Raw genomic sequence first — 112479 nt, forward strand, 5'->3', positions numbered from 1 at the left:
CGGTCGGGTTCCGGTTTATGAAATTGGCAAGCGGGTCGGCCGCGAGCAGCATCACCAGCACGGCCGTGATCACCGCGATGACCATCACCGGCAGATGCTCGGTCATGCCGACCGCCGTCAGGATCGAATCGATCGAGAAGACGAGATCGAGCAGCAGGATCTGGACGATCGCCGCGCCGAAGCCGAGCGTGGCCTTGGCGGTGTCGAAGACGTCGTCGTTCGGCGCCGGATCGACGCTGTGGTGGATCTCCTTGGTCGCCTTCCAGAGCAGGAACAGGCCGCCGACGATCAGGATCAGGTCGCGCCACGAAAATTGGGTCTCGAAGGTCGGCTCGCCATGCGCGCCCGGCCCGCCCTGTATGCCGAGATCGAAAACCGGGGCGGTGAGGCCGACGAGCCAGGCGATCATAGAGAGCAATGCCAGCCGCATGATGAGCGCGAGGCCGATGCCGATGCGCCGCGCTTTCTGGCGCTGCGCCTCGGGCAGCTTGTTGGAGAGAATCGAAATGAAGATCAAGTTGTCGATACCGAGAACCACCTCCATGACGATGAGTGTGGCCAGCGCGGCCCAGACCGCCGGATCGGCGAAGATTGCGAACATTCCGTCCATGAAAGCCTCTGCTTCGGTGTCAGCGCCCCTGACAAACCGCCCATTGCCGCTTTTTTTGAGGCAAAGGAAGACCAACGCGCGCGTCGTGGGCCCTCTGCTGCGAGAATTAAAGAGAGGTTATCTAAAGCCTCTCGCCCGATGCGGGAATTTACGTTATAGAAACCGGTGGTGCGCCAATTCTGCGCCCAAACCGTTTGCGCGTTAAGCCCAGCGCGGTGGTTATCAACAGGGATGTGGGCGCGGGAAAGTTATAGACGGCATGAGTTTCGATAGAGGGCGCCGCGGCGAGCGCGGCGGGCGCGGCAGAGACAAGCGCGACGGTTTCGGAGAGGATAATTACAGCGGCGGCTTTGGCGGCGATCGTGGCGGCTTCGGCGGCGGCGGCGACCGCTTCGGCGGCGGCGGTGATCGCTTCGGTGGCGGCGGCGGCGGCGGTTATGCCGGCGGTCCGGCCGGCGGCGGCGGCGGCGGTGGTTATCGCGGCGGCGGTGGCGGCTTCGGCGGCGGCGGCGGCGGTGGCTTCGGTGGTGGTGGCGGCGGCGGCTTTGGCGGCGGCCGTGGCGGCGGCATGCCCCCCCAGGTTATCGGCGAAGGCAAGGGCGTCGTAAAATTCTTCAACGGCCAGAAGGGCTTCGGCTTCATCGTCCGTGACGATGGCGGCGAGGACGTGTTCGTGCACATCAGCGCAGTCGAGCAAGCGGGCCTTACCGGCCTCGCCGAAGGCCAGCCGCTCGAGTTCACGCTCGTCGATCGCGGCGGCCGGATCTCGGCGACCGATCTCAAGATCGAAGGCGAGCCGCTCCCGGTCCAGGAGCGGGCTCCGCGCGACGACAATGGCGGCGGCGGCGGCGACCGGGGCGGTCCCCAGCGCCAGCTGACCGGCGAGAAGGCTTCGGGCACGGTCAAGTTCTTCAACGCCATGAAGGGCTTCGGCTTCATCAGCCGCGACGACGGCCAGCCGGATGCATTCGTGCATATCTCGGCGGTCGAGCGTGCCGGCATGGTGTCCTTGAACGAGGGCGACCGGCTCGAGTTCGAGCTGGAAGTGGATCGTCGCGGCAAGACCGCCGCGGTGAACCTGCAGCCGATCCAGTAAGAGGCTTCGGTCCTTCGGGGCCGGCAGCATCTGCCAAAAGAGCCCGGCCGCTCACTGAGCGTGCCGGGCTTTTTTCGGTTCAGGCCGCGCGGGCGATCCCCAGCGGCGGATGGGAGCGGAAGAGACCGCCGATCCCGGTCGTGCTCGCACCCGCGAGCGGCAGCGCCGTCCCGCAGAAGCCGCATTCGGCCGACATCCGGCCGACATACCAATGCGAGCGCCCGCAGCCGGGGCAATGGTTGACCTGATTCTCGCGATAGGCGGCGTGATAGCCGCGGAGGGCGGGATCGTGCGCGAACGGCGCACCGCGCTGGCTGATGGTCCTCAACATGGTCGCTGCCCCTTTTTATGGCCGAACAAGCGTTCGGTGATTCGACCCGATGTCAGAGTGCATGTCGTCTAAGTCTCTGTCACTGCAGCAAAAATAGCTGTATCGGAAAGGGACGGGGCCTGCCGCCGCCGTTAACCGGTTAGCGGCCCGCTTACCATTGGCCTCAGGACGCGCGGATCCGCCCGCCCGCGACGTCGAGCCAGGTGGTGCCCGCGGGCACATGCTCGAACAAGGACCGCTCGGTCCCCGTCATCCACACCTGGCCCCCGGGCGAGGCCAGCCGCTCGAACAAGGCGGTGCGGCGCGATGGGTCGAGGTGCGCCGCAACCTCGTCCAGCAGCAGGATCGGGCGCCGCCCGGCGCGCTCGGCGACCAGATCGGCATGGGCGAGCACGAGGCCGAGCAGCAGCGCCTTCTGCTCGCCGGTCGAGCATAAGGCCGCCGGCTGGCCCTTGCCGAGGTGGGTCACGAGCAATTCGGTGCGGTGCGGACCGACCAAGGTGCGGCCGGCGGCGGCATCGCGCGACCGCCCCTGGCCGAGGCGGTGGGTGAAGTTCTCGTCCACGCCGCCGCCTTCGAGCGCGAGCCCGGCGCGGGCGAAGGGTCCTTCGGGAGCGGCGGCGAGGCGCTCGCCCAGAGCTCCGACGGTGTCCGCGCGGGCCGCGGCGAGCGCGGTACCGTGCTCGACCATCCGCGCCTCGAGAGCGGCCAACCAGTCGGCATCGGGCCGCGCCTCGCCCAGCAACTTGTTGCGGGCGCGCATCGCGGCTTCGTAGCGCGCCGCGTGGACGGCGTGCCCAGGGGCGAGGGCCAGCACCAGCCGGTCAAGGAAGCGTCGCCGCCCGCCCGCGCTTTCGGTGAACAGCCGGTCCATGGCCGGCGTCAGCCACAGCACGGACAGCCATTCGGCGAGCGTCGTGGCGGACGCGGCGGCGCCGTTGATCCGCACCTGGCGCCGCTCCGGCGCGGTCGCGATGGTGCCGGTGCCGAGTTCGACGTCATCGAGGCGAGCGGCGACGGCGAAGCCGCCGGGCCCGTCGCTGCGCGCCATCTGCGACAGGCTCGCGCCGCGCAGCCCGCGCCCCGGAGAGAGCAGGGATACGGCCTCCAGCACATTGGTCTTGCCCGCGCCATTCTCGCCGGTCAGCACGACGAACCCGGTGCCGGGGGCAATCACGGCATCGGCATAGGACCGGAAATTGGAGAGGCTGAGGCGGGTGAGCACGGTCATCCCGCGTCGAACTAGCAGTTCGACGCGAAATTTATACCCGCATCGGCATCAGGACGTAGAGCGCGGGTGCCTTGTCATTCTCGCGCAGCAGGGTCGGAGCGGCGGCGTCGGCGAGGTGGACTTCGACCGTGTCGCCCTCGATCTGGCCGAGGATGTCCATCAGGTAGCGCGCGTTGAAGCCGATCTCGAAGCTGTCCGCGGCATAGTCGCCGGGCACTTCTTCGGCCGCCGTGCCGTTCTCCGGGCTGGTGACCGACAGCGTGATCTTGTCGCGATCGAGCGCCATCTTGACCGCGCGGGTCTTCTCGCTGGCGATGGTGGCGACGCGGTCGACGCCTTCCATGAAGCTCTTCGGGTCGATCTTCAGCAGCTTGTCGTTGGCGGTCGGGATGACGCGGCTGTAATCGGGGAAGGTGCCGTCGATCAGCTTTGAGGTCAGGATGGCGTTGCCGAGGCCGAAGCGGATCTTGGATTCGCTCAACGAGATCTGGACGGTGCCGTCGACCTCGTCGAGCAGCTTCCTGAGCTCGGCGACGCATTTGCGCGGGATGATCACGTCGGGCATGCCCTGCGCGCCCTCCGGCCGCGGCACGGTGACGCGGGCGAGGCGGTGGCCGTCGGTCGCGGCCGCCTTCAACACCGGCTGCGCTTCGTCGGACACGTGCAGGAAGATGCCGTTCAGATAGTAACGCGTCTCTTCGGTCGAGATCGCGAAGCGGGTCTTGTCGATGATCTGGCGCAGCGTCGCGGCCGGGAGTTCGAACCGGGTCGGCAGCTCGCCCTCGGCGATGACCGGAAAATCGTCGCGGGGCAGGGTCGAGAGGTTGAAACGGGCGCGCCCCGCATTGATCTGCATCTTGCCTTCGGCGGCCGAAATCTCGACCTGGCTGCCCTCGGGCAGCTTGCGCGCGATGTCGAACAAAGTGTGCGCCGAGACCGTGGTCGCGCCGGACTGCTGCACCTGCGCCTCGACCGTCTCGTTGACCTGCAAGTCGAGATCGGTCGCCATCAGGCGGATGCCGCCATCCTCGCTGGCTTCGATCAGCACGTTGGACAGGATCGGAATCGTGTTCCTGCGCTCCACCACGGACTGGACGTGGCCCAGGCTCTTGAGGAGCGTAGCCCGTTCGATCGTCGCCTTCATTTATTACCCCTGCCGCATGTTCGGTTTGGACCCCGGTTATAACGAGACTTGCGTCGCCTGCCAGTGGGTAGCGGAGGAAAAAAGAAGGGCCGGGGCAGATGCCCCGACCCTTCCCTTTGGTCGCTTGAACCGATCAGGTCAGAAGCGGAAGCCGAAGCCGGCGACCACCTGGTGCTTCTCGATGTCCTGCTCATAGTTCGAGTAGCGATACTCAGCCTTGATGAAGCTGTTGGTGCCGATCGCATGCTCGCCGCCGGCGCCGATGCGGACGCCGTCGAGATTGCGGCCACCGCCGAAATCGGCCGAGCCGTCGCCGCCATCATCATAGTCGTAGCCGAAGCGGCCGTTGGTGTAGCCGGCCTTGGCGTAGAGCAAGGTGTTGGGGGTGACGGCGGTGCCGAGACGGCCGCCGACATAGAGGTCGCGCTTGGCGCCGACACACAGGCGGTCGCCGAGGACGGTCACGTCGTTCGAGCAAGCGTCGGCGCTGGAATCGGTGGCTTCGGCTTCCACGCCGGCGACCATGCCGCCCATCTGGATGTCGTAGCCGATGCCGGCGCCGTAGGTGACGCCGTCTTCCTTGCCGGCGTCCTCGACCTGATTACGGTCCCAGCCGACGATGCCTTCGACGCGCGGGCCGGTGAACGGCGCGGCATTCTGGGCCATCGCCGGAGCGGCGACGGTGCCTGCGAGAAGCGCGGCGAAAATATACTTACGCATGAGGTACTCCAATGGTTAACGGGTCCCTTCAGGGAGCGGGGAGCCCAGCGAATGCGGCTGGAGGAAGTTGCATGAACCGCAGATAAACGCGGTTTTCTGTTGCCTTAACGCCACAGACCGTTGATCAGGACGGGGCGATGCGGGCGGCGCTTTTCCTTGTTGTTTCTCTGTGCCTTGCGGCCCCGGCTGCGGCACAACGGCAACCCCTCGGGATTTTTTCGCAATGGGGCGCGTTTCGCGAAAAGGAGCGCTGTTTCGCCATCGCCGAGCCGGACCGCGGGCCTAAGCCGCAGGGATGGAAGCCGTTCGCGTCGATCGGATACTGGCCGGGGCGGGGCGTGAAGGGTCAGCTCCATGTGCGCCTAAGCCGCGCCAAGCGATCGGGATCAGCGGTGCTGCTCCGCATCGACGACCGCACTTTCCAGCTGATCGGCGGCGGCGCCAATGCTTGGGCGACCGATCGCCGCGCCGATGCCGAGATCATCGCGGCGATGCGCGGCGGCATCAACATGACCGTCGAGACGCGGTCGGAGCGCGGTGCCTTGGTGCGCGATTTCTACCGGTTGCGCGGCGCCGCGACCGCGATCGATGCCGCCGCGATCGGCTGCGCCCGGCGCTGACGCCACGCCACTGGAAAAATGGCGGCATTGCCGCTACATGGGCGGCATATGACAGCTGGCATGCAGATTGCCGGGCACTTTGACCCGGTCACCGTCCCGCGCGCGCTTCCCGCGGGCGACGAAGCGCGCGTCGACCTCGTCGGCCTGACGCGCGACCAGATTCGCGCCGAACTGGAGAAGGCCGGGCTCGATGCGAGGCAGGCCAAGCTGCGCGCCAAGCAGATCTGGCACCAGATCTACAATCGCGGCGCCACCGAATTCAGCGCGATGAGCGACATCGCCAAGGCGCACCAGCCCTGGCTCGCCGAGCACTTCGTGATCGAGCGGCCCGAAGTGGTCGAGCACCTGCTCTCGACCGACGGCACGCGCAAATGGCTGCTGCGCACGCGCGACGGCAACGACTACGAGATGGTGTTCATCCCCGACGCGGACCGCGGCACGCTCTGCGTGTCCAGCCAGGTCGGCTGCACATTGAACTGCCGCTTCTGCCACACCGGCACGATGCGGCTGGTGCGCAACCTTACCGCCGGCGAGATCGTCGGGCAGGTGATGCTCGCCCGCGACACGCTCGGCGAATGGCCGTCGCAGCCCGAGGGGCGCATGCTCTCCAACATCGTCATGATGGGCATGGGTGAGCCGCTCTACAATTTCGACAATGTCCGCGACGCGCTGAAGATCGTGATGGACGGCGACGGCCTCGGCCTTTCGCGACGCCGCATCACGCTCTCCACCTCGGGCGTCGTGCCGATGATGGAGCGCGCTGGCGAGGAGATCGGCGTCAACCTCGCCGTTTCGCTGCACGCGGTGACGAAGGAAGTGCGCGACGAGATCGTGCCGCTGAACCGCAAATACGGCATCGAGGAACTGCTCCAGGCCTGCGCCGACTATCCGGGCGCCAACAATGCGCGCCGCATCACGTTCGAATATGTGATGCTGAAGGACAAGAACGACAGCGACGAGGACGCGCGCGAACTGGTCCGCCTGATCCGCAAGTATAAGCTGCCCGCCAAGGTGAACCTGATCCCGTTCAATCCGTGGCCGGGGGCGCCCTACGAATGCTCGACGCCCGAGCGTGTCGCACGCTTCTCGGACGTCGTGTTCGAGGCGGGGATCAGCGCGCCGATCCGGCGCCCGCGCGGCCGCGACATCATGGCCGCCTGCGGACAATTGAAGTCGGCGGCCGAAAAGAAGAGCCGGGCCGAGCTCGACCGGCTCGCGGCCGAGAAGCAGGCGGCGCTGGAGGCCGTATCCGCCTGAGCGCGGACCCGCGCAATTTCAAGGCTTTGTGAAGCGATAGGTTGACGCTATCAGTTCGTTACGGGCGGAGAGCTTCCAGTCTATGGCGTCGACTTCACTGCAGCGGCCGCACAGCGACGACGAAATGGGTATGAGCGCGCGGATTCGCGCGTTCGACTGGGCTGCGACCCCGGTCGGCCCCATGCGGGACTGGCCGCAGAGCCTGCGCTTCGCCTTCGATCTGTGTGAACATTCCAGTTTCCCGACCGCGATCTACTGGGGCCCGGACCTGCGCCTCCTTTATAACGATGCGTGGGCGCCGATCCCGGGCGAACGCCATCCGGCGGCCCTGGGCCAGCCGGCGCGCGAAGTCTGGGCCGACATCTGGCCGATCATCGAGCCGCAGTTCCGCCAGGTGATCGAGAGCAAGAGCGGCTTCGCCGGCTATCAGCAGATGCTGCCGATGGTCCGCGACGGGGTCGAGCAGGAAACCTACTGGAATTATAGCTTCACGCCGCTCTTCGGGGACGATGGCGAGGTGGCGGGCGTGCTCAACCAGGGCAACGAGATCACCTCGACCGTGCTCGCCGAGCGGCGCATGGCCTTCCAGATCGCATTGGCCGACCGGCTGCGCGGCTTCGGCGACCCGGAATCGATCAAGGCGACGGCGACCGCGATGCTCGGCGAATATCTCGGCGCGGCGCGGGTCGGCTATGCCGAGATCGACGCCGAGCAGGGCCTTGTTTCCGTGCGTAGCGACTGGACGCGCGACACCGGCGTTCGCAGCCTCGCCGGCGGCAATACCGCGATCCAGGCGTTCGGCCCGGCGGCCAGCCAATATCTGCGCTCCGGCGAGACCCTGATGGTCCCGGATTTCCGCGCACTCGGCGACGCGAGCGAGGCGGCGGATATTTGGGAGCGGATCGGCTCGCGTGCCGCCATCATCGTGCCGCTGGTCCGCGAGGGCGAGCTGAAGGCTGTCCTCTACGTCCATGACGAGCAGCCCCGAGAGTGGAAGCGATCGGACGCGGCGATGGCGCGCGACGTTGCCGAGCGGACCTGGGAGGCGGTCGAGCGTGCTCAGGTCGAGCAGTCGCTGCGCGCGAGCGAGGATCATTACCGTCACGCCGTCGAGCTCCATCCCCAGGTGTCGTGGACCGCGGACGCCTCGGGCCGCACGACCCTGATGTCGTGGCATTGGGAGGAGTGGACCGGGACGTCGGGCGTCAGCGACGACTGGCACGACGGCATCCACCCGGACGACAAGGCGCGCCAGGAGGAGGCGTGGCGCCGCGCGGTCGAGACGGGCGAGGCTTATGACGTCGAATATCGGCTGCGGCGGCGCGATGCTGGCCATCGCTGGGTCCGGTCGCGCGCCAACCCGCGCCGCGATGCCGCCGGCAACATCATGCTCTGGTATGGGGTGATCGAGGACATTCACGATCGCAAGGTCGCCGAGGAGCATCAGCGGCTGCTGATCAACGAATTGAACCATCGCGTGAAGAACACGCTCGCGACGGTGCAGGCGATCGCCTTCCAGACGCTGAGGGGGGACATTTCGCTCGTTGATGCGCGGCGCCGCTTCGAGGCGCGGCTGATGGCGCTGTCGCGCGCGCACAATCTGCTCACCGAACAGAATTGGGAGGGTGCGCTCCTCGAAAAGGTTGTGCGCGATGCGACGGAGTATCTGGCGCAGGACCGGTTCGAAATTTCCGGCGACTCGCTCTGGCTCGCCCCGCGCGCGGCCCTCGCGCTGGCGCTGGCGCTCCACGAACTGGGGACCAATGCCGCTAAATATGGCGCGCTCAGCAACGAGACCGGCCGCGTGGCGATCCGCTGGACCATGGACGCCGGCGGCCTTCGGATCGACTGGAAGGAGCAGGGCGGGCCGCGCGTGGCGGAACCGGCCGGCCGTGGATTCGGCTCGCGGCTGATCGAGCGAGGCCTGGCCGCCGATCTGGGCGGACCCGCAAGGCTCCTGTTCGAGCCGGACGGCCTGCGCTGCATCATCGAGGCCTCCTTGCAGGAAATCCAGGTCCGCGAGGACAATCTTGGCTGAGCGGCGGCTGCGAATTCTCGTCATCGAGGACGAGATGCTGGTCGCCATGAACATCGAGGATATGCTGCTCGAGCTTGGCCATGAGGTGGCGGGCCTCGCCGGCCGGTTGGAGCACGCCCTTGCCCTGGCCCGCGACAGTGCCTTCGATCTTGCCATGCTCGACGTCAATCTGGCGGGCGAGCCGAGCTTTCCTGTCGCGCAGGTGCTGGCCGAGCGCGGCATCCCGTTCCTGTTCGCGACCGGCTACGGCACGAAGGGCATCTCGGAGCCCTACCGCGATCGGCCGGTGCTGCAGAAGCCGTTTCGCGCGACCGATCTCAGCGACATATTGCGGAGCATGACCGTCTGACGCTTAAAGGGAGATGTTGGCCTTGCTTGAAAGACTGCTCAACGCGCTGGTCCGCCACGGTCGCCTGACCGTTGTCCAGCCCGATGGGACGAGCGCCGATTACGGCCCGGGCGGAGGGCCCGAGATCCGGGTGCGCCTCGCCGACAAGGGCGTGATCGGCGACATCGCCCGCAACCCGCGGCTCGGCTTCGGCGAAGCCTATATGGACGGGCGGCTTACGATCGAAAATGGCGACATCTACGATCTCATGGACTTCGTCGTCGGCAACAATCGGTGGGAGAACGGCGGGAGCGGACGCAAGGCGCTGAAGCGCGGCACCGGCAAATTGCTGAACCGCTGGAAGCGCTTCAACTGGGAGGCGCGCTCGAAGCGCAATGTCGCCCATCACTACGATCTGTCGGACCGGCTCTACGATCTCTTCCTCGACCGCGACCGCCAATATAGCTGCGCTTATTTCACCGACCCCGCCAACAGCCTCGAACAAGCGCAGGTCGACAAGAAGGCGCATATCGCCGCCAAGCTGCATCTGAAGCCGGGCCAGCGCGTGCTCGACATCGGCTGCGGCTGGGGCGGGATGGCGCTCTATCTCAACCGCGTCGCCGACGTCGACGTGCTGGGCGTCACGCTGTCGGAGGAGCAGCTCAAGGTCGCCCGCCGCCGCGCTGAGGAGGCGGGCGTCGCCGACCGGGTGAAATTCGAATTGCGCGACTATCGCAAGCTCGAGGGCCGCTTCGACCGCATCGTCTCGGTCGGCATGTTCGAGCATGTCGGCCCGATCCATTATGCCGCTTTCTTCCGCAAATGCCGCGAACTGCTCGTCGATGACGGGGTGATGCTGCTCCACACGATCGGCAAACTGGGATCGGCCGGCTCAGGCTCGGGCGACCCCTTCACCCACAAATATATCTTCCCGGGCTATTATCTGCCGCCCTTGTCCGAAATGTGCGCGGCCAGCGAGCCCGCCAAGATGATCGTGGCCGACGTCGAGACGCTCCGACTCCACTACGCCCACACTTTGCGCCACTGGCTCGAGCGGACGCGCGCCGCGCGGGACGAGATCGTCGCGCTCTACGACGAGCGCTTCTTCCGCCTCTGGGAATATTATCTGGCCGGCGGCATCGCCATGTTCGAAAATGGCAGCGCGTGCGTCTACCAGGTCCAATATATCCGCGAACGCCGGGCTTTGCCGATCACCCGCGACTATATGGCCGAAGCCGAAGCGCGTTACCGCCAGATGTGAAAAGGGCCGGAGCGTCGCCGCCCCGGCCCTTGGTCAGCAGCGATCGAGGTCAGCCGCGCCGGCGGGCCTGGAATGCCGCGCGGCGCTCGTCGGCGCTGATCGTGCCGTCGCGGTTCGCGTCGATCCGGTCGAAGCGAGCCAGCGCCTGCGCGGTCGCCTCCTGCAGCGAAACACGACCGTCCTTATTGCCGTCGAACCGCTCGAAGGCCTTGCCGCCGAAGCGAACGAAGCCCTGGCCGCCGCGATGCGCCCTGCGCTCGCCACGCGCCTCACGGCGCTCGCCCCGCTTTTCCGCGCGGTCGCCGCGCGGAGCGTCGAATTCGGCGCGGCTGATCGAGCCGTCCTTGTTGGCGTCCAGCCTCGCGAAGAGCGCGTCGCGTCGCTCGCTGCGCTGCTCCTGGCGGCCCGCGCGCGCCACTGCGCGCGACGCTTCCCCCTCCGGCTGCGTGACGAAGCCGTCGCGATTGGTGTCGACGCGCGCGAACGCGTCGCGAACTTGAGCTTCGACTGCGGCGCGGGTCATTTCGCCGGCCGGCCTGGCATCGGACTGGGCAAAGGCCGGGATCGCGGCCAGCATCAGTGTCGCACTGCCTATCATCGCATATCGATTCATGAAGATTTCCTCGGAAAAAGAGCGGTGTCGCTATGGGAGGGCCTAGGCAAATGCGACTGTATCCTGCTTGAATGCCCGTGTCAGCTTATAGAAAGGCTGGAATTCGAGTGTCTTAGCGTCGATATCGTCCGTTAGTGCTTCGGCCTCGTCCACGATTACCGGTTGAATTTTGATGCGATTGCGGGAAGGCACCGGGCGGAACTGCCTTAAGAGCAACGCGCCTTGAAAGCCTCGCATTCAGCACCGCCGGGTCACGCCGACCAGCCGATAGGGTTCTGGCAGAGCCCTGCCGTGCTGATCGCGCTGATGCTGCTGTCGGCGCTGCCGATGCTGATCGTGGACATCGCCCCGCTGACCGATCTTCCCGGCCATATGGCGCGCTACAAGGTCGCGCTCGCTCTCGATCATTCGGAGGCGCTGCAGCGCTTCTTCCGCTTCGAATGGGCGGTGCTCGGCAATCTCGGCGTCGATCTGCTGGTCATGCCGCTGGCGAAGCTGGTCGGGCTCGAGCTGGCGGTGAAGCTGATCGTGGGCGCCATCCCGCCGCTCACCGTCTGGGGCTTCCTGCTGGTCGCGCGCGAGGTCCACGGCCGCATCCCGCCGACCGCCTTCTTCGCGCTGCCCTTCGTCTACGGCTATCCCTTGATGTTCGGCTTCGTGAACTTCGCCTTGTCGATGGCTTTCGCCTTCCTCGCATTCGGTTTCTGGCTGCATCTGGCGCGGCTGGGCCGGCTGCGGCTGCGCGCGATCCTGTTCGTGCCGATCTCGATCCTGGTCTGGCTCACCCACACGTTCGGCTGGGGGACTTTGGGCGTGATGGCCTTCTCGGCCGAACTGGTCCGCCAGATCGACCATCGCCGCAACTTCGTCCACGCCGCATTCAACGCCGGCCTGCACTGCCTGTCGCTGGCGCCGCCTTTGATGCTGATGCTGCTCTGGCGCAGTGGCGCCTCGGGCGGCCGCACCACCGACTGGTTCAACTGGGACGCCAAATATTACTGGCTGAAATGGGCGCTTCGCGACCGCTGGAAATATTTCGATCTCGGCGCGCTCATCATCGTCATCCTGCTGCTGCTGCGCGCCTTGTGGAGCCCGCGGATCGAATTCTCCCGCAATCTGATCGCGTCCGCCATCTTCCTGGCGATCGTTTTCGTGTGCCTGCCGCGGATCATCTTCGGCTCGGCTTATGCCGACATGCGGCTCGTGCCCTACATGTTCGCCGTCGCGGTGCTGGCCATCCGCCTGAAGGGGCGGGCCAGCCTGCGCTTCGCCAAGATCGCGGCGGTGGCGGCGCTCGCCTTCGCCGGCATCCGCATGGCCGGGACGACCTGGAGCTTCGCGCTCTACGACCGCAATTACGACCGTCACCTCGCCGCGCTAGAGTATGTGCCGCACGGCGCCCGCCTCGTCACCTTCGTCGGACGCAATTGCCGCGAGGGGTGGAGCAGCTCCCGGCTTGAACATCTCTCGGGCATCGCGACCGTGCGCCGCGAAGCCTTCACCAACGACCAGTGGACGATGGCGGGCTCCCAGCTCCTCAGCGTCCATTATCCGCAGGGCGAATGGTTCGTGCGCGATCCGTCCCAGGTGGTGACGCCGGTCAAGTGCCGCCGCCAGAGCTGGCTCACCATTGCCGACTCGTTGAAGCGCCTGCCGCGCGACGCGTTCGACTATGTCTGGCTGATCCAGCCGCCCCGCTACGATCCGCGCCTCACCGAAGGGCTCGAACCCATCTGGCGCAGCGGCACCTCGGTGCTCTATCGGGTGGTCGATCGGGCGCCCCCGTCCGTGGCCCGCGAGGAGAAACCATGAGCGCGCCCGCTTTGTCCGTCGTCATCCCCTGCTACAACGAGGAGGCGTGCCTTGCCGAGCTGCACCGTCGCGTCACGGCTTCGGCGCGCGCGGCGGCCGGGGAATCGTACGAGATCGTGCTGGTCAACGACGGCTCGCTCGACCGCAGTTGGGATTCGATGCAGGATCTGGCGCGCGACGACCCCCGTCTCGTCGCCGTCAATCTCTCGCGCAACCACGGCCACCAGCTCGCGCTGACCGCCGGCCTTGACCTGTGCTCGGGTGACCGCATCCTGATCATCGACGCCGACCTGCAGGATCCGCCCGAACTGCTGCCGGCGATGATGCAGGAGATGGACCGCCAGGGCGCCGACGTCGTCTACGCGGTGCGCCGCGCCCGCGCCGGCGAGACCGCCTTCAAGAAGGCGACGGCCAAGATCTTCTACCGGCTTCTGTCGCGAATGACCGACGTCGACATCCCTGTCGACACCGGCGACTTCCGCCTGATGAGCCGCCGAGCGCTCGATGCCCTGCTGAGCCTGCCGGAGCAGGCGCGCTTCATCCGCGGCATGGTCGCCTGGGTCGGCTTCCGCCAGGTGCCCTTCGCCTACGACCGCCAGGAACGTTTCTCGGGCGTCACCAAATATCCGCTCGCCAAGATGCTGAGCTTCGCGTTCGACGCCGTCACCGGCTTCTCGACCGCCCCGCTTCGCATGGCGAGCCACATCGGCCTGTGGCTGGTGGCGGCGTCGCTGCTGCTGCTCGCCTATATCGCGATCAGCTGGCTGTCGGGCAGCACGATCCAGGGCTGGACGTCGCTGATGCTGGTCGTGGTCGTGCTCGGCGCCGTGCAGATGTTCGTGCTCGGCATGATCGGCGAATATCTCGGCCGGCTCTACATCGAGTCCAAGCGCCGCCCGCTCTACATCGTGTCGGATATTGCCGGGCACGCGCAGGGCCGGCCGCATCTCGGCCACGTTGCTCACGAAGCGGAAACAGTTGGAGTCGAGCAGGCCAAGGGCGGGGACAATAGCCGCTCGGTCGTTTAAGGCCGGACCGGCCGACCTCTTGTCAGGTCGGGATTCCTAGCCCGCCCGTTAACCATTATTTCAGCCGGCTCGCTCACTCTCCCGTGCAGGATGGGAGGATTCATGGATATCTCTTTGGCGGGAACGCGCGGGAAGCCCGAGGCCGACAGTCAGATCGCGCGCGAGCGGGAATGGCTCGAGCCCAGCATCGCCCTTACGGTCCTGTCCGGCGCCTTCGGCATCCTGATGATCCCGAGCTACGAAGGCATCCTCCCTGCGCTCGGCCTGCTTCCCGTGTGGATGATCGCCGCTTTGCTGCTGGGCAGCATTTACGGTCTTTTCGCCATGATGGTCGCCCGGGTCGAACGTCCGCTGGCGTGCGTCGCCGATTTGTTCGGTCGGCGCCGGCAGACGGCGGCTTTCCTGATCGTCGCCTTGTTCCTGGCCGGCCTCAACATGACGACTTTCATGTGGGTGAAGCCGTTGCTCAACTATCTGGTGCCGTTCTGGGCCGATTCCCTTCTTGCCGACCTGGATTGGGCGTTGTTCCTCGGCCGTGACCCCTGGGCCCTGCTCACCGGCCTCAATTCCGCCCCCGGCGCGATCTTCTATCATCGCGGCTGGTTCGCACTGATGATCCTGACGCTGATCATGGTGCTGACGAGACCGCCGTCGCCTGAAAAATCCGCGGTCATGCTGACCTATTTCGTGCTGTGGTCGATCGTCGGGCCCGTGGTCCACGCGCTCGTGCCGGCGGCGGGACCGATCTTCTTCGCTCAGCTGGGATATGGGGACCGTTTTTCGGGCCTTGCGAGCGTCTCGGAGACCCGAGAGGTCGCAACCTATCTCTGGACCCTCTATTCCGGTGCGGGTTTCGGCCCCGGCAGCGGCATTTCGGCCATGCCATCCCTCCACATCGCGACCACCGCCTGGATGCTCATCGCGGTTCACAGTTTCGCGCGGCGCTGGACTACAGTGATGGCGGCCATCGGGCTGCTGATCTTCCTGCTCTCGGTCGCGCTGGGATGGCATTACGCGTCGGACGGGCTGGTCGGCGGCGCGTGCGCGCTGCTCTGCTACCGCGTTCTGCGCGCTTATTTTCGCAAGGCGGACGTAGGCCGCGAAGCCGCTTTCGCCGGCTGATCCAATTCCCGTTCCCTCAGGAAGCGGAGACGATGGCGACGATCGAAACGCCGGGCGGGAAGGGGATACGCCCGATCGCGTGACGCTCGAGCCCGAACAGGGTCTCGAACAAGGCGTTGACCGGCTTGGGCGGAAGGGCGTCGTCGCTGTCCTCCTTGCCGGTGATCCGCCCCGCCAGCCGCGCCGCCGCAGCGAGCGGGAAGAGCAGGCTGTTGAAGTAGCTCATCAAGTGGAGCTTCAGTCCGGCCTCGCCGACCACAGCCTTCAGGCTCTTCTTGGTGTAGCGCCGGTGATGGTGGTTCACCACGTCGTGGGCGCTCCACATCCAGGGAAAGGCCGGGACGGTGATCAGGATCCGGCCGCCGGGCTTGAGCTTGTGCGCGATGCTGCGCAGCGCCTCGCAATCGCCTTCGACATGTTCGAGCACGTCGAGGATCGCGACCAGATCATATTGGCGGTCGGCGATGCCGGGCAGATCGGGCAGGGGGGCGTCGCTCACGGCGTGGCCGAGGCGGCGGCTGGCGATGGCGCGGGCGGCGCCGTCGATCTCGATCGCGTCGACCCGGCCGAAGCGCTGCAGCATCGCAATATTGTGGCCGGTGCCGCAGCCGATCTCGAGGATGCGCGCGTCTTGGGGAAGCTTGATCTCGCGCGCGATCAGGTCGGATAATATGTCGCGGCGGGCGCGATACCACCAATGCTGGCTGTCCAGCTCGGCCATGCGGTCATAGACAACACGTTCCATCAGGCGAACACCCAGCGGCGGTTGAGCGCGAAGGTAACGAGCGGCGTCACGAACAACATCGGTAGCACGGGCCACCAGGTCGGGCCATCCAGCAGCGGCCCGGTCAGGACCCAGACGAACAGGCTGTTGAGCGCGAAGCTGATCAGCGACACCAGGAAGAAGCGGCTGGTGCGCTTGGCGGGATTGTCGCGGCTGCCATGGTCGCGGAAGCTCCATCGGCTGTGCAGCACGTAGCCGATCGCCACGCACAGGGCATAAGCCAGGACGTTGGCCAGCAGCGGATGGACGCCCATGAAGGTCGCGGTCACCCAGTACAGGGCGGCGCCGAGCGCGGTGATGAAGCCGCCGGTGAGGGCAAAGCGGATAAGCTGCCCGAACAAGGCGGAGGAGCCGGCATTGGTCATTAGGATGGCTGCGCTCCCCGGCTTGCCCTTTGAGGTGCAGCGACTAATGCCGGTGCAACAGATTGAAAAGGGGCGATGATGGCGGGGGGCGAAAGCGACGTATTTACCAGGCACTGGCGCCTGTGGGTGGCGCTCTTCTGGGTCGCGGCCGCCGTCTTGCTCCTGTACACGCGCTGGGACGCCATCGGCTGGTTCGCGCTCAGCGACACCGACGACAATATGCGAATGATGCAGGTGAGGGGCCTGCTCGGCGGCCAGGATTGGTACGACCTCCGCCAACACCGGCTCGATCCACCCGCCGGCGCCAACATCCATTGGTCGCGCCTGGTCGATCTGCCCATCGCCGCTCTCATCCTGCTGCTGAAGCCGTTCGTCGGCGGCGCGATGGCAGAGAAGGTTGCCGTCGCGCTCGCACCGATGCTGCCGATGGCGGTGGCGATGGGCGCGGTCGCCGTGGCTTGCCGCCGCCTGATCTCGCCCAAGGCCTTCGCGCTCGGCATCGGCCTGCTGCTCTGCGCCCACTCGGCGCGGGGCATGTGGTCGCCGCTCCGCATCGACCACCATGGGTGGCAGCTCGCGATGCTGAGCCTCGTTCTCGTCTCGCTGACCGATCCCAAAAGGGCACGGGGTGGCGCGCTCGCCGGAATCGCCACGGCGTTGTCGCTCGCGATCGGGCTCGAATTGCTGATCTATTTGGCGGCGGCGGGCGCCATCATCGCCCTGATGTGGGTGCGCGACCAGCGGCAGGCGCGGCGGCTGGCCGCCTATGGCGCCAGCCTCGCCGGTGGTTGCGGCCTATTCTATTTGCTGTTCACGTCCGAGGCAAACAGCTTGCCGGTCTGCGACGCGCTGTCGCCGGTGTGGCTTTCGGTGATGGTCACCGCCGGGGCGTTGGCGGTGCTGCTCTCCTTCCTGAAGGCGCAACATTGGGCGGCGCGCCTCGGCGCCGGCGCCGTGGCGGGCGCAATGCTCGTCGGCGGCTATGCGCTGGCCTGGCCCCATTGTCTGACGCGGCTGGAGGGAGTCTCGCCGGAACTCGACGCGATGTGGCTCGGCAATGTCCGCGAGGCGCGCCCGATCTACCGGCATAGCTGGGGCGTAATGGCCAGCGTGGTGTCGCTGCCTGTGGCCGGACTGGTCGGTTATGCGGTCATGCTATGGCGCTCGCGCGGCGACAGGGCCGCCTTGGCATCCTGGGCGGCCGTCGCCGCCCTGGCCGTATTGCCGGTGGCGCTGCTGCTCTGGCAGACCCGGGCCGGCGCTGCGTCGCAGCTTCTGGCGATCCCCGGCGCGACCGCGCTGGCGTGGATCGCGATCCAATGGGCCCAGTCGCTCAAACCCTTGTTGCCGAGGGTCGGAGCCACCGTCGGCGCTTTCGCGGTCATCTCGGGCCTAGTCGTCCAGAACGGCGTCGGCCAGATCCCGCAATCGGAAAATGCGAGGATGAAGGCCGTCAACGAGGCCAATGCCAAATGCCCGACGCTGGCCGCGCTGCGATCCGTGGCGCTGGTGCCGAAAGGCTATGTCCTCACTTTCGTCGATCTCTCGCCCCGCCTGATCACGGTCACCCATCATAATGCGGTCGCCGGACCCTATCATCGCAACGGCGAGGCCATTCTCGACGTGATGAAAAGCTTCCGCGGGACGCCCGACTATGCGCGCAACGTGATCGAGCGCCGCGGCATCGATTATGTGCTGATCTGCCCGAACCTGTCGGAATCCACCGTCTACGCGAAAGAAGCGCCGGACGGCTTCTACGCCCAGCTAGCTAAGGACAAGGTGCCGGCCTGGCTGACCGCGGTGCCGCTTCCCGAAAATTCGCCTTACAAGATGTGGCGGGTCGTCAGACGTTGATCTGGAAGCTGACGTTGATGCCGTCGATCACGAACTGAGCGGCCAGCGCGGCGAGGATCACGCCGAGGATGCGCGTGATCATCGCCTCGATCTTGTGGCCGACGAGGCGCATCAGCGGTCCGGCGGCGAGCAACGCGAGCAGGGTGAGGAGCAGCACGGCGGCGAGCGCCCCGGCGACGACCAGCGAGCCCTGCAGGCCTTCCGCGCGCGCCATCAGCAGCATGACGGACGCGATCGAGCCGGGCCCGGCGATCATCGGGATCGCCATCGGGAAGACCGATATGTCCTCGATCTCTGGCGTGGCGTTGATTTCGTTGGCCCGGTTCTCGCGGCGCTCCTGGCGCTTCTCGAACACCATCTCGAGCGCGATCAGGAACAGCATGATCCCGCCCGCGATCCTGAAGGCGGCGAGGCTGACGCCGAGGAACTTCAGCAATTTCTCGCCGAACAGGGCGAAGAAGACCAGGATGCAGGCGGCGATCGCGACCGAGCGGATCGCCATCGCCCGGCGCTGCGCAAGGGCGGCGCCGTGGCTGAGGCTGGCGAAGATCGGCGCGCAGCCGGGCGGGTCGATGATCACGAAAAGCGTGACGAAAGCCGACAGGAACAGTTCAATCACGGGCGGCCCTCCTACGCATTCGGAGCGCCTAGCCGCCAACCGCCCCCGTAATCAACACCCCGCGATCAGAGACCTTCGGGTGCGGGCAGCCCTTTGCGCGCATGCGCGGCCACCAAGGTGTTGCGTAGCAGCACGGCGATGGTCATCGGCCCGACGCCGCCGGGGACGGGCGTGATGGCGCCCGCCACCGCTTGCGCGCTGGCGAAATCGACGTCGCCGACCAGGCGGGTCTTGCCCTCGTCCGCCGGGACGCGGTTGATGCCGACGTCGATCACGGTCGCTCCGGGCTTCAGCCAGTCGCCCTTGATCATCTCGGGCCGGCCGACCGCTGCGACGACGATGTCGGCGCGCCGGACCACGTCGGCGAGGTCGCGCGTGCGGCTGTGGGCGATCGTAACGGTGCAATTTTCCTGCAGGAGCAATTGCGCCATCGGCTTGCCGACGATGTTCGAGCGGCCGATCACGACCGCGTCGAGGCCCGAAAGGTCGCCGAGCTTGTCCTTGAGCAGCATCAGCGAGCCGAGCGGCGTGCAGGGCACCATCGCCTCCTCGCCCACGGCAAGCCGGCCGGCATTGGCGACGTGGAAGCCGTCGACGTCCTTGGCCGGGTCGATCGCCGCGATCACGGCCTTGTCGTCAACGCCGCGGGGCAAGGGGAGCTGGACCAGGATGCCGTCCACCGCCTCGTCGGCGTTGAGCCGCTCGACGAGCGCGATCAGTTCGTCCTGGCCGGTGGTGTCGGGCAGCTTGTGCTCGAAGCTCTCCATGCCGGCCGCGAGCGTGGCCTTGCCCTTGGAGCGGACATAGACCTGGCTCGCGGGATCCTCGCCGACCAGCACGACGGCGAGGCCGGGCTTGCGGCCGGCTTGGGCGACGAAGGCCGGGACGGCGTCGGCGATGCGGGTGCGGAGGCCTTCGGCGAAGGCCTTTCCGTCGATGATGGCAGCGGTCATTGCGATCCTAGTACGCGACATCCGCGGCGAGGCCGCTGAGCAGCATCCGTGCGACCACGATCAGGAGCAGCACCACGAGCGGCGAGAAATCGATGCCGCCGAAATCGGGGAGGATGCGGCGGATCGGCCGATAGAGCGGCTCGGTGATGCGGTCGAGCGCGTAGAGGAACGAGCGGACGAAATCGTTCGTCGTGTTGATCACATTGAACGCGACTAGCCAGCTGATGATGGCCTGGGCGATGATGATATAGCTCAGCACCCGCAGCAGCAGGTCGATGACGCCGAAAAGGGCAAGCAGCATTAAAGTCTCCCCGCGAGCACAAGGCTCCCATGAGCCTCGCCATGTAGGGGAGCATGGCGGATCGGGCAATGGAGACGCTGAAATCGGCGGGGCGATTGAGAGGTGGTCAGGGAACGCAGGGCCGGTCCGCCGGGTTGGAGGGATCGAGCACCAACGGGAGCATTTTCATGAAGGGTTATGTCGACAACATCGAGCGGGTGACGGTCGCCAACGAGGATTTCCGCCGCGTCCTTTATACCGGCAAGAATCTGCAGCTTGTCCTGATGACGCTCCCCGCCGGCTGCGACATCGGCGAGGAGGTGCACGAGGACCGCGACCAGTTCTTCCGCATCGAGGAGGGAAGCGGCACCATCCATATCGACGGCACGGCGCACAAGGTGGAGGACGATTTCGCGGTGATCGTGCCGGCCGGTGCCCGCCACAATGTCGTCAACGACAGCGACGCTCCGCTTCGCCTCTACACCATTTACGGCCCGCCCGAGCATAAGGACGGCGTGGTCCACAAGGATAAGGCGCAGGCCGAGCGCGACCACGACAATGACGAGTGGGACGGCAAGACGACCGAATGACGCGGCCCGCGCCTGGCCATCGCGCCATAGCCGCCGACTTCCACCAGGCCGTGAACATGTCGGCCGACGAGCTCGAGGCATGGCTGGCCACGCCGGAGAGCCACGCCGTCGGGCAGAAGGTGGACGGCGGCGAATCCGTCGGCCACGCATCCGGCCGGCGGATCGTCGCCATCCTGCGCGCTGGCGGGCAGGGGCTTGATGAGGACGACTGGCGCCATATGCTCAAGGTGGTCGGATTCGTGCGCCGGCATCGCGCGCAGGAGCCCGCGAACATGGTGACATCGCGCTGGCGATATGCGTTGATGAACTGGGGCCACGATCCCTTGAAATGAGCCATCCTGGGCACGACTTCCCCCGTTGACCCAAAGGGACTCGGTCGCTATAGGCCGCCCCTGCCCGGGGCTGGTGGTGGTTCCCTCAAAGAACCAAACGCTGCTTGTGACGGTGCAAGAGCTTGAACATTGCTGCGCGTTCGCGAAGGCCTGGGGGGCCGTTTTGGCCGCCGGGGCATTTGTGCATTTTGCGTTGCAGTAAAGTAACTTAAAGGTGAAGGGCTTCATGCCGACGATTAACCAGCTGATCCGCAAGGGTCGCGAGCCGCAGAAAGAGCGCTCGAAAGTCCCCGCGATGGAGGCGAATCCGCAGAAGCGCGGCGTCTGCACTCGCGTCTATACGACGACCCCGAAGAAGCCGAACTCGGCGCTGCGCAAGGTTGCCAAGGTCCGCCTGACCAACCAGCGCGAAGTGATCAGCTACATTCCCGGTGAAGGCCACAACCTTCAGGAGCATAGCGTCGTCCTCATCCGCGGCGGCCGTGTGCGCGACCTTCCGGGCGTGCGCTACCACGTGCTGCGCGGCGTGCTCGACACCCAGGGTGTCAAGGACCGTCGCCAGAGCCGTTCGAAGTACGGCGCCAAGCGTCCGAAGTAAGGGAATTTAGAGATGTCTCGTCGTCGTCGCCCAGAAAAGCGCGAAATCCTTCCCGATCCGAAGTTCGGGGATATCGTCCTTTCCAAATTCATGAACTCCGTCATGCTCGACGGCAAGAAGTCGACTGCCGAAGGTATCGTCTACGGTGCCTTCGACACGGTTGAGGCCCGCGCCAAGCGCGAGCCGATCGGCGTGTTCCATGACGCGCTCAACAATATCAAGCCGGGCATCGAGGTCCGCAGCCGCCGCGTCGGCGGTGCGACCTACCAGGTCCCGGTGGAAGTCCGTCCGGAGCGTGCTCAGGCGCTTGCCATCCGTTGGCTGATCTCCGCCGCCCGCGCGCGCTCGGAGAACACCATGGCGGCCCGCCTCTCGGGCGAGCTGATGGACGCCGCGAACAACCGCGGTAACGCCGTCAAGAAGCGCGAAGATACGCACCGTATGGCCGAGGCCAACCGCGCCTTCTCGCACTACCGCTGGTAAGCAATCCTTATATCGTGGGGGACGGGCCCGGCCTGATCCCCCACATCGGAGTTTAAGATCATGGCCCGCAGCCATCCGCTCGAGAAATATCGCAACATCGGCATCATGGCGCACATCGACGCCGGTAAGACGACGACCACCGAGCGCATCCTTTTCTATACCGGCAAGAACTACAAGATCGGCGAGACCCATGAGGGCACCGCCACCATGGACTGGATGGAGCAGGAGCAGGAGCGCGGGATCACGATCACGTCGGCCGCGACGACCTGTTTCTGGAACGACCACCGGATCAACATCATCGACACGCCGGGCCACGTCGACTTCACCATCGAGGTGGAGCGCTCGCTGCGCGTGCTCGACGGCGCGATCACCGCGTTCGACGGCGTTGCCGGCGTTGAGCCGCAGTCCGAGACGGTGTGGCGCCAGGCCGACAAGTACAAAGTGCCGCGCATGTGCTACATCAACAAGCTTGATCGCACCGGCGCGAACTTCGATCGCTGCGTGCAGATGATCAAGGACCGCCTCGGCTCGCGCCCGGCCGTCCTCTATCTTCCGATCGGCATCGAGAGCAGCTTCATCGGCCTCGTCGACCTCGTCGAGAACCGCGCCATCGTGTGGCTCGACGACGCGCTCGGCGCGAAGTTCGAATATCGCGAGATTCCGGACGACATGAAGGATTCGGCCGCCCTTGCCCGCAGCGAGCTCATCGAGCTTGCCGTCGAGCAGGACGATGCGGCGATGGAAGCCTATCTCGAAGGCACCGAGCCCGACGTCGCGACGCTGAAGAAGCTGCTCCGCAAGGGCACGCTTGCATTCGACTTCGTGCCGGTCCTGTGCGGCTCGTCGTTCAAGAATAAGGGCGTGCAGCCGCTTCTCGACGCGGTCGTCGACTATCTGCCGTCCCCGCTCGACATCCCGCCGGTCGAAGGCCTCAAGCTCGACGGCGAGACCGTCGAGACCCGTCCGCCGGCCGACGACGCGCCCTTCTCCGCGCTGGCCTTCAAGATCATGAACGATCCGTTCGTCGGAACGCTCACCTTCGCACGCATCTATTCGGGCAAGCTCGAAACCGCGTCGCAGGTCATGAACTCGGTCAAGGACAAGAAGGAAAAGGTCGGCCGCATGCTGCTCATGCATGCCAATGACCGCGAGGACATCCAGGTGGCATATGCCGGCGATATCGTCGCGCTTGCCGGCCTCAAGGATACCACGACCGGCGACACGCTTTGCGCGTCGGCCGCTCCGATCATCCTCGAGCGCATGGAATTCCCGGAGCCGGTGATCGAGGTCGCGGTCGAGCCGAAGACCAAGGCCGACCAGGAGAAGATGGGCGTCGCGCTCAATCGTCTCGCCCGCGAGGATCCGTCATTCCGCGTGTCCTCGGACAACGAGAGCGGCCAGACCATCATCAAGGGCATGGGCGAGCTCCATCTCGAGATCCTGGTCGATCGCATGAAGCGCGAGTTCAAGGTCGAAGCGAACGTCGGCGCGCCGCAGGTGGCGTACCGCGAGAGCTTGGCCAAGAAGGTCGACGTCGACTACACCCACAAGAAGCAGTCGGGCGGCTCCGGCCAGTTCGGCCGCATCAAGTTCACCGTCGAGCCGGGCGAGCGCGGCCAGGGCATCATCTTCAACGATGAGGTCAAGGGCGGCAACATTCCGAAGGAATATATCCCGTCGGTCGAAAAGGGCATTCGCGAGATCGCAGCGTCGGGTTCGCTGATCGGCTTCCCGATCATCGATTTCACCGCGACCCTGTATGACGGCGCCTACCACGACGTCGACTCGTCGGCTCTCGCCTTCGAAATCACGGGTCGTGGCGGCATGCGCGAAGCCGCGCAGAAAGCCGGCATCAAGCTGCTCGAGCCGATCATGAAGGTCGAAGTCGTCACTCCCGAGGACTATCTCGGCGACGTCATCGGCGACTTGAACAGCCGCCGTGGCCAGATTCAGGGCACGGACAGCCGGGGCAATGCACAGGTCGTCGAAGCGATGGTGCCGCTTGCCAATATGTTCGGTTACGTTAATGAGCTGCGATCCTTCTCGCAGGGCCGCGCTCAATATTCGATGCAGTTCTCGCATTACGAAGAAGTGCCAGCGAACGTCGCCGAAGAGGTCAAGGCGAAGCTCGCCTGATCGGTTACGAACAAGTTTGAAGTTGAACACAGAGACGAGGGTTTTGGAAAATGGCGAAAGCTAAGTTTGAGCGGACGAAGCCGCACTGCAACATCGGCACCATCGGTCACGTCGACCACGGCAAGACCTCGCTGACGGCAGCGATCACGAAGGTGCTCGCCGAGACCGGCGGCGCGACGTTCACCAGCTACGACAACATCGACAAGGCGCCGGAAGAGCGCGAGCGCGGCATCACGATCTCGACCAGCCACGTCGAGTATGAGACCGAAGCGCGCCACTATGCGCACGTCGATTGCCCGGGCCACGCCGACTATGTGAAGAACATGATCACCGGCGCCGCGCAGATGGACGGCGGCATCCTGGTGGTTTCGGCCGCCGACGGCCCGATGCCGCAGACCCGCGAGCACATCCTGCTCGCCCGTCAGGTCGGCGTTCCGGCGCTCGTCGTGTTCATGAACAAGGTCGACCAGGTCGACGACGAGGAGCTGCTCGAGCTCGTCGAGCTCGAGATCCGCGAGCTGCTGTCGTCCTACGACTTCCCGGGCGACGACATTCCCGTCATCAAGGGTTCGGCTCTGGCCGCCCTCGAGGACAGCAACACCACGATCGGCCGTGACGCCGTTCTGGAGCTGATGAAGGCCGTCGACGACTACATCCCGCAGCCGGAGCGTCCGCTCGACAAGGCGTTCCTGATGCCGATCGAGGACGTGTTCTCGATCTCCGGCCGCGGCACCGTCGTGACCGGCCGCGTCGAGACCGGTATCGTCAAGGTTGGTGAGGAAGTCGAGATCGTCGGCATCAAGGACACCAAGAAGACCGTCGTGACCGGCGTCGAAATGTTCCGCAAGCTGCTCGACCAGGGCCAGGCCGGCGACAACATCGGTGCGCTGATCCGTGGCGTGGGCCGTGAAGAAGTCGAGCGTGGCCAGGTTCTGGCCAAGCCGGGTTCGATCACCCCGCACACCGACTTCTCGGCCGAGGTCTATGTCCTCTCGAAGGACGAAGGTGGCCGTCACACGCCGTTCTTCGCCAACTACCGTCCGCAGTTCTACTTCCGCACGACCGACGTGACGGGCGAAGTGGTTCTTCCGGAAGGCACCGAGATGGTCATGCCCGGCGACAACGTCACGCTCGGCGTGAAGCTGATCGCCCCGATCGCCATGGACCAGGGCCTGCGCTTCGCGATCCGCGAAGGCGGTCGTACCGTCGGCGCAGGGGTTGTCGGAACGATCTCGAAGTAATATAGGGCCGTCAGCCGCCCGGATCGGAGAGATTCGGGCGGCTCGCCTTTAGTACGAGTTTTTGGCCGAACCGGGGCCCCGCGGCTCCGGTAAGCCTTGTTTGATCGCCCTCGCTGAAGAGGGTTGGCTCTTTCGCATCGGTATGGACATGGAAACGCAGAATATCCGCATTCGCCTGAAGGCGTTCGATCATCGTGTGCTCGATCAGGCTACTGGCGACATTGCCGACACGGCGCGTCGCACCGGCGCCCTGATCCGCGGTCCCATTCCTCTTCCGACGCGCATCGAGAAGTTCACCGTCAACCGTTCGCCCCACGTCGACAAGAAGTCGCGCGAACAGTTCGAGGTGCGCACCTACAAGCGGCTGCTGGACATCGTGCAGCCCACCCCGCAGACGGTCGACGCTTTGATGAAGCTCGATCTCGCAGCGGGTGTTGATGTCGAGATCAAGCTCGCCTAAGAGGCGGGCGCGCGTCGCCTTTTAGGGCCGACGCAAGGATTCGGGATACCGCACGGATTTATCCGTGGTCTGCGTCCCCCGCATCCCGCGAGTGGGTTTTCGTCGCAATGACGCGACGAAATCTTTGGCGGGAATAGCCCAGCGGGGCACGCTTCTTTTTTGGGCTAGCACGCCCGTGGAAATGGTTCCGCGGGCCTCTGTGTAAGGAGTTTGGTCATGCGCACTGGCGTGATCGCGAAGAAATTGGGGATGACCCGCATATTCCAGGACGACGGGCGGCACGTGCCGGTTACCGTCCTGTCTCTCGACAATCTTCAGGTCGTCGCGCGCCGCGAAGCCGAGCGTGACGGCTATGTGGCGGTTCAGCTCGGCGCCGGTTCGGCGAAGGCGAAGAACCTGACCAAGCCGGAGCGCGGCCATTTCGGCAAGGCCGAGGTGGAGCCGAAGGCCCGCGTCGTCGAGTTCCGTGTCGCCGAGGATGCGCTCCTTGACGTCGGCGCCGAAATCTCCGCCGATCACTTCATTGCCGGCCAGCTGGTCGACATCCAGGGTGTCACGCAGGGCAAGGGCTTCGCCGGCGTCATGAAGCGCTGGGGCTTCGGCGGCATGCACGCCACCCACGGCGTCTCGGTCTCCCACCGTGCGCACGGCTCGACCGGCCAGCGTCAGGATCCGGGCCGCGTCTTCAAGAACAAGAAGATGGCTGGCCACATGGGCGCCAAGAACCGCACGCAGCAGAATCTCGAGGTCGTTCGCACCGACGTCGAGCGCGGCCTGATCTTCGTGAAGGGCTCCGTGCCCGGTCACAAGGGCGGCTGGCTGATCGTCAAGGACGCCGTGAAGGTCGCCCGTCCGGCTGACGTTCCCTATCCGGCCGGCCTCAAGCAGGCTGCCAGCAACAACAACGCTCCCGCTGAAACCCCGGCCGAGGCCGAGGCACCGGTGGCAGCGACCGAAGGCCAGGAAGGCTAAGCAATGAAGGTCAAGGTTCAAACCCTCGACGCCAAGGCCAGCGGCGACATCGAGCTCAACGACGAAGTCTTCGCCGTCGAGCCGCGTGCCGACATCCTGCACCGCGTCGTCACCTGGCAGCTCGAGAAGCGCCGCGGTACTGCCCGCGCCGCCCGCGAGCGTTCGGATGTCGCCCGCACGGGCAAGAAGTTCGGTCGCCAGAAGGGCGGCGGTACGGCTCGTCACGGCGATCGCCGCGCCCCGATCTTCATCGGCGGCGGCAAGGCCCACGGTCCCCGCGTTCGCGACTTCAATCCGTCGCTGAACAAGAAGGTTCGTGCGCTCGGTCTGAAGATGGCGCTCTCGTCCAAGGCTCGCGACGGCAAGCTCGTCGTCATGGACAGCCTCGACGTCAGCGAAGCCAAGACCAAGGTCCTGGCCGAGAAGCTGACCAAGCTTGGCTTCGGCAAGACCCTGGTGATCGACGGCGACGCACTGAACGTCGGCTTCGCTCTGGCTTCGTCCAACCTCCACCAGGTCAATCTGCTCCCGGCGGTCGGCGCGAACGTCTACGATATTCTGAAGCATGAGACTCTGGTGCTGACGCGCGCCGCGGTCGAGAAGCTGGAGGCGCGTTTCAATGGCTAAGAAGCCTGCCAAGACGGCGGTCGACATCAATCATTATGATGTCGTTCTCGCCCCGCACATCACCGAGAAGACGACCCTGCTCTCCGAGCAGAATGCGGTCGTGTTCAAGGTCGCGAACGACGCCACGAAGCCGCAGATCAAGGCGGCCGTCGAGGCCTTGTTCAGCGTCAAGGTAATGGGCGTGAACACGCTGACCCAGAAGGGCAAGCGGAAGCTGTGGAAGGGTCGTCCCTACACGCGCTCCGACGTCAAGAAGGCGATCGTGACGCTGGCCGAAGGCCAGTCGATCGACGTCACCACCGGTATCTGAGGCGCGTAAGAGATGGCACTCAAATCCTATAATCCGACCACCTCGTCGCAGCGCGGCCTGATCCTGGTCGACAAGTCGGCGCTCTGGAAGGGCAAGCCGGTCAAGGCGCTTACCGAAGGCAAGCGCAAGACCGGCGGCCGCAACAACCAGGGCCATGTGACCTCGCGCGGCATCGCCGGCGGTCACAAGCAGCGTTACCGCTACATCGACTTCAAGCGTCGCAAGTGGGACATGGCGGCTACCGTCGAGCGGCTCGAATACGATCCCAACCGCACCGCGTTCATCGCGCTGGTGAAGTATGAGGACGGTGAGCTCGCCTACATCATCGCTCCGCAGCGCCTCGGCGTCGGCGACACCATCGTCGCCGGCAAGAAGACCGACGTGAAGCCGGGCAACGCCATGGAGCTGGGCCAGATGCCGGTCGGCACCATCGTCCACAACGTGGAGATGAAGCCGGGCAAGGGCGGTCAGATCGCCCGCTCCGCCGGCACCTATGTCCAGGTCGTCGGTCGCGATCGCGGCATGGTCATCGTCCGCCTGAACTCGGGCGAGCAGCGTTACCTGCGGTCGGATTGCATGGGCACGGTTGGCGCGGTCTCGAACCCCGACAACCAGAACCAGAATTTCGCCAAGGCCGGTCGTACCCGCTGGATGGGCCGTCGCCCGCTGACCCGCGGCGTCGCCAAGAACCCGGTCGATCACCCGCATGGCGGCGGTGAAGGCCGCACCTCGGGCGGCCGTCATCCGGTCACCCCGTGGGGCAAGCCGACCAAGGGTGCGCGCACCCGTTCGAACAAGGCGACGGACAAGATGATCATCCGTTCGCGTCACGCGAAGAAGAAGAGGTAAGTAATGGCCCGCTCCATCTGGAAAGGTCCGTTCGTCGAGCTGTCGCTGCTGAAGAAGGCAGAGACGGCGCAGGAGGCCGGTGGCCGCGCTCCGATCAAGACCTGGTCGCGCCGCTCCACCATTCTTCCGCAGTTCGTCGGGCTCACGTTCAACGTCTACAATGGCCGCAAGTTCGTTCCCGTTTCGGTGAGCGAAGAGATGGTCGGCATGAAGCTGGGCGAGTTCGCTCCCACCCGCTTCTTCCCGGGCCACGCTGCCGACAAGAAGGGCAAGAGGTAAGCCATGGGCAAGCAGAAGAGCCCCCGCAAGGTTGCGGACAACGAGGCGCTGTCGGTCGGCACGCAGATCCGCGGTTCGGCCCAGAAGCTGAACCTGGTGGCGGCGCTGATCCGCGGCCGCAAGGCTGAGGACGCGCTCAACATCCTCCAGTTCTCGCCCAAGGCGATGGCCGTGGACGTGCGCAAGGTTCTGGCCTCGGCCATTGCCAATGCCGAGAACAATCACAATCTGGATGTCGACAGCCTCGTCGTCGCTGAGGCTTCGGTCGGCAAGAGCATCTCGATGAAGCGTTGGACGGCGCGTGCACGCGGCCGTTCGAGCCGGATCGTCAAGCCGTTCAGCCGCGTGCGCATCGTCGTCCGCGAGCAGCAGGAAGCAGAATAATGGGTCAGAAGAGCAATCCTATCGGTCTGCGCCTGCAGATCAACCGGACCTGGGACAGCCGTTGGTACGCCGAAGGCGCCGACTATAGCCGTCTCCTGGTCGAGGATCTGAAGATCCGCGAGTTCGTCATGAAGACGCTGCCGCAGGCGGCGATCTCCAAGGTCGTGATCGAGCGCCCTGCCAAGCTCTGCCGCGTCAGCATCTATGCCGCGCGTCCGGGCGTGATCATCGGCAAGAAGGGCGCCGACATCGAGAAGCTGCGTAAGCAACTCGGTGCGATGACCTCCAGCGACGTCTCGCTGAACATCGTCGAGATCCGCAAGCCCGAGATCGACGCCAAGCTCGTCGCTCAGGGCGTTGCCGACCAGCTCGAGCGTCGTATCGCTTTCCGTCGTGCCATGAAGCGCGCGGTGCAGTCTGCCCTGCGTCTCGGCGCAGAGGGCATCCGGATCACCTGCGGCGGCCGCCTCGGCGGCGCCGAGATCGCGCGTACCGAATGGTATCGCGAGGGCCGGGTTCCGCTGCACACCTTGCGCGGCAACGTCGATTATGCTGAGGCGCAGGCCCACACCGCTTATGGCGTGTGCGGCGTCAAAGTCTGGATCTTCAAGGGTGAGATCCTGGGCCACGATCCGATGGCTCAGGACCGGCTCATGATGGAAGCGCAAACCTCGGGGGTTCGGCCGGCGCGCTAAGGGAGTTCTCCCTTAGCAGCGTCGCTTGATCGACCGACAATCGGTGTCAGAAAGCGAATAGAAGATGCTGCAACCCAAACGGACTAAGTTCCGCAAGGCCTTCAAGGGCCGCATTCACGGCAATGCCAAGGGCGGCACCGAGCTCAATTTCGGTGCGTTCGGCCTGAAGGCAATGGAGCCGGAGCGTATCACGGCTCGCCAGATCGAGGCGGCCCGCCGCGCGATCACCCGCCACATCCGCCGTCAGGGCCGTCTCTGGATCCGCGTGTTCCCGGACGTGCCGGTCTCGAAGAAGCCGGCCGAAGTCCGCCAGGGCAAGGGCAAGGGCTCGAACGAATATTGGGCGGCGCGCGTGAAGCCCGGCCGTATCCTGTTCGAGCTGGACGGCGTTCCCGGTCCGCTCGCCCGCGTGGCTTTCGAGCGCGCCATGGAAAAACTGCCGATCAAGACGAAGGTGGTCGCCCGCCTCGGTGAATCGGTGATCGAGGAAGCTTAAGAGATGGCCAAGATCGACGATCTCAAGACCAGGACAGACGACCAGCTTCAGGAGCAGCTGGGCGAACTGAAGCGCGAGGCCTTCAACCTCCGCTTCCAGGCCGCCACCAACCAGCTCGAGAAGCCGTCGCGCGTCCGCGAGGTTCGCCGCGATATCGCGCGGATCAAGACGCTGCAGAGCGAGCGCGTGCGTGCCGCTCAGGCCAAGGCCTAAGGAGTTACCATGCCGAAGCGCATTCTGACCGGGACGATCGTTTCCGATAAGACCGACAAGACTGTCGTGGTGAAGGTCGAACGGCGGGTGAAGCACCCGCTCTACGGCAAGATCATCAAGCGGTCTAAGAAGTATCATGCCCATGACGAGGGCAATGAGTATCACGAGGGCGAGACCGTCCGCATCGAAGAGACGCGGCCGATCTCCAAGCTGAAGACCTGGAAGGTGATCGAGCGTGTCGACACGCACGCCACCCCGGCCAAGGCTGACGTCGCCTAACATTTGAAGCTGATCGCCGGGCTGGTCCCGGTTGAAGTGAGAGAAGGAATGGATCGATGATCCAGATGCAGTCAAACCTTGATGTCGCTGACAATTCCGGCGCCAAGCGCGTCCAGTGCATCAAGGTGCTTGGCGGTTCTAAGCGCCGCTTTGCCGGCGTGGGCGACATCATCGTCGTCTCCGTCAAGGAAGCGGCCCCGCGCGGCCGCGTGAAGAAGGGTGACGTTCACAAGGCCGTCATCGTGCGTACGGCAAAGGACATTCACCGCGCCGACGGGTCGACCATCCGGTTCGATTCCAACGCGGCGGTGCTCGTCAACAACAACCAGGAGCCGATCGGTACCCGTATCTTCGGCCCGGTCGTCCGCGAATTGCGCGCGAAGAAGCACATGAAGATCATCTCGCTCGCGCCGGAGGTTTTGTAAGATCATGGCTGCTGCGAAGATCAAGAAGGGCGACAAGGTCGTCATCCTGTCCGGCAAGGACAAGGGCAAGCACGGCGAAGTCACCAAGTCGCTCCCCAAGGACGGCAAGGTGATCGTGGCGGGCGTGAACATCATCACGCGCCACAAGAAGCCGACGCAGGCGAACCCGCAGGGCGGGCTCGAGCGCGCCGAGGCTCCGCTGCACGTATCCAAGGTTGCGCTCGAAGACCCGAAGACCGGCAAGCCGACGCGGGTCCGCTTCGAAGTGCGCGACGGCAACAAGGTCCGCGTCGCTGCGCGGTCCGGGGAGACGATCAATGGCTGAAGCCAAGAAGGACGGCTACACGCCGCGCCTCAAGAAGGATTATGACGACCGCATCGTCAAGGCGATGACGGAGAAGTTCGGCTACAAGAACCGCCTCGAGGTTCCGCGGGTCGAAAAGATCGTCATCAACATGGGCGTTGGCGAAGCCACCCAGGACAAGAAGAAGGTCGACGTCGCAGCTGCCGAAATGGAGCTGATCGCCGGCCAGAAGCCTGTCATCACCAAGGCGAAGAAGTCGATCGCGCAGTTCAAGCTGCGTGAAGGCATGCCGATCGGTGTCAAGGTGACGCTGCGCCGCGAGCGTATGTACGAGTTCCTGGACCGGCTGATCACGATCGCGCTTCCGCGCGTTCGCGACTTCCGCGGCCTCAACCCGAAGTCGTTCGACGGCCGTGGCAACTATGCCATGGGTCTCAAGGAACAGATCATTTTCCCTGAGATCAGCTATGACCGCATCGACAAGGTGCGCGGCATGGATGTCATCGTCACCACCACCGCGAAGACGGACGAGGAAGCGCGCGAGCTGCTGCGCCTCTTCAATTTCCCGTTCCCGCGCACCGAAGAAGATCAGAAGCAGGCCGCGTAAGCGCCCGCTTCGGACTAGAGAAGGAAGAGAACTTAAGTCATGGCGAAACTGAGTTCGATCAACAAGAATGAGCGTCGCAAGAAGCTGGTGAAGAAATATGCCGGCCAGTATGCGAAGCTGAGGGCGATTGCGGACGACGAGTCCAAGGACGAGACCGAGCGCCTGATCGCGCGTCTCAAGATGGCCGAGATCCCGCGCAACGCGAACCCCACCCGGGTCCGCAACCGTTGCCAGATCACGGGCCGTCCGCGCGCCAACTATCGCAAATTCGGGCTTTCGCGAATCATGCTGCGGGAACTGGGCAACAAGGGCCTGATCCCCGGTCTGACGAAGTCCAGCTGGTAAGGTATATAAGATGCCATTGACCGATCCTCTGGGTGATATGCTCACCCGCATCCGTAACGGCCAGCAGGCGCGCAAGGACAGCGTGGTTTCCCCCGCGTCCAAGCTCCGCGTGCGCGTTCTCGAAGTGCTCCAGCGCGAAGGCTACATTCGTGGCTACAGCGAAGAAGCGCTGGGCGCCCACAAGGGCCTCCGCATCGAGCTGAAATATTTCGAAGGCCAGCCCGCGATCCAGCATGTGTCGCGCATTTCGAAGCCCGGCCGCCGCGTCTACTCGGGAAGCCAGGAGCTGCCCCGGGTCCGCAACGGCCTCGGCATCACCATCGTCTCGACGCCGAAGGGTGTTCTGTCCGACGCGGAAGCGCGCGACCAGAATGTCGGCGGCGAAGTGCTGGCGGAGGTGTTCTGATGAGCCGCATTGGTAAAGTTCCCGTCACGCTGCCCGGCAACGTCACGGCCACGATCGAAGGCTCGATCCTGTCGGTGAAGGGACCCAAGGGCACCCTCACGATGCCGATGCTCGACGACATCAGCTACGGCATCGAAGAAGGCCGTATCGTGGTGAAGCCGGCCAACGAGACCAAGCGCGCACGCTCCTTCTGGGGCATGCACCGCACGCTGGTTCAGAACCTGGTCACCGGTGTGACCGACGGTTTCAGCAAGGTCCTCGAGATCACCGGCGTCGGCTACCGCGCCGCGGCCCAGGGCAAGAACCTGCGCCTGCAGCTCGGCTACAGCCACGACGTCAACATCGCGGTGCCGGAAGGCCTCGAGGTGAAGACCCCGGATCAGACCACGGTCGAGATCAGCGGCATCGATCGGCAGAAGGTCGGCCAGCTGGCCGCCGAGATCCGCCGTTGGCGCAAGCCGGAGCCCTATAAGGGCAAGGGCATCAAGTATCGCGGCGAGTTCATCTTCCGCAAAGAAGGCAAGAAGAAGTAAGCCATGGCCAAAATGTCTCTCTTCGATCGGCGCCGTCAACGCGTCCGCACCGCGCTTCGCAAGCGCGCTGGTGATCGCCTGCGCCTGTCGATCCATCGCTCGGGCAAGCACATCTACGCCCAGGTCATCGACGATGCCGCCGGCCGCACGGTCGCTTCGGCTTCGACGATCGACAAGGACGTCAAGGGCAAGGGCGGTGCGACCACCAGCTCTGCCCAGGATGTCGGGCGTCGTGTCGCCGAGCGCGCCAAGGCTGCGGGCGTGACCCGTGTTATCTTTGATCGTGGCGGTTTTCTGTTCCACGGCCGCGTGAAGGCTCTCGCCGATGCCGCGCGCGAAGGCGGATTGGAGTTCTAATCGATGGCTGACGAAAACAATCAGGCCCCTGAGGGCCAGGCTCCGGAGGCAGTTGCCGCCGAGGGTCAGCCGACCGAGGCCCGCCGCGAACGCGGCGCCCGCGGTGGCCGTGGTCGCGACGGCGGCCGTGACAATCGCGGTGGCGGCCGTGGCCGTCGCGACGATCGTCGCGGTGGCAATCGCGAGGATGAGGGCGAGGAGCTCGTCGAGAAGCTCGTCCACATCAACCGCGTCTCGAAGACGGTGAAGGGCGGTAAGCGCTTCGGTTTCGCCGCGCTCGTCGTCGTTGGCGACGGCAAGGGCCGGGCCGGCTTCGGCCATGGCAAGGCGCGCGAAGTGCCGGAAGCCATCTCCAAGGCGACTGCCGCCGCGAAGAAGGCGATGGTCCGCGTTCCGCTGCGCGAAGGCCGCACGCTGCACCATGATGGCAAGGGCCATTTCGGTGCGGGTCGCGTCTACGTCCGCTCGGCGCCGCAGGGCACCGGCATCATCGCCGGCGGTCCGATGCGCGCGGTGTTCGAGAGTCTCGGCGTTGCCGACGTGGTGACCAAGTCGGTCGGCACCTCGAACCCCTACAACATGATCCGGGCGACTTTCGAGGCGCTCAAGGATCAGAGCAGCCCCAAGGCGGTGGCGCAGCGTCGCGGCAAGAAGATTGCCGATCTGATGGCGCGTCGTGCCGGCCTGTCGGGCGCGGAAGCTTCGGCGGAAGCCGAAGCCGTGACGGAGTAAGCGTCTCATGGCGACGATCAAGATCACCCAGACCGGTTCGCCGATCCGGCGCACCCCCGATCAGCGCAAGACGCTGATCGGCCTGGGCCTCAACAAGATGCATCGCACGGTCGAGCTCGGCGACACCCCCGAGGTGCGCGGCATGATCAAGAAGGTGCAGCACATGGTGAAGGTCGAAGGCTGAAGCCTTCGACCGGGCGGCTTGCCAAAACGAGCCGCCTCACTATGAGAACGGAGCCCCGGCCCTCGTGCCGGGGTAACGTGTTTCAAATTCCAGCGCGAACATAGCGAAAGCGAGTGCAAATCATGAATCTCAACGATCTCCGCGACAACAAAGGTGCCCGTAAGTCCCGCGTCCGCGTCGGCCGCGGCATCGGTTCGGGCGTCGGCAAGACCGGCGGTCGCGGCCAGAAGGGCCAGAAGAGCCGCTCGGGCGTCTCGATCTGGGGCTTCGAGGGCGGTCAGATGCCGCTCCACATGCGGATCCCGAAGCGCGGCTTCAACAATCCGTTCGGCAAGGACTATGCCGAGGTGAACCTGGGCCAGATCCAGAAGCTGGTCGAAGCCGGCAAGCTGGACGCCAAGGGCACGATCGATCACGCCGCGCTCAAGGCCGCTGGCGTTGCTCGTGGCGGCAAGGACGGCGTCCGCATCCTCGCCAAGGGCACTTTCAGCACCAAGCTCGCCTTCCGCGTCGCCGGCCTCTCGGCCAGCGCCCGCCAGGCGATCGAAGCTGCCGGTGGTTCGGTCGATGTGATCGAGGTCATTCCGGCCGCCGAGAAGGCCGCGGCGAAGAAGGGCACGACCCGCGCCGCCGCCAAGAAGGCTGCCAAGGCGAAGGCCTGAACGGTTAGCGGCTGACAAGCCGGAACCGATCACTATATGAGGCGGCGGGGGGCGAACATTCTCCCGCCGCCGCATCTTTTTCCGGGGTCGAATACATTATGGCATCGCAAGCCGAACAACTGGCCGCGAATATCAGCCTGGCGAACTTCGCCAAGGCCACCGATCTCAAAAAGCGTCTCTGGTTCACCCTCGGCGCCCTGATCGTTTTCCGTCTGCTGAGCTTCATCCCGCTGCCGGGCATCGATCCGCGCGCGCTGGCGAGCCTGTTCGATACGACCCGCGGCACGGTCCTCGATTTCTTCAACACCTTCTCGGGCGGCAGCCTTGAGCGCATGAGCCTCATCGCGCTCGGCGTCATGCCCTACATCACCGCCTCGATCGTCGTGCAGCTCGCCAGCTCGATGTCGCCGACGCTCGCCGCCCTCAAGAAAGAGGGCGAGAGCGGCCGCAAGAAGATCAACCAGTACACGCGCTACGGCACGGTTTTCCTGGCTGCGATCCAAGGCTATTTCATCGCCGTCGGCCTCGAGGGCTGGGGCTCGGGGCAGGGCGGCTCGGCCGTCGTCGATCCGGGCATGATGTTCCGCGTCACCACCGTGATCAGCCTGGTCGGCGGCACGATGTTCCTGATGTGGCTCGGTGAGCAGATCACCAGCCGCGGCATCGGCAACGGCGTCAGCCTGATCATCATGGCCGGCATCGTCGCCCAGCTGCCGACTGCGCTCGCGCAGGTCTTCGAGGGCGGCCGGACCGGCACTTTGTCGCCGATCCTGATCATCGGCGTCCTCGTGCTGGCGTTCGGCCTCATTCTCGGCATCTGCTTCATGGAGCGCGCCCAGCGCCGCGTCCTGATCCAGTACCCCAAGCGCCAAAGCGCGCGCGGCGCCATGCAGCAGGAGCGCTCGCACCTGCCGCTGAAGATCAACACAGCGGGCGTGATTCCGCCGATCTTCGCCTCGTCGCTGCTGCTGATGCCGCTGACGATCGCGCAGTTCGCGGGCAATCGCGTGCAGGGCGAGAGCACCTGGGGCGACGTCCTGATCACGGTCACCACCGCGCTCCAGCATGGTGCGCCGCTCTACATGGCGCTCTACGCCGCCGGCATCATCTTCTTCTGCTTCTTCTACACCGCCGTGGTGTTCAATCCGGAAGAGACGGCCGATAACCTGAAGCGCCATGGCGGCTTCATTCCCGGCATCCGTCCCGGCAAGCGCACCGAGGAATATCTCGATTATGTACTGACCCGCATCACCGTGATCGGCGCGGCTTACCTGACTTTGATCTGTCTGGTGCCGGAATTCCTGATCGCGCGTGCCGGCATTCCCTTCTATCTCGGCGGCACGAGCCTGCTCATCGTCGTGAACGTGACGATGGACACGGTCACCCAGATCCAGAGCCACCTGATCGCCCACCAATATGGCGACCTCATCAAGAAGGCGAAGCTCAAGGGCGGCCGCACGCGCGGCTGAGTTCCAGGGGGAGTAGGTTTCGATGAACATCATCCTTCTGGGCCCTCCGGGCGCGGGCAAGGGCACGCAGGCCAGTCGGCTCGAGGCTGACCGGGGCATGATCCAGCTTTCAACCGGCGACATGCTGCGCGCGGCGGTCGCCGCCAAGACGCCCGTCGGGCTGCAGGCCAAGGCGGTGATGGATGCCGGCGGACTTGTCTCCGACACGATCGTCACGGGCATCCTGTCCGAACGGCTCGATCAGGAGGATGTCCGCAAGGGGTTCATTCTCGACGGCTATCCGCGCACCGAGGCGCAGGCCGGGTCGCTCGAGACGCTTCTTGCCGAGAAGGGCATGCAACTCGACCAGGTGATCGAGCTTGTCGTCGACGAGGATGCCCTCGTCGACCGCATCACCGGCCGCTTCACCTGCGCAAGCTGCGGCGAGGGCTATCACGATCGCTACAAGGCGCCGAAGGTGCCCGAGACCTGCGACGTCTGCGGCAGCCATCAGTTCAAGCGCCGTCCGGACGACAATGAGGAGACGGTGCGCAACCGCCTCGTCGAATATCGGGCGAAGACGGCGCCGATCCTGCCTTTCTACGAGGCCAAGGGGCTGGTGCGTCGCGTCGACGGCATGGCGCCGATCACCGAAGTGGAAAGCGCGATCGAGGCTATTCTCGACGACCGCTGATCGCGTTACTCTGGCCGCTCACGCAGTGGGGAGCGCGCGCATGAAGAAGCTGGTCCTGTTCGCTGGCGCGCTGGTCGCCTCGCCGGCAGCGGCGGAGGTGAAATCCGCGACGCCCGCCGGCTTCGAGGTGGAAAGCCGGGCGACCGTCCCGGTGCCGCCTGCCGAGGCCTATGCCGCGCTCGGGCGCATCGGCGAATGGTGGAATCCGGCGCACACTTATTCGGGCAAGGCGGCCAATCTCCGTCTCGATCTCAAGGTTGGCGGCTGCTTCTGCGAGACGACCGACGGCGGCGGCGCCATCGAGCATCTGCGCGTGATCTATGCCCAGCCCGGCGCCGTGCTGCGCCTCCAGGGCGGTCTCGGGCCGCTCCAGGCCGAAGGGGTGGCCGGCGCCCTGACCTTGGCCCTGAAGCCCGTCGCGGGCGGCACCGAGATCGTCCAGTCTTATGTCGTGGGCGGCTATGTGAGGGGCGGGGCGGAAGCGCTGGCGCCGCTCGTCGACAAGGTGATGGCCGAGCAGCTGGAGCGGTACCGCAGCCGCCTTGCTGGGGCGCGCTAGCACGGATGGCCGGAACGCACGGAACCGCGTCGTTTTTGGTACGCAGGGGTGCGGTGTCGCGGTTGACATCGACCGGGCGTCCCCCTATCTGCGCTCCATCCCGATCGACCGGCGGCCCGGCGGCGCATCCCGTGCGCGCGTCGGCTTTGGCCGTTTGGCGGGTGTCAAAGCGCTGAGATGGGACGGCCTTGCCCGCCGTCCTGTGGAGCAGGAGAAAGTAAATATGGCACGTATTGCGGGTGTGAATATCCCGACCAACAAGCGCGTGGAGATCGCGCTCACCTACATCCACGGCATTGGTAACACCAAGGCCAAGCAGATCACCGCCAAGCTCGGCATCACGCCCGAGCGTCGCGTTCAGGACCTCACCGATCAGGAAGTGCTCCAGATCCGCGAGGCGATCGACGCCGGTCACACCGTCGAGGGCGACCTTCGCCGCCAGGTGGCGATGAACATCAAGCGCCTGATGGACCTCGCTTGCTACCGCGGCCTGCGTCATCGCAAGGGCCTCCCGGTTCGCGGCCAGCGCACGCACACCAATGCGCGCACCCGCAAGGGCAAGGCCAAGCCGATCGCCGGCAAGAAGAAGTAAGCCTCGCGGCTTCGTGATCTCCTAAGGTAGGATAGAAAAGATATGGCACGCGAACCTCAGCGCCTTCGTCGGCGCGAGCGCAAGAACATCACCGCCGGCGTCGCACACGTGAACGCCAGCTTCAACAACACGATGATCACCATCACCGACGCCCAGGGCAATGCCATCGCATGGTCCTCGGCCGGCATGATGGGCTTCAAGGGCAGCCGCAAGTCGACCCCGTACGCCGCTCAGGTGGCCGCGGAAGACGCCGGCAAGAAGGCCGCCGAACATGGCGTCCGCACCCTCGAAGTCGAGGTCAAGGGCCCCGGTTCGGGCCGCGAATCGGCGCTTCGCGCGCTGCAGGCGGTCGGCTTCCAGATCACCTCGATCCGCGACGTGACGCCGATCCCGCACAACGGCGTCCGCCCGTCGAAGCGTCGCCGCGTCTGATCTCGTCGTACCGCCCGTCCGCACCTGCGGCGGGCGGTACGCCGGTTCGAGTTTCTACATAATCCGGAAGGGCGACCCCCCGTTCTTCCGAAGGATCCAAGGGAAGATCATGGCCGTCAACGCAAAGAACTGGCAGGAAATGAAGAAGCCCAACGCCCTCGAGAAGAAGGCGGGCGGCGACAGCCGGCGCAAGGCCACGTTCGTCGCCGAACCGCTCGAGCGCGGCTTCGGCCTGACGCTCGGCAACTCGCTGCGCCGCGTCCTCCTCTCCTCGCTCCAGGGCGCCGCCGTGACCTCGATGCGCATCGAGGGCGTGCTGCACGAATTCTCGAGCCTCGCCGGCGTGCGCGAGGACGTCACCGACATCGTGCTCAACGTCAAGCAGGTTGCGCTCCGCATGGAGGGCGATCAGCCGAAGCGCCTGCAATTGTCGGCGACCGGACCGGGCGAAGTCACCGCCGGCCAGATCGCCACCACCGGCGACATCGAGGTGATGAACCCCGACCTCGTCATCTGCCACCTCGACGAAGGCGCGACGCTCAACATGGAGCTCACCGCCGAAGTCGGTAAGGGCTACGTCCCGGCGGCCTCGAACCGTCCGGTCGACGCGCCGATCGGCCTCGTGCCGGTCGACGCTTTGTACAGCCCGGTGCGCCAGGTCAGCTACAAGGTCGAGAACACCCGCGTCGGCCAGGAGCTGGACTATGACAAGCTGACGCTGACGGTCGAGACCGACGGCACCATCACCCCGGACGATGCGATCGCTTATGCGGCCCGCATCCTCCAGGACCAGCTGCAGCTGTTCGTCCACTTCGACGACGCGCTCGTCCACGCCGCCGCGCCGACCGGCATGGCTGCCCCGTCCGCGTCCGAGACCGAGGCCGACGCCAACCAGCTCAACCGCTACCTCCTCAAGAAGGTGGACGAGCTGGAGCTTTCGGTGCGCAGCGCCAACTGCCTCAAGAACGACAACATCATCTACATCGGCGACCTCGTTCAGAAGACCGAGGCCGAGATGCTCCGCACGCCGAACTTCGGCCGCAAGTCGCTGAACGAGATCAAGGAAGTGCTCTCGTCCATGGGCCTGCGCCTCGGCATGGACATCCCGGGCTGGCCGCCCGAGAATATCGAGGAAATGGCCAAGAAGCTCGAGCAGGAACTGATGGGCTGATCCTCTTCTCTCGAAGCGGCGCTTCGAGAGGATCACAGGACAGGAAGGGCCGTCCCGCCGGGGCGGCCCTTTTTGTTTGATGGCTCTCGTCGGAGCGACTGATCAAGCCCGCCTCGCTGAGCGCGCCCGCCGCTTCTGTCGCAGAACCGCAACCTTGCCGTATCCAAACAGGCACAGAAGCTTCGCTGCACCGCAACAAAGCTCCGCCAAAGCCGGTCCCGTCGGGCGCTTCCGCCCGGAAGGGGACAAGATTTCATGCGCAACTTCATTCTGCTGGGCAGCGCCGCCGCCGCTGCCCTTTTGCCGAACGCCGCTCTGGCGCAGTCGACCGGTTCGGTCGCGGTCGAGGAGGAGATTGTGGTCACCGGCGCCCGCACTAGCAACGGCGTGGACGGCATCCTCGTGCCCGATTCGACCAAGGCCCGCGCCGTGCTCAGCCAGGAGATCATCGCCCGCCAGACGCCGGGCCAGTCGATCCTCAACACGATCAACCTCATCCCGGGCGTCAACTTCACCAATTCGGACGCCTACGGCTCGTCGGGCGGCAACATCCGCGTCCGCGGCTTCGACGGCGCTCGCATCTCGCTGACCTGGGACGGCCTGCCGCTCAACGACACCGGCAATTACGCCATCTATTCCAACCAGCAGCTCGATCCGGAGATCATCGACCAGGTCAACGTCAATCTCGGCGCGACCGAGGTCGACAGCCCGACCGCGTCGGCCGCCGGCGGCACCGTCAACTACCGCACCCGCATGCCCGGCGATTCGTTCGGGGCGGTCGTCGCTGCGTCCTATGGCGACAGCGATTATCATCGCCTGTTCGGCATGATCGACACCGGCACGCTGACCAGCTTCGGCACCAAGGCGATGGTGGCGGCGAGCTTCGCCCGCAACGACAAGTTCAAGGGTCCGGGCAAGATCGACAAGCAGCAGTATAACGCGCGGATTTATCAGCCGCTCGGCGACGATGGCGATTTCCTGGCGATCGGCGCGCACTACAATGTCAACCGCAACAATTTCTACCGCAACCCGTCGGTGAACGACCTGCGTACCCTGTTCGGCGCGACGACGGTCCCGCTCGCCGCCAACGCCAGCCCGGAAAACCCGATCACCGTCGGAGACTTCACCGGAGCCCAGGAAGAGGCAATCTTCGGCTTCGAGAACAACGCTTTCTGCGTGCTCGACGCGCCGACCGCCGGCGTCGCCGACAATGACGGTCGCGGTTCCAGCGCCAATCCCGCCGACCCCGCCGGCTGCACCAATTATCACGGGCTGCGCATCAATCCGTCGAACACCGGCAACATCCGCGGCCAGTCCCGCTTCACGCTGGCCGACGGCGTGCTGCTGACGGTCGATCCGAGCTATCAGTACACACTCGCCAATGGCGGCGGCACGACGGTCGTGGCCGAGAATTCGGCGATGGTGCGCGGCTCGAACGCCGCGCTGGCCGGGGTCGATCTCAACGGCGACGGCGACGTGCTCGACCAGGTCCGGCTCTACACGCCCAACACCACCAACACGAAGCGGCTGGGCGTGACGGCGTCGTTGATCTGGGACATCACCGAGCAGCACCGCGTCCGCCTCGCCTACACGTTCGACCGCGGCCGCCATCGCCAGACCGGCGAATATGGCTTCCTCGATCCGAACGGGCGTCCCGAGAATGTGTTCAGCGGCCGCAACGGCACCCCGGTGCTGGACGGCGACGGCAATCCGCTCCAGCAGCGCGACCGCCTCTCGATCGCCCTGCTTCACCAGGTCGCCGGCCAATATGTCGGCCGCTTCTTGGACGGCGCGCTGCGCGTCGAGCTCGGCCTTCGCGCGCCCTTCTTCAAGCGCGAGCTCGCCCAATATTGCTACACGCAGACCGGCGGCAGCGGCTTTGCGACCTGCTCCGGCCAGCCCGGCGGTCCGGGCGTGATCGTCGCGCCCGACGCGCAAGGGCCGTTCCCTGCCAATTCCTTCTTCGCCCCGTTCGATGCGACCTACAAGTTCGACGAACTGCTGCCGAATGTCGGTGCGACCTATCGCCTGACCGACGCCGTCAGCGTCTTCGCGAGCTATGCCAAGGGCTTCTCGGCGCCGCGCACCGACAATCTCTACCGCACGCCACAGATGGACACCGAGCCGGAATCGACCGACTCGTTCGATCTCGGCCTGCGCTACACGTCGGGCCGCATCCAGGCGCAGGCGACCGCCTGGCACATCGCCTTCCAGAACCGGATCGTCTCCTCGTTCAATCCGGATCTCGGCATCTCGCTCGACCGCAATATCGGCGCGGTCGACAGCTACGGCGTCGATGCCAGCATCGCGGTCAAGCCGGTCGACGCGTTCACCCTCTACGCTTTCGGTTCCTATATCGACACCGAGATCAAGGAGGATCTGGTGATCAGCGCCACGACGGTGCTGAACACGGCGGGCAAGTTCATGCCCGAGACTCCGAAGTGGCAGTTCGGCGGTCGCGCCCAGGTCAATCTCGGCCCGGTCGAGGTCGGCGCCCAGGTGAAATATGTCGGCGACCGCTTCGCGACCGAGATGAACGACGTGAAGACCAAGGGCTACACGCTCGTCGATCTTGATGCGCGGCTGAGCCTGGCCCGGTTCGGGCTGGCGCAGACCTGGTTCCAGCTCAACGTCCAGAACTTGTTCGGCACCTTCTACTTCGGCAACATCAGCACCCAGTCGCAGGCGTCCAACAACCCTAACTTCTCGGTCGGTGCCCCCCGTACCGTGCTCGGCACCCTGCGCGTCGGTTTCTGACCGCAGGTGACGGGAAACTGCGCCGGCAGCGCATTGCTGCCGGCGCCTTTTCTTTCCGATCCGATGCCCGCCGTACGGCGAGCTCTTTTTTCCCCGCCCACGATGATTGGAAGCGCCATGGTCCGTTCCCCCCTATTTCCGCTGCGCGGGCTGATGCTCGCGCTCTGCGCGTTCGCAACCGGTTGCGCGACCATTCCTCCGCGGTCTGGCGCCGAGGTCGCGCAGGCGCCGGTTTCTGCGCCGGCCGCGCCGGTCATCCTCGTATCGATCGACGGCTTTGCGCCGTCCTATCTGGAGCGAGGGCTCACCCCCAATCTCAGCGGGCTGGCCGACCGCGGCGTGAAGAGCGAAGGCATGCGCCCGTCCTTCCCCTCGGTCACCTTTCCCAATCACTATACGCTGGTGACCGGGCTGCGGCCCGACCGGCACGGCATCGTCGCCAACCGTATGGAGGATCCCGCAATTTCGTCGGCCCCGTTCACGCTGGGCGATCGGAATGCGGTCGGCGACCGGCGCTGGTGGGACGGCGCGGAACCGATTTGGGTGACCGCGGAGAAGCGGGGCCTTCGCACCGCGACCATGTTCTGGCCCGGTTCGGAAGCGGCAATCGGCGGCGTCCGGCCGACCCGCTGGCTGCCGTTCGACGGCAAGATGCCGGCGGAGGCGCGGGTCGACACCTTGCTCGGCTGGCTGGATGCGGATGCCGCCGAGCGGCCGGCCTTCATGACCCTCTATTTCGACGACGTCGACCATGCCGGTCACGAAAGCGGGCCTTATGCGCCTGAAACCGCCCGTGCCGTCGCGCGAGTGGATGCTGCCGTCGGTCGGCTCCTTGCCGGTCTCGAGGCACGTAGCATCGAAGCCAACGTCATCGTCGTTTCGGATCACGGCATGGCCGCGACCAGCGCCGACCGCGTCATAAGGCTGGACCGGATCGCGCCGCAATCCTCGTACCGGACTGTCGCGGTCGGCCCGTTCGCGGCGATCGAGCCGCAGCCGGGGCAGGAGACGGCGCTTGCCCGCGCGCTGCTCCAGCCGCACACGCGCATGGAGTGCTGGCGCAAGCAGGACATTCCCGCCCGCTTCCATTACGGCCGCAACCAGCGCGTGCCCGCCTTTCTCTGCCTTGCCGATGACGGCTGGCTGATCGCGAGCGGCGAGGGCAGGGACTATCGCCCCGGCGGCGCGCACGGCTACGATACGGATTCAGCCGAAATGCGTGCAATCTTCCTCGCGGAGGGGCCCGCGTTCAAGCCGGGATCGACGCTGCCGGCATTCGACAATGTCGACGTCTATCCGCTGGTCATGGGCTTGCTGGGGCTGCGCCCGCTCGCGTCGGACGGCAGTGCGGTGCTGTTCGAAAAGGTGGCTCGGCGCGGATCGCGCCATGGACAGGGCGGCACCGACAAATGAGGGGGCGTGTCAGCCGTGTCGCGGTCTAGGGGCAGGGACGCCCCTCCCTGACGCTACAGGGGAGGGGCGTTTCTGCAGCGGTTCAGGAGCGGCGGCCGCGTTCGTAGGTCTGGAGGCAATTGTCGGTCACGCTGGCCGAGCAAGCCGGGTAGGATTCGTTGGTGTCGTCGATCGTCGCGCCGGTGGCGGGGTCGACGAGCGGACCGCCCATCGCGGTGCCGGCCACGCCGTTCCAGCCGGCGGGAACGACCGCAGCGGCCGAAAGCACGGCAATGCCGCGGGCGTCGCGCTCAGGATTGCTGTTGTCGGCCTGCACCACGGGGCCGCTGGCCATCGGCATGTTCGCGGCGGTCGTGTGGGCGCTGGTGGTGGCGTGGACGTCCGTATCGACGTCGGCGGCGGCACCGGTATCGGTCTGGACCTGGGCGTTGACGTCCATATTGGTTTCGGCCTCGGTGGTCGTCTGCGCGACGGCCGCGCTGCTCATCAGGAGAGCGATCGCAAAAGCTGCTGTTCTCATCAGATGTTCCTTCCGGTTGAGGTCCGCGGCAACGGCGTCGGCCAGGGGCCGTGCGAGCCTGCCGCGGGGGACTGCCTCTAAACGGGTTGCCGCATCGCCATTTCCGTGCCGTGGGACGGATCGTGCGCGCGACGGGGTCGATGGCAGCGGATTGACGGGCTCGGCCGTTACAGATTGAGTGGCCGCGCCCGATCAGGCGCGCATCCCCCGGAAGACAGGAAACCATGCCCGCCCACGTCATCTTGATCGATCTCGTCGCACTTTTTCTGGCGACGCTGGGGTTCCACATGGCGTTCCGCCAGCGCCTGGTCCGGCGCCTCTGGGGGAGCCTGACGGGCGCGCCTGCCGATGCCGCGGCACCTGCCCGGCCGGACGGCGAGGACCCGGTCCATTATGCGCTGATCATCTTCGGCATCATGATCATGGCCTTCGGCACGATCCTATTCGCCTTCACGACCTTCTACGCTTTCCTGACCGCTCCCTGACGGCAGCAATCAGGCCGCCTGACGACGCATTGCAGCGAGCGGCTCCATGCCGTTGTCGGCGGCGGCGATATAGCTCTTCATCTCGACCACCGGCACCATCGTCTTGAGCACGTTCTCGACGCCATCCTGGCATTTGAGGCGCAGGCTTTCGATGCGCAGGTTGCTGTCTTCCGGCACGCGGATCGTTCCCGCCACGCCGATCCGCCGGCAGTTGAGGCGCCGGCCCTGCACGATTTTGAAGCCGCCCATGTCGGTGGCGCTGTCGAGGCCCGGGGCGATGCCGGTCGCCGCACGGCACTGGTTGCCGATCTCGGTCATGCAATGGCGCTCGAGTCCTGCCAGCGGATAGTCGGCGGGGACGTCGACCGTGGCAATGACGACGATACGCTTCAGGGACATGATGGGCCTTTCCGGGAACTGCACGCGGAGCGCCCTTGTGCCCTTGAACGCGCGCGGCGATCAAGCTCGGTGGCCCACGGCATGGGCTACGGGATCGACAGCGGCCGCGGAGGCTGACATTCCAGACGGAATGAGCGGCGAGCTGACCTTGCGCGACGCGGCGCCCGGCGACGGGGCGGCGGTGGCGGCGATCTATGCGCACCATGTGCTGCACGGCACCGCCTCCTACGACACCGAAGCCCCGAGCCCGGCGGACATGCGCGACAAGATCGCTCACGTGCTGGCGCGGGGCTGGCCGTTTCTCGTCGCGGAGGCGGACGGTGAGGTGGCCGGCTACGCTTATGCCACGCAGTTCCGCGACCGGCCGGCTTATGCCTTTACGTGCGAGAACAGCATCTATGTGCGCGCAGGCGATGGCGGCCGCGGCATCGGCCGGCGCCTGCTCGAAGCCTTGTTGGTTCGCTCCGAAAAAGCGGGCTTCCGGCAGATGGTCGCGGTGATCGGCGGCGCCGAGCCGGCTTCGGTGGCGCTGCATGCGGCCTGCGGATTTCGCGAGACCGGACGGATCGAGGCGGTGGGCTGGAAGAAGGGCCGCTGGCTCGACAATGTCTATATGCAGAAGGCGCTGGGGCCCGGCGCGACGCGGCCGCCGGACGCCTGAGGCTCAGTCGCCGGTCTCGGCCTTGACCCATTCGCCATAGGGCGCGTGCGCAGCGGCGATCGGCCACGCGACGGCGGCGGGCACGTCGTAGCTGTGGAGTTCAGCGATGCGCGCGATCAGTTCATCGGCGCGGTGCGCGCCGGTCTTGAATAGGGCGGGCACCTCCTCGGCTTCCTCGATCGCTCCCTGCCAGCAGTAGATCGAGCGGCAGGGGCCAAGCAAATTGGCGCAGGCGGCGAGCCGTTCCTCGACGAGGATGCGGGCGATGCGGCGGGCTTCGTCGGCATCCGCGAACACCGCGTAGACCGTGACGATGCCCGCCTCGCTCATGTCGGCCGGGCGCCGATGCGGTGCGCCGCGAGGACGATCGCGCCGAGCAGGATCGCAGCCATGCCCTGGTGGGCGACGGCGATCCACAGGTCGACTCCGGTCAGCAGGGTCATGATTCCGATCAGGATCTGGACGAACACTGCGGCGACGGCGACGATCGCCTCGGAACGCAGGCCGCGGCTCCACGCCTCGAAAGCGAGCAGCAGGACCATCACCGCCACCGCGAAGGCGACCCAGCGGTGGATGAACTGCACCACGATCGGATTGTCGACATAATTGCGCAGGAACGGCTCCAGCATCGGCGTGTCGGCCGGGAACCACTCGCTGCCCATCATCGGCCAGGTGTTGAAGGCATAGCCGGCGTCGAGCCCGGCGACATAGGCGCCGAACAGCATCTGCACGCCGAGGATCGACAGCGCCCAGATGCCGACCGTCGGCATCCGCACCGGCTTCGCCGCCGGGTCGCGGTCGAGCAGGCGCAGGTCGAGCGCAGTCCAGACCAGTCCCGCTAGGATCAGGAAGGCGGTGAGCAAATGGATGGCCAGGCGGAGGTGGCTGACGTCGGGCCGGTCGATCAGCCCGGACGCGACCATCCACCAGCCGATGAAGCCCTGCAGCCCGCCCAGGGCGAACAGCGCGCCGAGCCGCCAGCCATAGCCGCGCGGGATCGCCTTCTTCCACGCGAACCAGACGAAGGGGATCGCGAAGGCAAGGCCGATGACGCGGCCGAGCAGTCGGTGGACATATTCCCAGAAGAAGATGTCCTTGAACTCGGCGAGCGTCATGCCGCGGTTGATCTTCTGATATTGCGGGCTCGCCTTATAGGCGTCGAACTCCTCCTGCCACTGCTCGGCGTTGAGCGGCGGCAGCGTGCCCGAAACGGGCTCCCAGCGCGTGATCGAGAGGCCGGATTCGGTGAGCCGCGTGATGCCGCCGACCACGATCATCAGGAAGACCAGGGCCGCCACGACCAGCAGCCAGCGGGAGAGGGCGCGAGGGCGGACACGCGCCGCGCGGACAGACGCTTGAACCTGGGTAGCCATGCCTCGCGCTATGGAGCGAGTCGGCCTCTTTGTCGATAAGCGGTGGCCGCAGGCAGGGTCCGTTCCCGGCGCAACTTTTACGTTCATGTGATGTTGTAACTTCTCGCTTACGCCCTTATACAAGGCCGAGCAGAGGGACCGACGATGTTTGCGAATTCGACGAGTAGTGGAGCGATCGACCGGGCGGCTATCGGCCTGTCGGGCCTTTGCCTCGTCCATTGCCTCGCCAGCGCGGTGTTTCTGGCCGTGCTTGCCTCGGCTGGCGGCCTGCTGCTCAGCCCGGTGATCCACGAAGTGGGCCTGGTCTTGGCGATCCTGCTCGGCATCGTCGCGCTCGGCCGCGGCATCGTCCAGCACGGCTTCATGATGCCGGCCGCGGTCGGCGGCCTCGGCCTCGGCGTGATGGCCGGCGCATTGACCCTCCCGCACAGCGGCATGGAAGTTGTCTACACGATCGTCGGCGTCGCCATCCTCGCGCTCGGCCACGACCTCAACCGACGCGCCACGATCTGACGCTTGTTCCGGGGCCGTCCAGGCCCTATCTGGCCGTTATGGCTCATGTGCATCATTCGCATGCCGGCGCTTCGCTGGCCGCTGCCGCCAAGGCGACGATGGAGCGGTCGGGCGAACAATGGACGGCGATGCGCGCCGCCATCTTCGATGCGCTGGCCAGCTTCGACAAGCCGGCCTCGGCCTATGACATCGCGGACAAGGTCTCCAAGGACCAGGGGCGTCGGGTCGCCGCAAACAGCGTCTATCGCATCCTCGACTTGTTCGTCGGCTCGAACCTTGCGCGCCGCGTCGAGAGCGCGAACGCCTATGTCGCGAACGATCATCCGGACTGCCTGCACGACTGCATCTTCCTGATCTGCGACCATTGCGGACAAACCACCCATATCGACGACGACAGCCTGTCGAGCGGCGTGCGCGCCGCGGCGGTGAAGGCGGGATTCTCGCCCGATCGGCCAGTGATCGAAGTGCGCGGCCGCTGCAGCGATTGCGAAGGTCGCTGAGCGGCACTTACGCCGTTCCTGCATCGTTTCACCATTCGACAGGCACAATCCGCAGCGCTAAGAGCGGCGCGGTAAAGGACCCCCGATGACCGATCGCCCGCTCACGCCCCTTCTCGACACGGTCGACACGCCCGAGCAGCTCCGCCGCCTGCGGCCCGAGCAGCTCCGCCAGTTCGCCGACGAGTTGCGCGCAGAGACGATTTCCGCCGTCTCGGTCACCGGCGGCCATCTCGGCGCCGGTCTCGGCGTGGTCGAGCTCACCGTCGCGCTCCATTACGTGTTCAACACGCCCGACGACCGGCTGATCTGGGACGTCGGCCACCAATGCTATCCGCACAAGATCATCACCGGCCGGCGCGACCGCATCCGCACCTTGCGCATGGGCGGAGGCCTCAGCGGCTTCACCAAGCGCAGCGAGAGCGAGTACGACCCGTTCGGCGCCGCCCACAGCTCGACCTCTATCTCGGCCGCCTTGGGCTTCGCGGTGGCGAACAAGCTCGCCGGAACGCCCGGCAAGGCGATCGCGGTGATCGGCGATGGCGCGATGAGCGCCGGCATGGCCTATGAGGCGATGAACAATGCGCGCGAAGCCGGAAACCGGCTGGTCGTGATCCTCAACGACAACGACATGTCGATCGCGCCGCCGGTGGGCGGGCTCTCGGCCTATCTGGCCCGGCTGGTCAGCTCCGACAGCTATCTCTCGGTCCGCCACCTCGCCCAGCGCTTCGCGCGCAAGCTGCCGACGCCGCTCCACAATGCCGCGCGCAAGGCCGAGGAATTCGCCCGCGGCATGGCGACCGGCGGCACGCTCTTCGAGGAACTCGGTTTCTATTATGTCGGACCGGTCGACGGCCACGACATCGACCGGCTGATCCCGATCCTCGAGAATGTGCGCGACGCCGATCTCGGGCCGATGCTGGTCCATGTGGTGACCAAGAAGGGCAAGGGCTACGGCCCCGCCGAAGCCGCGGCCGACAAATATCACGGCGTCCAGAAGTTCGACGTCGTCTCGGGCGAGCAGGCGAAGGCGCCGGCGGGTCCGCCCAGCTATACCGGCGTCTTCGCCCAGGCGCTGATCGGCGAGGCGGCGCGCGACGACAAGGTGGTCGCGATCACGGCTGCGATGCCCTCGGGCACCGGCCTCGACAAGTTCGAGGCGCGTTTCCCCGACCGCACGTTCGACGTCGGCATCGCCGAGCAGCATGCCGTGACCTTCGCCGCCGGCCTCGCCGCGCAGGGCTATCGGCCGTTCGTGGCGATCTACTCGACCTTCCTGCAGCGCGCTTACGACCAGGTGGTGCATGACGTCGCCATCCAGAATTTGCCGGTGCGCTTCGCGATGGATCGCGCCGGACTGGTCGGCGCCGACGGCTCGACCCATGCCGGCAGCTTCGACCTCGCCTATCTCTGCACCCTGCCCAATTTCGTGGTGATGGCCGCGGCCGACGAAGCCGAACTCACCCACATGGTGCACACGATGGCGCTGCACGACAGCGGCCCGATCGCCGTGCGCTATCCGCGCGGCAACGGCACCGGCATCGGCGCGCCCGCGGTCCCGCAGAAGCTCGAAATCGGCAAGGGCCGGATCGTCCGCGAAGGCAAGAAGGTCGCGATCCTTTCGCTCGGCACCCGCCTCGAGGAAGCGCTGAAGGCTGCCGAGGTGCTGGAAGGGAAGGGGCTGTCGACGACGGTCGCCGACCTGCGCTTCGCCAAGCCGCTCGACGAGGAGCTGATCCGCAAACTGCTCACCACCCACGAAGTGGCAGTCACGGTCGAGGAAGCCGCGATCGGCGGCCTCGGCGCCCACGTCCTTACCATGGCGAGCGACAAGGGGCTGATCGACTGCGGCCTGAAGATCCGCACGATGCGCCTGCCCGACCATTTCCAGGACCAGGACAAGCCCGAAAAGCAATATGCCGACGCCGGCCTCGACGCCGACGCGATCGTCGACACCGTGCTGAAAGCGCTGCGCCACAATAGCAGCGGCGTGATCGAGGGCGCGCGGGCCTAGGGAGGGGTTTCACTCTAAGGCGCGGAGGCGCGAAGGGGGGCAGGTGCGGGACGTCGAGGATCTCGCGAGCATCGCCATCGATTGCGGGATCAGAATCCACAAGGATCTCGGGCCCGGCCTGTTCGAGTCCGTCTATGAAACAGTCTTGGCTGCCAGCCTCCGGCGTCAGGGACTCAACTTTGGCGGTGAGACAATTCGCGAAGGATTGAAGCGCGTCGTGTACAACCACCACCCCTCCGCGCCTTCGCGCCTTCGCGTGACCAATCGACCCCCGACCAAGCAGGCGAGTTAGGCAAGTGAACAAGCTGCGCGTCGACCAGATGCTCGTCGATCGCGGGCTGGCGGAGAGCCGGGCGCGGGCGCAGGCTTTGATCCTTGCCGGCTTGGTCTTCGCGGGGGAGCGCAAGATCGACAAGGCGGGGCAGGCGCTGCCCGAGGATGTGCCCCTCGAGGTCCGCGGCAAGGACCATCCCTGGGTGTCGCGTGGCGGCCTCAAGCTCGCCCGCGCGCTCGAGCATTTCGGCTGGGACGTGACCGGCGCGGTCGCGATCGACGTCGGCTCGTCGACCGGCGGCTTCACCGACGTCCTGCTGCAGAGGGGGGCGGCCAGGGTGTTCGCGGTCGATTCCGGCACCAACCAGCTCGCCTGGAAGCTCCGCCAGGACCCGCGCGTAATAGTCCACGAGAAGACCAACGCCCGCTATCTCACCGACGCTATCATCACGGAGCCGGTTGACCTTGTCGTCTGCGACGCGAGCTTCATCGGCCTCGCCAAGGTGCTCGACACCGCGATCGACTTCGTGAAGCCCGGCGGGCGGCTGGTCGCGCTGATCAAGCCGCAGTTCGAGGCGGAGCGGAGCGAGATCGGCAAGGGCGGCGTTGTCCGCGATCCCATTGTGCACAAACGGGTTTGCGCAGCCGCAGCGGCTTGGATAGAATCGCGCGGGTGGGGCGTTGCAGGCGTGGTCGAAAGTCCGATCACGGGACCCGAAGGGAATAAAGAGTTCCTACTGGCCGCACAGCGCGCTTGATCCCGTTTCGGCCACAGGCTAGCCCCGCCGCCGTGCGCAACTTTCGTTTATCTCTCTCGCTCGCGATTCTTGGCCTGCTCGCTGCCTGCAGCGGCGCGGAAACCAAGGGGCGCGACCGTCCGCCGCCCGTCGTCAGGGTCGAGCCGGCGACCACGATGCGCTTCATCGAGCGGATTGACGCCGTCGGGACTGCGCGCGCGAACGAGCAGGTGACGCTCGCCGCGCCGGTGACCGAACGGATCGTGCGCCTCAATTTCGACGATGGCGGCTACGTCAATCGCGGCCAGGTCGTGGCCGTTCTCGCACAGGGCCAGGAGACCGCCCAATTGTCCGAGGCCCAGGCCCGGGCGCGCGAGGCGGGACAGCAATTGCAGCGCGTGCAGGAGCTGAAGGAACGCGGGTTCGCGACCAACTCCAGCCTCGACACGCAGCAGGCGCTCGCCGCCCAGGCGCGCGCCCAGGCCGCCGGTGCGCGCGCTCAGATTGGCGACCGCGTCGTCACCGCGCCTTTCTCGGGTTGGGTGTCGCTGCGCAACATCTCGCCGGGCGCAATCGTGAGCGCCGGCACCGAGATCGCAACGATCAGCGACCTTTCCTCGATCAAGCTCGACTTCACGGTTCCGGAGACGATGCTCGCCGCGATCAAGCCGGGGCAGACGATCGACGCGCGCTCGGCCGCCTATCCCGATCAGCCATTCCGCGGCCAGATTGCGACGATCGATCCGGTGATCGATCCCAATACCCGCTCGGTCACCGTGCGCGCCCGCCTTCCCAACACCGATCGCAAGCTGAAGCCCGGCATGCTGCTGACCGTCGGCATCGAGACCGCGCCGCGCATGTCGCTGTCGGTGCCCGAACTGTCCGTGGTGGGCGAGGGCGATCGGCGCTTCGTCTATACGATCGCCGAAGGCGGCGAGGCCAAGCGCATCCCGGTCCGCACCGGCGTCCGTTCCGACGGCCGGATCGAGATCGTCGAGGGCCTGCGCCCCGGCCAGAAGGTCGTCTCCGAAGGCGTCGTGAAACTGTCCGACGGGATGAAGGTTCGGCTCGCAGGCGCGGCCAATGCCGAGCGTCCGCCGGCGGCGCGCGAAGCCAAGGGCGACTAGGTCGGGGCGATGAGACTCTCCGACATCTCGGTCAAGCGCCCGGTCTTTGCGGCAGTTCTCGCCATCCTGCTGGCGGTGATCGGCGTCGTCGGTTTCCTTAGCCTCTCCGTCCGCGAATATCCCGATGTCGATCCGCCGGTCGTGTCGGTGGAAACCCAATATATCGGCGCAGCCGCGAGCGTCGTCGAAAGCCGCATCACCCAGGTGCTCGAGGAGAGGCTGTCGGGCATCGAGGGCCTGCAGACGATCACCTCGCGCTCACAGGACGGGCGCTCGGACATCTCGATCGAGTTCGCGCCCGGCCGCGACATCGATTCCGCCGCCAACGACGTGCGCGACCGCGTCGGCGCCGCTGCCCAGGATTTGCCGGAGGAAGCGCTCGCTTCGCAGGTGCGCAAGGTCGATGCCGACGCCTCGCCGATCATGTTCCTGGTCTTTTCGAAGGCGGGCTGGAGCCGGCTCGAACTCAGCGACTATGTCGACCGCAACGTGCTCGACCGCTTCTCGTCGATCGACGGCGTCGCGCGGGTGTTCGTCGGCGGCGAGGCGCGGCCGGCGATGCGGGTGTGGATGCAGCCCGAGCGGCTGGCGGCCTTCCAGCTGACGCCGGCCGATGTCGAGAGCGCGCTGCGCAGCCAGAATGTCGAGCTTCCCGCCGGTCGGCTCGAATCGGCCGACCAGAACGTGACCTTGCGCGTCGAGCGCCCGTTCTCGACGCCGCAGCAATTCGCCCAACTCGTCGTCGGCCGCGGCACCGACGGCTATCTGGTCCGCCTCGGCGACGTCGCGCGGGTCGAGCAGGGACCCGAAAATCCCTATTCCGCCTTCCGCGCCAACGGCGATTCCGCGGTCGGCCTCGGCATCGTCCGCCAGTCGGGCGCCAACACGCTGGCGGTCGCGCAGGCGGCCAAGGACATGGTCGAGCAGATCCGGCCGACCCTGCCCGAGGGCATGACCGTCACAATCGGGTCCGACGAGTCCCTCTTCATCAGCCGCGCGATCGACAAGGTCTGGCAGACGCTGGCCGAGGCCGCGATCCTCGTCGTGCTCGTCATCTTCCTGTTCCTCGGCAGCTGGCGCGCGACCCTGATCCCGGCCGTGACGGTGCCGCTCTGCCTGCTCGGCAGCTTCGCGGTGCTGTGGCTGGCGGGCTACTCGATCAACCTGCTGACTCTGCTCGCCATGGTGCTGTCGATCGGCATCGTCGTCGACGACGCCATCGTCGTGCTCGAAAACGTCTATCACCGCATCGAGGCCGGCGAGCCGCCGCTGAAGGCCGCTTATGAAGGCACGCGCCAGGTCGGCTTCGCGATCATTTCGACCACCCTGGTGGTCTGCGCGGTGTTCGTGCCGATCATGTTCATCACCGGCACCACCGGCCTGCTGTTCCGCGAGCTCGCGGTGGCGATGATCGGCGCCGTGGCCTTCTCGGGCTTCCTGGCGCTCAGCCTGGCGCCGATGCTGTGCTCCAAGATGCTGCGCCACGAGGAGAGGGGGCGCTTCGCGCAATGGATCGAAACCCGTCTCCACCGGCTCGAGCGGGGCTATGGTCGCTTCCTCGACCGCGTGCTGCGCAAGCCTGCGATCCCGCTCGTCTTCGTCGGCCTGTTCCTGGCGGCGGCCGGGTTCCTGTTCACCACGCTCCAGTCCGAGCTCGTGCCGAGCGAGGATGTCGGCATCCTCAGCGCCAACATCACCGCCCCCGAAGGCACCGGCTTCGCGGCGATGGACCGCTATGTGCTCGACGCCCAGGGCAAGATTCTCGAGCTCACCGAGAAAGGCGCTGTCCGCGCGGTCATCGCGCGCACGCCGGGCGGCTTCGGCTCAAGCGACGATTTCAATTCCGGCGCCTTCACGATCTTCCTGAAGCCCTGGGAAGAGCGCGAGCAGACCACCCAGGAGGTCGTCACCGAGGTCAACAAGATCCTGAGCCAGATGCCCGCGGTGCGCGGCAACGCCTCGGTGCGCTCGTCGATCGGACGCGGTCGCGGCCAGCCGGTCAATTTCGTGATCGCCGGATCGACCTATCAGGATCTCGCCCGCGCCCGTGACCGCATCATTGCGGCGGCGGCGAACAATCCGGGCCTAATCAACCTCGATTCCGATTACAAGGAAACCAAGCCGCAGATCCGCATCGACGTCGACACGACGCGCGCCGGGGATCTCGGCGTGTCGGTCGCCGACGTCAGCCAGGCGCTGCAGAGCCTGCTCGGCTCGCGCCGCGTCTCCACCTATGTCGACCGCGGCGAGGAATATCGCGTGGTCGTCCAGGCCGAGGCCGGCGCGCGCGCCACCGAGGCCAATCTCGCGTCGATCTACGTGCGCAGCCGCAGCGGCGACCTCGTTGCCCTCTCCAACCTCGTGACCCTGCGCGAAACGGCCGGCGCCCGCGACCTCGGCCGCTACAACAAGCTGCGCGCGATCACTTTGTCGGGCGGCCTCGCGCCGGGCTATTCGCTCGGCGAGGCGCTTACCTTCCTCGAGCAGCAGGCCGCGGCTTCGCCCGAAGTGACGGCGGTCGGCTATCGCGGCGAAAGCCAGTCGTTCAGGGAAGCGGGCGGCTCGATCTACATCGTCTTCGCGCTCACCATTCTCGTCGTATATCTGCTGCTCGGCGCCCAGTTCGAGAGCTTCGTCCACCCGGCGGTGATCATCACCACGGTGCCGCTCGCGGTCGGCGGCGGCGTGATCGGCCTTGCGGTCATGGGCCAGACCCTGAACCTCTACAGCCAGGTCGGCATCGTCATGCTGGTCGGCCTCGCCGCCAAGAACGGCATCCTGATCGTCGAATTCGCCAACCAGCTGCGCGACGCCGGGCGCGATATCGCCACCGCCATCCGCGAAGCGGCGGCGCGGCGCCTGCGCCCGATCCTGATGACGTCGATCGCCACGGCGGCCGGGGCCGTGCCCTTGATGATCGCCAGCGGCGCCGGCGCGGCCGCGCGCCAGGCGATCGGCGTGGTCGTGGTCTGGGGCGTCTCGATTTCGACTGTCATCACGCTGTTCCTGATTCCATTGCTTTACTCCCGCCTCGCACGCTTTACGGGGTCACCCGAGGCGGTGAGCCGCGAGCTGGACGCACAATTGAAGCGGCCGGTTGCGGGCCACGGCCCGGACCTCGCGGGAGCTCCGCTTCCCGCCGAATAAGGAGTGGGTGATGGCGACGGGACTGGCCTCCAAGGGCGAATTGCGCATGTCGTTTCTGCGCTATGCTTTGATCACGGTCCCCGCGGTGCTGCTGCTCGGCATTCTATCCGGTCGCGTTTCCAACAGCGGCTACGGCAATGCATGGTTCGCGGCGCTCGAAAAGCCGTCGTTCATGCCGCCGTCCTGGGCCTTTCCGGTCGCGTGGACGACGCTCTACATCCTGCTCGGACTCGTGCTGGCGATGATCCTCCACGCTCGCGGCGCGCACGGACGCGGCCCGGTGCTGGGCCTGTTCCTCGCGCAGCTTGTGCTCAATTTCTCCTGGTCGCCGCTCTTTTTCGCCGCGCACCAGGTGCGACTGGCCTTGATGGTGATCGTCGCAATTCTGGTGATTTCGGCTGTCGTCACTTTTCTGGTGCGCCGGATCCGGCCGGTGGCGGCGCTCCTCATGCTCCCCTATCTGGCTTGGCTCGCCTTCGCGAGCCTGCTCAATTATGAGATCGCGGCCAGGAACCCGAATGCCGAAACCCTTGTTCCGGCCGGGCCCAGCGCCGATATCGCGCTCTGACAGTCTAAGGAGACAGACGAAATGCAGTCCGAAAACCGTTTGTTCGACGATTTCGTCAAGGTCCTGAACGGGGCCGCCGGGACCTTCGCCGGCATGACGCGCGAGGCCGAGGCTGGATTCCGCGAGCGCATGCGCGAATGGATCGGCGGGCTCGACATGGTCAGCCGCGACGAGTTCGAGGCGGTGAAGGCGATCGCCGTCGCCGCGCGCGAGGAATCGATGGCGCTCAAGACCCGGCTCGACGCGTTCGAGGCCGCCGGTTCTGCGTCCACCGTTGCCAAGGCACCGCGCGCCGCCAAGAAGAAGGCCGACGACACCCCCGCCCGCGGGGACTAATCCACAACTTATTGACGGCGTGGATTATGTCTCCCTTGCGCTTTGGCGGGGCTCCGTGCAGCCTTTGATACAAGATGTAGTAAAAGGACAGCCGGGGCATGAACGTGGACGAATATGAGATGGAGCGCGAAACCAGCGCCCCGATCGACATGCTCGAACATTATTTCAGCGCTCATGGCTGGGGCTATGAGCGCCAGGGCGACGAGGAGATCGTCGCCACGTTCCAGGGCAGCTGGGCGCAATATGAGCTGCGCGCGATCTGGCGCGACGACGACAATGTCCTCCAGTTTCTCGCCTTGCCCGACATCCGCGTGCCCGCCGACAAGCGCGGCGCGACCTACGAGACGATCGGCCTCATCAACGAGCAGCTCTGGCTCGGCCATTTCGAATTGTGGGCGACCTCCGGCCTCGTCCTGTTCCGCCACGCGGCCTTGCTCGAAGGCGAGGACGGGGGCACGCTGACGCTGCAGCAGGCCGAGACCCTGGTCGAGGCCGCGATCGAGGAGTGCGAGCGCTTCTACCCGGTCTTCCAGTTCGTTTTGTGGGCCGACAAGACGCCGGCCGAGGCCATCGCCGCCGCCCTGATCGAGACCCAGGGCGAGGCCTGATGCCGGTCCGCCTGCCGGGGCCCTTGTGGCTGGTCGGCTGCGGCAACATGGCCGGCGCGATGCTCGAGGGCTGGCTGGCGCGCGGCGTGGACCCGTCCCACGTCACCGTGATCCGCCCGAGCGGCAAGCCGGTCGCCGACGGCGTCCGCGTCCTCACCGCTCTGCCCGAGGACGAGGTGCCGGCGCTGCTGATGCTCGGCGTCAAGCCGCAGATGCTCGATGCGGTCGCGCCCGAGCTGGCGCGCGTCGTCGAGCCGGGGACGGTGCTCATCTCCATCCTCGCCGGCGTCGAGCAGGAATCGCTGCGGCGCCGGTTCGCCTCGGTACGGACGATCGTCCGCGCCATGCCTAATACGCCTGCGCGGCTCAACAAGGCGGCGACCAGCCTCTACAGCGACAGCGACGAGGGGGCCGCGCGCGGGATCGTCGAGCAGTTGATGGAAGCGCTCGGCCAGGTCGAATGGATCGACGACGAAGGCCTGTTCGACGTCGTCTCGGCGTTGACCGCCAGCGGGCCTGCCTTCCTGTTCCGCTTCATCGACGCGCTCGGCGAGGCCGCGGCCGCGCTCGGCCTGCCGCGCGCGCAGGCGCAGCGGCTGGCGCTCGCCACCGTCGAAGGCGCGGGCGCGCTGGCGGCCTCGGCCTCGGAGAGCCCGCACCAGCTCGCCGAGCAGGTCGCCAGCCCCGGCGGCATGACCCGCAAGGGCCTGGATGTGCTCGACGCCGACCAGCGCCTCGACCGTCTCGTCGCGCAGACGATCGAGGCGGCCGTGCGCCGCAGCCGCGAGATGGGCGAGGAAGCGCGGGCCCACGGCTGATGCTGTTGACGGGTCCGCCCGCCGCGGCCTAGGCCCCCCTCATGATGCGGCCCGTCCGGGGCGGCGCTCCATGATGAGGATAGATCGATGCTTTCCGTTTCCGGCAGCTTTGCGTTCGAGCCCAATTCCAGCCCGGTGGCGGACGAGGAACGGGCGCAGCGGCTGATCGATCCGGGCTTCGGCCGCGTCTTCACCGATCATATGGCGATCGTCCGCTATAGCGAGGCCAAGGGCTGGCACGACGCCCGCATCACCGCGCGCCAGCCGGTGGCGATGGATCCGGCCGCGGCCGTGCTCCATTACGCGCAGGAGATCTTCGAGGGCATGAAGGCCTATTACCGCCCCGGCGGCGGCGCGGCTCTGTTTCGCCCTGAGGCCAATGCCCGGCGCTTCAACGATTCGGCGCGGCGGATGGCGATTGCCGAGCTGCCCGAGGAGATATTTCTGGAATCGGTGCGCGCCCTGGTCCGCGTGGACAAGGCCTGGATCCCCGACAGCCCCGACGGCGCGCTCTATCTGCGCCCGTTCATGTTCGCGAGCGAGGTCTTCCTCGGCGTGAAGCCGTCGACCGAATATCTCTACGTCGTCATGGCCTCCTCGGTCGGCGCCTATTTCCGCGGCGGCGCGCCCGCCATCACGCTTTGGGCGACGCGCGAGTTCACCCGCGCCGCGCCGGGCGGGACCGGCGCCGCCAAATGCGGCGGCAATTATGCGGCGAGCCTGATCGCGCAGGCCGAAGCGACGCGGCAGGGCTGCGACCAGGTCGTGTTCCTCGACGCGGTCGAGCGACGCTGGGTCGAAGAGCTGGGCGGCATGAACATCTTCTTCGTGTTCGACGACGGTTCGATCCAGACGCCGCCGCTCACCGGCACGATCCTGCCCGGTATCACCCGCGATTCGATCATCACGCTCGCCCGCGACCAGGGGCTGACGGTGCGCGAGGAGCCCTATGCGATCGACCAGTGGGAGGCGGACGCCAGGAGCGGGCGGCTGACCGAGGCGTTCGCCTGCGGCACGGCGGCGGTGGTGACGCCGATCGGCGCGGTGAAGACGGCCGAGGGCCAGTTCACGATCGGCGGCCAGTCGATCGGCCCGCTCACCCAGCGTCTGCGCTCCACCCTGGTCGCGATCCAGCGCGGCGAGGCGCCCGACAGCCACGGCTGGGTCGAGGAGATCGCCTGAGGCCCGCGCGGCCTTCAAAAAAGCGCGTTCTTCCCCTTTTCCCGCGCGGCTTCCCCGCTATAAGGCGGGCGCGCCGGCCGTGTCGCCGGCCATGCTGGGGCGTCGCCAAGTGGTAAGGCAGCGGCTTTTGGTGCCGCCATTCGCAGGTTCGAATCCTGCCGCCCCAGCCAGTTCTGCCAACTCCATAGAATTCAGCGACTTAGGAGGGGGATGCTAGTCCCTGTGGGGCAGGTGTGTGGGGCAGGTTAGATGCGTTGTGACGAGATTCGGTGAGAATCTAAAGTAGCGCGGTCAGCGCGGGCAGTAGAACCGCCGTCCCAACCACGAAGGCCAAGGTTCGCTTCGATCTTTGCCGTCGCCACTCCGGCCCATACTCAAACTGGCAGCGGGGGAAAGTCCGTCCCATCTGATGGTGTATCAAATTACCGATCATCCCGGTGACTGCGCCGGCACCTAAGGGGAATAAGAAGTCCAACGGCCAGACTTTAAAGGCGTCAATAGGGTCTCTGCTGTACGCAATCATAACCGAGATTAGGAGGCCTAATGAGACAACGGCGCCGGCCGCCAGCCTCGTCGAGAAATCGTGTAGCCAAGCATGGTCTGGTTCTGACGCTTTGAAGAGATTCTCGATTTGACGATGTAAATGATCCACGTCGCGGCGATCCCCGCTGACATCGAAATGGGCCGTTATAAGAGAGTTGTAGAGGCGGATTGTGAAGCTTGCGCTTCTATAGCCGTTCCCGGCGCGGATTGAGAGCCACTCGGGGAGGCCAGGCTCCTTCCCCAATACACCCTTTAGGTCTTTAAGGTCATCTGTCTGAACGCTATAGCCGGTCTTGTAGGTAAGGCTGTAGGCAATCTTGCTGTCAGACTGGATCTGACGAGAAACTTGGGTAATTAGATAATTCTCGTCGCGAGCGCTCTGTCGGCCATATAGTCAAACTGAATAATCGGCACCGCCGGCGCCTCCTGAGGAGCTTCCTGTCGATCAGCGATAGCTCGGACGCGTGCGAGAGGAAGCCCGTGTGCTTCGGCTGCTGCACGAAGTGCAGCTTCTCGGACACTGGCTGCAACGTCATCCAGTCTGTCAAAGAAGTCCTCGTTTACGGCGATAGGCCGTGTAGTACTGCCACTTTGTTCGGATCTCACGCGATGCTCCCCCCGTCCTGCCGCTTTAGCAGGGCGGTTGGGCGTACATAAGGGGTTCGATGATACTCACGGGAGTTGCGTGAACTCTGACGAAACAAAGCAGGGCAGGCGCGGGTGGGCACCTACGCAACGTCCCCGATTCTCGCGAGCAGGTTCCGGACAGAGGAAGGATGCCACTTGCCACCTCTGGGGGTGATTATCCCTCGGCTATTCAGTTCGTGGGCAATAGCGGGGAGAGACTATGCGCCTGAAGCGCGTACATCGGCAACAGTCTCAGCATACTCCTCAGCGCGTAAGGCAGCGTTCTTCCGGACGGTCTCGAGGGCCGCTTCCGTGCCCTTTTCCGGCCCGCCTGATGGCAGCAGTACCATTGGGGTTCCCGAGCTTCACCCCCCCGCGACTTGGCAGCCGTGAGGGCAGCCTTTGTCCGATCCGAAATTAGCTTCCGCTCACGCTGTGCGACGGCAGCCAAGATATGCACGGTAAACTCGTCAGCCTCGGGCATGTCGGCTGCTGTGAACTTCGCCCCGCTTTCCTGGAGTGCAGCGAGGAAGGCCACGTTGCGCGACAGGCGGTCAAGTTTGGCAATTACCAGACGCGCGCCAGTCACCTTCCCGCGCTTCAGTGCAGCGAGGAGTTGGGGCCTGTCGTTTCGCCTACCGCTCTCCACCTCCGTGAACTCAGCGACAATCTCCCAGCCGCGCTGGCGGCAAAGCCCGGCGACGGCCTCCCGCTGAGCTTGCAGGCCAAGGCCTGAGCGGCCCTGAGCCTCGGTGGAGACGCGGTAGTACGCAACGACTCTGCACATGTTCTCATCCTTACAAAACGACCTAACGAGCATCTGCCGGTCTTTGTGAGATGTTCAGCGGAAGCACCGCTGCATAACCGCCAGACCAGCCTGGTATTAGGATGGTCGGTTAAGCGCCAACAGCGGACGCTCACAGTGCCTCCTGAGTCACCCGAAAGCGGACCTTTATCCAGAGGCCGCTACCCCTGCTCTCGGCTCGCGGACGCCACGCAAAAAAGGGGCCAAGGCGGCGAAGCTGGTTGTCGCGCAAGCTGAAACTGCGACCGGCCAGGCCGCTGTTCCGATGTCATTCCGGTTGACAGCATACGAGGCTGGTGTAACGGTACTAGAAATAGATTATAGTTACCGATTTATCGAGAGGCCCGAATGCAGGGGGTTGGATGGAACGACGGGATCATCGCTTGGCGAAATTGGTACTACGCGCCCGACGGAAAGAGCGTCATGGCGGAGGCCGCGAGTGTCTGATCCGGTGGGAGTACCGGCCATGCCCGGCACATATGCGGGCGAGCTGCACCATGGCCCGACCTTCGGCGAGCTGACCGCCAGGGCGATCCGGCGTTATGCCGACCGGCCCGCCATCTGGTACCAGGATAATGTTCTAAGTTACTCGCAGATGGGGGCGATGTGCAGCGGCCTGATGCAGGCGCTGAAGGGCGAGGGCGTCGGTCCGGGCCTCGGCGTCTGCGCCTTGATGTCCAACCGCCCCGAGACAATCTGCCTGCGGCTGGCGGTGCAATTGCTGGGCGCGCGGTTCACCGCGCTCAATCCGCTCGGTACCGACACGGACCATGTCTTCATCGTCCAGGATTCCGAGGCGCGTTTCCTGATCGTCGAGGATCGTTTCTTCGGTCTGGCCGAAGCGATTGCGCGTGGGAGCGCGGTGACGCGGACGCTTTCGGTCGGTTCGGTTGCGGGCGCCGACGATCTGCTCGCGCTCGCCGGCGCTCAGACGCCGGGCCCGGTGGTTTGCGAGGCGGACCCCGGGGGAATCGCGGGGCTGACCTATACCGGTGGCACGACCGGCCGGCCCAAGGGCATCATCCACACGCACCGCACGCTCGTCGCCAACGTGCTGATGTGCCTCGCCGAATGGGACTGGCCCGAGGCGCCCAACATCCTGCTCTCGACGCCGCTCGCCCATGCCTCCGGCCTGCTGACCACGCCGACCTTCGTGAAGGGAGGATGCGTGTTCCTGACCGACGGCTTCGATGCCGGCCAGTTCATCACCTTGGTCGAGCGTGAGCACATATCGGCGACCTTCCTGGTGCCGACCATGGTCTATGCGCTCACCACCCACGAGCGGATCCGGGCGGCCGATCTGTCGAGCCTGAAGCTGATCATCTACGGCGCGGCACCGATCAGCCCTTCCCTGCTCGCCGAGGCGATGGAGATTTTCGGCCCGGTTTTCCTGCAGCTTTACGCTCAGTCGGAGGCGCCGATGACGGTGACGACGCTGGCGCAGGCCGACCACGATCTCGACCGCCCCCAGCAATTGCTGTCGTGCGGTTTCCCGATGGTCGGGGTGCAGGTCAAACTGCTCGACGATGCCGGCACGGTCGTACCGGTTGGCGAGGTCGGCGAGATCTGCGTGCGCGGGCCTTTGGTAATGGACGGCTATTGGCGCCGGCCCGAGGAGACGGCGGCCGCGCTGCGCGACGGCTGGCTGCGCACCGGCGACCTCGCGCGCGAGGACGAGCGCGGCTATCTCTACATCGTCGACCGCAAGAAGGACATGATCATCACCGGCGGGTTCAACGTCTATCCCAAGGAAGTCGAGGACGCGCTGGCATCGCACCCCGACGTCGCCCAGGCGGCGGTGTTCGGCGTGCCCGACGACAAATGGGGCGAGGCGGTGAAGGCGGCGATCGTGCCGTGGCCGGGGAAAGTCCCCAATCTCGACGAGATCATCGCGTTCGTCCGCGCCAGCAAGGGTGCGGTCAACACCCCCAAATCGATCGACGTGATCGCGGCGATGCCGCAGACCGCGCTCGGCAAACCCGACAAGCAGGCGCTGCGCGCGCCTTATTGGCAGGATAAGAGGCGCAATGTCGGATAGAAAAGCGGTCTATATCGTCGGCGCCTATGCGACCGCGGTCGGGCGCTTTCCGGGGCGTTCGCTTAAGGATCTGACGCGCGAGGCCGTCCAAGGCGTGATCGCCGACGCCGGGATCGAGAGCGGCACCGCGATCGAGAGCGCCTGGTTCGCCAATTGCGGCATGTGGGTCGAGGGGCAGGGGAGCATTCGCGGTCAGGTGATGCTGACGCCGCTCATCCGCGACGGTCTGCTCGCCGAGCGGATACCGATCGTCAATGTCGAGGGCGGCTGCGCCAGCGCGGCGATCGCCATGCAGGGCGCGCGCAAGGACATTGCCGCGGGCGACGCCGAACTGAGTTTGGCCGTCGCGGCGGAACGCACCTTCTATCCCGACGCGCCGGAGCGAACGGCGGCGCTCTTCAACGGCGGCATCGACCAATATGATTCCGACGAATGGCACGATTACTATGCTCGCGCCGGCGAGGCCGCCGGCAAGCCGTTCGACACCGGGCCGGACCGCACCCTGTTCATGGACACTTATGCCATGCAGGCGGCGCACCACATGGCGCTTTACGGCACCACGGTCGAGCAACTCGCCATGGTCGCGGCGAAGAACCACACGATCGCCGTCCACAATCCCAAGGCGCAATACCGCTTTCCGATGACGGTGGCGCAGGTTCTCGCCGATCGTCCGGTTAGTTACCCGCTCACCCGCGCGATGTGTGCGCCGATCGGCGACGGGGCGGCGGCGGCGGTTCTGTGCTCGCAGGCCTGGCTCGACCGCGCGCCCGCGGCGGTGCAGGCACGCGCGGTGCGGATCGCGGGAACCGCGCTCACCAGCGGCAAATATCGCCGGCTCGACGAGCCCAGCCTCAGCCAGGTCGCGGCGCAGCGCGCTTATGCGACGGCCGGAATCGGGCCGGAGCAGATCGATCTCGCCGAGGTCCACGACGCGACCGCGTTCAGCGAAATCTACCAGAGCGAAATGCTGGGCTTCTGCGCGCCGGGCGAGGGCGGCGCATTGGCGCAAAGCGGCGCGACTGCGATCGGCGGCCGCATCCCGATCAACCTGTCGGGCGGGCTCGAATCCAAGGGGCATCCGGTCGGCGCGAGCGGGCTGATGATGATCGAGGAGCTGGTGCGCCAGCTCCGCGGCGAGGCCGGCGAGCGCCAGGCGGCGCGGCACCGGATCGGGCTGGCCGAAACCGGCGGCGGCGTCGTCGGCTTCGACGAAGGCGCCTGCGCGGTCACGATCCTGGAGCGATGATGCTTCCGGGCTTCAATTGAACTGAAGCCCGCCGTCCACATTCAATGTCTGGCCGGTGACGTAGCTGCTTTCCGCGCCGGCGAGGAAGAGCGCGGCGTCGGCGATGTCCCCCGCCGTCGCCATGCGACCGAGCGGGATGCCGTCGGCCATAGTTGCGCGCAGCTCGTGAACCGGCTTGCCGACCGTTTGGGCGCGTCGGCGCAGGACGTCCTCCCACATGGCGGTTTCGACCCGGCCCGGCGCGACCGCATTGGCGCGGATGCCGCGATCGGCGAAGGCAATCGCCGCCGACTGGGTGAGGCTGATTACCGCCGCCTTGCTGGCCGCATAGAGCACCGAGTTGGCGTTGCCCATTCGCCCTGCGACCGAGGCGATGTTGGTGATGCTCGAGCCGGGCGGCATGTGCGGCAACGCGGCCTGCGTCATCAGGGTTAGGCCGAGCACGTTGACGTCGAATATCCGGCGATAGTCGGCGCTGTCGATCTCGCCCCAAGGCTGGAGGCCGTAGACGCCGGCGCTGTTGACCAGCAGGTCGATACGGCCGGAGGTGGCGGCGATGCGGGCGACAGCGGCGTCGATTGCGCCGGCGTCCGTGACGTCGAGGGCGATCGTGCGGTCGCCCACGGTTGCTGCGCGGTCCAAGCGCCACACGTTGGCGCCGCTGGCCCCAAGCCGATCGACGATCGCTGCGCCGATGCCGCTCGCCGCGCCGGTGACGACGGCGATCTTCCCTTGAAATTGGGTCATTCCTGTTTCTCTCCATCCGACAGCGCGGCGATCGCGCTCTCGAGCAGTGCGTCTTCCCGGGTCCGGCGCGCGCGCCAGCGCAATGCAGCCACCTCGTCGGGAAACATGAATCGTTCGCGCCAGCCGCCACCGGCGTCGCGCGCCAGCTCCCAGCGGCGGGCGCCGTCGCGGCGCCGGGCGCGGCCGAGTTGGCGCATCAGGGCGAGGAACCTATCCTCATTGTCGGGGGCAGGCCGATGAAGTCGTTCGACCCGGAGCGCCACGGCGTCCTCACGGGCTGGCGGGGCGGGGGTCAGGTCGACCGAATCGTCGGATACGACCGGGAGGGCGTTGCCGAGCGCGAGCGTCGCCAGCATCGCTGCGGCCGAACCAAGCATTGCCGCGGTCAGGCCGTAGCTGTCGGCGACAACGCCCCAGCAGAAGCTGCCAAGCGCGAGGCCGAGGAACAGGGCGACCTGGAGTAACGAGATCGCGCGCGCCGCGACCCAGCGCGCCGAATGGACCTGGATCGCGACATTGAGGCCGCTGAGGCCCGCCACCCAGCCGGCGCCGGTGAGCACCATCGCCAGCGCGGCCGGCACGAGCGACGGAGCAAGGCCAAGCATTGCCGCCGCGAGCGCGTAAAGGAGGGTGCAGGCCGATAGGAAGCGGGCGCGCGGCCAATGCGCGAAGCGAGCACGGGTCATCGCGCCGGCAAAGGCGCCCGCGCCGAACATCGCGACGAGCAGGCCGAGGATCGCGGCGTCGCCGCCGATGCGGTCGTAGGCGAGCACGGGCGTCAATGCCCACACGCTCGCGCCGCTAAAAGTGAACAGGAAAGCGCGAATCGTCAGCGCCGCAAGCGTGGGACGGAGGGCGACGTAGCGCAGGCCGGCACCGATCGCGCTCGCCAGCCGCTCGCGTTGCGGGGCGGCATGGAGCGGCGGCCGCCAGCGCGCGAGCGTCGCCAGCAGCGGCAGGATCGCGGCCGTGCTGGCGGAGAGCGCCGCGATCGGACCGCCCACGGCGAGGATTCCGCCGCCCACCGCCGGGCCGACGCAGCGGGCGAGGTTGAAGCCGACCGCGTTGAGCAGGATGGCGGGCTCGAGCAGTCGGTCGTCGGCAACCTGGAGGCGGATCGAGGCGTGCCAGGCCGGATTGGCCAGCGCGAACCCGGCGCCGCCCGCGAAGGTGAGGGCCAGCAGGGCGGCGGGGCTCATTTGCCCCGACAAGGCGAGCAGCAGCAATCCCGCAGCGGCGGCGAACGTCAGCGTCTGCGCCGCCAGCATCACGCGGCGGCGGTCGTAGAGGTCGGCGAACGCGCCGGCGGGGAGCGACAGCAAAACGAGCGGCAGCGACGCGGCGGTCTGGACCGACGCCACCAGCGTCGGGCTGCCGTCGGTAAGGCTCGTCATCAGCCAAGCGACGGTGACGGCCTGCGCCATGACTCCGATGTTCGCGACGAGATTGGCCGACCAGCAGGCGCGGAATATCGGCACTTTCAACGGAGCGATTGCCGAATCCTGCGCCACGCGACCCCCTTTTCCGCAGACGCGCGGATCGGGGTACTGTAATCAGATCGACGGTACCAGCGTCAAGGGGCCAGGCTCATTGCTTGGCTTGCGACGAACCCGCAGCCTCTCCGTTGCGTGGGAACAGTCCGTTCTGGATCAAGCGGGTGAGTTCGTCCCAAGCGTCGGCGAGCGAGATGCCGACCTCCTGCAGGAAGGCCGGGTCCCGCATCCGACGGAACGAGATCATGATGACCTCGGCGACGAGATGGGGATGGTAGCCGGTGAAATAGCCCTCGCGCACGCCTTCCTCGATCATCGCGCGAATGCCGTCGGCGCGACGGCGCTGGTGCTCGCTGAAGATCTGCGAGGCGGCTGGATCGCGCTCGATGTCCCCGAGCAGCTTGTCGCCCATCTCGACCAGCGCGTTGGTGCCGACCTCGAGAAAGGCCCAGGTCCGGTCGGTGGGGGAAGAATGGAGCCCGGCGGCATCCCAACCTGCCTGGCGGATCTTTGCAAATCGCCGCTTCAGTACCAGTTCGATCAGCGCTTGCTTGCTGGTCGCAAGCTCGTACAGGGACCGTTTGGAACATTGCAGCTTGGCGGCCATGTCCGACACGCTCAGATGGCGAAAGCCTTCGCGACGAAAGACTTGCTCCAGCTTGTCGAGCCGCCGTTCGGCTGCCGACGCCTTGCGGTCGGATGTCCCGCCGTTCGCTACCATTATCGTGTCCCCCGCTTAATGGTTTTCGTTACTGGTCCACCGGTACCCATAAATTGGGAAGCTGTCACGGGGCGATGCTTAGCCCGGACGTGGTCTCGCTACGCGCTGGCGCAGACGAGTTGACACCGGCTTCATTGCCGCTCATTGGTACCAACGCAGAATAATGGTACCATTTCTAGGAGAGCGAGGGATGAGCGGGTCGGGCAGATATACGGTGGCTGGCTTCATGCGGGATGCGCAGAAGGTGCTCGAAACCTCGCTGCCGCTGGTCGAAAAGCAGGCCGACATCGCCGATCGCATGTCGCACCTGTCCCAGCGCGACGACCTCACCCGCTTCGGCATGCCGATTGGCCCCGCCGACGGATCGACGCAAAATTATCTGCTCGCATTCGAGCCGCCCTTCACCCTGCTGGGCCTGTCGCAATTCGACCCGCATTATCTTTCGCCGGTCCACGAACATGGCGATTTCTGGGTGATCGCCTGCGGCTGGCGTGGCGTCGACCGGTGGGACATGTACGAGCGCAAGGACGATGGCTCGGTCCCCGGCTATGCCGATCTGGAGCTGGTCGACCAGATTTTCCTGCCGCGCGGCCGGACGACCTGGATGCCGCCGCCGCCGCGGTCGATCCATTCGCACAATAATGAGACCGGGGCGCTCAACTGCGAGCTGATCTTCACCGCCGCCGAGCCGATGAAGGTCGAGGACCGGCTCTATTACGACGTCGAGGAAAAGACCTGCTGGCCGAGTCTTTTTCCGCCTTCGAACATCTTCCCCGACACGCGCTGGCCGCCCGAGCTGCCCGGCCATCATCGTCACGAGAAGGCTGCGCCTTGCGTCCACGAGACGCCGGGCGCCGCGCCGGCCGCCCGGGGCGACGCGCTCAGCCGCATGATCGCCTCGGCACGCGCGGGCGTGGATTCGCTGCTCGGCCGCGGGAGCTGCCCGAGCTGCAACTTGATCGATGCCGCCGCACGACTGGCGCCGCTGCGCGCCTGAGGAGGGAGCTGTGATTTCCCCGCTTGACAGCGACAACAGCTAATCTACGGTACCACAAAATAAGAAACATTACCGATCGAAACGGCGGATAAGACAGGCCAATTCACACCGTGGTGACGAGACGCCCGGATTCGCGCGATTGAGCGCGATCCGGAGGATCGGTACCGCATGAGCCTATCACGACCCGAATCCTCGATCGCCTACTGGGAGAGAATGGATGAAACGGATTGTGAAGCTTTGCCTCGGTGCGGCGATCGTGCTGCCGGTTCCGGCGCTGGCCCAGGTTGAGGCTGTTGCCGAAGCCGACGCGGCCGCAGCCCAGCCGGCCGAAGGGGACGGCGATATCGTCGTCACCGGTTCGCGCCTCCGCGAGGAGTCGGTCCAGGAGACGCCTATCGCGGTCGCCGTCCTGTCCAGCGCCCAGATCGAGTCGCTCAACGCCTCGAACCTGATCGCGCTCAGCGGCAACGTTCCCAGCCTCACCGTTTCGACCCTCGGCACGGCCCCCGCCAACCCGGTGATCAGCCTGCGCGGCTTCCTAACCCAAGCGGCCGACATTTCGATCGAGCCCGGCGTGCCCGTCTATATCGACGGCGTCTACCAGCCGATCATCTCCGGATCGATGTCCGACCTGTTCGACGTCGAGCGGATCGAGGTGCTGCGCGGACCGCAGGGCACCACCCTCGGCAAGAACGCGTCGGCCGGCGCGGTACTGGTCACGCGTTCGCGCCCGACCGGCGATTTCAGCGGCCGGGTTAACGTCGAATATGGCAGCCACAACCTCTTCCAGGCGCAGGGTCTGGTCAATTTCCCGATCGCCGAGGGCGTACTGGCGGGCAAGGTCTACGCGAACTTCCGCCGTCGCGACGATTGGGTCGAGAACCTCGCCGTGCCCGGCGGCGACATGGGCGGCGAAAAGCGCGGCTCCGTTCGCGGCGCGCTCCTGTTCACGCCCAACGACGATTTCTCTTATTATCTGACCGCCGATTACATCTGGGACCGTTCGTCGCAGATGGGCGGCCGGCCCGTACCGTTGCCGCGCGACCGCATCTGCGCGGTCTATGGCGTTTGTACGCAGGACTTCAATTACGGGACGACGCGGTCGGGCAATACGATCAAGCCCACGGTCGACGACATCAACGTCACCGGCGTCGGCGATTGGACGGTCGGCCCGGTCAAGATCTCCAGCATCACCGGCTATCGCAATTTCGACGAGTTCAACGCGAACGACTTCGACAAGACGCCCTTCCCGGCGCTCGAGCTCTACCGCGCCGACACCACGCTCGAGATGATCTCGCAGGAAGTGCGCATCACCTCCGAGCATATGGGCGGGCTCGACATGGACGGCCGGCTCGCCTGGCTGGTCGCGGGCTATTACAACCATAGCGACGCCTATCAGAATAACGGCCAAAACGTGTTCGGCACGCAGCTCATGGTCGCGCAGCGCTCGGTCCGCGACACGTTCGCCTTGTTCGGCCGCGTCGATTTCGACCTCACCGACAAGCTGACCATTTCCGGCGGCGTCCGCCACAGCTGGGACAAGACGGTCCACTATTTCGCGCCGGCGCAGGTCGGAACGACCCCGCCCGACCCCATCAACCGCGAGTCCGGGCGCTGGGAGAACACCTCGTTCGAGGCGGGCGCCCAGTACAAGATCGACAAGACCAAGATGGTCTACCTGCGCTATGCCGAGGGCTATCGCGGCGGCGGCTTCCTCGGCACGCCGGCATCGGTGGCGGCGGCGCGCTCCTACAATCCCGAAACTTCGCGCTCCTACGAAGCGGGTTTGAAGAGCGAGTGGCTCGATCGCACGCTGCAGTTCAACCTGACGTTGTTCCGCACCGAATTCACCGACCTGCAGAAGCAAGTCGGGCGGACGGGCGCCGGCGGCACGCTGGTGCAGGTGATTGACAATGCCGCGGACGCGATCACCCAGGGCGCCGAGATCGAGGCGGTCCTGCGCCCCACCGACGGCTTCAATATCTCGGTCACGGGGTCTTATCTCGACGCCTACTACAAGAGCTATGTCAGCCGCGACGCCGCCGGCAATCCGGTCGATCTGTCCGGCCTGCCGTTTCAGTTCGCGCCCAAATATGTCGTCGGCATCGCGCCGACCTACGAATGGCTCCTGCCCGAAGCTTTCCTCGGCTTCGAGAAGGCGCGGATCGGCGCGCGGCTCAAGTTCAGCGACGAATATGAGATCTCGTCGGCGGTGCCGCCGAGCCCCGTCGGCCACCAGCCCTCGTTCGAAACGATCGATCTTACCGCGGACCTGTTCAGCAGGAAGGGTTTGAGCTTCGGTCTCTACGCCAACAACCTGCTCGACCAGCGCTTCCTGATCTACGGCAACGAGCCGTCCAACCTCATCGGGTTCCAGGTCGACGATATCGGCCGGGTGTTCGGTGCGAAGCTAGGCTTCAGGTTCTGATCGAAACGGACCGCGCCGTCCCACCGGCGGCGCGGACGGGAGAGCGGGCGGGGCCGGAAGCGGCTGCCGCCCGCTTTGCTATTGAAGGGACCGGGACATCATGACGAATGAGCTTAGCGGCCGCGCCGCGATCGTAACCGGGGGCGCGTCGGGGATCGGTGCTGCGACCGCCCGGCTGCTGGCGGCACGGGGCGCGGCGGTGCTGGTCGTCGATCGCGACGCCGCGGCCGCAGACGCGCTCTGCCGCGATATTGCCGATGCGGGCGGCCGGACGCAGCAGTACCTTGCCGACCTCACCGATACCGGCGCCGCCAATGGCGCAGTCGCAGCGGCGCTCGATGCCTTCGGCCGCCTCGATATCCTCATCAACAATGCCGGCATCGGGGCGCGCGGCCCCAGCCACGAACTGGGCGACACGGAATGGCGGCGCGTGCTCGCGCTCAATCTCGACAGCGTCTTCTACATGGCCCGGGCGGCGCTGCGGCCGATGCTCGCACAGGAGGGCGGGGCGATCGTCAACATCGCTTCGATCTTCGGCCATGTCGGCATCGCCGAACGCGCGGCCTACAGCGCGTCCAAGGCGGGCGTGGTCAATCTCACGCGCGCGCTCGCGCTCGAATATGGCCGCCGAGGGATCCGGGTGAATGCGGTGTGTCCGGGGGTGATCCGCACGCCGCTTATCGCCCATAACGAGCCGCGGCAGTTGGCGGCGCTGGCCGATCTCCACCCGCTCGGCCGCCTGGGCGAGGCCGGGGAGGTGGCGCAGGCCATCGCCTTCCTTGCCAGCGACGCCGCGAGCTTCGTCACCGGGTCCAGCCTGATGGTCGACGGCGGCTACACCGCCGCCTGAATCAGGCCGCTTCGCCGGCCGGGGTCAGCGGAACCGGGACCATGGAGCCTTCGCGGGCGCGCTCGAAATCGGCTCTGATGGTGCGCGACGCGAGCAGGAAGTGGACGGCAGCCCACAACAGGCCGAGCGTGCAGAAGGCGAGGCCGGTGCGGGTCGCCTGATCGATCGCGTTCCGGCATCCCGCCTCGAGCACCGCCGAAGCGCCCTGCGCGGCGACCCCGCCGGGGCACAGAGCCGAGAAGCTGCCGGCCTGGCTCAGCCCGAAATAATAGCCCGACAGCGTGTCGATCAGCGCGCCCGCCGCGACCGTGCCGATGACGAGTGCGGCGAGGCTCGCGACCAGCGAGATCAGGGCCGTCGTCGTCGCCCGCATCCGCGCGTCGACCATGTTGTAGATCGCGGCATAGGTCGGGCTGAAATAGACGAACTGGATGACGCCGCCGACGGTCAGGAGCGCGACCGCGATGCGCCAGTCCGCCTGAAGGAAAGATGCGACCATCAGGGGCGTGGCGATCACCAGGCCAACCAGCGGCACGAAGGCGTAAGCGCGCGCGTCGCTCTTGCCGAAATAATCGGACAGGAAGCCGCCGGCGAAGGTGCCGACCGCGTTCGCCGCGCCGATCGCGAAGCCGATGATCAGGCCGACCTCGGCATAATTGAGCCCGTAGGCGCGGATCAGGAAGGGCGCAGTGAACGCGCCGGCGCCGTAATTGACGAAGGTGAACAGAGTCACGCCCGCGATCATGTGCCGCGCGGTAGGGATGGCGAACACCCGCTTCGCCGTTTCCCAGGTCGACGGGGAGACTTCGGACTTGGCGACCCGACCGGCAAGCGCATCCGAATGGCCGCGCGGCACTTCCCGAATGACCAGCTTGAGCACGAGCGCGAGGACAAGACCGGGCACGCCCAGCACCAGGAAGGCAACGCGCCAGCCATAATATTGGGTGAGGAAGCCGCCCGCGATCGCTCCGAACATGATGCCGAGCGGGAGGCCGATCTGGTAGATGGACAGAGCCGTGGCCCGGCGGCCCGGGCCGAAATAATCGGTGATCAGCGAATAAGCGGGCGGGTTGCCGCAGGCCTCGCCGACGCCGACGCCGATCCGGCACAGCAGCAATTGACCGAAGGTGCGCGCGAAGCCCGAGAGCGAGGTGAACAGCGACCAGACGGCGATGCTGGCGGCGATGATGTTGACGCGGTTGTAGCGTTCCGAGAGTCGCGCGGCCGGCAGCGACAGCGTGACATAGAGGATGCTGAACGCGAAGCCGTGGAGGAAACCGAGCTCGACGTCGCTCAGCTTCAGGTCCACCTTGATCGCCTGGCCGATCGTCGAGAGGACCGACCGATCCGCCCAGCTGAACAGACTGTAGAGCATCAGCAGGAAGAGGATCGTGGCACGATAGCTGCGGCTCATATTGGGCACTGCGCCGGCTTGCGACATTCTGGATCCCTTCCGAAGATTCTGGCCGTTGTGGCAAACGCGCCGAGCCGCCGCAAGCATAATGGTAACGAAATATGGGTTTTGGTTTCCAAATGTCTCAGCGGCTCGAAATGTGCGCGCGGAGAGGGCGGATTCGCCCGGGCCAAGGCTTGACAGCCTCGCGTAAGTGGTACCAGAATGCAAAAAATGGTTTCACAGCGAGTGGCGCGTGCCGAAACTCGTGGGCAGGAGAGATGCGATGGCGTTGCTGATCAAGGAAATTCGTCCGGACGCGGAATGGGCGGTCAATTCGCCGCACCGCTCGCGCGGTATCACCGTGCAGAACGTCTTCCAGCGCGACGTCGAGAATCGCAGCGTCGAATTCAACATCACCGCTTTCAACGGCGACGAGTTCTGGAGTCCCGCACACCGGCACAATTTCGACCAGATCCGCATCGGACTGGACGGCGTGATGAATTACGGCACGCGCAGCAAGCTGAAGCCGCGCACGGTTGCTTATTATCCCGAAGGCACCTGGTACGGCCCGATGGCGTGTGACGGCCCGTCGATCTGTGCGATCATGCAGTTCGATGGCGCCAGCCATGGCGGCTATGTCACGCTCGGACGAATGGACGAGGCGACGGAGGTCCTCCGTCACAAGGGCAAATTCGAGAAAGGCTTCTATTATCCCGATGACGGCAGCCCGCGCATCGATGGCTATCAGGCTTCGTGGGAGCACGTGACCGGCCGCGAGATGGTCTATGTCGATCCGCCGCGCTTCGTCGATGCAATCTACATGAACATCGACTCGTTCAACTGGCTGCCGGTCGAAGGCGGCACGATGCGCAAGACGCTCGGCCGTTTCGGCGAGCGCGACTTCACGATCGAAGCTTTGCTGGTGCCCAAGGGCGCGAGCGTGACGGTCGACAAGCCTGGTCGCCTCGTCGTCGCCTTCGTCCTCACCGGCGAGGTCGAGGTGGAGGGATCGATCCTGCCCAAATGGTCGGGCGCCTTCGCCGAGGAAGAGGACGCAATGCGCTTCGCGGGGCGCGACGAGACGTCGGAGATCCTGATCTTCACTTTGCCAGACCTCGGCTGAGCCGGGCCCGGCATGGCCGCGATCAACCGCCAGCTCGTGCTGCGCGCCCGGCGCGATGGCGTGCCGCACGCCGATGACTTCGCCGTGCAGGAGGCGCCGGTCCCCGAGCCGGGCGAGGGGCAGTTCGTCGTGCGCAACCTCTATGCCTCGCTCGATCCGGCGCTGCGCCAGCGACTGACGCTGACCGACAGCTATGTGCCGCGGATCGAGCTGGGCGAGGTGCTGACTGCGACGACCGTGGGTGTCGTCGTCGCCTCGCGCGATGCCGATTATCCGGCCGGCCAGCACGTGGTCGGCCATCACGGCATCGCCGATTACTGGCTGACCCGGGCCGGCCCGGTGACTCGGGCGGTCGATCCGGCCGCGGTGGACTCGCTCAGCCATTACCTCAGCGTGTGCGGCCCGACCGGGCTGACCGCCTATTTCGGCATCACCCGCATCGCCTGCCCCCGCCCCGGCGAAACCGTCCTCGTCTCGGCCGCGGCCGGCGCGGTCGGATCGGTTGCGGGGCAGATCGCCAAATTGGCAGGCTGCCGCGTCATCGGCATCGCCGGTGGCCCTGAGAAGGTCCGGCGCCTGGCCGAGGATTACGGCTTCGATGCCGGCATCGATTATCGCGGCCAGGATCTCGCCGGTCTGACCGCCGCGATCCGTTCCGCCGCGCCGGAGGGCGTAGACGCCGTGTTCGAGAATGTCGGCGGCATCCAGCTCGATGCCGCGATCGACTGCGTCAACGAGCGCGGCCGCATCGCCGTCTGCGGCCTGATCAGCCAGTATAACGCGACCGAGCCGCCGCCGCCTTTGACCAACCTGTTCAAACTGGTCGCGCGCTCGATCTGCATGGAAGGGTTCATCGTTCGCAACTACAGTGCCCAATATGGCGCAGCCGCGGCGTGCCTGGCGCAATGGGCTCGCGACGGCAAGATCCGCTTCCGCGAAGATATTCACGACGGGCTCGAGGCGGGCCCGGAGGCATTCCTGTCGCTCTTCTCGGGCGCGAACCAGGGCAAGGTGATGCTGCGGCTCGATCCCGCGGCATGAGCAATGAAGTGAGAGAGATGACAAACGACGGCAGGGACATCGCCGCCCGGGTCGAGGCATTCGTGCGCGACCGGGTCTTCGCTTATGAGCGCGACCCGCGTCTCGGCGGCCACGGCCCCAGCGACGAGCTGGTCGCCGAGCTTCGCGCGCTGGCGCGCGCCGCAGGCGTGCTGACGCCGCACGTGCTCGCCGACGGGAGCCACCTGCCGCTGCGGGCCATGGCGCGGGTTTTCCGCGCCGCTGGCCTGTCGCCGCTCGGTCCGGTCGCGCTCAACGTCATGGCGCCCGACGAGGGCAATATGCACCTGCTCAGCCGCGTGGCCACCGACGCGCAGAAGGCGCAGTTCCTGGCGCCGCTGCTTGAAGGGCGGACGCGTTCGGCCTTCCTGATGACCGAACCCGCGGCGGACGGCGGCGCCGGCTCCGATCCGTCGATGCTGCAGACGGTGGCCCGGCGCGACGGCGACGGCTGGGTGATCGACGGCCGCAAGGCCTTCATCACCGGCATAGTGGGCGCATCAACCGGCATCGTCATGGCGCGCACCGGCGAACCGGGGCGCGTCGCCGCGACGATGTTCCTGGTCGAATTGCCCGATCCGGCGGTTCGCGTCGAGCGCGTGCTCGACACGATCGACAGCTCGATGCCCGGCGGCCATTCGATCGTCGCGATCGAGGGGCTGCGCGTCGGCGACAACGCCATCTTGGGCGAGGTCGACGAGGGTTTCCGCTATGCTCAGGTCCGGCTCGCGCCCGCGCGCCTCACCCATTGCATGCGCTGGCTCGGCGGCTGCGACCGCGCACAGGAGATCGCCAGCGCCTACGCGGTGCGTCGCCACGCGTTCGGCAAGCCGCTGATCGACCACGAGGGCGTCGGCTTCATGCTGGCCGAGAATATGATCGAGCTGAAGCAGGCCGAATTGATGATTGACTGGTGTGCCGGCCTACTCGACGGGGGCGCGCCGGGCACGGTCGAATCGTCGATGGCCAAGGTCGCAGTCAGCGAAGGGCTGTTCCGGATCGCCGACCGCTGCGTACAGGTCCTGGGCGGGACCGGCGTTTCGGGCGACACGATCGTCGAGCAGATTTTCCGCGAGGTGCGCGCCTTCCGCATCTATGACGGCCCCACCGAGGTCCACAAATGGAGCCTCGCCAAGCGGATCAAGCGGCAGGCCGCGGAGTGAAGCTGTCGCTCGAAGGCAAGCGTGCCTTGGTCACCGGCGCATCGTCCGGCCTCGGCGCGCATTTTGCGAGGGTCCTGGCCGAGGCGGGGGCCGAAGTCGTGCTGGCAGCGCGCAACGTCGCCAGGCTCGAAGCGCTCGCCGCGACTATCGGGCCGGCCGCCAGCCAAGTCGCGCTCGACGTCCGCGATCCGGCCTCGGTCGCGGACGCCATCGCGCAAGCCGGGCCGATCGACGTGCTGGTCAACAATGCCGGCGTCACCACGACCGCCCCCGCGCTCGACCAGAGCGAGGATGACTGGGCGAGCGTGGTCGGCACCAATCTGGAAGGCGGCTATCGCGTTGCGGTCGCCGCCGCGCGGGCGATGCGCGAAGGCGGTCGCGGCGGATCGATCGTCAACATCGCCTCGATCCTGGGGCTCCGGCAGGGCGGGCAGGTCACGCCCTACGCCGTGTCCAAGGCGGGCGTCATCCAGATGACCAAGCAGCTCGCGCTCGAGCTGGCGCGCTACGACATCCGGGTGAATGCGATCGCGCCGGGCTATATCGAGACCGACCTCAACCGCGATTTTTTCGCCAGTCCGGCCGGGGAGGCGCTGGTAAAGCGTATTCCGCAGCGCCGGCTCGGTCAGCTCGCCGACCTCGACGCGCCCTTGCTCCTACTCGCGTCGTCGGCCTCTGCCTTCATGACCGGCAGCGTGATCGTCGTCGACGGCGGCCACATGGTGAGCTCGCTCTAGGCACGCTTTAGTTCCTACGGCGTGAGCAGGCGGCCGGTCGGCTGATCGCCCGCCAAAGTGGTCCGCTGCACGACCCGCGTCTCGGCATAGGGAAAGCCGAACGCCGCATGCATGGTGCGGCGATTGTCCCACAGCACGAGGTCGTTCACCGCCCAATGGTGCCGGTAGCAGAAACGTGGCTCGACCGCGTGGCGCACCACTTCCTCATAGATTCGATCGCCCTCGGTCCGGTCCATGCCCCAGACCCCGTCATAGCCGAGCGGGCTGAGGAGCAGCGCCTTGGCGCCCGACACCGGATGCTCGATCGCCATCGGCTGGAGGACCGGTGGAAAGGGCTGGTGATCGACGACCGGCATCGGGTCGTCCGTGCTTACGGCGTCCAGGTGGATCTCGGGCCAGCCCCAAAGCCGCTCGGGAAAGTCGCGCCAGACCTGGACCGTCGCATGGCTATCGCAGAACGCCTTCAGGTTGGCGGGCAGGGCCGCATAGGCCGCCTGCGTATCGGTCCACAATGTGTCGCCGCCATGGGCGGGCGGCTGGATCATCCGCAGCATTCCGCCCTGCGAGATGGACGGCGTATAGGCGCCGTCCTGGTGCAGGAAGAGGAAGCCGGCGCGCAATTCGCCGTCGACGCGCATCGGCGGACCCTTCTTGTCGCCCTCGCCGCCGAGCACGATCAGGTCCGGATTGTCGGCGACGCGCAGCGACTCGATCACATGCTCCTGCAATGCGCCGAAGATGCGCGACAGGCGGACGTGGGTCGCGGCGTCGGTGCCGACGCGCCGGAACAACAGCACGCCATGCTCAATCCAGAGCGCGCGCAGCCTGTCCTCGTCCGCCCCGCCAATCCGTGCGGAATCGAGTCCGACGATCTCGACGCCGATATGGGCCAACGGTGCGACCGTGAAAGTGCTCTGCATCATTCCTCCCACGCACGCCTTGCGGTACCATTTATATAATGTAGGTACCGGTCAAATCGGATGAGCGTCAAGGGATCGACTGATCATGGCCAAATGTTGCGGGACGAGGTCGAGGTGACCCTGGGTAGCGATCCCAATAGTGGTACCACGGCGGTGCGGGCTGCGCATGCATTTGACGAGCGTGCGCTGGCCGCGTGGATGGCATGCAACGTCGATGGCTTTGGCGGGCCGATGCGGGTCGAACAGTTCAAGGGGGGGCAGTCCAACCCGACCTACAAGCTCGTGACGCCGGGACGGAGCTACGTCCTGCGCCGCAAGCCGCCCGGTACGTTGCTGAAGGGCGCGCACGCGATCGAGCGCGAGGCGCGGGTGTTGCAGGCGCTGGCCAAGGCGGACTTTCCGGTCGCGCGGGTCCATGCCTTGTGCACCGACGAGGATGTGATCGGCACCTGGTTCTATGTCATGGACATGGTCGAGGGCCGCATCTTCTGGGACGCGACCTTCTCCGCCGTGCCGCGGGACGAGCGCGCAGCCTATTTCGACGCGATGAACGCGACGATCGCCGCGCTGCACGCGATCGAGCCGCAAGCGGTCGGGCTCGGTGATTACGGCCGCCCCGGCAATTATTTCGCGCGCCAGGTGGCGCGCTGGTCGAAGCAATATCTGGAGGACGAGGAAGCGGGCCGCGATCCGGCGATGGACCGGCTGGTCGAATGGCTGCCCACGCACCTCCCGGTCGGAGACGAGGTCGCGATCGTCCATGGCGATTTCCGCTGCGACAACATGATCTTCCACCCGATCGAGCCCAAGGTGCTGGCCGTGCTCGACTGGGAATTGTCGACGCTCGGCCATCCGCTCGCCGATTTCACCTATCACAGCATGATGTACCACATGCCGCCGGACATCGTGGCGGGGCTGTTCGGCGCCGACCTGGCCGAACTGGGGCTGCCGTCGGAAGAGGATTATGTACGGGCTTATTGCGCGCGGACCGGTCGCTCCGAGGTTCCCCGACCGCTCTACCTCTTCTGCATCGTCTTCAACCTGTTTCGGCTTGCCGCCATCTTCCACGGCATCAAGGGCAGGGTGGCGCGCGGCACCGCCGCTTCCGCCCATGCGAAAGAACGGGCCGCCCACTTCCCCCGCCTCGCCGCGCTGGCGTGGGAGCGGGCTGGATGGATTGGCTGCTAATGGCGCGCTCGACATTATGAACATGGGCATTCCGATCATTCGGAAATTTCCATTGAACGCGGTCGTCGAGGTCTGGTTTGCGCCAATTGCAGCCATTCAGGCCGCTGTCGCAGGCGTCGGGAAGCGGACGTTCGTTCAGGCGTGCGAGTTATGTCCGCTTACGACCCTTTGCGGACATTGATGAAATCAGTATCTACCCTCGAAAGGGGGCTGGATGTGGGTTTGTTGCGGAAAATTACGGCGCTCGTAGACAAGGACGTCGCGGCCAACTCCAAGCCCATCTCAATCATCGGCACGGCCATCCCATTCGTGCCGTTCATGATCTTTGTCGATGGCCCACCCGCTGACAGCTACCCCGTGCTAGGTGGGCTGGCGCTGGCTGCCAGCATCTGCTGGGGCTTGTTCGTGATGTGGCGTTATCTTCGCCATCTCCAGCCTAAGCTTGCGGGTCCACGCAAGGCTCTTGGCTCTGCCAGGCTCTGGCTGCTGATCGTCGGCGCCGTGCTGTTTCATCCTTCTGTTGGCGGCAGGCGACATCTGGCTGTCGAACAAGATCGGGTGGCCGGAGGCCTACGGTTTCGATTGCCAAGGGCGCGGCTGCTTCCTCCAAGACCTGGCGCATAGTCCAAGGTTGCTACGGGGCGGGAGCGTTTACGAACTCGGTTTGTTCGCCCTGATGTGGTTGCTCCCTACATTCATAGTTGCTGCGCTCATCTACCGCCTCGTCAAACGTCGCAGTCGTCGACTAAGCTCGATCGCGCAGGCCTTCACTAGGCGCAGTCTGATCCTGCCCTTTTAAGTCGACGGCATGGGCAAAGGTCACGGTGAAGAGGTAATTCCGGTTCTCGTCTTCGACCTCGATGAACGAGCCCAGGTCCAACTCACCTAGCTGGATCTCAGCCGCCATTATGTCCCGCGCGCCCGCTAAGGCCTTCTCGCGTGCGGCCGAGGCATCCGGAAGGTCGGAGCCCTCTTCATCCTCGACGAAGCCGTTACCATTGCAAACGTGAAGATAGAACCGGGGCATTGCACCTCAAAGCGTCAGCCTCAACGGGGTTCCAGCAGCTTATGAAGCAGCTGCGCCGCTGTCCCACAAGGAGAGGAAGGAGTAAGCCGGTCATGGCCCCGCCGCCTTGCCGATAGGAGGTGAAGGAGGTAATATGGGCACCGGCTGAAACGGGTCACGGAGACCGCTGATGCCCCACTTTCTGCTCCCCATCCTCGCGCTAGCGGCCGGCTCTGGGACGGCCGATTCCGCGACGGTCCCGGTCGCGCTTGCCAGCTTCCGCTTCGAGCCGAGCACCATCCACCTCAAAGCGGGTAAGCCGGTGACACTCCGCCTCGTCAACAGCAGCTCTTCCGGGCACGATTTTACCGCGCCGGCCTTCTTCGCGGCAGCCCGCGTTGCCCCGGACGACGCCCGCTTTGTCCACGATGGTTCGGTCACGCTCCGAGGAGGCGAGACGCGAGACGTTCACCTCACGCCGGCAATCGGCCGCTACAAGCTCAAGTGCTCGCATTTCCTGCATAAGACCATGGGGATGGCCGGCACCATCGTTGTCGAATGATGCTAGCCAAGGCGGCGCCTCCACGGTGCTGTCCGGACTGGGGAAGAACGCGCCACGAACGACGAGACGATCGCCGCGGCGTCTATCGCCCTACTGTGCGGGCCGAGTAATGGTTGTTCACCGTCCGTCCAGAGATGTTTCAAAGTTGGGGAAAAGTGGAACAGCAGTCTGGACTCAGCCACCAGCCTTCCCCACGCCCTGTGCCAACGAAGCGATGGTACAGCATGCGATCGAGCGCCGATCGTCGCCGCCGTGCGCATCGCGGAATTGAGCAATCAAGGCGACCACGAGGGTGTCGCGACCTGGAGGCGTATCGCTTTCACGGATCGAAGCGCTGGGCGGGGCGCATTGGAGTCCGCGCACTAGGTCCAACTCCCGGCAATGTAGGTCTTGCCATGGCTATCCGTGGACACCGACCTCCTGCTTTCCCCTGAACTCCAGCTGGACGAGCAAGTCCCTCAGTTTCTCGGCAACCTGGTCAGGCGTGCCGAGAACGTAGCTCGACGTATTTCCATCAGCCTCTACCACGTTGACCAGATATGACCCTCGCTGTCGGGGCCTAGCAACCCAGAGCGCTCGTTCACGATTGATGGCCCCAAGCTCAATACAACTCAATGCGCACAAGCGGTTAAGGCGCTCGGTCTAGGTCTTTAGGGCAATTGACTCCAATTCAAGACAGGGTCTTTTGCTCCCGCCAGCGCGCAATCCGGAGCAGGGTCATGGCAGATCTCAACGGCGGACCGTTCGGCGACTTTCTCTTTGGCACCGATGAGGATGACAACATATTCGGCAACGGGGGCGACGACTTCCTGAACGGCCAGGGCGGCAATGACCGGATCGAAGGTGCCGACGGCGACGACACATTGCAGGGAGACGGGTTCGGCTTCTTCAGCCTGAAGGGCGCCGATACGCTGACCGGCGGCACCGGCAACGACGCCCTTGAATTTTCGGTCTTCGATGGCGACTCGACTGCACTGACGCTGGACGTCGTGACCGATTTCGAGGGGGGCGGAGCTGACGGCGGCGACGTGCTGCAGCTGCGGAATTCGTTCTTCGTCACCGGTCCTCGCCTGAGCATTGGGGGGCTTGGCATCGCTCCGGTGACCGGGACCGCGCTCGGCGTGGCGGGTGACGGCGTGGCCGCGATCTTCTACGCCTTCGACGGCGGCAATACCCTCGTCTTCGGCGACAGCAATGACGACGGCGCCTATGACGAAAACGACTTCACCGTACGCTTGACCGGTACGCACAGCCTGATCGCGTCCGACTTCGGCGACACCGACTTCGTGAGCGCCGGCACCAACGGCGACGACGCTACCAACGGCACCGGGGGCGACGACAATATCTTCGGTGGGGCGGGCAACGACACGATCAACGCCCTCGACGGCTCCGATCGCGTCGATGGCGGCAGTGGCGACGACATCATCAAGGGCGGGGACGGCGACGACGCCGGTGATTTTCCGGGGGATGTTGCGCTGCTCGGTGGCGACGGCAACGACCGCGTCAACGGGAATGCCGGGAACGACACCGCGGAGGGGGGCAATGGCAACGACGTCGTCGTTGGCGGCGATGGTGACGACATTGTTAGCGGGGGCGCGGACGATGATTCAGTATCGGGAGGTTGGGGTAACGACTTCGTCCTAGGCGGCGCTGGCAACGACGCTTTGGCCGGCGGTAACGGCGCCGACGCTCTGAACGGCGGCGACGGCGATGATGTGATCAATGGCGGGGCTGGTGACGACTCGCTGCTGGGCGACGACAGTTTCAATGGCTCGATCGGCGCCGACATTCTCACCGGCGGGGCCGGGAACGACCAGTTCAGCTGGTCGGTCGGCTCCAACCAGGAATCGACCACGCAATTCCAGGATCGGGTCACCGATTTCGAAGGAGCCGGCGTGGGCGGCGGGGACATCCTGTTCCTGCATCTGCCGTTCGATCACAATCGGCGGCTGACATTCCGGGGTCAGCTTGCCGCCATGCCGGCGCTGAACGCGGTCATTCCCAACGGCAATGACGGACTGACCGACATATTCTTCGCCTTCTCAGGCGGCGACACGATCCTGTTTGGCGATTCCAACGATAACGGGCGTTTCGACGCCGACGATTTTACGGTGCGACTGGCCGGCCAGCGGACTCTCGTCCAATCCGACTTCGAGGCGACTGACTTCGTGATCGCCGGCACCAGTGGCAATAACACGCTCAACGGCACCGACGGCCCCGACACGATATTCGGACTGGGCGGCAACGACACGATCAACGGGCTCGGTGGCGCCGATAATCTGGACGGCGGCGCCGGCAACGACGTGATCAATGGGGGCAACGGCAACGACGTCGTCACGGGCGGCACCGGCAACGACCTGCTGAACGGCGATGCCGGCAACGATCGGATCAATGGCGATAACGCGAACGATGAGGTCAATGGCGGCTTCGGACGTGACAACCTGACCGGCGACGCTGGCAACGACGTCGTCGATGGCGGTGGCGACAGCGACAATGTTTCCGGGGGTTCCGGCAATGACATCGTTCGCGGCGGCACCGGCAACGATAATGTCGATGGCGATCGAGGCAGCGACCTTCTGCTCGGCGGCGACGGCCGGGATATCCTCAATGGCGGCGACGATAATGACGACGATGTCCTGCGCGGCGAGGAAGGAGATGACATTCTCGAAGGAGGCGACAGCGATGACAGTCTTGGGGTCGACAGGTTGTTCGGCGGTGCCGGCGACGACGAGCTTACCGGTTATGCGGGTACGGACATCAAGGAAGGTGGGACCGGGAACGACATTTTCCGGTTCTTCCAAGGTTCCTTCAGTCCGGACTCGATCCTCCTGCGACCCGATACCGTCAACGATTTCGAGGGCGCCGGCGTGGCGGGTGGCGATGCGATCGATTACGAACAGGCAGGTCCCATCCTGTGGCGCGGTCAGCAGAATATCGGCCTGACGATCGGGGCGGTTTTGCCGGGAGCCAGGAATGGCCTTCACGATCTCATGTACACGTTCAAGAATGGGAACACGTGGCTGATCGGCGACACCAATGACGATGGACGGCTCGACCATCAGGACAGCGCGATCAAGTTTCTCGGTATCCGGAATTTCAATGAGGCCGACTTCACGCAATCCGCAGGGTTCGTGACCGTCGGCACCGAGGGCGACGATATGATCGACGGCACGGATGGCGATGACAAGATCTTTGCCCTGGGTGGCGAGGACCAGGTCTTCGGCAACGGTGGTGACGACGAATTACACGGAGGCGCCGGCGACGATCTGCTCGACAGCGGCGCCGGTTTTGACGACCTGTTCGGCGAGGCTGGCAAAGACACGCTCGTCATCCGTGAGTTCGGCGGGTTCTTCGCGGGGGGAGCGTCGGGCGGGCTTGGCGACGACGTCATCTTCGGAAGCGAAGTCCCCTTCAGCTTCGTCAGGCTGAACGGCGACGAAGGAAATGACGAGATCCACGCCGGCGCTGGAGGCGCGGTCATGCTCGGCGGGACGGGCGCCGATCGGATCATCGGCGGGATCGGCGACGACGCCATGAACGGCGGGCCTGACGGCTTCACTTTGGATGGGGAGCAGGATCTGTTCGTTTTCGGGGCCACTTGGGGATCGGATAATATCGCCGACTTCGAAGACGGGATCGACCTCATGGATTTCGGCGGAAGCGGTTTTGCCTTCGCCGATCTGAATATCGAGGATGCCTTCGGCGGAGGTGGATTCGCGACTAGGATCACCGTGATCGGTCGCCCCGAGGTCGGAGAGATTGTTTTGTCGGCGGACCCCGCCAACATCGATGCGACGGATTTCCTATTCTGAGTGATGGCTGACCGACCCCGTCGGGTGCCCTCGCAGCAGCGGGCGGTCTATGCGATCGGGACCAGCTTCAGGTGCTCGACCAGTATCTTGAGGCCGAGGCCGAGGAGCATCACGCGTCCCAGCACCTCCGCCCACTTCCCCGCCCGCGAAGCGACGCGGCGGCCCAGAAGAATGCCCGCGAACTTCAGGAGCGTCGTAGTCGCGCCGATGATGAAGCAGGCGACCGGAATCGGCCGACCAGCAGCGGCAGCGTCAGGCCCGCCGCCGCCGCGTCGATGCTCGTCGCCCGCGCCGAAACTAGCAAGGTGAGGAGAAAGAGGCGCTTTGCCTCCTCAATGCCCGGATCCATGCCGCAATCCCTCCCGGATCATGCGCAAGTCGAGGACCGTGAGCAGAGCAAATGCCAGCTGATGGTGGACGCTTTGAAAGATGCCGGCGAAAGCGATGCCCAGTGCCTAACCGGCCAGGGGCATGACGCCCTGAGTCAGTCCGAACGTGACACCGACGCGAGCCCCACCGGCCACGCCAAATCTGCCGGTGGCGCTCTGAATCGGCACAACGGCAAAAGCATCCATCGCAAGAGCGCAGGCCAGCAGGACTATCGCAAACAATCGTCAGACTTTTGTGGAATCTGCTCGGGGATGAAGGTGCCGGGTGGTCGTCCCAAGCTCTCGGTTTCGACGGGATTATGGCATCCCCTATGGCGAACTGCTCGAGCAACGTCGAGACCGCCGGAAGCGCTAGCCGAAAGTGCATGGCAGCCTCCCTATTGGACCATCATAAGCTAAGCTTGGCGTAGCACGGTGCCGCCCGCCTGATCCGCACATTGGGCCATAGAGTGTCGGGATCGCGGCACGTCGGCGAAGGGGTCGTCAGTCAAGCTGCTCGCGAGAGTTTCGAGCGGCTTAACTGCGCATGCCCCGAAGGCTGATCATTTCGATGACCAAGGCAAAGCTCTAGCCGAGCGATCAACGAGCCGCCCAAGGCCTGGTAAGGCCGTGCTATTCCCTATGAGCCGCTTGCGGGAGATAAAGGAGGTGCAGCGGTTTGCGAAGGTGAAGGGGCCGTGGCGGAGCGCCAGGCCCAGAGGATGACCGCTCACCACTTCGCCAATCCATTCGCTGTTTTATCTCGGTCAGGCGCCGCGGGGGCGGCAGGATGATCGGTTCATAGGCAGAGGACGACCGCTTATCCTGTACTTCAAATGGGGAGCCGACGCGCTTGCGAGGGCGCATGGCCTTTAGGCGATATCCACGCTGGCTGGCGGCCACCGATGTCACGCCGCGTGTGAGCGCGTGTGCGCCGGGTCCAAGAAAGCCGTTCTCGCCGTGAGGGGTCTCGAGAATATCCGACTGGCACCGTCCCCCATCTCGCGACGACGAGCCAGCGCCTTAATCGGCGATCCCGCGCCGCATCTCGTCAAGGGCCGCCCAGGAAGCCGCCGAGGCTTGCACGTGCGCCGACGTAGAAGAAGCGTCCGACAGTGCTCACCGGATAACCGAAATTGGCGGCGATCGCCGGCTTCTGATCGGTAAGGTTGTTGACCCCTCCATAGATCGAGAAATCATCGCTCACCGCGTAGGAGATCTGGAGGTCGTGCTCCCAGCGCTCCTTGTAGTGGAGAAATTCCGGAGCCGCCGCGTCCGGGTTGGCCCGCGTGGTTTCGCGAACGAACCTGCGGACCTTGCTCTGCCAGGACAGGCCATAGTTCAAGGTCAGCGAGCCTTTCGTCCAGGTAAGATCGGCCGTCCCCAGATATTTGGGAGCCGAATTGGGGTCGATCTCACCCGCGTCCTGGTCCGGCGCTGCGCCGGCGCTCGGCACGAAAGTGAGGTCGTGAAGATAACCGCCGACCAGCCGTACGTTGAAGGTTCCGGCATTCTCGATCGGCGTGAAGCGATAGTTCAGCACCACGTCCATGCCCGAGGTGGTGAACTGGGCGACGTTCTGCGCCGTCACCCGGAACGAGTTGATGAAGCCGGTGGTCGTGGAGCGGGTGAAAAGCTGGCAGAAAGGGTTGTCGAGCGTCGGGGCATCGACGCAATTCTTGAAGATATCGTTCGCTTCCGGCGTGTTGATCGCATCCTTGATCTTGATGTCGTACCAGTCGGCGCTGAGCGTCAGTCCGGGGATGAACCTCGGCCGCAGGACGACGCCCGCCGTCCAGGTCTTGGCAGTCTCTTCGCTGAGATCGGGGTTGCCGCTCCTGGAGCCCGTCTGGCTGGTGCTCTGCTCCGGATCAGTGGCGGGGCTGAAGTTGGCGATTTCCTCGGGCGTGAGTCCCGCCGCCTGTAGCTGGGCGAGGCAGTTGGCGCGGCGGGTCGCAGTACCCTCATCGATATTGAGAGGATCGCAGGGATCGTCGAGGAATTCGAACGTACCCGAAGCTGGACTGAACAATTCGGTGATGTTCGGCGCGCGGACCGCTTGGGAATAGGTGCCGCGGAAGGTCACGTCGCTGACCGGAGCGTAGGTCCCGTCGACCTTGTAGGTGAGCGTGGAACCGATGGTGCTGTAATCGGAGTAGCGCACCGCGCCACCGAAAGAGAGCGTCTGGGCGAAAGGCACATCGCTTAGGAGCGGAAAGTTGACCTCGCCGAACACCTCCTTGACGCTATATTTGCCGCCGCTGGATGGCGTCTGCGTGCCGCCTTCGAACGCGCCGAGCTGGGCGAAGGCGGAAGATATGTTGCGGGTGCTTTCGCGACGATATTCGGCGCCGAGAGCGAAACCGATCGGCCCGCCGGGAAGGTCGAAGAGGAAGCCCATGTCGCCCGAAAGCGAGGCCGACGCCACATACTGGCGGTTGCGCGCCTTTGTGACATCATCGACGAACACGAAGTCGACGCCGGCCGGGTCGGACACGCCCTGGCCGAGGATGGTGATCGGGCGGCACTCTCCCGGACTGAACGTGAGGGGCGCCCCGCTCACCGGCTCGCCGGTGATTTCCGCAATGCCTGCATAATTGTTGGGATCGATGATCGTCTCGCCGGGAAGGTTGATCCGGCAGGTCACCTGCCCGGTGCTCGGGTCCACCACGGCATCGAGCGCCGCATAATAGCGATCCAGAACGCGGGCATTACGGTCCTCGGTTCGAGACTTCGCCTGTCCGTAAACGAAGGAGACGTCGTATTTGAGATTGCCGCTGCCCTCGCCTTGCGTGAGCCTGCCATCGGCGCCGATGACGCCGCGAACCGTTTCCCGCTCCGCGAACTGGGCGCCGCGGCCAAAGTCGAAATTGTCGCGGTTGACCAGCGCACCGTCCGGCGCGCGATCCTCAAAACGCTGCTGCAGGTAGAAGTTGTCGGGGGCGAGGAAGGTGAAGAAGTCGAACGAAGGCTGGATCTCCGTATAGGCCGTCGAGTCGACATATTTTCCTTCTGCATAGAGGCGGAAAGCCGGGCTGAGCTCTAAGCTCGCCAGCAGGTTGACATTGTGCCGCCGGAGATAAGGCGCGACGTCTCCGAAATATCCGGCCGTCGGCGTGTTGGACGATCCGTTGATCGCCCGTCCGCCGGTGCCCGAAAGGAAGGTGCCCCCATCATAGGGACGTCCATCGCCGTCAAAGTCGGGAACGCCATCGAGGTCGATATCGACCGCGCCATTGGGCGCGCTGTCCGCCCAGCTGACATTGCTGAAGAGGATCCGATCCGGGATGTTGGGATCATCGTCCGGATCGTCGGGATTGCGCAGCAGCTCGAAGCGGCGCGCCTGGTCGCCGGTGTAACGGCGCTGCGTCTCGCTGAAACGGTCGCTTTCGTAAAATTCGTAGGACATGGCGACGTTGCCGCGGCCATCGGCAAAATTCCTGCCCGCAACGATCGCGCCGAACCGGTTGCCGGCGTCCCCGCGAGAGGAGATGCCTATTTGCCCGCGGGCGCGGACGCCTTCGAAATCCCGCTTCAGGACGAAGTTGACGACGCCGGACACGGCGTCCGCGCCGTAGATCGCGGACGCGCCGCCCGTGAGCACGTCGACCCGATCGATCAGGTCCACCGGGATCGTGTTCACATCGACCGAATTCTCGCCCGGATAGGCGTTCACGTGGCGCCGGCCGTTAACCAGCACCAGGGTCCGCTCCGTGCCCAGGTTGCGCAAGTTGAGAAGGTTCAGGCCAACCTCCTGCGCACCTGTGTTCGATCCCGAGCTCAGCGAATTGTTGGTGGAGCCGACCAGTGCCGGGCTATCGGTCAGGAAATCCGTGAGGTTGGTTTCGCCGGACTGCTCAATGCCGGCGGACGTGAACGATTGGACGGGGTTGGGGAAGGCAAATTCCGGACGGGCGATGCGCGAGCCGGTGATCACGATGTCGGCGTTCTCGGCGGTTGGCGAAGCACGGGTTGCGTCCCGCGCAGTCGGCTGAACATCCGTCGCGTTCGGCTGGGCGGCAGCGTCATCAATCTGCGCCGGCGACCCAGGTCCACTGGTTGCCGGTCCGACCTGCGCGAATGCCGCTGAAGGCGCCGCGAGCGCCAGAGCCAGTAGCGACGCGCCGAACGACCGCTTGTGCGAAAACGTACGATCCATTTCCACCTCCTGGACTCAGAGGTGGATTGTAACCTTTTGACTAAAGGCGGAATAGTCCGCGGGCTGGAGCCGGAGCTTTATTCTGCGCTGTGTCGGGAACAACACAGCTCAGCCCGGCGACCAGGTCTCCGAGGAAGTTCGACACTCGGAAAGAGTTACACCCCGAAAGCGGTCCCATTTTGGGATCCTTGACCCTGGCCTCATCGAGGCGCAGCCTCTTCCGCCTGTGCGCATGATTGATCCTCGGGCCTGATGGAGGGGAGGCCGTGCATTTCCGGGCTTTGGATTTTTATCGGTTCGTGGCCGCGATGGGGGTCGTGCTCTTCCACTACAGCCACAAGGTCGACGGCCCCGAATTCCAGTCGCTCCGCTACATGGTCGACTTCTTCTTCGTGCTGAGCGGCTTTGTCATCATGCAGAGCGCCAGCGACATCGGCCGCTCGGACGTCATCCCCTTCTTCATCAAGAGGCTCGCGAGAATCTGGCCTTTGCATGCCCTGACGCTCGCGCTTTTCATCCTCTACGCCGCGATCCAGATCGTCTATCTGGGAAAGACCAGCGATCGCTACGATTGGTCCTCGCTCCCCCAGCAGCTGCTGATGGTCCATGCCTGGGGGACCACCGATGCCGCGACCTGGAACGGACCGTCCTGGTCGATCAGCGCCGAATGGTTCGTCTATCTCCTGTTCCCGCTCTTTCTCGCTTTTTATCGCAGGTGGAGCGTGTGGGCGCTGCTCGCCCTGTCAGCTTCGATCTGGGTCGCCCTGACGATCAACGATTATCTCGACCCGGGGCGGCCGTGGACGTCGGCTACCCACGATTGGGGTGCCATGCGGGCCGTGCCGAGCTTCATCCTGGGGATGGCCTTGAATCGCCTCCCGTCGCTACGTGTCTCCTGGACTGCGATCTGGCTGGCGTTCGCAGCGGTGGTCGCGAGCCTCTTCCTCGACTTGCCGGGGCCGCTCTACGTCCCGATATTCGGAATGCTCATCTATCTTACGGCCTCTGCACCGACGCCCGAGTGGATGAAGACGAGGCTGGTCGGGGAGCTCGGCAACCTGTCTTACGGCGTGTACATGTTCCACGTCCTGGTCTTGCTGGTGAGCTTCAACCTGCTCGGGCGCTGGGTGCCGCACGTGCCGCTTGCCGCGGGCGCGGCTGCTGCGTCGCTGGCCGTTTCCTGGATCGTCTTTCATCGGTTCGAGAAGCCCTGCCGGGATGCGGCCAAGGATTGGCTAAAGGGCAGACGCCTGCTCCTTCCGGCTGAATGACCAGGCAATGGACGGGTCGATATGACGTCCAGACGCATGCTTGCCGGATTGCTTGCGGTCGCCTTGCTGACGATGGCGCTCGCGACTTTAGGCTGGCCGCTGATGAGAAACATATTGTTTGGACTCGCCTATGAGATCGATGGCAATTGAGGGCGGCCCGGAATGTGTCCTGCGCGTCTGCCTGGTCCTCGTGCCGTTCGGCCTGCTTTTCGCGGCGCCGGCGAGCGCCCAGATGCCGCTTTCCGGCAGCGAGCGTTCCTCAGCCTTCAGGGCCGCGGGGTTCCGGCTCGAGGGCGGCAGGTGGCGCGGATGCGGGGACCCAGGCACGCCCACCTATCAAGCTGGGACGCTCGAGAGCGTAGGCGATCTCAATGGCGACGGCCGCCCCGAAGCGCTGATCGCGGAGAGAAGCACATATTGTTTCGGCTCGACGGAGGCGGGCTACGTGCTGGTGAGCAAGCAGGCGGACGGCAGCTGGCGTCGGATCGCCGGAGGACCCGGCGTTCCCACGTTTCTAGCCACCAAAGGGGTGGCGGGCTGGCCCGATATCGAAGTAGGCGGGCCAGGCTTCTGCTTTTCCGTGGAGCGGTGGAACGGCCGTCAATATGTCCTTCACCGTCACCAGTATGAGGGCAGACCCTGTCGCCCCCAACGCTAGCCTGGGAACGCGGAAAGCGGGTCATCGCCCTTTTCTATCAGTGGTCCCGTCGAGACTCTGGGAACGTGACCGTCGGCCGCTCAGGCCGGGCGCTCGAAGTCCCTGTCGCGCGAAGGCACCTGGCCCTCGCCATTGCCCTCTACCGATTTACCGAGTTCGAAGAGTCGGCGACTGAGATCCTTGCGCTCGCGATCGGACAACCCGTCGGCTTCGTAACGTCCGTATAGCTCCTTTATGGACTGTAGCTCGGCACGACGCGCCTTCGCGTCGCCATTAGCATCGGAAGATTGCGCGAGGCGTTCGAGCCGCGCTTCGATCCGAGAGATTTTCGCATCGATCCTCGGATCCCGAGCGAGCGCCGGTTGCCAAGCCAGCAGCGCGCAGGAGGTCACGACTATTCCTCGTGCAATTGTCATGCGCCCGGCCCTTGTCGCGGCGAGCTTTTCGCGCATGCGGTCTGCCGGGTGCCGATCCCTCATCGCCCGGATCCGCGCGGTGTGAAAAGAGTCAAGTCAGCACCTGTCGAGCCTTCGAGGAGCCCCCCCTCCCGGTTTTTTTCGAAGATCACGGTTTCATTGCCCGGCCGTATCTTCAGAGGCCGTCCTCCCCGAAGAATGTTGTTGCTGATCTCCACCTCGGATGAATAAATTCGGTGGACGGCCTTGGGGTTGTTTTCGGCCACGATCGCGACTGGATGCTCTGCCGAGCCTGCCAACAGGTTACCCAACGCGACGCTTCTTTTCGCTCCGAGGAATATCAGGGGAGATTTCCCTACGCGCTCGACGATGTTGCGCGTCACGAGCATGCATGTTGCCTCGCCTTCGTCATAGCCGGCGCGATAATTGAATTGGGGATTGGTCCAGCCGCCGACGCTGATCCCGTTCGCGCCGACGTCGGATATCCGGTTGCCCGAGACAAGGATGGCGTGGGACCCCCCCTTCGCGAAGATGGCGGCGCTGGTCGCGCCTATTCCGGCGATCGTGTTGCGGTCGACAATCCCCCGAACCACGCCGACAAAATCAATCCCCTCCTGGCCGGTCGAGGCGATTTCATTGTGTGCGATGAGTACGTCTTCGGCTCCGTTGATCTTGATCCCGTCCATGAGGGGGCGGCTGATCGTGTTGAACCTGATGACGATGCCGCGCGCAAGGTCGCTCCAGTCGCCGCCGTTCTGGCCGAAATGAACGCCATTGCGGCCGCCGACTATCTCGAATCCTTCGACCGCGATATTCTCGTTTCCACCGCCTTCGATCGCCGACCGGTCGTTCTCGGTCGCTATGATCCTCGCCTTGCCGGCCCCGTCGGCGGACGTGAGGCGGATCGGACAGTCGGGGCGGCCGTCCTGCCCGCGCGCGAAGACGACGTTCTCGCTATAAGTGCCCGCGCGCACCATGATGGCGGTGCAAGGTCGCGCGTTTCGCACGGCGGCCGATATGGTGCGGAAGGGTTGGGCTGCACTGCCAAGGCCATCCGATCGGGCGGACGCGTCGACCCAGAGAATATTGTCAGGCGTCTTCCACCGGCGTGCGCCATCGGCGGCAGTCTGCGCGCGGGGACCATCCGGCTTGACCATGTCCGGACAGGCGCCGCCGGCTACCTCGCCGCGGGCATCCTGTGCGTCGCAATTGGTGACCGCCATGACCGCCAGGAGAAGCGTCAGTCTCAATGCCAGCATCGCCATCAATCCCAATTAACTGCGACCGGGCGTCCACAAAGATCTGCGTGAACGGAAGCGTTGAGCGACGGTACGCGGCCAGTCGGGCTGCATGAATGGCCTTTCCACGCAGACGTAGAAGCCAAGTCCCGCCAGAATAATTGACGGGAGACCGCAAATCAACGTGACAATGAAAGCGACGCCAAATTCGGTGGGTATATAGATCGCCGCGATCAACTGCGTGGTGACGGCCGCCACCGGGAGATGCGTGAGATAGATCGAGTAGCATGCGCCTCCAAGGAGTGCGATCCAGGGCAGCGAGCAGAAACGGCGAAACCGGACGCCGTGAACCGCTCCCAGGAACATGCCGTAGATAGCCAGCAGGCGGCCGAAGAAAAGGACGATTTTCGGCACGTCTAGCCAAAGGGCGACCTTGTTATTGGCGAGTATGAGGAAAGCGAGGGACGCCAAGGCGACGAGGTCGAATCGCCAGTGCAGGGCACCGCTCTGAGTCCGGTCGGAGAGAAGGACGCCCAGCCAGAAATAAGGAAGATAGCGCAGAATGCTGTACCTGTGGGGCGTCGCCCCCAAGGTAGCGTCAGCAGCGACTGAAATTATAGCGGATGCGATCAGGCCCACGATTCCCAACATCAGCCGTCGGGGCAGCCGATAATAGATCCAGAACAAGGCGGGGGCGATGATGTAGAACTGAACTTCTATTTCCAGCGACCATGCCGGCGGCAGGAGTCGAGGAAATGAGTTCAGCGAGAGTCCATGCACGTAAAAAACGCTCGCGATATAGCTCTCGGTGAGCGTCACCGACTCGCGATTGAAGGATCTCGCAAATTCGGGCTTGTAACCGCTGAGCATGATGAAAACGAAGATCGCCGTCAGTATGATGAGGTATGGCGGCTCGATCCGGGTTACGCGGCGCAGGAAATAGGCTTTCAAGCCCGGATTGTGTCTTCGCCATTGCGAAGAGATGATATATCCGCTGATCGTGAAGAACAGGAGAACTCCCTGCGTACCCGAATTGAACGTGTCGAGTAGAAAATGCTCGATCTCCGAAAGTGCATGACCGTGGCCATATAGGCGGCCTGAGCGTTCCCAGAGATGGGCGATCACGACCAGCGCGATAGCGAAAAAACGCAGGCCGTCGATTTCCGGCCGGTAGGTCCCTCCGGACGTGATGCGTCGAAAGCGCTCAGGGAAGGTCGTCAGAAATCTCAGGGCGGGCATCATCCGGATTTCCCCCGTTTTCGATATCTTCCGCCGCGATGGTTTGTCTTGCAATAGCTAGCGGTCGAATCTCAAGCCTGTTTCATTTTGACTACGCGGCCCAAGATTATCCTGGTTTCATTTGTCCACTTCTTGAGCCCGCAACATATGGATTGTAAAAGACGACGATGGCCATGTCGGGAGCCTTGATGAAGAACGCGGCATCAAGCGGACATCATGTGCGCAGGGGCGTGATCCCGTTCGCCGCCCTCATCCAAAGCTGGGCGGCCTTGCTTCTCGTATCAGGTCTCGTCGTAGCATTGATGGCCGCTCCGCACGCAGGCGCGGTCGAGGACCGGGAGAGCGGCACTCCCGTCATGCAGGCCATAAGTCTGGGCGTCTATCTGCCGTCGCTTTTCTTCATTGCTGCGAGGCCGGGCAGCGCGCTCCGCGTCGTCGCGCGGGGATGGGCCTATTCGCTGCTTCTTGCCTTGGCGGTCGCGTCCTTCGCCTGGTCGGTCCAGCCGGACATCTCCATTCGCCGGTCGATCGCGCTGCTCGTCTCAACGCTGTTCGTCATCCATGCCGCGAGCTGGTTCACACCCGAGCAGTTCATTCGTCAGATGGCGCTGATCTTCGGGCTACTGCTCTTCCTGTCGATCGCCGCGGCCGCGGTGCCGGGTTATGGGATCCATTCTTCTGGAGTGCATGCGGGGCGCTGGCGGGGGGTTTTGGCGAGCAAGAACACGTTCGGCCTGCTCTGCGGAGCGGCCGGTCTCTGCTACGCGGTGCTCTATATCAAGGTCAAAGGCCTTCCGCGGCAGCGGCTCGCCTTCGCATCGATGTTCTGCCTCGCGCTCCTGCTCTGCTTCCTGTCAAACGCGCGCACGCCGCTGATCGCGCTCTTCGCCGCTCTCGTTGCAATCTTCTTCGCGCGATTGCTGTTTCTGCCCTCGGCGGCCCAGGCGCGCATGACCATGTCGCTGAGAGTGACCCTCATCGCGGCGGCGATGTCCTCGGTGCTCGTCCTGCTGCCCATGGCCACGGCCCTGATACTGTCCCTGCTCGGCCGAAGCGTCACGCTGACCGGGCGCGGGAAGCTTTGGGAATATGCTTTCAACAAGGGACTCGACCGGCCCATGCTCGGAGCGGGCTACAAGACCTTCTGGGTCGACAGGATCACCTATGATCTGCGCGTTTTCCATCAATATTGGACGGTCGACGGCGAGCCTCTTCAAATGACTTCCAATGCCCATAACGGCTATCTCGACGCGTGGCTGGAGCTCGGGATCCCGGGCCTGGTGCTCGTCATCCTGATGTTCAGCATCGCGGTTTACCGAGCCAACCAGTGTCTCGCCCGGAGCAAGGACCCGATCTTCCTCTGGCATGTGGGAGCGATCACCTTCGTCTCGGTCTATTACGTCACCAACAGCTACATTCTGAAGCACAATGAACTTGCCTGGTTCCTCGCCGCTTATGCCTTTTACTCGTTGAGCGCGTTCAAGCCGCAACGTTCCCCGGCAGCGGCGGGTTTCGTCCTGGAAGCGAGGCGACTCGCCTCATCGCCCTCCCATTATCTCCGTCAGTCTAGCTAGAGTTGGTTGGTCAACGATTAGTAATCCTGGGGACGATATTTTCATGACGTTCAAGGAACGAGTCCCTTCCTGACATCATATCAATCAGCGTTAAACCAACTCTCAATATAAAGACGAAATCCATTAGCGCTCGCTGGGGCTTGTCTCTGCACGCGGTCTCGTATGACTACGGTAGTGACTCGGCTACACCATGGATTTAACTCCCATTAACCAATCTGCTCCATCGGCGGGTAAGCGGATGCCCCTTAGGGGGGCGCCATCCTCTAAGGAATTTATAGCTATGTCTGCGTACCCTTTCCACGATCTGGCGCCGAGCCGCTATCTGTGGGTGGACTCAAAAGCGGCCGCCGGCGGTGACGGCAGCCGGGGGAACCCGCTGAACAGCATCCAGACCGCGCTGGCCAAGGCCAAGCCTGGAACCGCGATCATGGTGAGGGAAGGCGACTATCCAAGCGTCACCATCCCGCGCACAGCGGATGGCACGCCCGACAAGCCCATCTGGCTCATATCGGCCGACGGTCCGCAGGCGGCTCACATCATCGCCAACGACAATTCGCGCGCTGGCATCACGGGGGGCGGGGTCGAGAACTTCATCGTCGACGGCTTCCGGGTGACGGGTGGGAAGAACGGCATCCACTTTGGGCAAAACGGCTTCGACTATAGCGACATGGTTACCAATATCGTCGTCCGCAACAATGTGATCGAGAACCCGCGGGAGGACGGCGTCAAGGCAAATGGCGGCGAGCACGTCTATGTCTACAACAACAAGATTACGGGCGGGGTGGACGAAGGCATCGACTTCGTCGCTATCGTCCATGGGGTGATCGCAGATAACGAGATCAGCGGGAACACTGGATCGAGCGCGGGGATCTTTGCCAAGCTCGGATCGCAGGACATCCTCATCACCGGCAATTATGTCCACGACAATGCCGCCTCGGGTATCTCCGTCGGAGGTTACAACAATCCTGATCGGCTGATGCGCGATGGATATGACACGTTCCAGGCGAAGGACGTGACGGTCGGGAACAATGTGATCGTGCGCAATGGCAAGGCCGCGATGACATTCTACGGAGCGCACGATACCTCGGTGTCCGGCAACTACATCGAGGCCAACCCGAAATATTTCGCGGCCATGGTGGTGGGCAGCAACAGCCCCGACAATTATCGTGGCTTCCTTTCCAAAGGCGTGGTCATCCGCGACAATTTCATCGCGGATCACAAGGCGGCAATCACTATTCTCGACAAAAGCACCGCTGTTGCCTACCGCGGCAACAAGGATGCGGCGGCACGGGAGGCTCTGGAGGAGTGGCGCCTCGAGGTCCCGTCAGGTCAGCTTCCCGGTGCGCCCGAACCCAAGCCGCAACCGAGCCCCGGTCCGGAATCCGACCCTCTTCCCCGTCCCGAACCCTCGCCGGGCATCAAGCTCATCCCGCTCGAGCAATTGTTCGGCAAGGAGTGGAGCGAAGGTGATACTCCCCTGAGGACCGTACGCGACGGGGTGGGCACCGCCGGTGCCGACCGCCTGATGGGGCGCTCCAATCATTATGCCGGCGCGGGAGGCGACGACACCTATGTGATTGGCGAGGCGGCGCTCGCCAAGGTGAAGGAGGCCGCTGGCGGCGGTGTGGATACGATCGAGGCCACGGGGCGCCATCTCGCGCTTCCTGAGCATGTCGAGAATCTCGAACTCGCATCCAACGGAGGTGCGATCCTCGTCGGCAACGCGTCGGACAACCGCCTCCTCGGCAATGCGGGCAGCGATTATCTTATAGGAGGGGGCGGCGACAATTGGCTCCTGGGCGGCGGCGGCGGCGACCATTTCGTGGTGGGCGAGGACGACCGCATCACGCGAATTGCCGATTTCGGGCAGAATGATCGGCTTCATATCTCCGGGAGCACATTTTCCAGTTTCGCGGAGATCAAGGACGCTCTCGTCGAGCGTTCGGGCAGCGTGGTGCTGAGGCTCGATGACGGGCGAGCGGTCATGTTCGATGATTCGAGCATTTCCAGCCTGAGCGCTGAGCAATTCGGATTTGGCCGGAGCACCGACGCCCAGGCCGGCGCAAAGGCCTCGGGCAAGGCGAAAGCCGCCGGTTCGGCGACGCACATTGCGGAGGGCGGAGCCGGCAATGACCAGCTAAAGGGAAGCGGGGACTCGGTGCTCGTCGGCAAGGGCGGCGATGACCGATATACCCTGAGAACCCCGGGCGATCATGTCATCGAGGAAGCCGACGGAGGAATCGATACAGTGGTGCTTCTTCACGGACATTATGTGATCGAATCAGCGGTCGAGAACGTGATCGTGCGCCATGGCGGGCCGACTTTCGTGCTCGGCAACGGCCTTGCGAACCAGATATGGGGCGGCTCCGGAGCGGACTATATCGTCGGGGGCAAGGGCGCGGATCATCTGCGCGGCGGCGATGGCGCAGACCTGTTCGCCTATCGGTCGCTGGACGAGGGGGGCGATACCATTCTCGACTTCGAAGTGGGCCGCGACCATCTGGACGTTTCCGCCCTTCGCGAATTGGGAGCGGCGTTCCATTCGGAGGTGTCGGGTAAGGGAACCGCGATCTATGCGGATATGGGGCAGGAGCACTATCTGCTGGCGGTCCTCGACAATGTCACCGATGCCCTGCCGGTCACCGATTTCCTGGTCTAGGCGCGATTGCTGCCTGCTGTCGCCCGAACCGGGGAGCAAGCTGTGCGCTCCTCTGGCCCGCAAGCTGCGGGCCAGAGGGGCCTTTTGGGCACGAGCCGAAGCTCGACTCAAGCCGCGGCTGGGTAGCCTTCGCTGGAACGCGCGCAACAATTGCTCGTTGAGCAGATCGAATGACAGGGGAACACTTCGGTTCGGCGTCCTCGAAGCACGTCTTGCAGCTTGAGCCGCGCCGGAAGATTGCATCGGGAATGTCTACCGATTAGGTTGGGATATAGCCCGCTGGAGTTTCTATGCACCATACGCACGACAGTATTTTCGAAGAGGCCGCATCGGTCAGTCGATTTCGTGACGGGATCGTCGCGGCAGGCCTGATATCGACTCTTCTCTGGACCATCATTCTGGGTGGCGCTTTCTTCCGCTGAGCATAAGGCATAGCCAGTCTCCTGATACGCAAGTCGCCAGAGTCGGCGTTTTTCAGGTGTATTGGCCGGTCGGGGCGAGTTTCCTGAGCAATCTGATCGCCAGTCCTTCCACCCTATCTGGGCCGATCTCTCGAAGCCGGATCGCTCGCGGGTGTCTCGGTGTTTGCGGGCGGCCCCATCACGGTCCGCGTCGCGACCGGCGCGGGGGTCGCATCGTCCGACCAGTCGGAGGCGCGGCGGCTGACGCGATTGTAGTTGGCGACCGGATCGTAGAGCGCGCCGCCGTCCAAATTGAGGTCCTCGACCTCGGCCTGGCCCATCGCGTTGAGCAAGGCGAAGCCGGCGACATAGGCGTCGCGGCGGGCGGTGACGAGCAACACCTGGCTGTTCAGCAACTCCTGCTCGGCGTTGAGCACGTCGAGCACGTTGCGCGTGCCGACGCTCTGCTCGGCGCGGGTGCCCTCGAGCGCGAGCTGGTTGGCCGAGACCGCCACCTCGTTCGATTCGATGGAGTCCATCGCCGCCTGGTAGCTGGCGAAGGCGGCGCGGGTCTGGGCAACCACGGAGCGCTCGACCGCGACCCCCTGCTCGAGCAGCTGGCTCTGGAAGGCCTGGGCCTGGCGGACGCGGGCACCGACCAGGCCGCCCTGGTAAAGCGGGATACGCGCCTGGACGCCGAGGCCGGTCTGGGTGGTGCTGTCGGCGGCGCCGACGCCGAACTGCTTGTCGGCGGTGCCGAGATAATCGGTGGCGCGGCCCGAGGCGATCGCCGACACGGTCGGCAGGCGATCGGCACGGGCGATCGAGACGTCGCGGCCGGCGGCGCGGATCTGCGCGGCGATCGAGACGAGGTCGGGATTGTTCTGAAGCGCGATCTCGACCGCCTGGTCGGCGGTGGTCGGGAGCGGCGGCAGCGGCGGCGGCGGCTGCAGTTCGTCGGGCATCGCGCCGATCACGCGCCGGTAATTTTCCTCGCTGGAGATCAGGCGTCCCTCGGCCAGCTCGAGGCTGCTGCGGGCGAGCGCCAGCCGCGCTTCGGACTGGGCGACGTCGGTGCGGGTGAGGTCGCCGACTTCGAACCGGTCGCGGCTCGCCTGGAGGTTGGTGTCGAGCACGCGCACCTGGTTGCGGTTGAGCGTCACGATCGAGCGGTCGCGGATCACGTCCATATAGGCGCCGACCGCCTCGGTGAAGATGTCGCCCTCGGTGGCGCGCAGGCCGGCGCGGCCGGCGAGCACGCGCTCGTCAGCGGCGCGGATCGCGTTGCGCACCGCTCCGCCGCTGAACAAAGGGTAGCTGACGTCGACCCCGGCATTGAGGTTGCGGCCGTTGCCGCCGCCGGTGCGGGTGAGATCCTGGTTGATGCCGGCGGTGGCGGACACTTGCGGGCGGCCCAAAGCGCGGGCGATGGCGACGCCCTCGTCGAGCGTCCGCACCTGGGCGCGCTGCCCGGTGATGGTCGGGTTGCTGTTATAGGTCTGGACCAAAGCCTCGCGCAGCGTGTCGGCCTGCGCCACGCCCCCGATCAGCAATGCCCCCACACAAGCCCCGGCCAGCAAACCTCCCCGCATCCTCCAGTATCCCCCATGTTCGGCCTAGCCGAATTCAAAATCCCAGAGATATTCGATAGTCATCATCTTGTATCTGATTGAAGAAGGACGCGCCATATAGTTGACGCCTCAGAACCGATGGTCCCGATGCTGGCGATCGTGAGATGCGGGACGTTGTCGACGCTCACATGAATTGACAAGGCGGATGCCCTTGGGCGCGATGATCAGTAATAAGCTGTCACGAGGCCGATCAATGTCCAGACGAAGAGCGAGACGAGGCCAGCCCAGAAGAGGCCCTTGCCAAGCCGCCGCGCATCGTCGCGATGGGGAGCAGCCGGCCGCCGTGGTTCATGCTTCACGCTTGCTGACCTCAAACGGTTGGCCCGAGACCGGCGCGCGGCGATCTTTACATGACTCCGCGGCGCCCTTTGCGCAGCAGCTTGAAGGAGATGCTCGGAGAGATCAATGACAACGCTGCACGGGGTGTGAGGACAGCAAAGGAGCGACTCCCGGGTGATGCGCGATACGACCTCGCCGCTCAGGCTGGAGCGGGCCCTTCGGTGGCGTAGACCCGGTCCAGATAGAGGTTGGCGAGCTCATAGTGGAATGTGACTTCCTTTTCGCTCCCGGCATTGCAAGCGAGGTTCACTTCCTCGACCGCGCGGCGGTAGAAATAGTCCAGGTCCTGCTCGTTCATGCCGAAGGTCCCGCAATGGTGAATGACCAAAAAGGGCTTATGATTTCTGTACATCAGGCACGCAGGGCGACCGTCGGCACTGGAGCGGAGTGGAGGCGCGACCTCAATAGGTAACGTCCGTCTCACCTCCCGGCCGGGGATCGCCTCCAAAGGCGAGATTGAGTAAGATGGCCGCCTTGAAATAATGGTGCTTGCGTACCGGTTCTGTCGTGGCCTGCTCGGCCCGGACGAGTTCCTCTTCGGCGCGCCGCGCATGTTCCCGGGCATCGCCTTCTAGGCGCGCGGGGCAGGCAACGGGCAGGGACCGGTGGATGACCGCATGGTCGCCGATGCCAGCCTTAAGCCTCATCGCCCGTCCCGAAATGCGTCGCGCGGCGATACGGGCGTCTCGGGGCCGGCCGGAGAACTGCCTGTTCCTCATCGGCGCGTGCGAGGCTCGCAGCCCTCACCGGTCGTCTCCTAATAAGCGTTGCGGTGCATGACGACGCCGAAAGTCCGCAGGAGGATCGACAGGTCCCTTGCGAGCGACCAGGTCGAGACATATTCCAGATCCGCCTCCAGTCGGCGCGTGAGATCCGATCGCGTATGTGTGCTTCCGCGATAACCCCTGATCTGCGCCAAACCGGTGATGCCCGGCTTCAGAGTATGACGGTGCCAGTAAGTCGGATCGATTTGCCAGAACAGGTCGTCGCCCACCGTTGATCCGAGCGCGTGCGGCCGCGGACCGACCAAGCTCATGTCCCCAAGCAATACGTTGAACAGCTGTGGCAGCTCGTCGATGCTCGTGCAGCGTAGGACGTGTCCGAAGCGCGTTACGCGCTCGTCCTGGTGGGAGGTCGAGCGGCAGCCGCTCGGATCGCACATGTCCGCCTTCATCGTGCGGAACTTGTAAACCGAGAACAAGCGGTTGCCACATCCCATGCGTTGCTGCCGGAAAAGGATGGGGCCCGGGGAATCGAGCTTGATCAGCAGCGCCACCAGAATGAGGCAGGGGGCGAGGAAGATCAGGGTTGGCAGGGTGATGCCGATATCGAGGCAGCGTTTCAGGAAGCGGTTCGTGAGGCTGAGCGGGCCGGCATTGACTACTGCGGTAGGCGTGCCTGCATATTTTCCTAGCGCGCAGATACCGGTATATTTGAAGCGCTGCATGCAAACCTCGCCCTGAATGTCCATCCCCTTGAGCAAATTGCCCCAAGCGGCCTCCCGCTCCGAAGGGCATGCGACGATGACCCGGTCGGCAAATTGCAGGAGCCGCGAAAGCCGGTCGAGCATGATCGGGTCGCCCGTGTCCGGCCTTATTCCCGCTGCGGCCGCGTCGATTGCGAACATGCCCGTCGGGACCTCGATCCGGACATCGTCCAGGATTACCGCTTCCTGGACAAAGCGGCCCTGAAACCGACGGTTAAGCTGGCGGCCGACTGCGTACCGTCCGATACAAACCAGGGCGGCGCTCGACGCCAGCCCCACGGTCAGGAGGATCCTCGAATAGTCGTCCGAAGTCTTGAGGAGGAAAGCGGTGAGGAAGATGGCGCAGGCGCTAATGAGCAGCGAACGGAGCGCCCGGAACGCTCCTATCCGCCAATTCTTGAGCACGTCGATCGTGTAGGATTCGCCCGCAAGCGAGAATGCGCCGTAAAGCGGAAGCATGACGGCTGCCACCTCGATGGCTCGCGGCGAACTGAAACTCCCGAAGCGGATCTGGCCGGCTAGTGAAAAGCCGGCGAGAATCGACAGCAAGTCGATAAAGGCCAATATGCAGTAGAGACTTATTCGAACGCTTCGGCCGGATCGAACCTTGGGTCCCGTTATCGGGATCTCAGGCACGGCAAAGGCTTGCGCCGACCGCATGTTCATAGCGTCACCCGCTAGTTCGGTCCTGCGGCAGGAACGCCCCACAGCGACGATTTGTATTCAAACTATGATGGTTACACTATGGACCACGCCGTCAAAGTCAACACGCGTCCCGATATAAGACAAGGCATGGATCAGGACGGGATTCTTCAGTCTAGGGCAAGTCGCCTCACAGACAACGGGCTCACTTCGCGGGCGGAAGTCACTTCGGGTGAGGGCCCCAAGATCGGGTCCGATCCGCCACGCCCACAGCGATAGCTTAGTCGAGGGGACCCCGAGCCACCTGCCGCTGTGGAATCCGGCGCTCCTGCCTGGGCGCCGGTGCCGCGACAGGCCTTACGGCAGTGATTCACGCCCCGGCTCGCACGCGCGCGTGCGAGCCGGGGGGACGACGTCGTCGGGTGGCGCTCCTGCCGTTTCGGCGAGGCCCGGCCTAGAATGTCGCGAGAATACCCGCTCGCAGATAAGCGGCGGAAAAACCGCTGTCCGGCGGGCCTCCAGTGCGGCCCGCGACCCCAGCGCCCCCGAATACGCGGTAACGCCTAGTCAGAAAATAAGTGAGCTCGCCTGCCACGTCATATTCGGTGCGGCTCTCGCCCCCGCCGATCGGATTGAGCCTGCGCAGCCTCGCGTCTCCGACGAGCAGCAGGGCACGCGAGAGCGAGCGCTGCGCCGTCAGTTCAAGCTCGGCCGTTCGAAAACCGGCAATAACGGGGGAAGCGCTTTCGATGAAGTCGCTCCGTGCCTCTAGCCTGAAGGAAGTCGCCGGATTGGGAAGCCATAGCAGCTCCGATGAGAAGGAAATGCCGCCAGAATTTCGCGGGGGGTTGGGTTGGGACACGAAAGTGCGCCTTGAATAGCCGACCGTGGCGCTTCCCTGAAGACGGCCAGTGATCGCAATGCCTGCGCCTCCTTCGATCCGCCAGAGATCGGAATCGCGATCGGAGTCGCGCGCTAGGTCGAAGCCGGCGCTTCGCTCTCCGAAGTCATAGTCGTATCGGCTGAACGCTCCTCGGACGAGAAGCATGACGGGCGGGCTGAGCTCGTAGCCGCCTTGGGCGCGGACGGTCACGCGCGTGAAGTCGCGCCGATCCTGGTCGATGATATCGCCCGAGCGGCCTTGAGCGTCGTGATAATCGAGTCGTCGCACGGAAAGGGCGCCTTGGAGCGCGAGCCGGTTCAGCCGGTGCGTGTAACCAAGGTCGCTGCTCAGGAAATCGAAGCGGATCGGAGAGCGCGCCTCCTTGACGTCGTTGACGTCGCGACGCTCCACGAACCGCCGGGCCACCGAGGCCGAAGCCTGGAGGTTCGATCCATCGGCCGGACCCTCGCGATATGACATGCTCGCCGACAGGCTCGTTCTGTCTTCGTGCAGCTTGCGCGCGTGAAATCTCTGGTCGATGCGCGCTTGCACCTGGAGCCTCCGGACCGGATCGGGACGGACCAGGCGGACCCCGGCCGATGCGTCGAGCCAGGCGTCGCTTTCCTTGTCGTCCTCCGTTGCCCGAATATTGTCCGTGAAGTTCCCGGCAGCTTCGAGTTCGGGGTAGAGATAGAAACTCCCGATCCGGCCGCCTATCGGCTGGTAATAGACGGAGAGGCGTTCGCGCACGTCCAGAGGGCGTTGCGCTTCCTTGAAGTCGGTTGTCGGAATATCCTGTCCCAGAGCGGGTCCGGCCCACAACGCCCAACTTGCCGTACACATCAACGCTACATGCTTGAGCATGCCGCCCTCCCTGCGTACACTGCATAATCCAGGCATGGAGCCAAGTAAACGCGTCCCTTTGATTTGACCAATTTGAGTAATGTTGCGTGGGAGGGGCGCGATAATCGCTTCGCCGAGGCGTTCGTCCAACAGTCTTCACATGGAGCGGCTCATTGTCGAACAATCGTGCGAGCTCGGAAGCGCCTGCCTTGGTCCCCAAGCGCATTGGCTATCGCTATCGCGCACGTGCGCGGCGTCTGTTTCTCGAGGCAAGTCTCGCTGCCCGTCGGCTGGCCCCGCGCCGGATGCGCCCGTCGGTCTTTGTCGTGGGCGCGCAGAAAGCGGGCACGACCAGCCTCCACGCCTTGCTGAGCGAGCATCCCGCCATGCGTGCTCCGCTGGTGAAGGAAGTGCATTATTTCGATCTCGCGGCCGATCGTCCCGCGCGGTGGTATGAGGCGCACTTTCCCGCCGTGTCGGACAGCGACGACGGCGCTCGGGCGTTCGACACGACTCCTTATTACCTCTTCCATCCGCAGGTCGCGTCGCGGATCGCGCGCTACGATCCGGATGCGCGCATCGTCGCGCTGCTGCGCGATCCCGTCCAGCGCGCCTGGTCCCATTATTGGCACGAATGGCGCCGCGGCTTCGAGACCCTCGAGCCGATGGATGCCTTCTCGCAGGAGGCGGTAAGGCTTGCCGACCCGCATATGCGGGTGGGCGAAACGTCTCGCGAGATCTTCGCCCACCAGCATTACAGCTATTGCGCAAGAAGCGAATATGACCGCCAGCTCGAGCGGTGGTTCGTCTGCTTTCCCCCCGCGAACATCCTCATTCTCAGGTCGGAAAGCCTTTTCGAGGCCCCGGAGGCAACGCTTGCCAGGTTGGCCGACTTCCTGGAGATCGCGCCGTTCCGCCGGCTCGACGGCGCTCTCAATGTCGGCCGCTATCCGCGACCGCCGGAAGGCGTGGAGACTTGGTTGCGCCATCGCCTGGCAGCCTCGGCGGAATCGACCCGGGCCATGCTCGGCGCCGAGTTCAGCTGGTGACCGATATCCGGACGACGCCCTCGCCGGAGAGGAAGCCGTGGCTTGGCGGCGCGAAACGCTTCATAATGGATGTAGGGATGCTCCTGGCCGGTTCGGCCAGCGCACAGCTGATAGTGGTCCTGGCGGCTCCGGCTCTGGCGAGAATATTTACTCCGGTCCACTTTGCGGCACTTGCCCTTCTGACCTCAACATTCCAGATCGTATCGCGCTTCTCCTCGGTGAAGTTCGAAACGGCGATCGCGACCGGGCGCAACCGGCCGGAGATGGCGGCCTTGGCCTCCGCGGCGACGGTCGTCCTGCTGACGGTAACCTGCCTCTGCGCGCTCGGATCGTTTCTCATGCGGCCATTGCTTGCCGGCAGGATCGGCGAGGAGGCGGCCCAAATATTCTGCATCGTCCTTCCACTCGCCGTGCTGACCGACGGGCTCATCCAGATCGCCGTGACGTGGTTGGTCAGATGGCGACAATTCGCCGCCGTGTCGACGAACGAGGTGATCCGGAACGGTAGCTCGGTCCTCACGCAGGGAGGACTGGGTATCGCGGGGTTTCTAAGTTCCGGACTGCTCGTTGGACATGCCCTCGGCTCCTCGCTCGCCCTTTTGCTTCTTTCTCGCCGCCCCTCGGTTCGGGAGCTAGTCCAACGAGTGCGAGGCTCCTCGCGCCGGCGCATGATCACCGTGGTTCGGCGTTTCAAGGATTTTCCCCTATACCAGACGCCGAAGGCGATGCTGAATGCTGCGAACCGCAACATGCCCGTCATCCTCATCGCGGCTTATTACAGCGCGGCGGGCACCGGCTTCTTCTTCTTCGCCTTGCGGCTCACCGCCTTGCCCGCGCAGCTCATTTCCCAGTCGCTCGGCCGCGTGCTTCTCCAGCGCTTCGCCAACCACTGGCTCAAGCACAAGCAGTCGCTGGTCCGGCCACTGGCAAAATGCACCCTGATATTCCTGCTGCCGGCCGTGCCGCTCGTCGCCATTATGTTCTTCTTCGGCGAGGAGCTTTTTGCCATCTTCCTGGGTGAGCAATGGCGCGTCTCGGGGCAGATGGCGGTATGGACTTCGCTTTGGTCGGCGGCGCTCATCGTGACGACACCCTCGCAGATGGTCATGATCGTCCTTCGCGGCAATCGCGCGGCGCTGATCCTAGAGGCCCTGTTTCTACCGTTCAGACTTCTCCCGTTTCCGTTGCTCGCGGGGGGAGGCGACGTCATGCCGGCGATCGCAGCATGCGCGATCGCCGCCTTCCTGTTCAATATGTCCATGATCGCCGCCGCGTTCGTCACTGCCCACCGTCGGGCGCGAGCGATCCGGTGAGCCCGTGCTAGCCCGAGCGATGTCCTTGGAGCCCATCTTCATCATAGGGTGCCAGAGAAGCGGAACGACGATGCTGGGCTCGCTCCTCGGCGCCGCGCGAGGCGTGATCGCCATACCCGAAGCCCAGTTCGTGGCAGACCTCGCACCTTCCGACCCTCAAGGCCGCGAGAAGCTGGCCGACATATTGGCCCGCATCGAACGCCATTATCGTTTCAGGATATGGAACCACGACCTCGGAAGCGAGCGGCCGGCGGGCGAGGGTACCCACGCCGATGCGGTGCGTTGGCTGGTCGCCCATTATGCAGGCGCCCAGGGGCGAACAGGGATCACCCACTGGATCGACCACCAGCCGGGTCATGTCCGCGAGATGGAGCGGCTCGCGGCGCATTTCCCAGGGCTGCGCGCCGTCCATGTGGTCCGGGACGGGCGAGCCGTCGCGGCCTCCATCCTCCCGCTCGACTGGGGGCCCAACCAGATACATTCGGCTGCCAATTTCTGGGCGCAGCGTGTCGCGATGGGGCTGGCGCTGCGCCATTATCTGGGCGAGGGACGCTGGCATCAAGTCCGCTACGAAGATCTCGTGACCGACCCGCACCGCGAGCTCTCGCGCATCTGCGACTTCCTCGGACTGCAATATGACCCTGCGATGGCGGACGGCCAAGGCTTTGCAGTTCCCCGGTTCACGCGCGGGCAGCACGCATTGGTGGGACAGAGGCCCGACCCGACGAGGCTGGACGGCTGGCGAAAGGTCCTCATGCCGCGGCAGGTGGAAATTTTCGAGGCGCTGGTCGGTCCCTTGCTCACCTATCTTGGCTATCGACGCGATTATGATCGCGCGCGCCTGCCTTCAATCCCGGAAAAGTTAAGGTTGACCGCCGCCGACCAGTGGCTCGCGCTTGCGAACCGACGCACTTTCCGGAAGCGAGTGGCGGAGCATGGCGCGTATGCGACGGAAGTCCCGCGATGAGAAACGATTGGTGTCCGCCGGGAATATTGCGGTGCCTTTTATAATCGGCCAGTATCGGCAAAGAAGAAGCAGGCACTGACCGGGCCCTCGACGGGAGAGGCATATGGGCTATTCGATCGCCTACGTGATGAGCCTTCCGCATAGCGGCTCCACTCTCGCGGGCGCGCTCCTCGGCGCGCATTCTCAGGCTTTCCTGCTCGGCGAGCCTTGGAAGCTTCGCCAATATGCCCGTCGTGAGAGAGAAAGGACCCACAAGACCGCGCTCGGCAATGCGTGCACCTGCGGTGCGCCGGACATCTGGACTTGTACGTTCTGGCCCCGGGTCGATGCAGCGGTGAGATCGGTCTCCGACCTCGGTCTTGCAGACCTCGATCCCGCGGCGCCGGATCCGGAACGCTTTCACCGCGACAACAAGCTGCTCTTCGATGCGGTCGCGAAAGCGACCGGAGCATCGCTCCTCGTGGACTCGAGCAAGCGGATCCAGCGGTGCGAGCGCCTCGTCGCCAGCGGCATCGCGCCGGTCACCGTCCTTCACCTGATGCGTGATCCGCGAGGGCAGGTCCTTTCGAACATGAAAAGGTCGGGCAGGGGTCCCTACCGGCACGCTTTGCGCAACCAGCTCGATACATGGAAGATGGGGGCGCTTGGGCGGCGGGTCGGGGCCTCTTATGTGAGCTACGAGCGCATTGCGACTGATCCGGTCGGCTGGCTGACCGAGCTCATGCCCAGGCTCGGGCTGGAATATGAGCCGTCCCAGCTGGAATGGGCGCGGCTTGAGCGGCACAATCTCAGCGGAAACCAGAGCCGGATGACGAGGGACAGCGCGATAAGGGTAGACCGCAGTTGGGAGGCTGGACTGTCCTGGCCCCAGAGGGTCTATGTGGACATGGCTGCGGGCCTGGTGTCGCGCATGACCGCAAGCCTTTATTCGGCGCGCTGAGGAGGCCTGATCTCCAGGTCAGGGCGGGCAAGCGGCTTGGCGTCGCCCGGTCGTCCTGTCGAATTCTCCTCGCCGGCGAGCCAGCAAGTGAAATCCTCCTGCACAAGTTCGGACAGCGCCTCGATCTCGGGTCTGTAGAAAGCTTCCAGCCGTCGGCGGAGCTCAGGGGTGAGCGGCGGATAATATTTGGGCCTTGAGAGGCTTTTCGTCACCCATTTTCCAACGGGTCCCGAGCGGAACGCACGTAGGGGCGCGGTTTCGAGCGCGGGCCGGGCCCACCAAAGCATCCGCTTGACCGGACCCGGCACTCCCTCTGCCTTCCTGGCATTCTCGCGAACGCCCAGCCCCGTCGGCATGAAGTTGCAGTCCAGCGAGAGGAAGTCGAGCACGCGCTTGTACAGGAGCGTCGGGCGCTCGGCGATGTCGTCATGGCGCACGACCAGGATCCGGGAACGGGGATAGGCGACGTACCAGGCCGCGAGCTGGCGCGCATATAGGCCGTTGGTGAGGATGTGCGGGCGAGGAGAGCGACCGGGATCCAGATAGAGGTCGATGTCCGAACTTGCCCGGCCGCGATCCACCTGCATCCCATAAGAAGAATAGGCCCTGTCGACCGGGTTGCGCAGGATGCATAGGATCCTGGCCTCCGGCTGATCGGGCGCGATGCGCTCGAGTGCGCGGGGATCGGTGAGATAGCTGTTCGAATTCTCGGCGAGCCGCTGTCCGGGCGCGCACCCCCGGAAGTGGCGCGCGTACCAGGCCTCGCCCTTGTGATGATGGCGCGAATAATAATGGATTTCCTCACGGGGCATGAAGAGGTCGGGATGTTCGCCTAGGCATCGGGACAACCATGTGGTGCCCGATTTAGGTGCCCCGATCAGCAGCATGTGCAGGCGTGAGAGAGCCATTGTGGGCGGCGCCCTACGCCCGTTCGACGTAATATTGCTTGTAGCTGCGATAATAAGCGAGGGCGTCGTCGCGGGCGTAGAGGGATTGAATCTTGAGATCGACGCCGTTCAGCACCACCCCGCTGATGGGTGACCCGGCATTCAGCATCATCTGCACAGCCGCGCGGGCGGCGAATTTGCTCGTGCGGCGCCACCGAACCACCATGAGGACCTGATCCGCGCCATGGGAGATATGCTTGGCGTCGCTCAGCGCCAGCACGGGGGGCGTGTCCACGATGATGAAGTCGAAGCCGGGACGCAACCTGTTGAGCAGTGCGCGGAACGCCTCGCCGCGAAAGACCTCTAGGTTCACCTTGCATCTGTGCATGGCGAGCACGGAGAGATTGTCGTTATACTGGAGAAGCGACTGCTCCGAGGGCAATGGCTTTTCATCGTCTTTGGGTGCCTCGCGCTTGGGAGTGCGCAATCCGAGCGACGAGAGGATCTTAGGGCGCCTGAGGTCCGCGTCCACTAGGCAGACGCGATGGCCTGCCCTCGCGAGGGAGAGCGCGAGGGAGGCCGACACCGTAGTCTTTCCTTCGTGTGGCACGGCGGAAGTGACGACCACGACCGTGGCCGCCGCATGTGCCCGCGGAAGCGCGATCCCGTCGGTTTGCGCCTCCCGGCCCTGCACCACGGCGTCGGAAAGTTCTCGATAGGCCTCGGCGTAGCTCGACATCGGCCTGGCGCTGACGAGGAGCGCCTGGCTGACGCCGTCCGGCGGGGCCAGGGCGGGAATGGATGCCAGACGGCGCATGCCGAGGTAGCGAGCGATATCCGACCCCGAGCTGATCTTCACGTCGATGAGTTCGACGAAGACGACCCCGAACAGCGCCAGCATGAAGGCCCCGGCCGCCCCCGCGATGACGATCACGGGCCGGTTCGGCTCGCCCGGGCGTTGGGGCGGCACCGCCGTGCTGATGATGGTCGCGTCCGCCTTTGCAAGGTCCTCCGTTTCGGCGGTTTCCTTGCTACGCTTGAGGAAATCCTCGTAGACGCCCCGCGACGCGAGGGCTTCCCGGTCTATCTGCTGGACCCTGGCGGCGCTACGCGAATTGGCGATGGACTGCCCGCGCTGGCGCGAAAGCTGTCCGCGGACCGCTCCAAGACGCCGCTCGGCTGTGATCATTTCCTGGCCGAGGCCCGCGATAATATTCCCCATCTCGCGTGCCAGCTCGGTGTCCAGCTGCCGAAGCTGATCCTGGATCCGGCGCGTCTCGGGATGCTGGGGGCCGTAGCGGGCCGAAATGTCGGACGAGCGCGCCAGAGCTTCGGAGCGCCGCGCCTTGAGGTCGCGGATGATATTGGACTCGATGACCGCCGGAAGCGCATTAGGGTTGTCACGCGCGGTGAGGGCGGCGGTGAGCCGCCCGCGCTTCTCTGCCAGGTCCGATTCCAGCTCGACGGCCTGTCGGCTGGTGTCCTGGATGACCTGCTGGTCGTAGGTCTCCATGTTAGCCCCTTGCGGGAGGCCGGCGCGCGCGCGCAGGTCCTGCGCGGCAGCTTCCCGTCCCTGCACCTCCGAGCCGAGGCCGCTGAGGCGCGACCGCAGATAGGCCTGCGCCGCATTGGCGGCATCCCGCTTGAGATCAATCTGGCGCTGGAGATATTCGGTCGCGATCGCATTCGCGATGGCCGCGGATTTCTTTCCGCTGGACGTCGAGGCGGACACGCTGATGACATAGGTGAGGCCTCGCCGGGAGATGTCTGCCTTGCCTGCGAGAAGCGTCACTGCCTTGTCGACGGGATTCTGCGCGGCGCCGCCCTCACTGCGACTGATGCCCCTCAGCCCGCTCTTCACCCGCCCCGAAAGGGTCTTGTCCGGCATCTGGCCGTTAAACTCGGGATCCTGGGTGAGGTTCAGCCTCTCGACGACGCGCCTCAAGAGCCCGGGCGAGCGCATGACCTGGACCTCGGTATCGACCGACGCGGAATCGTCGGGAAGGTCCGAAAGAACGGAATCGACATCCGTGACGAGGAGCTTCTGCCTGTCGAGAAGGACGTTGGCCGTCGCCCGGTAGCTGTCAGGCTCCGTCAGCGCATAAGCCAGCGTGAGGATGACGACGGACGCGAAGATCGCCGCGAAGAATCGGAACCGCCGTCTGA

Annotated in this window: 116 protein-coding genes and 1 tRNA gene (2 of these 117 only partly in view); 81 read left to right on the top strand and 36 right to left on the bottom strand. The window is 65.1% G+C overall.

Annotated features, from left to right (window positions below; genetic code table 11):
* Window positions 1-610, bottom strand: the 5' portion of a protein-coding gene (locus tag SH591_RS13465; protein ID WP_324749561.1) for a TerC family protein. The gene continues 191 nt to the left of window position 1, outside the view; 610 of the gene's 801 nt are visible here — the first part of the coding sequence; its start codon is at window positions 608-610; its stop codon lies off the left edge, out of view.
* 259 nt (window positions 611-869) lie between these two features.
* On the opposite strand from SH591_RS13465, the gene SH591_RS13470 reads away from it, so the two are divergent.
* A complete protein-coding gene (locus tag SH591_RS13470; protein WP_324749562.1) occupies window positions 870-1706 on the top strand; it encodes a cold-shock protein in 837 nt (278 codons plus the stop codon).
* A gap of 79 nt (window positions 1707-1785) precedes the next feature.
* Here SH591_RS13470 and SH591_RS13475 read toward each other — a convergent pair whose 3' ends face one another.
* The 4 genes from SH591_RS13475 to SH591_RS13490 form a co-directional block, all read right to left on the bottom strand.
* The gene (locus SH591_RS13475) at window positions 1786-2037 is read right to left on the bottom strand and encodes a hypothetical protein (RefSeq protein ID WP_322832805.1); all 252 of its coding nucleotides are present in this window, start codon (window positions 2035-2037) and stop codon (window positions 1786-1788) included.
* A 163-nt stretch (window positions 2038-2200) separates the two neighbouring features.
* On the bottom strand, window positions 2201-3262 hold the full coding sequence (recF, locus tag SH591_RS13480; RefSeq protein WP_324751387.1) for a DNA replication/repair protein RecF: 1062 nt from the start codon (window positions 3260-3262) through the stop codon (window positions 2201-2203).
* Window positions 3263-3299: 37 nt separating this feature from the next.
* Window positions 3300-4412 carry a DNA polymerase III subunit beta gene (gene dnaN / locus SH591_RS13485; protein ID WP_322832806.1) on the bottom strand — a complete coding sequence of 371 codons (1113 nt, stop codon included), beginning with the start codon at window positions 4410-4412 and terminating at the stop codon, window positions 3300-3302.
* Between the two features lie 138 nt (window positions 4413-4550).
* The gene (locus SH591_RS13490) at window positions 4551-5132 is read right to left on the bottom strand and encodes an outer membrane protein (protein ID WP_324749563.1); all 582 of its coding nucleotides are present in this window, start codon (window positions 5130-5132) and stop codon (window positions 4551-4553) included.
* Between the two features lie 392 nt (window positions 5133-5524).
* Between SH591_RS13490 and SH591_RS13495 the strand changes: the two genes are divergently transcribed.
* The 5 genes from SH591_RS13495 (at window position 5525) to SH591_RS13515 (ending at window position 10636) form a co-directional block, all read left to right on the top strand.
* Window positions 5525-5752: a hypothetical protein gene (locus tag SH591_RS13495; protein ID WP_322832808.1), complete on the top strand. Its 228-nt coding sequence runs from the start codon at window positions 5525-5527 to the stop codon at window positions 5750-5752.
* 60 nt (window positions 5753-5812) lie between these two features.
* Window positions 5813-7009: a dual-specificity RNA methyltransferase RlmN gene (gene rlmN / locus SH591_RS13500; RefSeq protein WP_324749564.1), complete on the top strand. Its 1197-nt coding sequence runs from the start codon at window positions 5813-5815 to the stop codon at window positions 7007-7009.
* Window positions 7010-7091: 82 nt separating this feature from the next.
* Window positions 7092-9047, top strand: a complete 1956-nt coding sequence (locus tag SH591_RS13505) for a PAS domain-containing sensor histidine kinase (protein WP_324749565.1) — start codon at window positions 7092-7094, stop codon at window positions 9045-9047.
* Window positions 9040-9396: a response regulator gene (locus tag SH591_RS13510; RefSeq protein WP_322832810.1), complete on the top strand. Its 357-nt coding sequence runs from the start codon at window positions 9040-9042 to the stop codon at window positions 9394-9396. Before SH591_RS13505 ends, SH591_RS13510 begins: the two co-directional genes overlap by 8 nt.
* A gap of 16 nt (window positions 9397-9412) precedes the next feature.
* Window positions 9413-10636, top strand: a complete 1224-nt coding sequence (locus SH591_RS13515) for a cyclopropane-fatty-acyl-phospholipid synthase family protein (protein WP_324751388.1) — start codon at window positions 9413-9415, stop codon at window positions 10634-10636.
* 49 nt (window positions 10637-10685) lie between these two features.
* Here SH591_RS13515 and SH591_RS13520 read toward each other — a convergent pair whose 3' ends face one another.
* Window positions 10686-11249 (bottom strand): EF-hand domain-containing protein, encoded by a 564-nt coding sequence (locus SH591_RS13520; protein ID WP_324749566.1) that lies wholly within the window; start codon window positions 11247-11249, stop codon window positions 10686-10688.
* Window positions 11250-11540: 291 nt separating this feature from the next.
* On the opposite strand from SH591_RS13520, the gene SH591_RS13525 reads away from it, so the two are divergent.
* The 3 genes from SH591_RS13525 to SH591_RS13535 all read left to right on the top strand — a co-directional run bounded on the left by SH591_RS13525 (window position 11541) and on the right by SH591_RS13535 (window position 15211).
* Window positions 11541-13061, top strand: a complete 1521-nt coding sequence (locus tag SH591_RS13525; RefSeq protein WP_324749567.1) for a hypothetical protein — start codon at window positions 11541-11543, stop codon at window positions 13059-13061.
* Complete coding sequence (locus SH591_RS13530; protein WP_324749568.1) at window positions 13058-14089, top strand: glycosyltransferase family 2 protein; 1032 nt, start codon at window positions 13058-13060, stop codon at window positions 14087-14089. The genes SH591_RS13525 and SH591_RS13530 overlap by 4 nt, the downstream gene beginning before the upstream one ends.
* 102 nt (window positions 14090-14191) lie before the next feature.
* Entirely contained in the window at window positions 14192-15211 is a 1020-nt protein-coding gene (locus SH591_RS13535; RefSeq protein ID WP_324749569.1) for a phosphatase PAP2 family protein, read from the top strand.
* Window positions 15212-15227: 16 nt separating this feature from the next.
* On the opposite strand, the gene SH591_RS13540 is transcribed toward SH591_RS13535, so the two are convergent.
* Together SH591_RS13540 and SH591_RS13545 are read right to left on the bottom strand one after the other, a co-directional pair.
* Entirely contained in the window at window positions 15228-15956 is a 729-nt protein-coding gene (locus tag SH591_RS13540) for a class I SAM-dependent methyltransferase (protein WP_324749570.1), read from the bottom strand.
* Window positions 15956-16360 (bottom strand): GtrA family protein, encoded by a 405-nt coding sequence (locus SH591_RS13545; RefSeq protein ID WP_324749571.1) that lies wholly within the window; start codon window positions 16358-16360, stop codon window positions 15956-15958. Before SH591_RS13545 ends, SH591_RS13540 begins: the two co-directional genes overlap by 1 nt.
* 75 nt (window positions 16361-16435) lie before the next feature.
* On the opposite strand from SH591_RS13545, the gene SH591_RS13550 reads away from it, so the two are divergent.
* Complete coding sequence (locus SH591_RS13550) at window positions 16436-18214, top strand: AcrB/AcrD/AcrF family protein (RefSeq protein ID WP_324749572.1); 1779 nt, start codon at window positions 16436-16438, stop codon at window positions 18212-18214.
* On the opposite strand, the gene SH591_RS13555 is transcribed toward SH591_RS13550, so the two are convergent.
* The 3 genes from SH591_RS13555 to SH591_RS13565 form a co-directional block, all read right to left on the bottom strand.
* A complete protein-coding gene (locus SH591_RS13555) occupies window positions 18204-18833 on the bottom strand; it encodes a MarC family protein (RefSeq protein WP_322832818.1) in 630 nt (209 codons plus the stop codon). The two genes, SH591_RS13550 and SH591_RS13555, sit on opposite strands and share 11 nt — an antisense overlap.
* 65 nt (window positions 18834-18898) lie before the next feature.
* A complete protein-coding gene (gene folD, locus SH591_RS13560; RefSeq protein WP_324749573.1) occupies window positions 18899-19786 on the bottom strand; it encodes a bifunctional methylenetetrahydrofolate dehydrogenase/methenyltetrahydrofolate cyclohydrolase FolD in 888 nt (295 codons plus the stop codon).
* Between the two features lie 7 nt (window positions 19787-19793).
* The gene (locus tag SH591_RS13565) at window positions 19794-20087 is read right to left on the bottom strand and encodes a YggT family protein (protein ID WP_322832820.1); all 294 of its coding nucleotides are present in this window, start codon (window positions 20085-20087) and stop codon (window positions 19794-19796) included.
* Between the two features lie 167 nt (window positions 20088-20254).
* Between SH591_RS13565 and SH591_RS13570 the strand changes: the two genes are divergently transcribed.
* The 35 genes from SH591_RS13570 (at window position 20255) to SH591_RS13740 (ending at window position 44631) form a co-directional block, all read left to right on the top strand.
* Complete coding sequence (locus SH591_RS13570; protein ID WP_324749574.1) at window positions 20255-20656, top strand: cupin domain-containing protein; 402 nt, start codon at window positions 20255-20257, stop codon at window positions 20654-20656.
* A complete protein-coding gene (locus SH591_RS13575) occupies window positions 20653-20988 on the top strand; it encodes a DUF3140 domain-containing protein (protein ID WP_324749575.1) in 336 nt (111 codons plus the stop codon). Before SH591_RS13570 ends, SH591_RS13575 begins: the two co-directional genes overlap by 4 nt.
* A 226-nt stretch (window positions 20989-21214) precedes the next feature.
* Window positions 21215-21586 carry a 30S ribosomal protein S12 gene (rpsL, locus tag SH591_RS13580; protein ID WP_315724580.1) on the top strand — a complete coding sequence of 124 codons (372 nt, stop codon included), beginning with the start codon at window positions 21215-21217 and terminating at the stop codon, window positions 21584-21586.
* A 12-nt stretch (window positions 21587-21598) separates the two neighbouring features.
* On the top strand, window positions 21599-22069 hold the full coding sequence (rpsG, locus tag SH591_RS13585; RefSeq protein ID WP_322832823.1) for a 30S ribosomal protein S7: 471 nt from the start codon (window positions 21599-21601) through the stop codon (window positions 22067-22069).
* Between the two features lie 60 nt (window positions 22070-22129).
* A complete protein-coding gene (gene fusA / locus SH591_RS13590) occupies window positions 22130-24205 on the top strand; it encodes an elongation factor G (protein WP_322832824.1) in 2076 nt (691 codons plus the stop codon).
* Window positions 24206-24255: 50 nt separating this feature from the next.
* Window positions 24256-25446, top strand: a complete 1191-nt coding sequence (gene tuf, locus SH591_RS13595; protein WP_322832825.1) for an elongation factor Tu — start codon at window positions 24256-24258, stop codon at window positions 25444-25446.
* A gap of 148 nt (window positions 25447-25594) precedes the next feature.
* Window positions 25595-25906: a 30S ribosomal protein S10 gene (gene rpsJ / locus SH591_RS13600; protein ID WP_028969184.1), complete on the top strand. Its 312-nt coding sequence runs from the start codon at window positions 25595-25597 to the stop codon at window positions 25904-25906.
* Window positions 25907-26122: 216 nt separating this feature from the next.
* Window positions 26123-26878, top strand: a complete 756-nt coding sequence (gene rplC, locus SH591_RS13605; RefSeq protein ID WP_324749576.1) for a 50S ribosomal protein L3 — start codon at window positions 26123-26125, stop codon at window positions 26876-26878.
* Window positions 26879-26881: 3 nt separating this feature from the next.
* The gene (gene rplD, locus SH591_RS13610; RefSeq protein WP_322832827.1) at window positions 26882-27505 is read left to right on the top strand and encodes a 50S ribosomal protein L4; all 624 of its coding nucleotides are present in this window, start codon (window positions 26882-26884) and stop codon (window positions 27503-27505) included.
* The gene (locus SH591_RS13615; protein WP_324749577.1) at window positions 27498-27815 is read left to right on the top strand and encodes a 50S ribosomal protein L23; all 318 of its coding nucleotides are present in this window, start codon (window positions 27498-27500) and stop codon (window positions 27813-27815) included. Before rplD ends, SH591_RS13615 begins: the two co-directional genes overlap by 8 nt.
* A gap of 12 nt (window positions 27816-27827) precedes the next feature.
* Window positions 27828-28664 carry a 50S ribosomal protein L2 gene (gene rplB / locus SH591_RS13620; protein WP_322832829.1) on the top strand — a complete coding sequence of 279 codons (837 nt, stop codon included), beginning with the start codon at window positions 27828-27830 and terminating at the stop codon, window positions 28662-28664.
* A gap of 3 nt (window positions 28665-28667) precedes the next feature.
* A complete protein-coding gene (gene rpsS / locus SH591_RS13625; RefSeq protein ID WP_322832830.1) occupies window positions 28668-28943 on the top strand; it encodes a 30S ribosomal protein S19 in 276 nt (91 codons plus the stop codon).
* A 3-nt stretch (window positions 28944-28946) separates the two neighbouring features.
* On the top strand, window positions 28947-29327 hold the full coding sequence (gene rplV / locus SH591_RS13630) for a 50S ribosomal protein L22 (RefSeq protein ID WP_322832831.1): 381 nt from the start codon (window positions 28947-28949) through the stop codon (window positions 29325-29327).
* Window positions 29327-30022: a 30S ribosomal protein S3 gene (gene rpsC / locus SH591_RS13635; RefSeq protein WP_322832832.1), complete on the top strand. Its 696-nt coding sequence runs from the start codon at window positions 29327-29329 to the stop codon at window positions 30020-30022. Before rplV ends, rpsC begins: the two co-directional genes overlap by 1 nt.
* Before the next feature lie 64 nt (window positions 30023-30086).
* On the top strand, window positions 30087-30518 hold the full coding sequence (gene rplP / locus SH591_RS13640; protein WP_322832833.1) for a 50S ribosomal protein L16: 432 nt from the start codon (window positions 30087-30089) through the stop codon (window positions 30516-30518).
* 3 nt (window positions 30519-30521) lie between these two features.
* The gene (rpmC, locus tag SH591_RS13645; RefSeq protein WP_322832834.1) at window positions 30522-30731 is read left to right on the top strand and encodes a 50S ribosomal protein L29; all 210 of its coding nucleotides are present in this window, start codon (window positions 30522-30524) and stop codon (window positions 30729-30731) included.
* 9 nt (window positions 30732-30740) lie between these two features.
* Complete coding sequence (gene rpsQ, locus SH591_RS13650; protein WP_322832835.1) at window positions 30741-31010, top strand: 30S ribosomal protein S17; 270 nt, start codon at window positions 30741-30743, stop codon at window positions 31008-31010.
* Window positions 31011-31066: 56 nt separating this feature from the next.
* On the top strand, window positions 31067-31435 hold the full coding sequence (gene rplN / locus SH591_RS13655) for a 50S ribosomal protein L14 (RefSeq protein WP_166039530.1): 369 nt from the start codon (window positions 31067-31069) through the stop codon (window positions 31433-31435).
* A gap of 4 nt (window positions 31436-31439) precedes the next feature.
* Window positions 31440-31760, top strand: a complete 321-nt coding sequence (rplX, locus tag SH591_RS13660; protein ID WP_322832836.1) for a 50S ribosomal protein L24 — start codon at window positions 31440-31442, stop codon at window positions 31758-31760.
* The gene (gene rplE, locus SH591_RS13665) at window positions 31753-32346 is read left to right on the top strand and encodes a 50S ribosomal protein L5 (protein ID WP_322832837.1); all 594 of its coding nucleotides are present in this window, start codon (window positions 31753-31755) and stop codon (window positions 32344-32346) included. Before rplX ends, rplE begins: the two co-directional genes overlap by 8 nt.
* A 39-nt stretch (window positions 32347-32385) precedes the next feature.
* A complete protein-coding gene (rpsN, locus tag SH591_RS13670; protein ID WP_322832838.1) occupies window positions 32386-32691 on the top strand; it encodes a 30S ribosomal protein S14 in 306 nt (101 codons plus the stop codon).
* A 10-nt stretch (window positions 32692-32701) separates the two neighbouring features.
* The gene (gene rpsH / locus SH591_RS13675) at window positions 32702-33097 is read left to right on the top strand and encodes a 30S ribosomal protein S8 (protein WP_322832839.1); all 396 of its coding nucleotides are present in this window, start codon (window positions 32702-32704) and stop codon (window positions 33095-33097) included.
* A complete protein-coding gene (gene rplF / locus SH591_RS13680) occupies window positions 33097-33630 on the top strand; it encodes a 50S ribosomal protein L6 (RefSeq protein WP_324749578.1) in 534 nt (177 codons plus the stop codon). The genes rpsH and rplF overlap by 1 nt, the downstream gene beginning before the upstream one ends.
* A 3-nt stretch (window positions 33631-33633) precedes the next feature.
* Window positions 33634-33987 (top strand): 50S ribosomal protein L18, encoded by a 354-nt coding sequence (rplR, locus tag SH591_RS13685; RefSeq protein ID WP_322832841.1) that lies wholly within the window; start codon window positions 33634-33636, stop codon window positions 33985-33987.
* 3 nt (window positions 33988-33990) lie between these two features.
* A complete protein-coding gene (gene rpsE, locus SH591_RS13690; RefSeq protein ID WP_322832842.1) occupies window positions 33991-34719 on the top strand; it encodes a 30S ribosomal protein S5 in 729 nt (242 codons plus the stop codon).
* Between the two features lie 7 nt (window positions 34720-34726).
* A complete protein-coding gene (gene rpmD, locus SH591_RS13695; protein ID WP_322832843.1) occupies window positions 34727-34903 on the top strand; it encodes a 50S ribosomal protein L30 in 177 nt (58 codons plus the stop codon).
* A gap of 122 nt (window positions 34904-35025) precedes the next feature.
* The gene (rplO, locus tag SH591_RS13700; protein ID WP_322832844.1) at window positions 35026-35565 is read left to right on the top strand and encodes a 50S ribosomal protein L15; all 540 of its coding nucleotides are present in this window, start codon (window positions 35026-35028) and stop codon (window positions 35563-35565) included.
* A gap of 98 nt (window positions 35566-35663) precedes the next feature.
* On the top strand, window positions 35664-37034 hold the full coding sequence (secY, locus tag SH591_RS13705; protein ID WP_322832845.1) for a preprotein translocase subunit SecY: 1371 nt from the start codon (window positions 35664-35666) through the stop codon (window positions 37032-37034).
* 22 nt (window positions 37035-37056) lie between these two features.
* Window positions 37057-37707 carry an adenylate kinase gene (locus tag SH591_RS13710; RefSeq protein WP_324749579.1) on the top strand — a complete coding sequence of 217 codons (651 nt, stop codon included), beginning with the start codon at window positions 37057-37059 and terminating at the stop codon, window positions 37705-37707.
* Window positions 37708-37747: 40 nt separating this feature from the next.
* Window positions 37748-38266: an SRPBCC family protein gene (locus tag SH591_RS13715; protein ID WP_324749580.1), complete on the top strand. Its 519-nt coding sequence runs from the start codon at window positions 37748-37750 to the stop codon at window positions 38264-38266.
* Window positions 38267-38489: 223 nt separating this feature from the next.
* Window positions 38490-38858, top strand: coding sequence for a 30S ribosomal protein S13 (gene rpsM / locus SH591_RS13720; protein WP_324749581.1), 369 nt, complete (start codon window positions 38490-38492; stop codon window positions 38856-38858).
* A 42-nt stretch (window positions 38859-38900) separates the two neighbouring features.
* Window positions 38901-39290 (top strand): 30S ribosomal protein S11, encoded by a 390-nt coding sequence (gene rpsK, locus SH591_RS13725; protein ID WP_019831586.1) that lies wholly within the window; start codon window positions 38901-38903, stop codon window positions 39288-39290.
* A 109-nt stretch (window positions 39291-39399) separates the two neighbouring features.
* On the top strand, window positions 39400-40461 hold the full coding sequence (locus SH591_RS13730; protein ID WP_322832849.1) for a DNA-directed RNA polymerase subunit alpha: 1062 nt from the start codon (window positions 39400-39402) through the stop codon (window positions 40459-40461).
* A gap of 255 nt (window positions 40462-40716) precedes the next feature.
* A complete protein-coding gene (locus tag SH591_RS13735) occupies window positions 40717-43218 on the top strand; it encodes a TonB-dependent receptor (protein WP_324749582.1) in 2502 nt (833 codons plus the stop codon).
* Between the two features lie 117 nt (window positions 43219-43335).
* Complete coding sequence (locus tag SH591_RS13740; RefSeq protein WP_324749583.1) at window positions 43336-44631, top strand: alkaline phosphatase family protein; 1296 nt, start codon at window positions 43336-43338, stop codon at window positions 44629-44631.
* Between the two features lie 82 nt (window positions 44632-44713).
* On the opposite strand, the gene SH591_RS13745 is transcribed toward SH591_RS13740, so the two are convergent.
* Window positions 44714-45151, bottom strand: coding sequence for a hypothetical protein (locus SH591_RS13745; protein ID WP_324749585.1), 438 nt, complete (start codon window positions 45149-45151; stop codon window positions 44714-44716).
* A 224-nt stretch (window positions 45152-45375) separates the two neighbouring features.
* On the opposite strand from SH591_RS13745, the gene SH591_RS13750 reads away from it, so the two are divergent.
* Complete coding sequence (locus tag SH591_RS13750) at window positions 45376-45636, top strand: hypothetical protein (protein ID WP_324749586.1); 261 nt, start codon at window positions 45376-45378, stop codon at window positions 45634-45636.
* Between the two features lie 9 nt (window positions 45637-45645).
* On the opposite strand, the gene SH591_RS13755 is transcribed toward SH591_RS13750, so the two are convergent.
* Window positions 45646-46035, bottom strand: a complete 390-nt coding sequence (locus tag SH591_RS13755) for a hypothetical protein (protein WP_324749587.1) — start codon at window positions 46033-46035, stop codon at window positions 45646-45648.
* Between the two features lie 130 nt (window positions 46036-46165).
* On the opposite strand from SH591_RS13755, the gene SH591_RS13760 reads away from it, so the two are divergent.
* Window positions 46166-46696, top strand: coding sequence for a GNAT family N-acetyltransferase (locus SH591_RS13760; protein WP_324749588.1), 531 nt, complete (start codon window positions 46166-46168; stop codon window positions 46694-46696).
* Window positions 46697-46699: 3 nt separating this feature from the next.
* On the opposite strand, the gene cutA is transcribed toward SH591_RS13760, so the two are convergent.
* Both cutA and SH591_RS13770 read right to left on the bottom strand, forming a co-directional pair.
* Window positions 46700-47026 (bottom strand): divalent-cation tolerance protein CutA, encoded by a 327-nt coding sequence (gene cutA / locus SH591_RS13765; RefSeq protein ID WP_324749589.1) that lies wholly within the window; start codon window positions 47024-47026, stop codon window positions 46700-46702.
* Window positions 47023-48069: a COX15/CtaA family protein gene (locus tag SH591_RS13770; protein ID WP_324749590.1), complete on the bottom strand. Its 1047-nt coding sequence runs from the start codon at window positions 48067-48069 to the stop codon at window positions 47023-47025. The genes cutA and SH591_RS13770 overlap by 4 nt, the downstream gene beginning before the upstream one ends.
* A 144-nt stretch (window positions 48070-48213) precedes the next feature.
* Here SH591_RS13770 and SH591_RS13775 point away from each other — a divergent pair, with 144 nt between their 5' ends.
* From SH591_RS13775 to SH591_RS13835, 13 genes are all read left to right on the top strand, one after another.
* On the top strand, window positions 48214-48582 hold the full coding sequence (locus tag SH591_RS13775) for a MerC domain-containing protein (RefSeq protein ID WP_322832858.1): 369 nt from the start codon (window positions 48214-48216) through the stop codon (window positions 48580-48582).
* 38 nt (window positions 48583-48620) lie between these two features.
* Window positions 48621-49082 carry a Fur family transcriptional regulator gene (locus tag SH591_RS13780; protein ID WP_322832859.1) on the top strand — a complete coding sequence of 154 codons (462 nt, stop codon included), beginning with the start codon at window positions 48621-48623 and terminating at the stop codon, window positions 49080-49082.
* Between the two features lie 85 nt (window positions 49083-49167).
* Window positions 49168-51093 (top strand): 1-deoxy-D-xylulose-5-phosphate synthase, encoded by a 1926-nt coding sequence (gene dxs, locus SH591_RS13785; protein ID WP_324749591.1) that lies wholly within the window; start codon window positions 49168-49170, stop codon window positions 51091-51093.
* Window positions 51094-51136: 43 nt separating this feature from the next.
* Window positions 51137-51385 (top strand): GxxExxY protein, encoded by a 249-nt coding sequence (locus SH591_RS13790; protein ID WP_324749592.1) that lies wholly within the window; start codon window positions 51137-51139, stop codon window positions 51383-51385.
* Between the two features lie 4 nt (window positions 51386-51389).
* On the top strand, window positions 51390-52124 hold the full coding sequence (locus SH591_RS13795) for a TlyA family RNA methyltransferase (protein WP_324749593.1): 735 nt from the start codon (window positions 51390-51392) through the stop codon (window positions 52122-52124).
* A 32-nt stretch (window positions 52125-52156) separates the two neighbouring features.
* Window positions 52157-53230: an efflux RND transporter periplasmic adaptor subunit gene (locus SH591_RS13800; RefSeq protein ID WP_416385187.1), complete on the top strand. Its 1074-nt coding sequence runs from the start codon at window positions 52157-52159 to the stop codon at window positions 53228-53230.
* Window positions 53231-53239: 9 nt separating this feature from the next.
* Window positions 53240-56377: an efflux RND transporter permease subunit gene (locus SH591_RS13805; protein WP_324749594.1), complete on the top strand. Its 3138-nt coding sequence runs from the start codon at window positions 53240-53242 to the stop codon at window positions 56375-56377.
* Between the two features lie 10 nt (window positions 56378-56387).
* Window positions 56388-56945 (top strand): TspO/MBR family protein, encoded by a 558-nt coding sequence (locus SH591_RS13810; protein ID WP_324749595.1) that lies wholly within the window; start codon window positions 56388-56390, stop codon window positions 56943-56945.
* Window positions 56946-56966: 21 nt separating this feature from the next.
* Window positions 56967-57281: an accessory factor UbiK family protein gene (locus SH591_RS13815; RefSeq protein WP_324749596.1), complete on the top strand. Its 315-nt coding sequence runs from the start codon at window positions 56967-56969 to the stop codon at window positions 57279-57281.
* 98 nt (window positions 57282-57379) lie between these two features.
* Window positions 57380-57889: a type III secretion system chaperone family protein gene (locus SH591_RS13820; protein ID WP_324749597.1), complete on the top strand. Its 510-nt coding sequence runs from the start codon at window positions 57380-57382 to the stop codon at window positions 57887-57889.
* Window positions 57889-58707: a pyrroline-5-carboxylate reductase gene (gene proC / locus SH591_RS13825; protein WP_324749598.1), complete on the top strand. Its 819-nt coding sequence runs from the start codon at window positions 57889-57891 to the stop codon at window positions 58705-58707. The genes SH591_RS13820 and proC overlap by 1 nt, the downstream gene beginning before the upstream one ends.
* 87 nt (window positions 58708-58794) lie before the next feature.
* Window positions 58795-59889, top strand: coding sequence for a branched-chain amino acid aminotransferase (locus SH591_RS13830; RefSeq protein ID WP_324749599.1), 1095 nt, complete (start codon window positions 58795-58797; stop codon window positions 59887-59889).
* 95 nt (window positions 59890-59984) lie between these two features.
* Window positions 59985-60059 (top strand) — tRNA-Gln (locus tag SH591_RS13835).
* 1101 nt (window positions 60060-61160) lie between these two features.
* Here the strand turns inward: SH591_RS13835 and SH591_RS13840 are convergent.
* Window positions 61161-61265, bottom strand: coding sequence for a recombinase family protein (locus tag SH591_RS13840; protein WP_324751390.1), 105 nt, complete (start codon window positions 61263-61265; stop codon window positions 61161-61163).
* Window positions 61250-61879 (bottom strand): recombinase family protein, encoded by a 630-nt coding sequence (locus SH591_RS13845; RefSeq protein WP_324749600.1) that lies wholly within the window; start codon window positions 61877-61879, stop codon window positions 61250-61252. Before SH591_RS13845 ends, SH591_RS13840 begins: the two co-directional genes overlap by 16 nt.
* A gap of 451 nt (window positions 61880-62330) precedes the next feature.
* Between SH591_RS13845 and SH591_RS13850 the strand changes: the two genes are divergently transcribed.
* Together SH591_RS13850 and SH591_RS13855 are read left to right on the top strand one after the other, a co-directional pair.
* Window positions 62331-63902, top strand: a complete 1572-nt coding sequence (locus SH591_RS13850; RefSeq protein WP_324749601.1) for an AMP-binding protein — start codon at window positions 62331-62333, stop codon at window positions 63900-63902.
* Entirely contained in the window at window positions 63892-65148 is a 1257-nt protein-coding gene (locus tag SH591_RS13855; RefSeq protein ID WP_324749602.1) for a thiolase family protein, read from the top strand. The genes SH591_RS13850 and SH591_RS13855 overlap by 11 nt, the downstream gene beginning before the upstream one ends.
* A 12-nt stretch (window positions 65149-65160) precedes the next feature.
* Here SH591_RS13855 and SH591_RS13860 read toward each other — a convergent pair whose 3' ends face one another.
* The 3 genes from SH591_RS13860 to SH591_RS13870 form a co-directional block, all read right to left on the bottom strand.
* Complete coding sequence (locus SH591_RS13860; protein ID WP_324749603.1) at window positions 65161-65895, bottom strand: SDR family NAD(P)-dependent oxidoreductase; 735 nt, start codon at window positions 65893-65895, stop codon at window positions 65161-65163.
* On the bottom strand, window positions 65892-67406 hold the full coding sequence (locus SH591_RS13865; RefSeq protein WP_324749604.1) for an MFS transporter: 1515 nt from the start codon (window positions 67404-67406) through the stop codon (window positions 65892-65894). The genes SH591_RS13860 and SH591_RS13865 overlap by 4 nt, the downstream gene beginning before the upstream one ends.
* Window positions 67407-67482: 76 nt before the next feature.
* Window positions 67483-68109, bottom strand: coding sequence for a TetR/AcrR family transcriptional regulator (locus SH591_RS13870; RefSeq protein ID WP_324749605.1), 627 nt, complete (start codon window positions 68107-68109; stop codon window positions 67483-67485).
* A 190-nt stretch (window positions 68110-68299) separates the two neighbouring features.
* Between SH591_RS13870 and SH591_RS13875 the strand changes: the two genes are divergently transcribed.
* From SH591_RS13875 to SH591_RS13885, 3 genes are all read left to right on the top strand, one after another.
* Window positions 68300-69106, top strand: a complete 807-nt coding sequence (locus tag SH591_RS13875; RefSeq protein WP_324749606.1) for a hypothetical protein — start codon at window positions 68300-68302, stop codon at window positions 69104-69106.
* A 217-nt stretch (window positions 69107-69323) separates the two neighbouring features.
* A complete protein-coding gene (locus SH591_RS13880; RefSeq protein WP_324749607.1) occupies window positions 69324-71534 on the top strand; it encodes a TonB-dependent receptor in 2211 nt (736 codons plus the stop codon).
* Window positions 71535-71634: 100 nt separating this feature from the next.
* Window positions 71635-72384 carry an SDR family NAD(P)-dependent oxidoreductase gene (locus SH591_RS13885; RefSeq protein WP_324749608.1) on the top strand — a complete coding sequence of 250 codons (750 nt, stop codon included), beginning with the start codon at window positions 71635-71637 and terminating at the stop codon, window positions 72382-72384.
* Between the two features lies 1 nt (window position 72385).
* Here the strand turns inward: SH591_RS13885 and SH591_RS13890 are convergent, their stop codons facing one another.
* Window positions 72386-73825 (bottom strand): spinster family MFS transporter, encoded by a 1440-nt coding sequence (locus SH591_RS13890; protein WP_324749609.1) that lies wholly within the window; start codon window positions 73823-73825, stop codon window positions 72386-72388.
* Between the two features lie 238 nt (window positions 73826-74063).
* Between SH591_RS13890 and SH591_RS13895 the strand changes: the two genes are divergently transcribed.
* From SH591_RS13895 to SH591_RS13910, 4 genes are read left to right on the top strand one after another with little or no spacing between them, the layout of a single operon-like run.
* Window positions 74064-74903: a hypothetical protein gene (locus SH591_RS13895; RefSeq protein WP_324749610.1), complete on the top strand. Its 840-nt coding sequence runs from the start codon at window positions 74064-74066 to the stop codon at window positions 74901-74903.
* A gap of 12 nt (window positions 74904-74915) precedes the next feature.
* Complete coding sequence (locus SH591_RS13900) at window positions 74916-75944, top strand: NADP-dependent oxidoreductase (RefSeq protein ID WP_324749611.1); 1029 nt, start codon at window positions 74916-74918, stop codon at window positions 75942-75944.
* A gap of 17 nt (window positions 75945-75961) precedes the next feature.
* Window positions 75962-77125 (top strand): acyl-CoA dehydrogenase family protein, encoded by a 1164-nt coding sequence (locus SH591_RS13905; protein WP_324751391.1) that lies wholly within the window; start codon window positions 75962-75964, stop codon window positions 77123-77125.
* Window positions 77126-77127: 2 nt separating this feature from the next.
* On the top strand, window positions 77128-77862 hold the full coding sequence (locus SH591_RS13910; protein ID WP_324751392.1) for an SDR family NAD(P)-dependent oxidoreductase: 735 nt from the start codon (window positions 77128-77130) through the stop codon (window positions 77860-77862).
* Between the two features lie 14 nt (window positions 77863-77876).
* Here SH591_RS13910 and SH591_RS13915 read toward each other — a convergent pair whose 3' ends face one another.
* Complete coding sequence (locus tag SH591_RS13915; RefSeq protein WP_324749612.1) at window positions 77877-78785, bottom strand: TauD/TfdA dioxygenase family protein; 909 nt, start codon at window positions 78783-78785, stop codon at window positions 77877-77879.
* Window positions 78786-78875: 90 nt separating this feature from the next.
* Between SH591_RS13915 and SH591_RS13920 the strand changes: the two genes are divergently transcribed.
* Both SH591_RS13920 and SH591_RS13925 read left to right on the top strand, forming a co-directional pair.
* Window positions 78876-79970: a phosphotransferase gene (locus SH591_RS13920; protein ID WP_324749613.1), complete on the top strand. Its 1095-nt coding sequence runs from the start codon at window positions 78876-78878 to the stop codon at window positions 79968-79970.
* A 150-nt stretch (window positions 79971-80120) separates the two neighbouring features.
* Window positions 80121-80594 (top strand): hypothetical protein, encoded by a 474-nt coding sequence (locus SH591_RS13925; RefSeq protein ID WP_324749614.1) that lies wholly within the window; start codon window positions 80121-80123, stop codon window positions 80592-80594.
* Between the two features lie 121 nt (window positions 80595-80715).
* Here SH591_RS13925 and SH591_RS13930 read toward each other — a convergent pair whose 3' ends face one another.
* A complete protein-coding gene (locus SH591_RS13930) occupies window positions 80716-80997 on the bottom strand; it encodes a DUF6894 family protein (protein WP_324749615.1) in 282 nt (93 codons plus the stop codon).
* A 169-nt stretch (window positions 80998-81166) separates the two neighbouring features.
* On the opposite strand from SH591_RS13930, the gene SH591_RS13935 reads away from it, so the two are divergent.
* Both SH591_RS13935 and SH591_RS13940 read left to right on the top strand, forming a co-directional pair.
* Window positions 81167-81538: a cupredoxin domain-containing protein gene (locus SH591_RS13935; RefSeq protein WP_324749616.1), complete on the top strand. Its 372-nt coding sequence runs from the start codon at window positions 81167-81169 to the stop codon at window positions 81536-81538.
* Between the two features lie 719 nt (window positions 81539-82257).
* Window positions 82258-85350 carry a calcium-binding protein gene (locus SH591_RS13940; protein WP_324749617.1) on the top strand — a complete coding sequence of 1031 codons (3093 nt, stop codon included), beginning with the start codon at window positions 82258-82260 and terminating at the stop codon, window positions 85348-85350.
* A 47-nt stretch (window positions 85351-85397) separates the two neighbouring features.
* Here the strand turns inward: SH591_RS13940 and SH591_RS16305 are convergent, their stop codons facing one another.
* A complete protein-coding gene (locus tag SH591_RS16305) occupies window positions 85398-85580 on the bottom strand; it encodes a manganese efflux pump (protein WP_416385243.1) in 183 nt (60 codons plus the stop codon).
* 1189 nt (window positions 85581-86769) lie between these two features.
* Window positions 86770-89655, bottom strand: a complete 2886-nt coding sequence (locus SH591_RS13950) for a TonB-dependent receptor domain-containing protein (RefSeq protein ID WP_324749619.1) — start codon at window positions 89653-89655, stop codon at window positions 86770-86772.
* A 530-nt stretch (window positions 89656-90185) separates the two neighbouring features.
* On the opposite strand from SH591_RS13950, the gene SH591_RS13955 reads away from it, so the two are divergent.
* Window positions 90186-91148, top strand: a complete 963-nt coding sequence (locus tag SH591_RS13955; protein WP_324751393.1) for an acyltransferase family protein — start codon at window positions 90186-90188, stop codon at window positions 91146-91148.
* A 21-nt stretch (window positions 91149-91169) separates the two neighbouring features.
* Window positions 91170-91298 (top strand): hypothetical protein, encoded by a 129-nt coding sequence (locus tag SH591_RS13960; RefSeq protein ID WP_324749620.1) that lies wholly within the window; start codon window positions 91170-91172, stop codon window positions 91296-91298.
* Between the two features lie 588 nt (window positions 91299-91886).
* Here SH591_RS13960 and SH591_RS13965 read toward each other — a convergent pair.
* Genes SH591_RS13965 through SH591_RS13975 form a run of 3 tightly spaced genes read right to left on the bottom strand, consistent with a single transcriptional unit; the run spans window position 91887 to window position 94702 of the window.
* A complete protein-coding gene (locus tag SH591_RS13965) occupies window positions 91887-92258 on the bottom strand; it encodes a hypothetical protein (RefSeq protein ID WP_324749621.1) in 372 nt (123 codons plus the stop codon).
* 23 nt (window positions 92259-92281) lie between these two features.
* Window positions 92282-93487, bottom strand: a complete 1206-nt coding sequence (locus SH591_RS13970) for a right-handed parallel beta-helix repeat-containing protein (protein ID WP_324749622.1) — start codon at window positions 93485-93487, stop codon at window positions 92282-92284.
* A gap of 9 nt (window positions 93488-93496) precedes the next feature.
* Entirely contained in the window at window positions 93497-94702 is a 1206-nt protein-coding gene (locus SH591_RS13975) for an acyltransferase family protein (protein ID WP_324749623.1), read from the bottom strand.
* 185 nt (window positions 94703-94887) lie between these two features.
* On the opposite strand from SH591_RS13975, the gene SH591_RS13980 reads away from it, so the two are divergent.
* Window positions 94888-96273 carry an O-antigen ligase family protein gene (locus SH591_RS13980; protein ID WP_324749624.1) on the top strand — a complete coding sequence of 462 codons (1386 nt, stop codon included), beginning with the start codon at window positions 94888-94890 and terminating at the stop codon, window positions 96271-96273.
* Between the two features lie 190 nt (window positions 96274-96463).
* Window positions 96464-98932, top strand: a complete 2469-nt coding sequence (locus SH591_RS13985; RefSeq protein ID WP_324749625.1) for a right-handed parallel beta-helix repeat-containing protein — start codon at window positions 96464-96466, stop codon at window positions 98930-98932.
* Between the two features lie 535 nt (window positions 98933-99467).
* Here SH591_RS13985 and SH591_RS13990 read toward each other — a convergent pair.
* The 6 genes from SH591_RS13990 to SH591_RS14015 form a co-directional block, all read right to left on the bottom strand.
* Window positions 99468-100925, bottom strand: coding sequence for a TolC family outer membrane protein (locus tag SH591_RS13990; protein ID WP_324749626.1), 1458 nt, complete (start codon window positions 100923-100925; stop codon window positions 99468-99470).
* Window positions 100926-101128: 203 nt separating this feature from the next.
* On the bottom strand, window positions 101129-101263 hold the full coding sequence (locus SH591_RS13995) for a hypothetical protein (RefSeq protein WP_324749627.1): 135 nt from the start codon (window positions 101261-101263) through the stop codon (window positions 101129-101131).
* 179 nt (window positions 101264-101442) lie between these two features.
* Window positions 101443-101601, bottom strand: coding sequence for a hypothetical protein (locus SH591_RS14000; protein WP_324749628.1), 159 nt, complete (start codon window positions 101599-101601; stop codon window positions 101443-101445).
* Between the two features lie 103 nt (window positions 101602-101704).
* Window positions 101705-101950 (bottom strand): hypothetical protein, encoded by a 246-nt coding sequence (locus SH591_RS14005; RefSeq protein ID WP_324749629.1) that lies wholly within the window; start codon window positions 101948-101950, stop codon window positions 101705-101707.
* 110 nt (window positions 101951-102060) lie between these two features.
* Complete coding sequence (locus SH591_RS14010; protein ID WP_324749630.1) at window positions 102061-103353, bottom strand: sugar transferase; 1293 nt, start codon at window positions 103351-103353, stop codon at window positions 102061-102063.
* Between the two features lie 532 nt (window positions 103354-103885).
* Window positions 103886-105178, bottom strand: coding sequence for an outer membrane beta-barrel protein (locus SH591_RS14015; RefSeq protein ID WP_324749631.1), 1293 nt, complete (start codon window positions 105176-105178; stop codon window positions 103886-103888).
* Between the two features lie 152 nt (window positions 105179-105330).
* Here SH591_RS14015 and SH591_RS14020 point away from each other — a divergent pair, with 152 nt between their 5' ends.
* The 4 genes from SH591_RS14020 (at window position 105331) to SH591_RS14035 (ending at window position 109426) form a co-directional block, all read left to right on the top strand.
* Entirely contained in the window at window positions 105331-106206 is an 876-nt protein-coding gene (locus SH591_RS14020) for a sulfotransferase family protein (RefSeq protein ID WP_324749632.1), read from the top strand.
* Window positions 106203-107519: a lipopolysaccharide biosynthesis protein gene (locus SH591_RS14025; protein ID WP_324749633.1), complete on the top strand. Its 1317-nt coding sequence runs from the start codon at window positions 106203-106205 to the stop codon at window positions 107517-107519. Before SH591_RS14020 ends, SH591_RS14025 begins: the two co-directional genes overlap by 4 nt.
* Before the next feature lie 25 nt (window positions 107520-107544).
* Window positions 107545-108486 (top strand): sulfotransferase family protein, encoded by a 942-nt coding sequence (locus SH591_RS14030; protein WP_324749634.1) that lies wholly within the window; start codon window positions 107545-107547, stop codon window positions 108484-108486.
* A gap of 103 nt (window positions 108487-108589) precedes the next feature.
* On the top strand, window positions 108590-109426 hold the full coding sequence (locus tag SH591_RS14035; RefSeq protein WP_324749635.1) for a sulfotransferase: 837 nt from the start codon (window positions 108590-108592) through the stop codon (window positions 109424-109426).
* On the opposite strand, the gene SH591_RS14040 is transcribed toward SH591_RS14035, so the two are convergent.
* Complete coding sequence (locus tag SH591_RS14040) at window positions 109411-110313, bottom strand: sulfotransferase (RefSeq protein ID WP_324749636.1); 903 nt, start codon at window positions 110311-110313, stop codon at window positions 109411-109413. The genes SH591_RS14035 and SH591_RS14040 overlap by 16 nt on opposite strands.
* Window positions 110314-110347: 34 nt before the next feature.
* A protein-coding gene (locus SH591_RS14045) for a GumC family protein (protein ID WP_324749637.1) crosses the window boundary here: on the bottom strand, window positions 110348-112479 show its 3' portion. 94 nt of this gene lie beyond the right edge of the window; the window shows 2132 of its 2226 coding nt (coding positions 95-2226); its start codon lies beyond the right edge, outside the window; it ends in the stop codon at window positions 110348-110350.

Origin of the sequence: Sphingomonas sp. LY54, assembly GCF_035594035.1 — a bacterium.
Lineage (GTDB): Bacteria > Pseudomonadota > Alphaproteobacteria > Sphingomonadales > Sphingomonadaceae > Allosphingosinicella.

Bases quoted from the DNA above. Each gene is read 5' to 3' on its own strand.
- SH591_RS13470 (WP_324749562.1), top strand. From the start codon at position 870: ATGAGTTTCGATAGAGGGCGCCGCGGCGAGCGCGGCGGGCGCGGCAGA.
- SH591_RS13475 (WP_322832805.1), bottom strand. From the start codon at position 2,037: ATGTTGAGGACCATCAGCCAGCGCGGTGCGCCGTTCGCGCACGATCCC.
- dnaN (WP_322832806.1), bottom strand. From the start codon at position 4,412: ATGAAGGCGACGATCGAACGGGCTACGCTCCTCAAGAGCCTGGGCCAC.
- SH591_RS13490 (WP_324749563.1), bottom strand. From the start codon at position 5,132: ATGCGTAAGTATATTTTCGCCGCGCTTCTCGCAGGCACCGTCGCCGCT.
- rlmN (WP_324749564.1), top strand. From the start codon at position 5,813: ATGCAGATTGCCGGGCACTTTGACCCGGTCACCGTCCCGCGCGCGCTT.
- SH591_RS13505 (WP_324749565.1), top strand. From the start codon at position 7,092: ATGGCGTCGACTTCACTGCAGCGGCCGCACAGCGACGACGAAATGGGT.
- SH591_RS13520 (WP_324749566.1), bottom strand. From the start codon at position 11,249: ATGAATCGATATGCGATGATAGGCAGTGCGACACTGATGCTGGCCGCG.
- SH591_RS13530 (WP_324749568.1), top strand. From the start codon at position 13,058: ATGAGCGCGCCCGCTTTGTCCGTCGTCATCCCCTGCTACAACGAGGAG.
- SH591_RS13535 (WP_324749569.1), top strand. From the start codon at position 14,192: ATGGATATCTCTTTGGCGGGAACGCGCGGGAAGCCCGAGGCCGACAGT.
- SH591_RS13540 (WP_324749570.1), bottom strand. From the start codon at position 15,956: ATGGAACGTGTTGTCTATGACCGCATGGCCGAGCTGGACAGCCAGCAT.
- SH591_RS13545 (WP_324749571.1), bottom strand. From the start codon at position 16,360: ATGACCAATGCCGGCTCCTCCGCCTTGTTCGGGCAGCTTATCCGCTTT.
- SH591_RS13550 (WP_324749572.1), top strand. From the start codon at position 16,436: ATGATGGCGGGGGGCGAAAGCGACGTATTTACCAGGCACTGGCGCCTG.
- folD (WP_324749573.1), bottom strand. From the start codon at position 19,786: ATGACCGCTGCCATCATCGACGGAAAGGCCTTCGCCGAAGGCCTCCGC.
- SH591_RS13565 (WP_322832820.1), bottom strand. From the start codon at position 20,087: ATGCTGCTTGCCCTTTTCGGCGTCATCGACCTGCTGCTGCGGGTGCTG.
- SH591_RS13570 (WP_324749574.1), top strand. From the start codon at position 20,255: ATGAAGGGTTATGTCGACAACATCGAGCGGGTGACGGTCGCCAACGAG.
- SH591_RS13575 (WP_324749575.1), top strand. From the start codon at position 20,653: ATGACGCGGCCCGCGCCTGGCCATCGCGCCATAGCCGCCGACTTCCAC.
- rpsL (WP_315724580.1), top strand. From the start codon at position 21,215: ATGCCGACGATTAACCAGCTGATCCGCAAGGGTCGCGAGCCGCAGAAA.
- rpsG (WP_322832823.1), top strand. From the start codon at position 21,599: ATGTCTCGTCGTCGTCGCCCAGAAAAGCGCGAAATCCTTCCCGATCCG.
- fusA (WP_322832824.1), top strand. From the start codon at position 22,130: ATGGCCCGCAGCCATCCGCTCGAGAAATATCGCAACATCGGCATCATG.
- tuf (WP_322832825.1), top strand. From the start codon at position 24,256: ATGGCGAAAGCTAAGTTTGAGCGGACGAAGCCGCACTGCAACATCGGC.
- rpsJ (WP_028969184.1), top strand. From the start codon at position 25,595: ATGGAAACGCAGAATATCCGCATTCGCCTGAAGGCGTTCGATCATCGT.
- rplC (WP_324749576.1), top strand. From the start codon at position 26,123: ATGCGCACTGGCGTGATCGCGAAGAAATTGGGGATGACCCGCATATTC.
- rplD (WP_322832827.1), top strand. From the start codon at position 26,882: ATGAAGGTCAAGGTTCAAACCCTCGACGCCAAGGCCAGCGGCGACATC.
- SH591_RS13615 (WP_324749577.1), top strand. From the start codon at position 27,498: ATGGCTAAGAAGCCTGCCAAGACGGCGGTCGACATCAATCATTATGAT.
- rplB (WP_322832829.1), top strand. From the start codon at position 27,828: ATGGCACTCAAATCCTATAATCCGACCACCTCGTCGCAGCGCGGCCTG.
- rpsS (WP_322832830.1), top strand. From the start codon at position 28,668: ATGGCCCGCTCCATCTGGAAAGGTCCGTTCGTCGAGCTGTCGCTGCTG.
- rplV (WP_322832831.1), top strand. From the start codon at position 28,947: ATGGGCAAGCAGAAGAGCCCCCGCAAGGTTGCGGACAACGAGGCGCTG.
- rpsC (WP_322832832.1), top strand. From the start codon at position 29,327: ATGGGTCAGAAGAGCAATCCTATCGGTCTGCGCCTGCAGATCAACCGG.
- rplP (WP_322832833.1), top strand. From the start codon at position 30,087: ATGCTGCAACCCAAACGGACTAAGTTCCGCAAGGCCTTCAAGGGCCGC.
- rpmC (WP_322832834.1), top strand. From the start codon at position 30,522: ATGGCCAAGATCGACGATCTCAAGACCAGGACAGACGACCAGCTTCAG.
- rpsQ (WP_322832835.1), top strand. From the start codon at position 30,741: ATGCCGAAGCGCATTCTGACCGGGACGATCGTTTCCGATAAGACCGAC.
- rplN (WP_166039530.1), top strand. From the start codon at position 31,067: ATGATCCAGATGCAGTCAAACCTTGATGTCGCTGACAATTCCGGCGCC.
- rplX (WP_322832836.1), top strand. From the start codon at position 31,440: ATGGCTGCTGCGAAGATCAAGAAGGGCGACAAGGTCGTCATCCTGTCC.
- rplE (WP_322832837.1), top strand. From the start codon at position 31,753: ATGGCTGAAGCCAAGAAGGACGGCTACACGCCGCGCCTCAAGAAGGAT.
- rpsN (WP_322832838.1), top strand. From the start codon at position 32,386: ATGGCGAAACTGAGTTCGATCAACAAGAATGAGCGTCGCAAGAAGCTG.
- rpsH (WP_322832839.1), top strand. From the start codon at position 32,702: ATGCCATTGACCGATCCTCTGGGTGATATGCTCACCCGCATCCGTAAC.
- rplF (WP_324749578.1), top strand. From the start codon at position 33,097: ATGAGCCGCATTGGTAAAGTTCCCGTCACGCTGCCCGGCAACGTCACG.
- rplR (WP_322832841.1), top strand. From the start codon at position 33,634: ATGGCCAAAATGTCTCTCTTCGATCGGCGCCGTCAACGCGTCCGCACC.
- rpsE (WP_322832842.1), top strand. From the start codon at position 33,991: ATGGCTGACGAAAACAATCAGGCCCCTGAGGGCCAGGCTCCGGAGGCA.
- rpmD (WP_322832843.1), top strand. From the start codon at position 34,727: ATGGCGACGATCAAGATCACCCAGACCGGTTCGCCGATCCGGCGCACC.
- rplO (WP_322832844.1), top strand. From the start codon at position 35,026: ATGAATCTCAACGATCTCCGCGACAACAAAGGTGCCCGTAAGTCCCGC.
- secY (WP_322832845.1), top strand. From the start codon at position 35,664: ATGGCATCGCAAGCCGAACAACTGGCCGCGAATATCAGCCTGGCGAAC.
- SH591_RS13710 (WP_324749579.1), top strand. From the start codon at position 37,057: ATGAACATCATCCTTCTGGGCCCTCCGGGCGCGGGCAAGGGCACGCAG.
- SH591_RS13715 (WP_324749580.1), top strand. From the start codon at position 37,748: ATGAAGAAGCTGGTCCTGTTCGCTGGCGCGCTGGTCGCCTCGCCGGCA.
- rpsM (WP_324749581.1), top strand. From the start codon at position 38,490: ATGGCACGTATTGCGGGTGTGAATATCCCGACCAACAAGCGCGTGGAG.
- rpsK (WP_019831586.1), top strand. From the start codon at position 38,901: ATGGCACGCGAACCTCAGCGCCTTCGTCGGCGCGAGCGCAAGAACATC.
- SH591_RS13730 (WP_322832849.1), top strand. From the start codon at position 39,400: ATGGCCGTCAACGCAAAGAACTGGCAGGAAATGAAGAAGCCCAACGCC.
- SH591_RS13735 (WP_324749582.1), top strand. From the start codon at position 40,717: ATGCGCAACTTCATTCTGCTGGGCAGCGCCGCCGCCGCTGCCCTTTTG.
- SH591_RS13740 (WP_324749583.1), top strand. From the start codon at position 43,336: ATGGTCCGTTCCCCCCTATTTCCGCTGCGCGGGCTGATGCTCGCGCTC.
- SH591_RS13745 (WP_324749585.1), bottom strand. From the start codon at position 45,151: ATGAGAACAGCAGCTTTTGCGATCGCTCTCCTGATGAGCAGCGCGGCC.
- SH591_RS13750 (WP_324749586.1), top strand. From the start codon at position 45,376: ATGCCCGCCCACGTCATCTTGATCGATCTCGTCGCACTTTTTCTGGCG.
- SH591_RS13755 (WP_324749587.1), bottom strand. From the start codon at position 46,035: ATGTCCCTGAAGCGTATCGTCGTCATTGCCACGGTCGACGTCCCCGCC.
- SH591_RS13760 (WP_324749588.1), top strand. From the start codon at position 46,166: ATGAGCGGCGAGCTGACCTTGCGCGACGCGGCGCCCGGCGACGGGGCG.
- cutA (WP_324749589.1), bottom strand. From the start codon at position 47,026: ATGAGCGAGGCGGGCATCGTCACGGTCTACGCGGTGTTCGCGGATGCC.
- SH591_RS13770 (WP_324749590.1), bottom strand. From the start codon at position 48,069: ATGGCTACCCAGGTTCAAGCGTCTGTCCGCGCGGCGCGTGTCCGCCCT.
- SH591_RS13775 (WP_322832858.1), top strand. From the start codon at position 48,214: ATGTTTGCGAATTCGACGAGTAGTGGAGCGATCGACCGGGCGGCTATC.
- SH591_RS13780 (WP_322832859.1), top strand. From the start codon at position 48,621: ATGGCTCATGTGCATCATTCGCATGCCGGCGCTTCGCTGGCCGCTGCC.
- dxs (WP_324749591.1), top strand. From the start codon at position 49,168: ATGACCGATCGCCCGCTCACGCCCCTTCTCGACACGGTCGACACGCCC.
- SH591_RS13805 (WP_324749594.1), top strand. From the start codon at position 53,240: ATGAGACTCTCCGACATCTCGGTCAAGCGCCCGGTCTTTGCGGCAGTT.
- SH591_RS13810 (WP_324749595.1), top strand. From the start codon at position 56,388: ATGGCGACGGGACTGGCCTCCAAGGGCGAATTGCGCATGTCGTTTCTG.
- SH591_RS13815 (WP_324749596.1), top strand. From the start codon at position 56,967: ATGCAGTCCGAAAACCGTTTGTTCGACGATTTCGTCAAGGTCCTGAAC.
- SH591_RS13820 (WP_324749597.1), top strand. From the start codon at position 57,380: ATGAACGTGGACGAATATGAGATGGAGCGCGAAACCAGCGCCCCGATC.
- proC (WP_324749598.1), top strand. From the start codon at position 57,889: ATGCCGGTCCGCCTGCCGGGGCCCTTGTGGCTGGTCGGCTGCGGCAAC.
- SH591_RS13830 (WP_324749599.1), top strand. From the start codon at position 58,795: ATGCTTTCCGTTTCCGGCAGCTTTGCGTTCGAGCCCAATTCCAGCCCG.
- SH591_RS13845 (WP_324749600.1), bottom strand. From the start codon at position 61,879: ATGCTCGTTAGGTCGTTTTGTAAGGATGAGAACATGTGCAGAGTCGTT.
- SH591_RS13850 (WP_324749601.1), top strand. From the start codon at position 62,331: ATGCCCGGCACATATGCGGGCGAGCTGCACCATGGCCCGACCTTCGGC.
- SH591_RS13855 (WP_324749602.1), top strand. From the start codon at position 63,892: ATGTCGGATAGAAAAGCGGTCTATATCGTCGGCGCCTATGCGACCGCG.
- SH591_RS13860 (WP_324749603.1), bottom strand. From the start codon at position 65,895: ATGACCCAATTTCAAGGGAAGATCGCCGTCGTCACCGGCGCGGCGAGC.
- SH591_RS13870 (WP_324749605.1), bottom strand. From the start codon at position 68,109: ATGGTAGCGAACGGCGGGACATCCGACCGCAAGGCGTCGGCAGCCGAA.
- SH591_RS13875 (WP_324749606.1), top strand. From the start codon at position 68,300: ATGAGCGGGTCGGGCAGATATACGGTGGCTGGCTTCATGCGGGATGCG.
- SH591_RS13880 (WP_324749607.1), top strand. From the start codon at position 69,324: ATGAAACGGATTGTGAAGCTTTGCCTCGGTGCGGCGATCGTGCTGCCG.
- SH591_RS13885 (WP_324749608.1), top strand. From the start codon at position 71,635: ATGACGAATGAGCTTAGCGGCCGCGCCGCGATCGTAACCGGGGGCGCG.
- SH591_RS13890 (WP_324749609.1), bottom strand. From the start codon at position 73,825: ATGTCGCAAGCCGGCGCAGTGCCCAATATGAGCCGCAGCTATCGTGCC.
- SH591_RS13895 (WP_324749610.1), top strand. From the start codon at position 74,064: ATGGCGTTGCTGATCAAGGAAATTCGTCCGGACGCGGAATGGGCGGTC.
- SH591_RS13900 (WP_324749611.1), top strand. From the start codon at position 74,916: ATGGCCGCGATCAACCGCCAGCTCGTGCTGCGCGCCCGGCGCGATGGC.
- SH591_RS13905 (WP_324751391.1), top strand. From the start codon at position 75,962: ATGACAAACGACGGCAGGGACATCGCCGCCCGGGTCGAGGCATTCGTG.
- SH591_RS13915 (WP_324749612.1), bottom strand. From the start codon at position 78,785: ATGATGCAGAGCACTTTCACGGTCGCACCGTTGGCCCATATCGGCGTC.
- SH591_RS13920 (WP_324749613.1), top strand. From the start codon at position 78,876: ATGTTGCGGGACGAGGTCGAGGTGACCCTGGGTAGCGATCCCAATAGT.
- SH591_RS13925 (WP_324749614.1), top strand. From the start codon at position 80,121: ATGTCCGCTTACGACCCTTTGCGGACATTGATGAAATCAGTATCTACC.
- SH591_RS13930 (WP_324749615.1), bottom strand. From the start codon at position 80,997: ATGCCCCGGTTCTATCTTCACGTTTGCAATGGTAACGGCTTCGTCGAG.
- SH591_RS13935 (WP_324749616.1), top strand. From the start codon at position 81,167: ATGCCCCACTTTCTGCTCCCCATCCTCGCGCTAGCGGCCGGCTCTGGG.
- SH591_RS13940 (WP_324749617.1), top strand. From the start codon at position 82,258: ATGGCAGATCTCAACGGCGGACCGTTCGGCGACTTTCTCTTTGGCACC.
- SH591_RS13955 (WP_324751393.1), top strand. From the start codon at position 90,186: ATGGGGGTCGTGCTCTTCCACTACAGCCACAAGGTCGACGGCCCCGAA.
- SH591_RS13960 (WP_324749620.1), top strand. From the start codon at position 91,170: ATGACGTCCAGACGCATGCTTGCCGGATTGCTTGCGGTCGCCTTGCTG.
- SH591_RS13965 (WP_324749621.1), bottom strand. From the start codon at position 92,258: ATGCGCGAAAAGCTCGCCGCGACAAGGGCCGGGCGCATGACAATTGCA.
- SH591_RS13970 (WP_324749622.1), bottom strand. From the start codon at position 93,487: ATGGCGATGCTGGCATTGAGACTGACGCTTCTCCTGGCGGTCATGGCG.
- SH591_RS13975 (WP_324749623.1), bottom strand. From the start codon at position 94,702: ATGATGCCCGCCCTGAGATTTCTGACGACCTTCCCTGAGCGCTTTCGA.
- SH591_RS13980 (WP_324749624.1), top strand. From the start codon at position 94,888: ATGAAGAACGCGGCATCAAGCGGACATCATGTGCGCAGGGGCGTGATC.
- SH591_RS13985 (WP_324749625.1), top strand. From the start codon at position 96,464: ATGGATTTAACTCCCATTAACCAATCTGCTCCATCGGCGGGTAAGCGG.
- SH591_RS13990 (WP_324749626.1), bottom strand. From the start codon at position 100,925: ATGCGGGGAGGTTTGCTGGCCGGGGCTTGTGTGGGGGCATTGCTGATC.
- SH591_RS14000 (WP_324749628.1), bottom strand. From the start codon at position 101,601: ATGAACGAGCAGGACCTGGACTATTTCTACCGCCGCGCGGTCGAGGAA.
- SH591_RS14005 (WP_324749629.1), bottom strand. From the start codon at position 101,950: ATGAGGCTTAAGGCTGGCATCGGCGACCATGCGGTCATCCACCGGTCC.
- SH591_RS14015 (WP_324749631.1), bottom strand. From the start codon at position 105,178: ATGCTCAAGCATGTAGCGTTGATGTGTACGGCAAGTTGGGCGTTGTGG.
- SH591_RS14035 (WP_324749635.1), top strand. From the start codon at position 108,590: ATGGGCTATTCGATCGCCTACGTGATGAGCCTTCCGCATAGCGGCTCC.
- SH591_RS14040 (WP_324749636.1), bottom strand. From the start codon at position 110,313: ATGCTGCTGATCGGGGCACCTAAATCGGGCACCACATGGTTGTCCCGA.